Origin of the sequence: Streptomyces sp. NPDC014889 (assembly GCF_043081205.1) — a bacterium.
GTDB lineage: Bacteria > Actinomycetota > Actinomycetes > Streptomycetales > Streptomycetaceae > Streptomyces.
In genome coordinates this window covers 1-104599 of sequence record NZ_JBIBWH010000021.1, presented here as the reverse complement: position 1 = coordinate 104599, position 104599 = coordinate 1, and the positions used below count along the sequence as shown (strand labels likewise).

At 69.1% G+C, this 104599-nt stretch carries 100 protein-coding genes, 1 tRNA gene and 10 pseudogenes; 62 read left to right on the top strand and 49 right to left on the bottom strand.

Annotated elements, in window-relative coordinates; genetic code table 11:
- Positions 1 to 2153, bottom strand: a 2153-nt coding sequence (locus ACF09J_RS32440; RefSeq protein ID WP_392309036.1) for an alpha-mannosidase, incomplete at its 3' end; no start/stop codon positions are given.
- A gap of 35 nt (positions 2154 to 2188) precedes the next feature.
- Positions 2189 to 2689, bottom strand: a pseudogene (locus ACF09J_RS32435) (endo-beta-N-acetylglucosaminidase); the annotation flags it as partial.
- 2 nt (positions 2690 to 2691) lie between these two features.
- Between ACF09J_RS32435 and ACF09J_RS32430 the strand changes: the two are divergent.
- Positions 2692 to 3429, top strand: a pseudogene (locus ACF09J_RS32430) (LacI family DNA-binding transcriptional regulator); the annotation flags it as partial.
- A 151-nt stretch (positions 3430 to 3580) separates the two neighbouring features.
- On the opposite strand, the gene ACF09J_RS32425 reads toward ACF09J_RS32430, so the two are convergent.
- Positions 3581 to 4141, bottom strand: a complete 561-nt coding sequence (locus tag ACF09J_RS32425) for a TetR/AcrR family transcriptional regulator (protein ID WP_392309035.1) — start codon at positions 4139 to 4141, stop codon at positions 3581 to 3583.
- A gap of 117 nt (positions 4142 to 4258) precedes the next feature.
- Here ACF09J_RS32425 and ACF09J_RS32420 point away from each other — a divergent pair, with 117 nt between their 5' ends.
- On the top strand, positions 4259 to 4945 hold the full coding sequence (locus ACF09J_RS32420; protein WP_392309034.1) for an SDR family oxidoreductase: 687 nt from the start codon (positions 4259 to 4261) through the stop codon (positions 4943 to 4945).
- Positions 4946 to 5070: 125 nt separating this feature from the next.
- Here ACF09J_RS32420 and ACF09J_RS32415 read toward each other — a convergent pair whose 3' ends face one another.
- The 5 genes from ACF09J_RS32415 to ACF09J_RS32395 form a co-directional block, all read right to left on the bottom strand.
- Positions 5071 to 6363, bottom strand: coding sequence for an FG-GAP repeat domain-containing protein (locus ACF09J_RS32415; RefSeq protein WP_392309033.1), 1293 nt, complete (start codon positions 6361 to 6363; stop codon positions 5071 to 5073).
- Complete coding sequence (iolE, locus tag ACF09J_RS32410; protein ID WP_392309032.1) at positions 6360 to 7283, bottom strand: myo-inosose-2 dehydratase; 924 nt, start codon at positions 7281 to 7283, stop codon at positions 6360 to 6362. The genes ACF09J_RS32415 and iolE overlap by 4 nt, the downstream gene beginning before the upstream one ends.
- Positions 7284 to 7304: 21 nt before the next feature.
- Positions 7305 to 8972, bottom strand: a complete 1668-nt coding sequence (locus ACF09J_RS32405) for a pyranose oxidase (protein WP_392309031.1) — start codon at positions 8970 to 8972, stop codon at positions 7305 to 7307.
- Between the two features lie 317 nt (positions 8973 to 9289).
- On the bottom strand, positions 9290 to 12016 hold the full coding sequence (locus tag ACF09J_RS32400; RefSeq protein WP_392309030.1) for a discoidin domain-containing protein: 2727 nt from the start codon (positions 12014 to 12016) through the stop codon (positions 9290 to 9292).
- A 1140-nt stretch (positions 12017 to 13156) separates the two neighbouring features.
- On the bottom strand, positions 13157 to 13483 hold the full coding sequence (locus tag ACF09J_RS32395) for a hypothetical protein (RefSeq protein WP_392309029.1): 327 nt from the start codon (positions 13481 to 13483) through the stop codon (positions 13157 to 13159).
- 399 nt (positions 13484 to 13882) lie between these two features.
- On the opposite strand from ACF09J_RS32395, the gene ACF09J_RS32390 reads away from it, so the two are divergent.
- On the top strand, positions 13883 to 14311 hold the full coding sequence (locus tag ACF09J_RS32390) for a cupin domain-containing protein (protein WP_392309042.1): 429 nt from the start codon (positions 13883 to 13885) through the stop codon (positions 14309 to 14311).
- Between the two features lie 107 nt (positions 14312 to 14418).
- Here ACF09J_RS32390 and ACF09J_RS32385 read toward each other — a convergent pair whose 3' ends face one another.
- From ACF09J_RS32385 to ACF09J_RS32375, 3 genes are read right to left on the bottom strand one after another with little or no spacing between them, the layout of a single operon-like run.
- Complete coding sequence (locus ACF09J_RS32385; protein WP_392309028.1) at positions 14419 to 14565, bottom strand: hypothetical protein; 147 nt, start codon at positions 14563 to 14565, stop codon at positions 14419 to 14421.
- A 41-nt stretch (positions 14566 to 14606) separates the two neighbouring features.
- Positions 14607 to 14744, bottom strand: coding sequence for a hypothetical protein (locus ACF09J_RS32380; RefSeq protein WP_392309027.1), 138 nt, complete (start codon positions 14742 to 14744; stop codon positions 14607 to 14609).
- 24 nt (positions 14745 to 14768) lie between these two features.
- Positions 14769 to 15170 carry a carboxymuconolactone decarboxylase family protein gene (locus tag ACF09J_RS32375; RefSeq protein ID WP_392309026.1) on the bottom strand — a complete coding sequence of 134 codons (402 nt, stop codon included), beginning with the start codon at positions 15168 to 15170 and terminating at the stop codon, positions 14769 to 14771.
- 236 nt (positions 15171 to 15406) lie between these two features.
- On the opposite strand from ACF09J_RS32375, the gene ACF09J_RS32370 reads away from it, so the two are divergent.
- Positions 15407 to 16204: a DUF427 domain-containing protein gene (locus tag ACF09J_RS32370; RefSeq protein ID WP_392309025.1), complete on the top strand. Its 798-nt coding sequence runs from the start codon at positions 15407 to 15409 to the stop codon at positions 16202 to 16204.
- Positions 16205 to 16341: 137 nt separating this feature from the next.
- On the opposite strand, the pseudogene ACF09J_RS32365 reads toward ACF09J_RS32370, so the two are convergent.
- Positions 16342 to 16834, bottom strand: a pseudogene (locus ACF09J_RS32365) (RNA polymerase subunit sigma-24); the annotation flags it as partial.
- A 54-nt stretch (positions 16835 to 16888) separates the two neighbouring features.
- On the opposite strand from ACF09J_RS32365, the pseudogene ACF09J_RS32360 reads away from it, so the two are divergent.
- A pseudogene (locus ACF09J_RS32360) lies at positions 16889 to 17240 on the top strand (hypothetical protein); the annotation flags it as partial.
- Positions 17237 to 17899, top strand: a complete 663-nt coding sequence (locus ACF09J_RS32355) for a hypothetical protein (protein ID WP_392309024.1) — start codon at positions 17237 to 17239, stop codon at positions 17897 to 17899. The pseudogene ACF09J_RS32360 and the gene ACF09J_RS32355, both read left to right, overlap by 4 nt.
- A 233-nt stretch (positions 17900 to 18132) precedes the next feature.
- Here the strand turns inward: ACF09J_RS32355 and ACF09J_RS32350 are convergent.
- Positions 18133 to 18367 (bottom strand): annotated as a pseudogene (locus tag ACF09J_RS32350) (IS701 family transposase); the annotation flags it as partial.
- A gap of 10 nt (positions 18368 to 18377) precedes the next feature.
- Here ACF09J_RS32350 and ACF09J_RS32345 point away from each other — a divergent pair.
- A pseudogene (locus tag ACF09J_RS32345) lies at positions 18378 to 18722 on the top strand (transposase); the annotation flags it as partial.
- 13 nt (positions 18723 to 18735) lie between these two features.
- Here the strand turns inward: ACF09J_RS32345 and ACF09J_RS32340 are convergent.
- Positions 18736 to 18939: a hypothetical protein gene (locus ACF09J_RS32340; RefSeq protein ID WP_392309023.1), complete on the bottom strand. Its 204-nt coding sequence runs from the start codon at positions 18937 to 18939 to the stop codon at positions 18736 to 18738.
- A 141-nt stretch (positions 18940 to 19080) separates the two neighbouring features.
- On the opposite strand from ACF09J_RS32340, the gene ACF09J_RS32335 reads away from it, so the two are divergent.
- A protein-coding gene (locus ACF09J_RS32335) for an IS5 family transposase (protein WP_392309022.1) occupies positions 19081 to 19955 on the top strand; the annotation gives its coding sequence in 2 pieces (ribosomal slippage) (positions 19081 to 19471 and positions 19471 to 19955; 876 coding nt in all).
- A 41-nt stretch (positions 19956 to 19996) separates the two neighbouring features.
- Here the strand turns inward: ACF09J_RS32335 and ACF09J_RS32330 are convergent.
- Both ACF09J_RS32330 and ligA read right to left on the bottom strand, forming a co-directional pair.
- On the bottom strand, positions 19997 to 20380 hold the full coding sequence (locus tag ACF09J_RS32330) for a VOC family protein (RefSeq protein WP_392309021.1): 384 nt from the start codon (positions 20378 to 20380) through the stop codon (positions 19997 to 19999).
- A 99-nt stretch (positions 20381 to 20479) separates the two neighbouring features.
- Positions 20480 to 22570, bottom strand: coding sequence for an NAD-dependent DNA ligase LigA (gene ligA, locus ACF09J_RS32325; protein ID WP_392309020.1), 2091 nt, complete (start codon positions 22568 to 22570; stop codon positions 20480 to 20482).
- Positions 22571 to 22735: 165 nt separating this feature from the next.
- Between ligA and ACF09J_RS32320 the strand changes: the two genes are divergently transcribed.
- From ACF09J_RS32320 to ACF09J_RS32310, 3 genes are all read left to right on the top strand, one after another.
- Entirely contained in the window at positions 22736 to 23029 is a 294-nt protein-coding gene (locus ACF09J_RS32320; protein WP_392309019.1) for a toxin Doc, read from the top strand.
- Positions 23030 to 23471: 442 nt separating this feature from the next.
- Positions 23472 to 24014 carry an AAA family ATPase gene (locus ACF09J_RS32315; protein ID WP_392309018.1) on the top strand — a complete coding sequence of 181 codons (543 nt, stop codon included), beginning with the start codon at positions 23472 to 23474 and terminating at the stop codon, positions 24012 to 24014.
- Positions 24015 to 24136: 122 nt separating this feature from the next.
- A tRNA-Met gene (locus ACF09J_RS32310) sits at positions 24137 to 24210 on the top strand.
- Positions 24211 to 24733: 523 nt separating this feature from the next.
- Here the strand turns inward: ACF09J_RS32310 and ACF09J_RS32305 are convergent.
- Positions 24734 to 25648: an NAD-dependent protein deacetylase gene (locus ACF09J_RS32305; RefSeq protein ID WP_392309017.1), complete on the bottom strand. Its 915-nt coding sequence runs from the start codon at positions 25646 to 25648 to the stop codon at positions 24734 to 24736.
- A 353-nt stretch (positions 25649 to 26001) separates the two neighbouring features.
- Here ACF09J_RS32305 and ACF09J_RS32300 point away from each other — a divergent pair, with 353 nt between their 5' ends.
- From ACF09J_RS32300 to ACF09J_RS32290, 3 genes are all read left to right on the top strand, one after another.
- On the top strand, positions 26002 to 26358 hold the full coding sequence (locus ACF09J_RS32300) for a hypothetical protein (protein ID WP_392309016.1): 357 nt from the start codon (positions 26002 to 26004) through the stop codon (positions 26356 to 26358).
- Between the two features lie 68 nt (positions 26359 to 26426).
- Positions 26427 to 26732, top strand: coding sequence for a hypothetical protein (locus ACF09J_RS32295; RefSeq protein WP_392309015.1), 306 nt, complete (start codon positions 26427 to 26429; stop codon positions 26730 to 26732).
- Positions 26729 to 27052 carry a hypothetical protein gene (locus ACF09J_RS32290; protein WP_392309014.1) on the top strand — a complete coding sequence of 108 codons (324 nt, stop codon included), beginning with the start codon at positions 26729 to 26731 and terminating at the stop codon, positions 27050 to 27052. The genes ACF09J_RS32295 and ACF09J_RS32290 overlap by 4 nt, the downstream gene beginning before the upstream one ends.
- A gap of 885 nt (positions 27053 to 27937) precedes the next feature.
- Here the strand turns inward: ACF09J_RS32290 and ACF09J_RS32285 are convergent.
- Complete coding sequence (locus ACF09J_RS32285; protein WP_392309013.1) at positions 27938 to 28966, bottom strand: LacI family DNA-binding transcriptional regulator; 1029 nt, start codon at positions 28964 to 28966, stop codon at positions 27938 to 27940.
- A 206-nt stretch (positions 28967 to 29172) separates the two neighbouring features.
- Between ACF09J_RS32285 and ACF09J_RS32280 the strand changes: the two genes are divergently transcribed.
- The 8 genes and pseudogenes from ACF09J_RS32280 to ACF09J_RS32245 all read left to right on the top strand — a co-directional run.
- Positions 29173 to 30243: a C45 family autoproteolytic acyltransferase/hydolase gene (locus tag ACF09J_RS32280; protein ID WP_392309012.1), complete on the top strand. Its 1071-nt coding sequence runs from the start codon at positions 29173 to 29175 to the stop codon at positions 30241 to 30243.
- An 8-nt stretch (positions 30244 to 30251) separates the two neighbouring features.
- A complete protein-coding gene (locus tag ACF09J_RS32275; RefSeq protein ID WP_392309011.1) occupies positions 30252 to 31898 on the top strand; it encodes an amidohydrolase in 1647 nt (548 codons plus the stop codon).
- Complete coding sequence (locus ACF09J_RS32270) at positions 31895 to 32914, top strand: ABC transporter permease (protein ID WP_392309010.1); 1020 nt, start codon at positions 31895 to 31897, stop codon at positions 32912 to 32914. The genes ACF09J_RS32275 and ACF09J_RS32270 overlap by 4 nt, the downstream gene beginning before the upstream one ends.
- Complete coding sequence (locus ACF09J_RS32265; RefSeq protein ID WP_392309009.1) at positions 32911 to 33786, top strand: ABC transporter permease; 876 nt, start codon at positions 32911 to 32913, stop codon at positions 33784 to 33786. The genes ACF09J_RS32270 and ACF09J_RS32265 overlap by 4 nt, the downstream gene beginning before the upstream one ends.
- The gene (locus tag ACF09J_RS32260; RefSeq protein WP_392309008.1) at positions 33783 to 34805 is read left to right on the top strand and encodes an ABC transporter ATP-binding protein; all 1023 of its coding nucleotides are present in this window, start codon (positions 33783 to 33785) and stop codon (positions 34803 to 34805) included. Before ACF09J_RS32265 ends, ACF09J_RS32260 begins: the two co-directional genes overlap by 4 nt.
- Positions 34802 to 35608 carry an ABC transporter ATP-binding protein gene (locus ACF09J_RS32255; RefSeq protein WP_392309007.1) on the top strand — a complete coding sequence of 269 codons (807 nt, stop codon included), beginning with the start codon at positions 34802 to 34804 and terminating at the stop codon, positions 35606 to 35608. Before ACF09J_RS32260 ends, ACF09J_RS32255 begins: the two co-directional genes overlap by 4 nt.
- A gap of 14 nt (positions 35609 to 35622) precedes the next feature.
- Entirely contained in the window at positions 35623 to 37272 is a 1650-nt protein-coding gene (locus ACF09J_RS32250) for an ABC transporter substrate-binding protein (protein WP_392309006.1), read from the top strand.
- 936 nt (positions 37273 to 38208) lie between these two features.
- Positions 38209 to 38471: pseudogene (locus ACF09J_RS32245) on the top strand (site-specific integrase); the annotation flags it as partial.
- Between the two features lie 10 nt (positions 38472 to 38481).
- On the opposite strand, the gene ACF09J_RS32240 reads toward ACF09J_RS32245, so the two are convergent.
- Together ACF09J_RS32240 and ACF09J_RS32235 are read right to left on the bottom strand one after the other, a co-directional pair.
- Positions 38482 to 39438, bottom strand: coding sequence for a redoxin family protein (locus tag ACF09J_RS32240; RefSeq protein ID WP_392309005.1), 957 nt, complete (start codon positions 39436 to 39438; stop codon positions 38482 to 38484).
- A gap of 159 nt (positions 39439 to 39597) precedes the next feature.
- Entirely contained in the window at positions 39598 to 40587 is a 990-nt protein-coding gene (locus ACF09J_RS32235; protein WP_392309004.1) for an alpha/beta fold hydrolase, read from the bottom strand.
- 178 nt (positions 40588 to 40765) lie between these two features.
- Here ACF09J_RS32235 and ACF09J_RS32230 point away from each other — a divergent pair, with 178 nt between their 5' ends.
- From ACF09J_RS32230 to ACF09J_RS32215, 4 genes are all read left to right on the top strand, one after another.
- Positions 40766 to 41338 (top strand): helix-turn-helix domain-containing protein, encoded by a 573-nt coding sequence (locus tag ACF09J_RS32230; RefSeq protein ID WP_392309041.1) that lies wholly within the window; start codon positions 40766 to 40768, stop codon positions 41336 to 41338.
- Positions 41339 to 41580: 242 nt separating this feature from the next.
- The gene (locus ACF09J_RS32225; RefSeq protein WP_392309003.1) at positions 41581 to 42309 is read left to right on the top strand and encodes an SDR family oxidoreductase; all 729 of its coding nucleotides are present in this window, start codon (positions 41581 to 41583) and stop codon (positions 42307 to 42309) included.
- Positions 42310 to 42706: 397 nt separating this feature from the next.
- Positions 42707 to 43252 (top strand): kinase, encoded by a 546-nt coding sequence (locus ACF09J_RS32220; protein ID WP_392309002.1) that lies wholly within the window; start codon positions 42707 to 42709, stop codon positions 43250 to 43252.
- A 520-nt stretch (positions 43253 to 43772) separates the two neighbouring features.
- The gene (locus ACF09J_RS32215) at positions 43773 to 44942 is read left to right on the top strand and encodes an integrase (protein ID WP_392309001.1); all 1170 of its coding nucleotides are present in this window, start codon (positions 43773 to 43775) and stop codon (positions 44940 to 44942) included.
- Positions 44943 to 45423: 481 nt separating this feature from the next.
- Here ACF09J_RS32215 and ACF09J_RS32210 read toward each other — a convergent pair.
- Positions 45424 to 45632: pseudogene (locus tag ACF09J_RS32210) on the bottom strand (transposase); the annotation flags it as partial.
- A gap of 585 nt (positions 45633 to 46217) precedes the next feature.
- Here ACF09J_RS32210 and ACF09J_RS32205 point away from each other — a divergent pair.
- The 3 genes from ACF09J_RS32205 to ACF09J_RS32195 are packed head-to-tail and all read left to right on the top strand — an operon-like array spanning position 46218 to position 48660.
- Complete coding sequence (locus tag ACF09J_RS32205) at positions 46218 to 47168, top strand: hypothetical protein (RefSeq protein ID WP_392309000.1); 951 nt, start codon at positions 46218 to 46220, stop codon at positions 47166 to 47168.
- Between the two features lie 59 nt (positions 47169 to 47227).
- Positions 47228 to 47617 carry a hypothetical protein gene (locus tag ACF09J_RS32200; protein WP_392308999.1) on the top strand — a complete coding sequence of 130 codons (390 nt, stop codon included), beginning with the start codon at positions 47228 to 47230 and terminating at the stop codon, positions 47615 to 47617.
- Positions 47614 to 48660 carry a glucose 1-dehydrogenase gene (locus ACF09J_RS32195; RefSeq protein ID WP_392308998.1) on the top strand — a complete coding sequence of 349 codons (1047 nt, stop codon included), beginning with the start codon at positions 47614 to 47616 and terminating at the stop codon, positions 48658 to 48660. The genes ACF09J_RS32200 and ACF09J_RS32195 overlap by 4 nt, the downstream gene beginning before the upstream one ends.
- Here ACF09J_RS32195 and ACF09J_RS32190 read toward each other — a convergent pair whose 3' ends face one another.
- The 3 genes from ACF09J_RS32190 to ACF09J_RS32180 all read right to left on the bottom strand — a co-directional run bounded on the left by ACF09J_RS32190 (position 48661) and on the right by ACF09J_RS32180 (position 52478).
- The gene (locus ACF09J_RS32190) at positions 48661 to 49833 is read right to left on the bottom strand and encodes an FUSC family protein (RefSeq protein ID WP_392308997.1); all 1173 of its coding nucleotides are present in this window, start codon (positions 49831 to 49833) and stop codon (positions 48661 to 48663) included.
- 23 nt (positions 49834 to 49856) lie between these two features.
- On the bottom strand, positions 49857 to 51290 hold the full coding sequence (locus ACF09J_RS32185) for a sugar porter family MFS transporter (protein ID WP_392308996.1): 1434 nt from the start codon (positions 51288 to 51290) through the stop codon (positions 49857 to 49859).
- A gap of 243 nt (positions 51291 to 51533) precedes the next feature.
- Positions 51534 to 52478, bottom strand: a complete 945-nt coding sequence (locus ACF09J_RS32180; protein WP_392308995.1) for an amino acid permease — start codon at positions 52476 to 52478, stop codon at positions 51534 to 51536.
- A 381-nt stretch (positions 52479 to 52859) separates the two neighbouring features.
- On the opposite strand from ACF09J_RS32180, the gene ACF09J_RS32175 reads away from it, so the two are divergent.
- The 6 genes from ACF09J_RS32175 (at position 52860) to ACF09J_RS32150 (ending at position 57606) form a co-directional block, all read left to right on the top strand.
- Positions 52860 to 53498: an NADPH-dependent F420 reductase gene (locus ACF09J_RS32175; RefSeq protein WP_392308994.1), complete on the top strand. Its 639-nt coding sequence runs from the start codon at positions 52860 to 52862 to the stop codon at positions 53496 to 53498.
- A gap of 67 nt (positions 53499 to 53565) precedes the next feature.
- Complete coding sequence (locus tag ACF09J_RS32170; protein ID WP_392308993.1) at positions 53566 to 53781, top strand: Tn3 family transposase; 216 nt, start codon at positions 53566 to 53568, stop codon at positions 53779 to 53781.
- Between the two features lie 599 nt (positions 53782 to 54380).
- Positions 54381 to 54953, top strand: coding sequence for an NADPH-dependent FMN reductase (locus ACF09J_RS32165; RefSeq protein ID WP_392308992.1), 573 nt, complete (start codon positions 54381 to 54383; stop codon positions 54951 to 54953).
- Between the two features lie 69 nt (positions 54954 to 55022).
- Positions 55023 to 55439, top strand: coding sequence for a hypothetical protein (locus tag ACF09J_RS32160; RefSeq protein ID WP_392308991.1), 417 nt, complete (start codon positions 55023 to 55025; stop codon positions 55437 to 55439).
- 63 nt (positions 55440 to 55502) lie between these two features.
- Positions 55503 to 56144: a threonine/serine exporter family protein gene (locus tag ACF09J_RS32155; RefSeq protein ID WP_392308990.1), complete on the top strand. Its 642-nt coding sequence runs from the start codon at positions 55503 to 55505 to the stop codon at positions 56142 to 56144.
- Between the two features lie 85 nt (positions 56145 to 56229).
- Positions 56230 to 57606, top strand: coding sequence for an IS1380 family transposase (locus tag ACF09J_RS32150; RefSeq protein WP_392308989.1), 1377 nt, complete (start codon positions 56230 to 56232; stop codon positions 57604 to 57606).
- 161 nt (positions 57607 to 57767) lie between these two features.
- Here the strand turns inward: ACF09J_RS32150 and ACF09J_RS32145 are convergent, their stop codons facing one another.
- The gene (locus tag ACF09J_RS32145) at positions 57768 to 58028 is read right to left on the bottom strand and encodes a hypothetical protein (protein WP_392308988.1); all 261 of its coding nucleotides are present in this window, start codon (positions 58026 to 58028) and stop codon (positions 57768 to 57770) included.
- A gap of 264 nt (positions 58029 to 58292) precedes the next feature.
- On the bottom strand, positions 58293 to 59462 hold the full coding sequence (locus ACF09J_RS32140; RefSeq protein ID WP_392308987.1) for a class I SAM-dependent methyltransferase: 1170 nt from the start codon (positions 59460 to 59462) through the stop codon (positions 58293 to 58295).
- Between the two features lie 368 nt (positions 59463 to 59830).
- Here ACF09J_RS32140 and ACF09J_RS32135 point away from each other — a divergent pair, with 368 nt between their 5' ends.
- On the top strand, positions 59831 to 60664 hold the full coding sequence (locus ACF09J_RS32135) for a PIG-L family deacetylase (RefSeq protein ID WP_392308986.1): 834 nt from the start codon (positions 59831 to 59833) through the stop codon (positions 60662 to 60664).
- A 327-nt stretch (positions 60665 to 60991) separates the two neighbouring features.
- On the opposite strand, the gene ACF09J_RS32130 is transcribed toward ACF09J_RS32135, so the two are convergent.
- Entirely contained in the window at positions 60992 to 61669 is a 678-nt protein-coding gene (locus ACF09J_RS32130) for a GntR family transcriptional regulator (protein ID WP_392308985.1), read from the bottom strand.
- A 163-nt stretch (positions 61670 to 61832) separates the two neighbouring features.
- On the opposite strand from ACF09J_RS32130, the gene ACF09J_RS32125 reads away from it, so the two are divergent.
- Both ACF09J_RS32125 and ACF09J_RS32120 read left to right on the top strand, forming a co-directional pair.
- Positions 61833 to 63233, top strand: a complete 1401-nt coding sequence (locus ACF09J_RS32125) for a malonyl-CoA decarboxylase domain-containing protein (protein WP_392308984.1) — start codon at positions 61833 to 61835, stop codon at positions 63231 to 63233.
- Positions 63234 to 63249: 16 nt separating this feature from the next.
- Complete coding sequence (locus tag ACF09J_RS32120; protein ID WP_392308983.1) at positions 63250 to 64776, top strand: malonyl-CoA synthase; 1527 nt, start codon at positions 63250 to 63252, stop codon at positions 64774 to 64776.
- Between the two features lie 177 nt (positions 64777 to 64953).
- On the opposite strand, the gene ACF09J_RS32115 is transcribed toward ACF09J_RS32120, so the two are convergent.
- From ACF09J_RS32115 to ACF09J_RS32100, 4 genes are all read right to left on the bottom strand, one after another.
- Entirely contained in the window at positions 64954 to 66381 is a 1428-nt protein-coding gene (locus ACF09J_RS32115; RefSeq protein ID WP_392308982.1) for a sodium:solute symporter, read from the bottom strand.
- Positions 66378 to 66623 (bottom strand): hypothetical protein, encoded by a 246-nt coding sequence (locus ACF09J_RS32110; protein WP_392308981.1) that lies wholly within the window; start codon positions 66621 to 66623, stop codon positions 66378 to 66380. The genes ACF09J_RS32115 and ACF09J_RS32110 overlap by 4 nt, the downstream gene beginning before the upstream one ends.
- A gap of 15 nt (positions 66624 to 66638) precedes the next feature.
- Positions 66639 to 68123 (bottom strand): amidase, encoded by a 1485-nt coding sequence (locus ACF09J_RS32105; RefSeq protein WP_392308980.1) that lies wholly within the window; start codon positions 68121 to 68123, stop codon positions 66639 to 66641.
- Positions 68124 to 68300: 177 nt separating this feature from the next.
- A complete protein-coding gene (locus ACF09J_RS32100) occupies positions 68301 to 69380 on the bottom strand; it encodes an Lrp/AsnC family transcriptional regulator (RefSeq protein WP_392308979.1) in 1080 nt (359 codons plus the stop codon).
- Between the two features lie 211 nt (positions 69381 to 69591).
- Here ACF09J_RS32100 and ACF09J_RS32095 point away from each other — a divergent pair, with 211 nt between their 5' ends.
- Together ACF09J_RS32095 and ACF09J_RS32090 are read left to right on the top strand one after the other, a co-directional pair.
- Positions 69592 to 70590, top strand: a complete 999-nt coding sequence (locus tag ACF09J_RS32095) for an ATP-binding cassette domain-containing protein (protein ID WP_392308978.1) — start codon at positions 69592 to 69594, stop codon at positions 70588 to 70590.
- A complete protein-coding gene (locus tag ACF09J_RS32090) occupies positions 70587 to 71372 on the top strand; it encodes an ABC transporter permease (protein ID WP_392308977.1) in 786 nt (261 codons plus the stop codon). Before ACF09J_RS32095 ends, ACF09J_RS32090 begins: the two co-directional genes overlap by 4 nt.
- A 135-nt stretch (positions 71373 to 71507) precedes the next feature.
- On the opposite strand, the gene ACF09J_RS32085 is transcribed toward ACF09J_RS32090, so the two are convergent.
- Together ACF09J_RS32085 and ACF09J_RS32080 are read right to left on the bottom strand one after the other, a co-directional pair.
- Positions 71508 to 72251 (bottom strand): TetR/AcrR family transcriptional regulator, encoded by a 744-nt coding sequence (locus tag ACF09J_RS32085; protein WP_392308976.1) that lies wholly within the window; start codon positions 72249 to 72251, stop codon positions 71508 to 71510.
- Positions 72252 to 72710: 459 nt separating this feature from the next.
- The gene (locus ACF09J_RS32080) at positions 72711 to 73202 is read right to left on the bottom strand and encodes a MarR family winged helix-turn-helix transcriptional regulator (protein WP_392308975.1); all 492 of its coding nucleotides are present in this window, start codon (positions 73200 to 73202) and stop codon (positions 72711 to 72713) included.
- Between the two features lie 110 nt (positions 73203 to 73312).
- Between ACF09J_RS32080 and ACF09J_RS32075 the strand changes: the two genes are divergently transcribed.
- Both ACF09J_RS32075 and ACF09J_RS32070 read left to right on the top strand, forming a co-directional pair.
- Positions 73313 to 73726 carry an organic hydroperoxide resistance protein gene (locus ACF09J_RS32075; protein ID WP_392308974.1) on the top strand — a complete coding sequence of 138 codons (414 nt, stop codon included), beginning with the start codon at positions 73313 to 73315 and terminating at the stop codon, positions 73724 to 73726.
- A 30-nt stretch (positions 73727 to 73756) separates the two neighbouring features.
- Positions 73757 to 73996: a hypothetical protein gene (locus ACF09J_RS32070; RefSeq protein WP_392308973.1), complete on the top strand. Its 240-nt coding sequence runs from the start codon at positions 73757 to 73759 to the stop codon at positions 73994 to 73996.
- A gap of 105 nt (positions 73997 to 74101) precedes the next feature.
- Here ACF09J_RS32070 and ACF09J_RS32065 read toward each other — a convergent pair whose 3' ends face one another.
- The gene (locus ACF09J_RS32065) at positions 74102 to 74728 is read right to left on the bottom strand and encodes a TetR/AcrR family transcriptional regulator (RefSeq protein WP_392308972.1); all 627 of its coding nucleotides are present in this window, start codon (positions 74726 to 74728) and stop codon (positions 74102 to 74104) included.
- Between the two features lie 99 nt (positions 74729 to 74827).
- Between ACF09J_RS32065 and ACF09J_RS32060 the strand changes: the two genes are divergently transcribed.
- The 3 genes from ACF09J_RS32060 to ACF09J_RS32050 all read left to right on the top strand — a co-directional run bounded on the left by ACF09J_RS32060 (position 74828) and on the right by ACF09J_RS32050 (position 77680).
- Entirely contained in the window at positions 74828 to 75481 is a 654-nt protein-coding gene (locus ACF09J_RS32060) for a CatB-related O-acetyltransferase (protein WP_392308971.1), read from the top strand.
- A gap of 58 nt (positions 75482 to 75539) precedes the next feature.
- Positions 75540 to 76730: a macrolide family glycosyltransferase gene (locus tag ACF09J_RS32055; protein ID WP_392308970.1), complete on the top strand. Its 1191-nt coding sequence runs from the start codon at positions 75540 to 75542 to the stop codon at positions 76728 to 76730.
- Between the two features lie 239 nt (positions 76731 to 76969).
- The gene (locus ACF09J_RS32050) at positions 76970 to 77680 is read left to right on the top strand and encodes a DUF4232 domain-containing protein (RefSeq protein WP_392308969.1); all 711 of its coding nucleotides are present in this window, start codon (positions 76970 to 76972) and stop codon (positions 77678 to 77680) included.
- A gap of 359 nt (positions 77681 to 78039) precedes the next feature.
- On the opposite strand, the gene ACF09J_RS32045 is transcribed toward ACF09J_RS32050, so the two are convergent.
- From ACF09J_RS32045 to ACF09J_RS32035, 3 genes are all read right to left on the bottom strand, one after another.
- Positions 78040 to 78780 (bottom strand): SDR family NAD(P)-dependent oxidoreductase, encoded by a 741-nt coding sequence (locus ACF09J_RS32045; RefSeq protein ID WP_392308968.1) that lies wholly within the window; start codon positions 78778 to 78780, stop codon positions 78040 to 78042.
- A gap of 222 nt (positions 78781 to 79002) precedes the next feature.
- Positions 79003 to 79647, bottom strand: a complete 645-nt coding sequence (locus ACF09J_RS32040) for a response regulator transcription factor (RefSeq protein WP_392308967.1) — start codon at positions 79645 to 79647, stop codon at positions 79003 to 79005.
- A gap of 161 nt (positions 79648 to 79808) precedes the next feature.
- Positions 79809 to 81614, bottom strand: coding sequence for a sensor histidine kinase (locus ACF09J_RS32035; RefSeq protein ID WP_392308966.1), 1806 nt, complete (start codon positions 81612 to 81614; stop codon positions 79809 to 79811).
- 150 nt (positions 81615 to 81764) lie between these two features.
- On the opposite strand from ACF09J_RS32035, the gene ACF09J_RS32030 reads away from it, so the two are divergent.
- The gene (locus tag ACF09J_RS32030) at positions 81765 to 82076 is read left to right on the top strand and encodes a hypothetical protein (protein ID WP_392308965.1); all 312 of its coding nucleotides are present in this window, start codon (positions 81765 to 81767) and stop codon (positions 82074 to 82076) included.
- A 92-nt stretch (positions 82077 to 82168) separates the two neighbouring features.
- On the opposite strand, the gene ACF09J_RS32025 is transcribed toward ACF09J_RS32030, so the two are convergent.
- The 7 genes and pseudogenes from ACF09J_RS32025 to ACF09J_RS31995 form a co-directional block, all read right to left on the bottom strand.
- Entirely contained in the window at positions 82169 to 82606 is a 438-nt protein-coding gene (locus ACF09J_RS32025; RefSeq protein WP_392309040.1) for a GyrI-like domain-containing protein, read from the bottom strand.
- 35 nt (positions 82607 to 82641) lie between these two features.
- Positions 82642 to 83010, bottom strand: coding sequence for a helix-turn-helix domain-containing protein (locus ACF09J_RS32020; RefSeq protein ID WP_392308964.1), 369 nt, complete (start codon positions 83008 to 83010; stop codon positions 82642 to 82644).
- Positions 83011 to 83056: 46 nt separating this feature from the next.
- Entirely contained in the window at positions 83057 to 83377 is a 321-nt protein-coding gene (locus ACF09J_RS32015; RefSeq protein WP_392308963.1) for a nuclear transport factor 2 family protein, read from the bottom strand.
- A 31-nt stretch (positions 83378 to 83408) separates the two neighbouring features.
- Positions 83409 to 84184, bottom strand: a pseudogene (locus ACF09J_RS32010) (SDR family oxidoreductase).
- A 438-nt stretch (positions 84185 to 84622) separates the two neighbouring features.
- Complete coding sequence (locus ACF09J_RS32005; RefSeq protein WP_392308962.1) at positions 84623 to 84961, bottom strand: hypothetical protein; 339 nt, start codon at positions 84959 to 84961, stop codon at positions 84623 to 84625.
- Positions 84958 to 85701 (bottom strand): response regulator, encoded by a 744-nt coding sequence (locus ACF09J_RS32000; protein ID WP_392308961.1) that lies wholly within the window; start codon positions 85699 to 85701, stop codon positions 84958 to 84960. Before ACF09J_RS32000 ends, ACF09J_RS32005 begins: the two co-directional genes overlap by 4 nt.
- Positions 85698 to 86879 (bottom strand): sensor histidine kinase, encoded by a 1182-nt coding sequence (locus ACF09J_RS31995; protein ID WP_392308960.1) that lies wholly within the window; start codon positions 86877 to 86879, stop codon positions 85698 to 85700. The genes ACF09J_RS32000 and ACF09J_RS31995 overlap by 4 nt, the downstream gene beginning before the upstream one ends.
- A 224-nt stretch (positions 86880 to 87103) precedes the next feature.
- Between ACF09J_RS31995 and ACF09J_RS31990 the strand changes: the two genes are divergently transcribed.
- From ACF09J_RS31990 to ACF09J_RS31960, 7 genes are all read left to right on the top strand, one after another.
- The gene (locus ACF09J_RS31990) at positions 87104 to 87700 is read left to right on the top strand and encodes a DUF308 domain-containing protein (RefSeq protein ID WP_392308959.1); all 597 of its coding nucleotides are present in this window, start codon (positions 87104 to 87106) and stop codon (positions 87698 to 87700) included.
- A 240-nt stretch (positions 87701 to 87940) separates the two neighbouring features.
- Complete coding sequence (locus ACF09J_RS31985) at positions 87941 to 88744, top strand: nucleotidyltransferase domain-containing protein (protein WP_392308958.1); 804 nt, start codon at positions 87941 to 87943, stop codon at positions 88742 to 88744.
- A gap of 293 nt (positions 88745 to 89037) precedes the next feature.
- Positions 89038 to 90054 carry a helix-turn-helix domain-containing protein gene (locus tag ACF09J_RS31980; protein WP_392309039.1) on the top strand — a complete coding sequence of 339 codons (1017 nt, stop codon included), beginning with the start codon at positions 89038 to 89040 and terminating at the stop codon, positions 90052 to 90054.
- 51 nt (positions 90055 to 90105) lie between these two features.
- Positions 90106 to 90465, top strand: a complete 360-nt coding sequence (locus ACF09J_RS31975; RefSeq protein ID WP_392308957.1) for a peptidoglycan-binding protein — start codon at positions 90106 to 90108, stop codon at positions 90463 to 90465.
- 640 nt (positions 90466 to 91105) lie between these two features.
- Positions 91106 to 92410, top strand: a complete 1305-nt coding sequence (locus ACF09J_RS31970) for an MFS transporter (protein ID WP_392309038.1) — start codon at positions 91106 to 91108, stop codon at positions 92408 to 92410.
- 507 nt (positions 92411 to 92917) lie between these two features.
- Positions 92918 to 94132, top strand: coding sequence for a cytochrome P450 (locus ACF09J_RS31965; RefSeq protein WP_392308956.1), 1215 nt, complete (start codon positions 92918 to 92920; stop codon positions 94130 to 94132).
- Positions 94133 to 94177: 45 nt separating this feature from the next.
- Complete coding sequence (locus tag ACF09J_RS31960; protein ID WP_392308955.1) at positions 94178 to 94372, top strand: ferredoxin; 195 nt, start codon at positions 94178 to 94180, stop codon at positions 94370 to 94372.
- Positions 94373 to 94409: 37 nt separating this feature from the next.
- Here ACF09J_RS31960 and ACF09J_RS31955 read toward each other — a convergent pair whose 3' ends face one another.
- Positions 94410 to 95024: a TetR/AcrR family transcriptional regulator gene (locus tag ACF09J_RS31955; RefSeq protein WP_392308954.1), complete on the bottom strand. Its 615-nt coding sequence runs from the start codon at positions 95022 to 95024 to the stop codon at positions 94410 to 94412.
- 187 nt (positions 95025 to 95211) lie between these two features.
- Here ACF09J_RS31955 and rpmG point away from each other — a divergent pair, with 187 nt between their 5' ends.
- From rpmG to ACF09J_RS31935, 4 genes are all read left to right on the top strand, one after another.
- Positions 95212 to 95376 carry a 50S ribosomal protein L33 gene (gene rpmG, locus ACF09J_RS31950; RefSeq protein WP_392308953.1) on the top strand — a complete coding sequence of 55 codons (165 nt, stop codon included), beginning with the start codon at positions 95212 to 95214 and terminating at the stop codon, positions 95374 to 95376.
- A gap of 44 nt (positions 95377 to 95420) precedes the next feature.
- Positions 95421 to 95543 carry a type B 50S ribosomal protein L36 gene (ykgO, locus tag ACF09J_RS31945; protein WP_392308952.1) on the top strand — a complete coding sequence of 41 codons (123 nt, stop codon included), beginning with the start codon at positions 95421 to 95423 and terminating at the stop codon, positions 95541 to 95543.
- 493 nt (positions 95544 to 96036) lie between these two features.
- Positions 96037 to 96321, top strand: a complete 285-nt coding sequence (locus tag ACF09J_RS31940) for a cupin domain-containing protein (RefSeq protein WP_392308951.1) — start codon at positions 96037 to 96039, stop codon at positions 96319 to 96321.
- 319 nt (positions 96322 to 96640) lie between these two features.
- Positions 96641 to 96937 (top strand): hypothetical protein, encoded by a 297-nt coding sequence (locus ACF09J_RS31935; RefSeq protein WP_392308950.1) that lies wholly within the window; start codon positions 96641 to 96643, stop codon positions 96935 to 96937.
- A gap of 105 nt (positions 96938 to 97042) precedes the next feature.
- Here ACF09J_RS31935 and ACF09J_RS31930 read toward each other — a convergent pair whose 3' ends face one another.
- Together ACF09J_RS31930 and ACF09J_RS31925 are read right to left on the bottom strand one after the other, a co-directional pair.
- Positions 97043 to 97942, bottom strand: a complete 900-nt coding sequence (locus tag ACF09J_RS31930) for an IS5 family transposase (protein WP_392308949.1) — start codon at positions 97940 to 97942, stop codon at positions 97043 to 97045.
- Positions 97943 to 97956: 14 nt separating this feature from the next.
- Positions 97957 to 98808, bottom strand: a complete 852-nt coding sequence (locus tag ACF09J_RS31925) for a methyltransferase domain-containing protein (RefSeq protein WP_392308948.1) — start codon at positions 98806 to 98808, stop codon at positions 97957 to 97959.
- 508 nt (positions 98809 to 99316) lie between these two features.
- Here ACF09J_RS31925 and ACF09J_RS31920 point away from each other — a divergent pair.
- Together ACF09J_RS31920 and ACF09J_RS31915 are read left to right on the top strand one after the other, a co-directional pair.
- Positions 99317 to 99586: a hypothetical protein gene (locus tag ACF09J_RS31920; protein WP_392308947.1), complete on the top strand. Its 270-nt coding sequence runs from the start codon at positions 99317 to 99319 to the stop codon at positions 99584 to 99586.
- A 458-nt stretch (positions 99587 to 100044) separates the two neighbouring features.
- Positions 100045 to 100851, top strand: coding sequence for an ArsR/SmtB family transcription factor (locus ACF09J_RS31915; protein WP_392308946.1), 807 nt, complete (start codon positions 100045 to 100047; stop codon positions 100849 to 100851).
- A gap of 200 nt (positions 100852 to 101051) precedes the next feature.
- Here the strand turns inward: ACF09J_RS31915 and ACF09J_RS31910 are convergent, their stop codons facing one another.
- Entirely contained in the window at positions 101052 to 102842 is a 1791-nt protein-coding gene (locus ACF09J_RS31910; RefSeq protein ID WP_392309037.1) for a HelD family protein, read from the bottom strand.
- Between the two features lie 216 nt (positions 102843 to 103058).
- Positions 103059 to 103389, bottom strand: a pseudogene (locus ACF09J_RS31905) (IS481 family transposase); the annotation flags it as partial.
- Positions 103390 to 103510: 121 nt separating this feature from the next.
- Here ACF09J_RS31905 and ACF09J_RS31900 point away from each other — a divergent pair.
- From ACF09J_RS31900 to ACF09J_RS31890, 3 genes are all read left to right on the top strand, one after another.
- On the top strand, positions 103511 to 103783 hold the full coding sequence (locus ACF09J_RS31900) for a hypothetical protein (RefSeq protein WP_392309043.1): 273 nt from the start codon (positions 103511 to 103513) through the stop codon (positions 103781 to 103783).
- Positions 103780 to 104298 carry a GNAT family N-acetyltransferase gene (locus tag ACF09J_RS31895; protein WP_392308945.1) on the top strand — a complete coding sequence of 173 codons (519 nt, stop codon included), beginning with the start codon at positions 103780 to 103782 and terminating at the stop codon, positions 104296 to 104298. Before ACF09J_RS31900 ends, ACF09J_RS31895 begins: the two co-directional genes overlap by 4 nt.
- 86 nt (positions 104299 to 104384) lie before the next feature.
- The coding region (locus tag ACF09J_RS31890) for a hypothetical protein (RefSeq protein WP_392308944.1) at positions 104385 to 104599 on the top strand (215 nt) is incomplete at its 3' end.

The window sequence follows — 104599 nt, the reverse complement described above, 5'->3', positions numbered from 1 at the left end:
CGGTAGAACTCGTCCACGTCCCAGGCGTCCCACATGTTCGGGAAGTCGGGGTGGAGTTGGAGGAGGTTCGCGGCCCGGCCCTCGGCGATGGTCTCGCGGTCGGCCTCGATGTCGTAGGCCGAGACGACGAGCCCTCGGGCGTCGATCACGATCCGCAGCAGGCCGTTGTCCAGGACGAATCCGCCGCCCGCGCGGGACCTGAGCTCCGTGTGGCCCTCGGTGACCGGGGTGGCCGCGCCGCCGGCCGGGACACCCGCCCGCGGGTGCGGGGCCGCGTTGAAGACCAGCGGTACGCCGCACTCGCCCGCGAGCGCGTGCTGGGCGGACTCGATGATCTCGTTCAGCTCTCCGGCGATCCGCTGGTAGGTGGCGCGGGCCTCGCGGTGCACCCAGGCGATGGACGAGCCGGGAAGGATGTCGTGGAACTGGTGCAGCAGCACCGTCTTCCAGATCCGGTCCAACTCCTCGTACGGGTAGGCGAATCCGGTACGCACGGCGGCGGTCGCCGCCCACAGCTCCGCCTCGCGCAGCAGGTGTTCGCTGCGCCGGTTGCCCTGCTTGGTCCCCGCCTGACTGGTGAGCGTGGCCCGGTGCAGCTCCAAGTACAACTCGCCCACCCAGACGGGTGGTTCGGGGTATTCGGCCTCGGCCTTGTCGAAGAAGGCCCGCGGGGTCTCCCACACGACCTGTGCCGAGCCTTCGAGGTCGCGCAGCCGGGCCGCCTTGGCGATCATCTCCCGGGTGGTGCCGCCGCCCCCGTCACCCCAGCCGGTAGGGGCCAGGGAATGCCGGGCGAGGCCCTTGTCCTTGAAGTTGCGTGCCGCGTGAGCGATCTCGCTGCCCTTCATGGAACAGTTGTAGGTGTCGACGGGCGGGAAGTGGGTGAAGATGCGGGTGCCGTCGATGCCCTCCCACCAGAAGGTGTGGTGCGGGAACTTGTTCGTCTGCGACCAGGAGATCTTCTGCGTCAGCAGCCGCGTCGAGCCCGCCGCCCTGATGATCTGCGGCAGCCCCGCAGCGAAGCCGAAGGTGTCCGGCAGCCACGCCTCATCGTTCTCGATACCGAACTCGTCGAGGAAGAACCGCTTGCCGTGCACGAACTGCCGCGCCATCGCCTCCGAACCAGGCATGTTCGTGTCGGACTCCACCCACATACCGCCCGCCGGCACGAACCTCCCCTCCGCCACCGCCTTCTTCACCCCCACCCACACCTCGGGCCGATACTCCTTCACCCACGCCCACTGCTGCGCCTGGGACATGGCGAAGACGAACTCCGGCTCGTCCTCCAGCAGCGCGGTCATGTTGGACGTCGTACGGGCCACCTTCCGCACGGTCTCCCGCAGCGGCCACAGCCACGCCGAGTCGATGTGCGCGTGCCCGACCGCACTGATCCGGTGCGCTGAGGCGGCGGCCGGCGCGGCCAGCACCTCGGCAAGCCGGGCACGGACCCGCCCGGCGCTTCCGTTCACGTCCTGGAGGTCGAGCGCGTCGAGAGCCCGGTCCACCGCGCGCACGATCTCGTAACGGCGCTGCGAGTCGGCCGGCAGCTCGGCCATCAGCTCGCCCAGCACCTCCAGATCGATGACCAACTGCCACACGGTCTCGTCGAAGATCGCGAGGTCCATGCGGGTGAGGGTGTATTGCGGCTCGCTGCCCGCGGTCTCCGGGTCGCCGAGCTGCGTGGGCAGGAAGGGGTGGTAGTCGAGGATGACGGGGTTTGAGGCGGCCTCGACGTGCAGCCGCACCTCCTCGCCGCCTGCGACGGGGGCGCCGATGCGGACCCACTGGTTCCGCGGGTTGAGTCCCTTCACGGGGGTGCCGTCGGGTCGGTAGACCAGGCCCTCGCACTGGAAGCCGGGCATGTTCTCGTCGAAGCCGAGGTCGAGGAGGGCCTCGACGGTTCTCCCGGCCCATGCCTGGGGCACGGTGCCGGTCACCCGGAACCAGCTGGTGCCCCATGGAGCACCCCACCGGGTGCCCAGCCCGATCGGCTCCGGCTCGGCAGTCAGTCCCTCGGCGACCGGCACGGGCTCGCCGGGCGCGTGCCAGACCGCGACCTCCAGCGGGACGGACTCGGGATACACGGCGGGACGGACGCGCTCGTCGAGCACCCGCCGGAGGCGGGCCTCGACCAGGCCGCTGTCGTCATGCATGGGGGATGCTCCGTAGGTCGTACGTCAGCGGGTGGTTACCAGGGGTGGGTGACGGTCGCGGGGGCCGACGAGGTGTACAGCTCGCCCACCGCGCGTACTTCGAACCGTACGGCGCGCTCTCCGGGTTCGGGAGTCAGGCCGCCGACGAAGTAGGCCCGCTGGCAGGTGCCGCCCAGGAAGCGGCGGGTGCCGTCGGGCAGCACACGGTGCAGGGTGTAATGGCGCACCGTGCCGGGTGCCGGGTGGTTCCAGGCCAGACGCAGGTCGCCGCCCGAGGCGGCGATGATCCGCAGGCCGGCCGGGGCGGCCGGGGTGTCGGCGCGGTCATGGACCGCGAGGCCGCCGAGCCGCCAGCGCACCGGGCCGCCGTCGGTGGCGGTGAGCCGGACACCGATCGCGTGCACGGTCCCGGACAGGCCGGTGAGCCGGACGGCCGAGGTCCGCCAGCCGTCCCCGGTACCGGTCGGCACGGGCAGGTACGTGTACGGCGGCGCGGCTCCGGCGGCGTCCGGCTCGGCGCTCGCCACGGCGAGCTCGCCTGGGGCTGCTGTTCCAGGTGGCGGAGGATGTCGCCGACGAGTGCGCGGTCTACCGCAGATGGTGGGCCGAGCACCGGGTGGACGGCGTCCTGGTGGTGGACCCGCGCACCGACGATCCGCGCCCGGACCTGCTCGACGAACTCGGCCTGCCCGCCGTGGTGATCGGGGGCGCGCCGGACGAACGGCACCCCGGGCTGTCCACGGTGTGGGCGGACGACGCGGGCGCGATGGCCTCGGTGGTGGACGAACTGTACAGGCTCGGCCACCGACGGATCGTGCACATCGCCGGCCTGGCCGGTCTGGCCCACACCGAACGCCGGATCCGGACCCTGCGCGCAGAGGCGCAGCGCCGCGGGCTGACCGGGGTGGAGTCGATCACCACCGACTACTCGGACGCGGAGGGCGCCGCCGTCACCCGCCGGGTCCTCGGCTCCGAGGCTCCCTCGACGGCCCTGATCTACGACAACGACGTGATGGCCCTCGCGGGCGTCGCCACCGCCACTGAACTCGGCTTCTCCGTACCGGCGGACGTGTCCGTGGTGGCCTGGGAGGACTCGGCCCTGTGCCGGATGGTCAAGCCCTGGCTGTCGGCGCTGTCCCGGGACAGCATGGAGTTCGGCCGCACGGCGGCACGCGAGCTGACCGCTCTGCTCGACGGCGGCCCGGCACGCACGGTCCGGGTGCCTGTGCCTGGGCTGATCGAACGGGAGAGCACAGGGGCTGCGCGGCGCGCGTGACCCTCACGGGCCCACGCACCCCGGAACGCGCGCCAGCACGCCCGGGGACCTGTACGTGACCGTGTGCGTCGCCGACTGATCCGGCGCTCCGCTCGGTCCGCAGCGCCTGCTCGGGCGCCCCCTCCGGCTTGTCGGCCTGCTCGGCGCCCGGTCAGCTCGTTGCCGTCAATGCCGCGCGCGCGGAGGTGAGGATCTCCTCGGAGAGCGGGGAGCCCTTGGTGGCCCGGGCCAGGATCAGCGCGCCGAGCATGGTGCACAGCCGAGCGATGCCGTCCTGGTCCTCGGCGGCGAGCCATTCGGCGAAGGCACCCACTCCCTCGGTGTAGACGCGGCGGGCTTCGGGATCTCCGGGTTCGCGCGCCATGTCGCCGGCGAGTGCGGCGGCGGCACACCCTTCTGCCGAGCTGTCACGGTGCTCGACGGAGAGGTAGGTGTCGGTGAACGCCTGCTGCGCGGTGGCGCGCTCCCCAGCGTGCTGCTCGAGCATGTCTTCGCGCAGCCGGGCGAGTTCGCCGAACGCGTGGGCGGTGGCTTCGTCGATGAGCGCCTCTTTGGAGGCGAACTGCTTGTAGAAGCCCCCGTGGGTCAGGCCGGCCGCCTTCATGAGGTCGGCGACGCTGACCTGGGTGCCCTGCTCCCGGAACAGCCGGGACGCGGTTTCCACGACCCGCCGTCGGTTCTCCTGCGCCTGCGCCTGCGATACGCGGCCCATCAGCCACCACCTCCCCAGTCGGATGCCGTTTGACATCTATCCTAGGTCCCGGTTTAGATTTTATGCGTAATCTAATTTGCACGGGGCCGCCTGACCCCCGTCACACAGGGAGCGCACATGGAACTCAAGAACGCGGTCGCCGTGGTCACCGGCGCCAACCGGGGACTCGGGCGGCATCTGGCCGCTCAGCTCGTGGAGCGCGGAGCGAAGGTGTACGCGGCGGCCCGCCGCCCCGAGACGGTGGACCTGCCGGGAGTCATCCCGCTGCGGCTGGACGTGACCGACGAGGAATTGGTCCGAACTGCCGCCGGCGTCGCCTCCGATACGACGCTGCTGGTGAACAACGCGGGCATCTCCACCACCACGCCGCTCATAGCGGGCAGTCCGGGCGCGGTGCGTCTGGAGATGGAGACGAACTTCTTCGGTCCGCTCGCCGTCACGCGAGCCTTCGCCCCGGTCATCGAGGGCAACGGCGGTGGCGCCGTGCTCAATGTCCTGTCCGTGCTGTCCTGGCTTCACCCGGCCGGGCTGGGGGCCTACGCGGCGGCGAAGGCCGCGGCGTGGGCGCTGACCGGTGCGGCCCGGGAGGAACTCGCTGCCCGCGGCATCGCCGTCTCGGCGCTGCACGTCGGATACATGGACACGGACATGGCCGCCGGTGTCCCCGCCGACCAGAAGGTCGACCCCGCCGACGTCGCCGTCCAGGCCCTGCACGGCATCGAGACGGGTCTGCCCGAGATCCTCGCCGACGACACCACCCGATACGTCAAGCAGGGCCTGGCCGCCACGCCGAACGCGGCCTGAGGCGTACTCCCACCGCGCCTGGGGAGAGTTCACCCCACTTGACCACATTGAGTGCACAACCCGTATCGCGAAGTCCACCCAGCGACATCCGCGGCGGGGGACCGCCCCCGCCGCGGATGGGTCGCTCAGCCGTCGCCGCCGGGTGGGAGAGTGACCGGGCCGGGCCAGGCGAAGGCGTTGGTGAAGAGGCGCACCTCCGGGTCCTTGGTCCGGTAGTAGCCCACCGTGTCGTAGGCGGTGATGGCGAAGTCCAGCCTGCCGTCGCCGTTGAAGTCCGCGACGGCGATGCGGGCGGTGGACTCGGTGCTCACCTGCTGCTCGATGAGCGTGTTCCCCTGAGCGTCGAGCTTGTAGTACCAGACGCCCTGCGCCGGAGCGGGCCCCCGCATGCCGATCAGGAACTCGTCGTCCCCGTCGTTGTCGAAGTCCGCCACGACCACGTGATGCCCTACGGCGTCGTACTGGGCGCTGGGACGGGGAAAGACCTTCAGCACCTTGCGCCGCCACGGCTTGGCGAACGGCGAGGCGGTGCCGTTGGGCCGCACGTATGCCGCGACGGTGTTCCCGTGGAACGGCTCCAGCGTGACGATCACCGCGCAGGACCGCCCGCCGATCCGCCCGACCGCGAGGTTGCCGCTGCCCTGGAAGTAACGGCCCAGCTCCGGCGACTTCTGCGGCGGCACGCCCGTACCGAGCGTGACGTGCTGCCAGGGGCTGCCCGGCGCGGCGCCGGGACCCGGGCCCAGCCAGCTGATCCCCTCACCGCCGGCCAGCAGGAACGACTCCCTGTCCGGTCGCGGGGTGCCTGGGAAGCGGGCCGACACCACACCGTGCACCACGGTGAAGTGCGAGGTGTCCACGGCCCTGCCCGGCCACACCTCGGCGGTCAGCACGTCGTCGGGGAGGTCGTACAGCATGACGTGCACGGGGGAGTGGACGCCGGCTTCGCCGCCCTGCGGCCCGACTACCGGGAAGGCGGCCAGCTGCAGACGCCGGTCGGTGGTGAAGTGGCCCAGCCGTAATCGGTGGGTGGCGACCAGGTCGGACACGTGCCGGCGGGGCCACGGCGCGTCCCACCTGCCGGCGCCGGGGTTCTGCAGCCAGGAGATCTTGCCGTCCTGCGGGCCGCAGTTGAACATGCAGTTGCCGTAGTCGTGGCTGAGGACCAGGTCCGGTAAACCGTCACCGGTGAGGTCCGCGGCGTCCAGGGCGACGGGCTTGCGGTCGGTCAGGGACACGATGGTTCGCTTCGTCCAGGACGGGTTCTGGTACCAGACGACCTCGCCCCGGCTGAGACCGGAGGCGACCAGGTCGGGGCGGCCGTCGCCGTCGATGTCGACGGCCTGGAGGAAGTAGCCGTCACGGGGGTCGGCGTCGATGACCGACTCGGTGAACTTCGGCGTGGCGTGGATGGTCACCGCCCCAGCTCCTTCTTCAGGTACTCGCGGGCCAGCTTGGCGTAGTACAGCGGTGGTCGCGGGCCGTGCGGGTTCTGCTCGGCCTCGACGACCAGCCAGCCCTTGTACTGCTTGGACTCCAGGGCGGTCAGGATGGCGGGGAAGGGGACTGCGCCGGTCCGGTCGCCGGGGACCGTGAAGATGCCCGCCCTGACGAACTCCTCGAAGCTGGCCGAGGCCAGCCCGGGCCTGTCGCGCACCGCGGTGCGGATGTTCTTCAGGTGCACGTGCCGGATACGGCCGGCATGCGCGTTGATCACCGCCACCGGGTCGCCGCCGGCCCAGTACAGGTGGCCGGTGTCCAGCAGCAGATGGACGTACTCGGCGTCGGTACGCCGCATGAGCGTGTCCACCTCGGCCTGGGTCTGCACCCCGGTGCCCATGTGGGGGTGGTAGACCAGCTGGAAGTGCCGCTCCTTGGCGAGCCTGCCGATCTCGTCGAGCCCTTCGGTCAGCGCCTTCCAGTGGTCCTCGGTGAACACGGGCTTGGAGTCGCCGAGGCTGATGGGCATGAGGTGGACGGAGTTGCCGAACTCGGCCACCCCGATGCTCCGGGTCTTCACCGTGCCCTTGATCGCGTCGAGGAAGTCCATCCGCTCCTCGAAGGCCGCGATCGTCCGCCCGCGCATGCCGGGCACGGTGAAGAACGTGCTCACCCACGGCTCGGTGACGCTGAGTTCGCGCAGCGCGAGCGCCGCGTTCAGCGCGTCCACGTCGGTGGGGAACTTGTGGCCGATGCTGCACCCTTCGAAGCCCGCCAGCTTGATCTCGCTGACGCACTGCTCGAAGGGGATGTCATCGCCCAGCAGCGGGAAGTCGTCGTTGGTCCAGCAGGTCGGTGTGATGCCGAGGTGAGTCTCGGCCAGCCTGATCGGTGTCATGGTCGTTCCTCCTCGACGCCTTCAAGAGCTCGGCAGGATGGTCTTGATCTTCTCGACCGCCTGCAGCGCCATGGCGACGCTGGTCAGCGTGGGGTTGGCGGCGTTGCCGAACGGGTGCAGGCCGTTGCCGCCGAGGAAGAGGTTCTTGACCTTCCACACCTGCGAGTCGGGGTCGACGACGCTTGTCTTCTCGTCCTTGCCCATCCGCGTGGTGCCCGCGATGTGCAGCGGCAGGCCCGGGGTGAGGAACTGCGGCTCGGATCCGGGCATGAAGCCGCCGAGCTGGGCAGCGACCCGCATCATGTGGTCCATCATCTTGCCGCAGTCGGCCCGCTCCTCCTTGGTGAGCTCGAAGTGGAACGTCGGCTGGGGCATGCCGAAGGTGTCCTTGATGTGGTTGCTGAACGTCACGCGGTTGCTGCGACGCGGCCGGGACATCCCGAACCACCTCAGGTCGACGATGAGCCGGCTGTCGATGTTGGGCGGCACCTCGCCGTAGCTGAAGGCGTCGCGGTGGATCTGACAGTGCCAGGGCTGCCCCGGCACGGCCGGGATCCACAGGTTCGGCTCCAGTTCGCCCTTCGGGAACGGTACGGGGTCCGCGCCCGGGGTCTTCTCCTCCTGCTTCTGCTTCTGCTTCTCGATGTACTCCTTCACCCGCGTCTGGGCGTCGGGGTACTTGCCCAGCAGGTTGACGACGTCGTCGAGGATGGACTGCTTGAGCACGGTCTGGCAGAACGCCATCGGCTGCTCGGTCAGGTAGCGGCCGAGCGACTCCGTCTGCAGGCCCGAGGCGAACAGCAGCTGTGGGGTGAGTACCGGGTTACAGGCGACGACGTACACCTCGGCGTTGATCGTCACCTTCTCGTCGAGGTCGCGGAGGTTGCGGACCTTCACCCCGGTCACGCGCTGCCGGCCGTTGCCCTCGTCGGTGAGCTCCAGCCTCGTGCACTGGTGCTCGGGCAGCAGCCGGAAGGAGCCCTGGGTGGGCGTGTGGCGCGGGTCGGCGAGCGGGCCGAGCACGGTGTCCGCGGCGCTCCAGTGCACGGCGTCGGACTTCGCCCGGTCGGGGCGCGCGCTGACCGCGAGCGGCAGTTCCTTCACGTCGGTGAATTGGGCGCGGTGCAGCACCTCACGGACCAGGAGGTGGCGTGCGGAGGAGGCGAAGACCGTCTCGGACCTGTGCAGGAGCCCGGCCGCCTCCTTGTAGAGCTTGTCCATCGCGGTCGCTTCGATGGGGTAGGCCTCACCGTTGTACGTGCGTTCCAGGGTGGCGTGGAACTCCGGCACGGCGCAGGTCCAGTGGGTCGCCATGCCGCCGACGGCGTACGTGGCCGCGGACGCGCCGAGGTTGTCGCGCTTCTTCTGCTCGGGGTTCTGGTTGTTGAGGACGAATCCCGGCCACTCCTCGGGGTTGTACGAGAAGGAGGACGGGTCGAGGGTGACCACGGGGGAGTCGTCCATCGCGATGGACAGCGGATGCAGATGCCCGCGGATGACCGACGCGAACAGGTCCACGTTCTTCTGGTACAGGAAGCTGTTCTTGAGGTGCTCTCCGTAGTTCCCGGAGAGTTGCGCACCGGCGTCGATCATCAGGACATGGTGTCCCGCGTCCACCAGCTTCCGCGCGAACGTGGCCCCGACCGGACCGCTTCCGACGATGAGAACGTCGACGTCGTACTTGCTCATGCCGTTGCCTCTCTTTCCTCCGGCGTGATTGCCGGAAATCGATAGCGGCGGGAAATGCCGCGGTTCTCTCCATTGAGGAGCCGACCGGGAATTCCGTAAATAGTTGGGCGTCACGTTCCCCTGAAGGCGTTACTTCTGTGATGAGCTGACAAATATTCCGTGCGCCCCGAAATGTGAATTCCATGCGCCGGAGCATGGGTATCGTGCGCTGTCGCATGCTCCGCCGCGCACCGGAAAAGGACGGTGGGAAAATGGAAATGGCTGTACACCCCGACTCGAAAAGCCGGGGTGTACAGCCATTTATCTGTTGTAGGGGATTACCTCTCCTGAACGACCCTCAATTCCTTGATTCCCGGCCGCTTCCCGTCGTCACCGGGATCCGTCGCCCGCACCTCCACCCGCACGAAGCGGGCGGTGACGCCGGGCGTCACCTCGCGCCAGTTCTCGCCGTCGACGGAGGCGAGCAGCCGGTGCGAGGCCGGCCGGACGTCGGACCACGCCACCGAGACCTTGGAGACGCGCACCGTGCGCCCGAGGTCGACGGTCAGGTGCGCCTCGGCCGCCTTGGGCGACCAGAACGTCGTCCCGTCCCCGTCCACGGCGGCGTTGGCATACAGGCCGGGCTGCTCCGAGGTTGCCTCGGCCGGCCGGCAGCGGGCCACGTTGTCCGTCGGCTCCAGGTCGGGGCGGCGGGTCTTGACGACCGCGGGCGCCGCGGAGCTGACGACCTGCGTGCCCCGCGGGGTCTCCAGCTCGAACGGTTTCCCCTGGATCAGCCGCACCCGCGTCTCCTCGGCGCCGATGGCCACCTCGTACGTCCTGCCGTGCGCGCGCAGGCCCTTGAGCGTGACGCCCTCCGCCAGCTGCGGAGGGAGCATCGGGTCCAGGTACACCTTGCCCGAGCGCGTGCGCAGCCCGGTGAGCCCGTGGGTGAAGACCTGCACGAAGCCGCCCTTCCCGGTCAGGAAGTCCTCGGCGGGGAACCCAGCGTGCGGATCACCGGCGCCGGCCGCCCGCTCCCCGCGTGCCTCGGAGAACAGCGCGAACGGCCCCCGTACGAAGGGCCGGACGGACCGCATCATATAGGTGTAGGCGAGGCAGCCGGGCTTGCCGATGGCCGCCGCGTCCACCGCGTGCACTGAGTCCGTCATGGCCGGGCCGTCCGGGTCGGAGCGGGCGGCGTAGTAGTCGAGGGTGTTGGCGGCCGCCTCCTCCGACATGGGCCATTCGAGGGGGTAGATCAACAGGACGGCGTCGGCCTGTTTGATCCGGTCACCCTTATAGCCGTCGAACTGCCAGAAGACCTTCGACTCCTTGTCGTACAGGATCCGCAGCCGGTCGGCGATGGCCGTCCAGCGGTCCGGCGCGTGCTCGCCCAGGACGCCGGCGGCCCCGGTGGCATTGCGCAGCGCGGTGGCGGCAGCCGCGTTGGTGTAGACGGCATCGTTCTTGTAGTTGCTGTACTCGTCGGGCCCGGAGATGTTCTTGATGGAGTAGCTGCCGTCGCCGTTGCGGGTCACTCGGCTCTCCCAGAACTCGGCGATGCCCTTGAGCAGCGGCCAGCCCCGCTCCCGCAGCCACTGCCTGTCGCCGGTCTGCTGGTAGAACTGCCAGGCGGCGAGGGCGATGTCGGCCTGGAGGTGGATCTGGGTGCGGCAGTGATCCGGCTCCACGCTGTGGCACTCTGCCTTGAGGTCCCCCTTGTCGGCGCTCGTCCACGGGAAGAACAGGCCGCGGCGCCCCAGCGCTACGGCGTTCTGCCGGGCGGCCGGCATCGTGCGGTAGCGGTACTCCAGGACCGACCGGGCGAGTTCGGGCCGGAAGGCCAGCAGGCCCGGGAACATCCAGGTCTCGGCGTCCCAGAACTTCAGGCCCGCGTAGTCGTCACTGGTCAGACCGGCCGGAGCGATGCTGTCCGGCGACCCGGCCCGGGAGTTGGCCAGCACCCCGTACAGGCTGGAGCGCAGCCATCTCTGCAACTCGGGACGGCCGTTCACCTCGATGTCGCCGCTCCACAACTGCTCCCACTCGGCGACGTGTCGTCCGAGCAACCGCTCCCAGCCACGGTCCGCGGCCCGCGCCGACTCCTCCGCGGCGCTCTGCGCGGGCCGGCGGGAGGTCAGCCCGGTATCGACGCCGACGAACTTGGTGAACGCGTACGAGCGCCCGTCGCGCACCGGCAACATCGCCGACTGGTGCGCCGTCAGCCCTTCGCCGCCACGGGACCAGCCACGCACCGGAACGCCCTCGTCCGGGCGCAGCGTCGACACCACCGCCCCGTCCACGCCGGTGCCGTCGGTCCGGAACGCCACGGCGATCCGGTCGTCGACGGACCCGCCGGGCTCGTCCCCGGTGGCCGAGAGCCGCCGCGCGCCCCGGCCGTCGATGAGGTCGGTGACGCCCGCAGTGCCGCTCCAGCGCGGGGTGACGCGCAGCCGTACGGCACCGACGTGACGGTACTTGCGGTCGGCGACGACGTCGTAGACCAGGTCGGTGGCCCGGCCGTCGGTGGTGGTCCATGTCAGTGACGTGCGCACCAGGCCACAGCGCAGGAAAACGGTCTGCCGGTAGCCGGAGATCCGGTCGGTGGGGGTCGAGGGGCCGAAGGTCTCCCGCCCGACGGTGACGGTCAGCCCCGACCAGGTGGGGAGTGCCGCGATGACGTGGCGGTCGTCGGCGGTCCGCTCGTTGTGCGCGTAGAGGCCGGCCACGAACGCCCCGTCGTAGCGGGGCGTCTTGAGGGGCCAGCCGGTGTCCCGCTTCGAGACGGAGTAGCCGGTGCCCGCGGGTGGCAGGCTCTGCCCGAGATAGCCGTTGGCCGCGTAGGCGTGATGGTCGTTCGACGGATCGGTGGACGTGAGCGCCCAGTCGGAGGGCGCCGAGTGCCCCTTGTCGGGGCAGAGTTGGGCCGCTGGTCTCGCCGAGGGTGTGGCGTCGGCGAGTGACGCGGTGGACAGGAGCGTGCCGATGAGGAGAGGGATCGTCAGCCGGGCGCGGCGTGAGGGCCGTAAGAGCGACGCGGGTCGCCTTCGCGCATGCACCATGAGGGATCTCCACAGGATCGGTGGACGGGACGTCTGATACGGGGGCTCGGTCGAGCCGCGCAGGCAGGCACACGTGCCGAGGCGCCGAAGGGAGAGGCCGGGACGGCGACAGCGTCAGCGGATGCGTATGTGCGGCGCTCCCGAGAGACGGACGACGGGGCGGCAGGCGGTGTCCAGACCCTTCACCGTCATCTGTGCTGCCCTCCCCAGGGTGTTTCCCGTCGTCAATATCGCCATTACCCAAAGCGACGGATTGACAACCTTGCGTAGTGACCACCGCTCCCGTGCGCCCTTAACGCACTCCGGCACCTTGGTGCGCGCCCCTGGCCTCCCGGTGCGCACCGGTGTCCCGGCGCACCCGCTTCTGTATGACTGGTAGTCGCCTTGGGTCTGGCCCGCGCCGGCGCCCGTGTCGGCGTCAACCACCCCCTCGCTGCTGCCAATTGTCGAGTTGTCGAGGTGTGAAGCGGGTCTGTCCCGTGGTCATGCGGTGTCGGGGGTGGCTTCCGCCCCCCCCGGACGGGGTATCCGATCTGTGCCAGATCCTCAGCGAGGTCAACGAGCTCGACGTCCGGATTCAACGCCGATACGACACTCTGAGTGAGAGGCCGCAGCGCATAGACGTGGCGGACGGCCTCGATGTCCGTAGTGACCTCGCAGTACTCCTCCGCGAACTGCTGGTAGGCCTCGGGACAGCCATTCGCCAAGACATCAAACAGCCACTCCGCGCTGCCGCCGTCTTCCACGCCCGCAGGCAGGGCCTCGATGGTCTGTGGGATCCACGATGTCAAGCGGGCGGTGTAGGCGCTGTCAGTGGGATCAGCTTGGATACGGCTGTGTCTGTCCATGAAGTCATCCGCCGGCTGCCAGAGATCTCGGTCGTTCGCGACCGCTCTCGTGCCTTGGCTGTCCTCGACGCCATCATGAGCCCGGACTGGGAGTCCCGGTTCTACTCGTTCGATTCGCGGTGGTCGCCGGCCGAGGAGATGGCCTCCATGCGAGACGGGTGTGGCAATGACTTTCGGGCTCTTCACCCGCTGATCCGCGGCAGGGGTGTTCAACCTCATCCGCGACCAGATGCGGCGCCGCGCCCGGCGGACCATGGGGGCGTCCCCGCACACCCCGCCCTTTCCGCGCGACTCAGAGACAACGCACCAGCGAGTAGCGTCCGATGGCATCGCAACGGATCCGATGTACCTCCACCTGCCCGGCCTCGACGGGAACCCTGCCCCGAGCCTCCCACTCCCGCCGGCTGTTGGCACGGACGAGCACCGTCCACACCGCACCGGTGCGGCCGACCAGCCACTTGGTGCAGCCCTCGGGCAGGAGCCGGGGTCCGGGCACTGGCCGGTCGGTGCCGGTACGTTCGTCATGGAGAGCCGGGCCCGCGAACGGATCGCCGTTGTCAGAGGTCGGACGCGATACGTACGCGCCCTGCGGGCCGCAACTGTCCATCTCGAGCAACATGGTGCCCCCTCTCCGTAGGACGGGTCGGGCGATCGCGTGGCTGACACTGCGTACCGGCCGGACGGAGACGCCGAACCGAAACGCTCCGTCTGCATTGACTGACTGGACAGCGGACCGTGGTGTGACAGTTCTGTCGCCGTCGGCCGCAAGCTGGGCGCGCCCGACACGTGTCGCGCCACCGGTCATACCGCTAACAGGGACCGCCGCGGGCGGCCCGGCCCGGTGCCGGTCGTGGAGTTCTTGCCCGTCACCTGTGTCACAGATCCGCGGTGCCTGACCGGTCAGCATGAGGAAACGGTCATGGACGCTGATGCACGGACACGCATGTCCGCCGCGCGGTCGCTCGGAGCCCATGACACGGTGGACTCACGGAGGTACAGGATGAAGTCACACGATCACATGGCGGCCGAGCACGGCGAGCACGGGCAGACCGGAGGATGGCAGACGGCCGTCAAGATGCTCCAGGACGCCGCGCCGCTCTCCGTCCCGGAGGGCGCCTCGGCGATGACCATCCACGTGGAGTGGGAGCCCGGCGACCCGGGCACTCCTCCGCACCGCCACTCGGGACCGGCGTTCGGGTACGTCATCGAGGGCGCGGTCCGCTTCGAGCTGGAGGGCGAGCCCGAGCGCGTCGTAGAGGCCGGCGGGACGTTCTGGGAGCCCGGTGGCGACGTGATCCACTATCAGGACGGCAACGCTCTGACGGACGCGAAGACCCGGTTCGTCGTGACCATGCTCTGCGCGCCGGGCAAGCCCATGCTCGAGCTGGTCGACGAGAAGGAACTGGCCGAGCGCGCCCACCTGCGCGCCCCCCGACCGACCGCCTGACCTCAGGACCACCACGCGCACGGCACGGTTCCGCAGGAGCCGGACCGTGCGCTCCGTCGGAGGACGTGAACACCGCATGACCGCCTCGGACGTCGTTCCCGGCCTGCTCACAGCTCTGTTTGCGGCCGCCGACGGTGCACGCGCTGCGGCACGGCGTGCTGTCCCGTACTGCACTGCGGACGGCCTTCTTCGCGGCCGCCGCGGTCTCGTTCCAGCAGGTCCGTCCGGGTCGGGCCCGGCGCGACCGCGTTCACCCGGACGCCGTCCGAGGCGAGTTCCAGCGCCCAGCTGTGGGTCAGCTCGCCGCGTACGCGAGCAGGCTCGGGGCGACCACGTTGACGTCGAACATGCTGGTGACGACGGCGACGCGGCCTGCGAAGCACGGGGATGTGCTGCCGCCGTGGGCGGTGCGGCGAGAGGTCGCTCGCCGCACCGCCCACAGCGGGCCCGTGGCGTCTCAGCCGAACTGGCCCGGCTGGTAGTCGCCGGCCGGCGTCTGGTTGATGACGTTGATGCGGTTGTAGGCGTTGATCACGGCGATGAGCGAGATCAGGGCGGCGAGCTGGTCCTCGTCGTAGTGATTGGCGGCGTTCTCCCAGGCCTCGTCCGTGGCTCCGCCGGCCGCGTCCGCGATGCGGGTGCGATTGAGGCGCTGCTGCGTCTCACCGGCGTGAGCGGCGTCCTTGCTGTGCATGTCGGTGCAGAAGCCGCAGCCGTTGATCTGGCTCGCGCGGAGCTTCACCAGTTCCTGGACCGTGGGTGGCAGCGTCGAGTCGGCCAGCACCTTGTTGGCCGAGTTGATGTGCCTGAGCACCTTGGCCGCAAGGGGGTGACCGAAGTAGTTGAGACGCGCTTCCATGGTGGGATCTCCTCGTCGTGTTGCGGTTACTCCCTACTGACCGGGCTGCCCGGCGAGCTGTGACAGAGTGATCAGTGATGCACGTGACTCCAACCTGGTGGTTTTGAGGCGATATGTCCGGCTCGGATCGGTAGCATGCGAGCGAAAGACCGGAACTCCGGGCCAGGACGGTGCACTCGCCCGAGGCCGGTTCCGAAGTCGCCGGGGCGTGTGGAGCGAGTGAACGAGGTGACCCCATGGCACAAGAAAGTGTGTTGCATCCGGCCCTGATCGTGCCGGTCGGACATGTCGAGCCGGTGCCGCGGCGCATCCGGGCGACGGTCGGGGGCCGTGTCGCCTTCGACACCCGACGCGCCGTGTACGTATGGGAATGGCCCGCCTACCCTCAATTCAGCATCCCGGTCGAGGACCTGGCTGAAGGCGTGCTGACCGACGACGACCACGCCGAGATGCTGAGCGTCGGCCCCGCGCGGCGCCATTCGCTGCGCGTCGGCTCCGAGGTGCGCGAAGGCGCCGCGTGGGTCTGGGAGCCGGGTGCGCCCGAGGCGCTGCACGGCACCGTCCGCTTCAAGTGGGACGCGCTGGACGCGTGGTTCGAGGAGGACGAACCCGTCTTCGTCCACCCGCGAAGCCCCTACTCCCGCGTGGACGCGCTGCGTTCCTCCAGCAGCGTGCGCGTCGAACTGGAAGGGATCGTGCTGGCCGACGCGCCGCAGTGCGTGAAGCTCTTCGAGACGGGCCTGCCGACCCGGTACTACCTCGACCGCGTCCACGTCGACTGGAGTCGGCTGCGCGCCTCGGACACGGTGACCCAATGCCCCTACAAGGGCACGACGAGCGGCTACTGGTCGTTCGACGGCGACGCCGAGACTCACGAGGACATCGCCTGGGCCTACGACTTCCCGACGACTCACGCCAACCGCATCGCCGGCATGGTGGCGTTCTACAACGAGCACGTCGACCTGTACGTCGACGGCGCGTTGCTCCCGGGTCCCACGAAGCAGGGCGGGCCCTCCGCCCCACCCGCTCCGTGACAGTGTGTTTCCACGCTTGAGTGTGACTCGCCCCGCGCACGGACACGAGCATCAGAAATCGGGACGGCGCAGGGGGCCCGGAGCGGCGGGCAGATAACACGAGTGACCGCCAACTTCTGCCGGCGCCCGCGTGCCGGTCAGGCGTCGAGCGTCTCCACGTACGGCAGCAGCTTCGCCGGGTTCATGATCCACATGATGCGGTCGATGCCCTCGGACGACACCTCGACGGACAGCAATGCCACCGGGTTCCCGCCGTGCGAGACCAGGACGGCCGGACGGCCGTTGGCCTCGACCCACCGGATCTCCGCGGCGGGCCAGAAGCGCGGCGCGAAGGCGACCAGGTAGTGGGAAACGTGCGTACGGCCCATGACCGGGATCTTGGACGCCCCGCGGATCCCGCCGCCGTCGGAGTAGCTGATGACGTCCTTCGGCGAGCACGTTCTCCAGGACCGTGAGGTTGCCCGTCTGCGCCGCGTCGAGGAACACCTCCATCAGCCGCCGGTGAGCGGTCGTGCCGGCCGGTTCCCTGCGGCCGTCGGCCAGATGCCTGCGCGCCCGGCCCACCAGCTGGCGCGTGTTGACCTCGCTGGTCTCGAGGATGTCCGCGATCCACTTGTACGGATAGTCGAACCCGCCCGTTCGGGCCGTACGTACCGGAAGACGAACGTACGCCGCAGTCCTCCCGCGGACGGCACCTTCTGCGGCGTGATCGGCTTCGGCGACCTCTGCGCTGGTGCTCCGGCCTGCGACCTCGCCGCCCCGTGGCTGCTGCTACCGGACGGCGCCGAGGACCGCTTCCGTAGCACGTGCCAGCTGACCGCTGACGGCGCAACTCTGCGCCGCGCACGCGGCTGGGCAGTGCTACGCGCTCTCAGCTGCCTCCTCATCGGAGAGGGGCGGTGTCCACGGCCGCCCCGGCGGCAGGTCGAGCCGGGAAGGTTGCCCGGGGCAAGGTGCCGCTGGTGAGCGCGTCAGACTTCATGCCGAAAAACCATGCAGCGGGGAACCGCGCCGCGTCGGGATACTGGGCCGGTGAGCAACGCCACGGCTGAGTACGAAGCGGATAGTGGACAGTTGGAGCGAAAGGTCTACCTCGGCCTGCGCGAGGGCGACCTCGACCCCCAGGACGTCGTTGCCCTCGCCTGCGAACTGCTCGACTGGTTCCATGACACCGACGCCATCCTGGAGGTCGTCGAGCGGAACCCGGCCGAGGTGTCGCCGGCGGAGATGGCTGCCCTGGCCCGGCGCATCCTGGAGGACATAGGCTTCGATCCCGGCTTCGACCTCGCTCCCGAGCGATTGGAGACGTTGCGCGCTGCGCTGCGAATCGTGGCCCGCGACCTGCCCACGCGTGGGATCGAGGGCGAACCGGAGATCGAGATCCTGGAGGACTGGTTCCCGGTGGGAGCCGGTGTGCGTCTTGCCGGCGGCGAACGGCTCAACTGGGGCGGTCCCATCCTGCCGCGCATGTGCGACGACCCGGCCATGGTATTGACCAGCCTGGCGATCCTGATTCAGGAGAGCCTGCTCGAACGGACATGGCAGGTCTGGCCGGTGTGCCCCCGGCATGAACTCGGCGTCCACGGCTCGGAGCGGGAGCGCGAGGTTGTCTGGTGGTGTGCGGGCGATGGCGGACACATGCTGGCGCCAGTCGGTGAACTCGCTCAAGCTTTCGGCCGCCGTTGCCCCAAGTAGGGTCGGCCGGCGGGGCACCTTCGTTTCGAACGACTGCCGGGCTCAGGCGGTTGGTGCGTAGTTCCGCTGGTCGGGTGCGGGGTAGAGGCGTTCGTGTTCGCGGGCGGCGTGCTGTGGTGCTTCGTTAGGTTCTGGTTCTGGGTCTGCTTGTGGCAAGGGTCGGCCGCAGGTGGTGCAGGTGCCGGTCCAGCAGTGCAGCAGGTCCTGGAGTGTGTCCAGGACCTGGAAGAGGGTCAGACCGGTGTGTGTGCTTTTGGGTCGAGCCGGAGGGTGAGGAAGGCGCTGGGCGGCGGTGACGAGGGTGACGTGGTGGTGCCAGCCGCGACAGGTGCGGCCTTCGAACTGGTCCAGGCCCAGGCCGTGCTTGAGCTCGCGGTAGTCGTGCTCGATCCGCCAGCGCATCTTCGCCCACCGCACCAGGTCCGCGACCGGAGTGGTGGCAGGCAGGTTCGTCATCCAGTAGCCCGTCGCCTCACCTGTTCCGCGAAGCGGACCCGGTAGGCCGAGAGCTCGGCCTACGGCTGTTCTTGCGGATCGTGCGTACTCGCCCCGCGCGATCCGTGGGCATCTGCGCCGTCATGGTATTCGGGCCGTCATTCCCCAGCCCGCCGACCAAGTTGGACACCACCACCTGCGGCGAGGTCGCGCAGGGGGCCGCCCGCCCGCTTTCGATGCCGAGGCGTACAAACAGCGGAATACCGTCGAACGGTGCATCAACCGGCTGAAGCAGTGGCGCGGCCTGGCCCTGCGAACGGACAAGCTCGTCATCGCCTACCAGGCCGCACTCCGTCTCGCTGCCATCTTCATCTGGGCTCGACGGTGACCAGTACGAGAAGTCAGCCCGCCTGGACTCGCCTCCTGCGGCGTCGTTGGATGTCACGCACGAGCTGCCAGACAGTGGTGACCTGAAGCAGCACCGCAAAAGCGATGAACCATCCTGAATCGTCTCCGTTTAGATACGCCCGCACGGCACCGGTGACGAGCATGAAGCAGGCCAGAACGCCCACCGTTGACATAGCCAAGCCGATTCGATCAGTCACCTGCGAAGTGTCTTGGGCCAATCGCTGTCCTGACTAGCCCATTCGCTCAAGTTCCACGAACCTGCGTTGCGGTCCCGTCTGAGAGACACGTTCTAGGGCGTGTATCTAAAGTGGATCTTGCACGTGGGATCATCTTGGTTCGTGGCGCGTGGAGACCTGACGGACGAGCAGTGGGCGGTGCTTGAGTCGCTGTTGCCGAGGGGCAAGAAGCCCGGTCGGCCGCCGACATGGACCCGGCGGCAGCTGATCGACGGCATACGGTTCCGGGTCCGTACCGGCATCCCGTGGCGGGACCTGCCCGCGCAGTACGGGCCGTGGGGCCGGGTGTACGACCTGTTCCGCCGGTGGCAGCGCAGCGGCATCTGGCAGCGGATCTTCACCGCGCTCCAGGCCCGGGCCGACGCCAAGGGCTTGATCACGTGGGACCTCAACGTCGACTCCACGGTGTGCCGGGCCCACCAGCACGCCGCCGGGGCGAGGAAAAAGGGGAGCTGCAGGAGGAGCCGCCCGGCGGCGTCGCCGTCGAGCCGGGCGACCACGGGCTGGGGCGCTCGCGTGGCGGCCTGACCACCAAGCTGCATCTGGCGGTCGAACAGGGCCAGAAACCCATGTCCATCGTGATCACGGCCGGGCAGCGGGGTGATTCTCCGCAGTTCGAGCCCGTCCTGGACAAGGTCCGCGTCCCGCGTCTCGGGCCGGGCAGGCCGCGCACCCGGCCCGATCGCGTGCGTGCCGATAAGGCGTATGCCTCCCGGAAGAACCGCGCCTACCTGCGGCGGCGCGGGATCCGCTGCACCATCCCGGACAAGGTCGACCAGGCCCGCCACCGCAAGAAGCGCGGCTCGCGCGGCGGCCGGCCGCCGAGGTTCGACCCGCAGGACTACAAGGCCCGGCAGGCGGTCGAGTGTGGCATCAACCGCCTCAAGAGGAACCGCGCCGTGGCCACGAGGTACGACAAACTTGCCGTCCGTTATGAGGCGACCGTCGTCGTCGCGGCCATCAACGAGTGGCTGTGACCAGCACTCATCCGAAATCGGCCGAGATGGTCGCAGAAGCGTCAGGAAGTCATGGCGGCTCGGTCGGACTCGCTGCGCAGAACGCAGAACTCGTTGCCTTCGGGATCAGCAAGGACCGCCCAGCCAGAGCCATCGGGATTCCGATGATCGGTGACAAGGGTGGCGCCGAGGCCCAGCAGCCGTTCCACCTCCTGCTCGCGCGAGGTCTCTGGGCGCAAACACAGATGGATCCGGTTCTTGATCGTCTTGGACTCGGACACCTGGTTGAAGTACAGCACTGGGCCCTCCGCCAGCAGCACCTGAACCTCCGGATCACCCGGTTTGTCCTCCGGATGCAGCGGACGGCCGGTCACCCTGCTCCAGAACCGGGCCAGCTCGTAGGCATCCGCGCAGTCAATCGCCACGTTCTGCAATACCGAGACCATGCGCGCGAGCCTTCCTGATTTCCACTCCAGACGCCATCGAGTTGCGCTCGTTCATCGCGCATACAGCTCGGGCACCTGGCAGCACTTTCGATACACGCCCTAGTTGAGGTAGTCGGCGACCAGGGCGGCGAACTCGTCCGGGGTGGTCAGGCGGATACCGAGATCCTCTGCCTTGGCTCGCTTGGACCCCGCTCCGTCTCCGGCGACGACCAGGGTGGTCTTCTTTGAGACGCTGGAGGAGGAGCGGCCGCCTGCTTGTTCGATGAGCTCGTTCATCTGGTTGCGGCTGAGCTTCTCCAGGGGGCCGGTCATCGCGCCGGTGACGACCACGGTCATCCCAGCCAGCGGTTCGCCCCCACGCTCGGCGGTCTCGTCGTGGTCGCCGGTGCCGCCGTCGTCGTGTGGGGCGGGTGACGTGGCGCCGGGTTCGGTCATGTTCACCCCGGCGGCGGCGAGTTTGTCGACGAGCGGTGCGAGCTCGGCGAGTTCGGCGACGATCGAGGGGGCCTTCTCGGTGCCGATGCCCTCGACCTGCTCCATCGCTTCCGCGTCCGCGGCGCGGATGTTGTCCATGGTGGCGAAGTGCCGGGCAATACGACGGGACATGGAGCGGCCGGTGCCGCGGACCCCGAGCGCGCACAGCACCCGCGACAGCGGCCGGCCCTTGGCCGCGGCGATGGCGGCGAGGAGGTTGTCGGTGCTGGTCGCACCCATCCGCTCCAGGCCCAGGAGCTGCTCGCGGGTGAGGGCGAACAGGTCGGCGAGATCGGTGACGAGGCCGGCGTCGACGAGTTGGACGACCCGGGTGTGCCCGAGGCCTTCGATGTCGAGCTGGTCGCGGCCGGCCGCGTAGGACAAGGCGGCCACCAGGTGACAGTTGCGTCCGTTCTCGCAGCGCCAGCGCTGCTCGCTGGTGTCGATGCCGGCCCCGCAGCGCGGGCACGTCTCGGGGAACGCGATGGGCTGTTCGTCGCCGGTGCGCAGATGGGCGACGGGGGCTTCAATGCGGGGGATGACGTCGCCGGCCCGGTGGACCATGACCTGGTCTCCCAGACGCAGGTCGCGGTGGGTGATGTCGGCCGGGTTGTGGAGGGTGGCGTAGGTGATGGTGGCACCGTCGATCTCTACCGGTTCCAGGACGGCGCGCGGGGCGATGATGCCGGTGCGGCCGACGTTCCACTCCACCTCGAGCAGCCGGGTGATCTTCTCGACGGCCGGCAGCTTGTAGGCGATCGCCCAACGCGGAGCGCGCGAACCCGATCCTGCCGTCTGCTGGTCGGAGGCCAGGTCGGCCTTGATGACGACCCCGTCGATCCCGAACGGCAGCTCGGCCCGCAGGGCGGCGATCTCCTGCACCCGGGCCAGCACCTGCTCGACGGTGTCGGCGGTGATACCGGGCACCGCGGTGGTGGCGGTGGTGTTGATCCCGAACGCGGTGGCCTGCGCCATCAGCTCGCTGTGCGCGAGCTCGCCCAGCCGCGCGGCGAGGGCCGTCTCGGTATCGGGCAGGGGCAGCAGGCCGTAGCCGAAGAACGTCATCGGCAGGGTGTAGGCACGCTCCTTGGCGCGCAGGGTGCCCGCCGCGGCGCCGCGCGGATTGGCGAACGGCTGCCCGCCGTGTGCGGTGCGCACCTCGTTGGCGTGCTCGAACTGAGCGGCCGTCATCAGGACTTCGCCGCGGATTTCCACGGTGACCGGCTCGGCGAGTTCGTCCGGCAGTCCCTCGATCGTGCCCATCGCGTGTGAGACATCCTCCCCGGCCATCCCGTCCCCGCGTGTGATCAGCTGTCTCAGGCGACCGCCGGCGTAACGGGCGGCGACCGCGAGCCCATCCAGCTTCGGCTCGACGCAGAACCGCTCGACCTCGTGGCCGATGCGCCGGGCCAGCGAGGCGGTCCACGCAGTGAACTCCTCCGGCGAGAACACGTTGTCCAAACTCAGCATCGCCACCGTGTGCGGGACATCGCCCTCCACGGCGCCGCCGGCGACCTTCCCCGTCGGAGAGCCGGGCAGCACCTGATCAGGATGTTCGGCCTCCCACTCGGCGATGCCTCGCATCAGCCGGTCGTAGGCGTCATCGTCCAATGCCGACGTCCCACCCCCGTAATAGGCGGCCGACGCCTTCACCGCGTCCTCCACCGCCTGTGCGTAGGTGGCGGCATCCATGATCACAGCTGCAGGTGTTGTCATGCCGGTCATCCTGCATGCCACCACTGACATCGCCCGATGCGGCGGGACGGAAGAACGGCCGCGAAGAAGACGGGGCGGAGGCTGGGCAGCGCCCAGCCGCACCTCTCAGCTCTCAGCGCGAGCAGGCTCGCCCAGCGCTCTGGGCGTGATCTTTCGGTGCCGCCCGTGCACGGACCAAGCGGTCAGCGCCACCGGGTCGACCCGCCCCGGCAGGATCAGCACCATCCCGACGCCTTCTGGCGGGCTGCGGTCATCCTGGAGGAGTGCGTGCTGCTGCGCCCGCTCGCGGCCCGCAATGAGGTGTACGGATACGGCGTCGCCATCGCCTACCTGGAGGCCTTCGGAGAACGCGTGGACACGAAGTTTGAGCTCTGGCGCGAACTGATCCACGACATCCGGGGGCTGTGGCTGGACTCGTACGGCATCACCGAGAGGCTGCGTTCCTGGCGCCAGGTCTGACCGTGATCGGCGCTGCGAATTCGACGGAGAATCGACGGTCGCTCGCTCGGCGGACCGGGCCAAGTGCTGCGCAGCCGGCGCAGCAACCCAATTAGCTGAGCCCGACTCTGGCGACTCGCCCAGTCACGGGAGTCATTGCTGATCATCACGGCTGCCCGCTTTCGGGGGATTTGGCGCGGGCGTCCTCAAATCCGGATCCGCCCCTTCCTGCTATGCGGCAGCGAGCTGGACGAGTTCTGGAACGCCGTGGGAGTTCTGGGAGCGCTGGAAGCGGGTGAGAAGGCCGTCGAGCGTCCCGCACCACGGTCAGCGATGGCTCTTCGTTCCTCGGGCCGTTGGGAACTTCAAGCATGTGGGGCGCGTGGGGATTGGTGAGCATGCGTGAATGCGCGAGGTGCTCGCTGAGGCGGGCGTCGGGTGAGACGCCATGAGGGGAGAGCTAGTGATCGTCTGGATCAATGGCGCGTTCGGCAGTGGGAAGAGCACGCTGGTCGAGGAACTGCGTCCGCGCTGGCCGGAGGCGTTGGTCTTCGACCCGGAGATGATCGGATTCGTGCTCCGAGAGATTGTCGAGGTGCCTACCGGTGATTTCCAGGACCTGCGGCAGTGGCGACGTCAGGTCGCGAACATGGCGGCGGGACTTGTCGAGGAGTATCAGAGGCCGCTGCTGGTGCCGATGACGCTGGTCAATCCGGCCTATCTTGACGAGATTCTCGACGCTTTGAAGGCGGAGGGCGTCAACATTCACCACTTCTTCCTGAAGGTGCCGGCGGACGTCCTGGTCAAGCGTATCGAGAGTCGCAGCTTCACCCCGGACGACCCCGACAAGGACGAGCAGGTACGCGCCTGGTGCAAGTCCAAGATCCCGTCATGTCTCGCAGCCGTCGATGCCCTGCCGCGGGACACACTCCTGCTGGACGGCGAGTTGACGCCGCAAGAGCTTGCCGAGGCCGTCCTCGGGCATGTTGGCAGTCTGACCCAATGACGATGTCTTCGGACAGTCGCCGCCGCCGGTGGGCGGGTGCGACGCGTCACCGGTGGGCCTGACGCGCTCGCAGGGCGTGCGTCGCGCGGCCCTCCCGCTTGTGTGTAGAGTGGGGGTACCGACGCGGGGTGGAGCAGCTCGGTAGCTCGCTGGGCTCATAACCCAGAGGTCGCAGGTTCAAATCCTGTCCCCGCTACGAGAAAGGAAAGGGCCCGGACATCCGGGCCCTTTCCTGTTGCCATCGTGCATGCGTTGAGCTTCCTCACCATCGATGGGGAGTGGCTCCGACAAGCCCGTAGGGCAATCCGGAGGACCCCGAGGACCGGAGAGCCAAGCCCGAGCGGAACAAACAGTTCGGCCGGACGCTGCTTTGGTCGAGGAGTGAGTCGCGTTCCCGAGCACCGCTCGGACTTCGCGAGGAGCGCGCGCATCGTCTTCGCCGAACGAATCCTGCATCCGCCCTCGGTTGAGGGGGAGTTGATCTCCCTGTTGGGACCGCCGCTCAACGTCGTTGGTGCTGGCGGGGTGCCGCTCTCGACGCTGTCATGGAGGCGCGGGCGCGGTATCACGGGAGTGCTGGTCCTCGGCCCGCCGAGTAGGCTCGTGCGTCCTGTATCCGCCTTGATCGATGGGTCGGGAAACGTACGTAGTGCTGATGCGACCACTTGCCGGTTGTGCAGCGGCGGCGATGCGACGCTCACTGATGCCGCTATCGGCAGTCAAGGGCTCTCGACAACCTGAGGGTTCTGGTCGTCGACGGGGATGTCCAGTCGATTGGCGATGGTGGTGAGCGCTGTTCCCAGGGGTAGCGCGATGCGGGTGAGGGCGTGCCGGTCGCCCCGGGTCGGGTCCCGGTTGACGATCAGTACCGGCTTCCCGGCCTGGGCGGCCTGGCGGACGAATCTTAGCCCGGACATCACCGTCAGTGAGGAGCCCAGGACCAGCAGTGAGGCCGCCTCGCGGACCAGCTTGCGGCAGTGCTCCACCCGCTGCGGCGGAACCGCTTCGCCGAAGAACACCACGTCCGGTTTGAGGATGCCGTCGCAGATCGTGCAGGGCACCACGCTGAAATCCCCGACCTGCTCGTCGCTGAGGTCGGCGTCACCGTCCGGGTTGATTCCGGCGGCCACCGGCTCGAAGCCCACGTTGGCCTTCTCCAGCCGCCGGGCGAGTTCGCGGCGCGGACTGAAGGCGCCGCACGAAAGGCAGACAACCCGGTCAAGGCTTCCGTGGAGTTCCACGACATCCCCGCTGCCGGCGGCCTGGTGCAGGCCGTCGACGTTCTGGGTGATCACGCCCGAGAGCAGGCCGTGCCGCCCGAACGCGGCCACGGCCCGGTGCCCGGCGTTGGGGCGGGCGCGGCCGAAGGTGCGCCAGCCAAGGTGGCTGCGCGCCCAGTACCGGCGCCGGGCTTGGGCGCTGGCGGTGAAGTCCTGGTAGGTCATCGGGGTGTGCCGGCTCAGGCTGCCGCCCTCGCCCCGGTAGTCGGGGATGCCCGACTCCGTGGAGAGACCCGCCCCGCTGAGTATCAGCACCCCGCCGGTGCTCAGGGCATCGGCGGCCGGCTCCAGATCCGTCGTGCCGGGCGGTAGGTCCTCGGCAGGGGTCCAACTCAGCGTGGGGCGCATGCGCATACCCGCCAGGGTACGGAACAGGCCCCCAGTGTTCGCTTCCGCCGTCAGATGGAGATCGGATCCTGTCGTCCCAGGGCGAGTGGGGACCGGCTGCGACCCGCCGGTGCCGCGGGTGGTTTCAGCACCTCCGCCTCGGTCACCTCCGGTTTCCCCTGCGCTGACGCCGCAGCCGGGGCTCACCTGCGCAAGAAGGTCACCGCGACGATGCCGGAGCCATCGGACGCGGGTCTGTTCCAGCGGGACTTCACCGCCGACGCACCGATCGCGCAGGTGGCGATACTGTGGTCCGATAAACCATGGTGTCAATATCCGCAGTGTTGCAAACCGTGGTCTGCGATGTCATGCTGCGAGGCATGTCGGCGAAGCAGAACAAGGACGACCAGGACCCCGAAGTGCAGAAGGTCCGCAATACCCGCGCCGAGATCATCCGCGCGGAAGAGCAGCTCGCCCAACTCCGCGAACAACTCGAAGACGACGTTCGTGCCGCCGTCACCGCACCCGTCGGCGGAAAGCTGCCGTACGGACGCGTCGTGAGGCTGGCCCGCATGCTGGGCTACAAGGACTCCAGCATGATCTACACGCTGCGTGACAACAGTCTTGCCCGGGCCAGGCAGCGGTTCACAGAAAGCGCCACCAAGGACAGGAAGAAACCAGCTGCCGAAGAGCCTGGCGGCAGTGTCCCAGGCCAGATGAAGTCGACTGCCGCCTGACCGACCGCCAAGTAGGGGAACTGCCGTTCATGACTACCGCCACCCTGGGCTCTGGGACCGTGCCCCCCATGCCCGACAGGACACCGAAGGCACTCCGCGCCGCCATCGCGCAGCATGCGCCGCAACTCCTCGTCGACTTCGATCGACACTGGCGCCGAGACATCGCCGACGCTTACGACCTCGCGCCCGTCCCCGCCTTCATGGCCCGCTGGTGGGGCGAATTCGCCCTCGCCCGCGACCCCCGACTGGAAGCGAAGGTGCACGGTCTTGAGGACGAGGCTAGCCGGGAGCCTGACTACGCGCGCGCCAAGGCACTCATTGAAGAAGCCGGACGCATCCGCCGCACGGCAGCGAAGGCAGAACCCGGCCAGTGACCGACGACTTCATGGGGCCGCCCTGGCAAGCCGACTGGACCAAGAACGCCGAGGACAACAGAAACGACCTCCCCGAAGAGGCTCGCGTCATGGTCGATGAGGCCCGCGCCGAACTCGTCACCGCCGCTGACCCGTACTTCCGGGGCATCGACAGCGACCGCGACCTCCCGGGCGGAATGAGTGTCGAACCCGTCCAGTCGACCCGCCCCGGTGGCGAGCACGTCATCTACTTCGATCACGGCCGGGGGTGGCTCCGGTACCACTTCACCCGAAGGACCACCGATCCTCAGATCGTGATCGACGAGTGTTTCTGGCAGTGAGTCAGCCACGCGGCTGCGCTGGGGCGGGCCGACAGTCTCCGCGAGTGGGCCGCGAACTTCCGCCACGCTTTCCCGTCAACTCGGGTGCACAGCTTGCGCCGCCGATCGGAAAACGGGTCCGTTCGATCGGCGGCGCTGCTTACGAGCCGGGGCAGCGAGTTGGGATCACGCCGTGCACTCCGGCAGGTCTCGGGAGGAGAGGTTCACGAAGTCGGGGGGAATGTAATACCCACTCTTCTCCAGCTTGAAGAAGGGGTATGCCTTCGTGGGGTTCACCCAGCAGACGAAGGTGAACGTTTGCCCCTTGACGGCCGAGCCCATCTTCTGGCTGTCGAGGGAGGGGCCGTAGTAAATGCCCGTGTCGCGGATGATCAGGCCCTCAACGGCCTTGGCGGCCTGGGGGGGTTGCGGGGGGTTCCACGGCGGATGCGGGCCCAGCGGCCAGCATGCCTGTCGATGCCAAAGTCGCGATCGCGGCAGCGGCGGGGAGTACGCGAAGGGTCGACATTCTCCTGATGCGCTCGCGGATCTCCTTCAGCTAGGAGAGACCTTTTCCATCCTTGGGTAACAGACATGGCTATACGCCGCAACGAAGCTCGCCGAACAGGGCGTGTCCGTGCCCGGTCCTGGGCCCTGCGGAGCAGATCGGTGTCGGCCGCGTTGTCGATTTCCGCGCCCAGGTCGAGCTGCACAAGGCGCTTCAAGGTGTCGCGCTTGCCTTTGAGCTCCCGGATCTCTTCGCGGGCGAGGGCCGAGGTCGGTGTGCAGGCTGGCGGACGTGGCCCGCTCGGATCGAGGTAATGCGGCTGCCTGTCTGCCGTGTTGAGCCTCCCGGATCCAGCGCGTACCCCCGCGCCGGCCGTCAGTGGGCAGCTCTTGTGGCCGTCAGACGTTCGTGCCGGCGCGTCGCGAGGAAGCGCGGATTCGGAACCGAGCGGTCGTCAGGACCGGTCCCACGCTCGGCTCGCCCGCGATGCGCGTTTGGAGCAGGTCGAGCAGCGCCAACGTCGTTTCCTCGGCGTGGAGTTCGACTGCCGAGATGGCGGGCCGGCTGTGTCGGGTGTGCTCGGAGTCGGAAGCCGCGGCGAGCATTGTCCGATCGGGCACGGCGACGCCGCAAGCCGTGAGGCCCGCGAGCACTCCAGCCGCCTGACGGCCGGTGTGACACAGGATCGCATCGGGGATCCCGTCGTCCATGATCGCGTGCGCGATGTTCTCGCCGCCGTGCTCACCGGCGCGCTCGGCCGACATGTAGACGCGTGGTGTGATCCCGGCGCTCTCGCACCATGCGCGGTAGGTCGCCTCACTGTCGATGTTCCACGCGTTGGGGTCGGTTCCGCGCAACAGCACGATCGACCGGGCACCGGATGCGGCGAAGTGCTCGTAGATGCGCCGGAAGGTCGAACGGTCGTCCTCGGTGGCCCAGTCGGTGAAATCCGGGCGGCTGGGATCGCGTCCCAGTGTCACGTACGGGATCCCACGCCGTTCCAGGAGAGCGATGACCGGATCGTCCACGTGCGGCATCGTCACGATGTAGCCGTCGAGCGACAGCGCGAGTGGTGGTGTCGGCCGCCTGGTCGGGTCGGGCACGAGCATCAGACTGAGCCCGCGGTTCATCGCCTGCGCCGAGGCGGCGCCGATGTAGCGAGTGAACACATCGACGCCTCGCGGCGTGTACTCACCCAGCGCGTCGAGCGAGCGCATGACGAGTCCGATCGCGCCGACCGACGAACGGCGCAGGCCGCGCGCGAGGGCGTCGGCTTCGTACTCCATCTCCTCGGCGACGGCCCGGACACGCAGCCGCGTTGCCGCGCTCAGCGTCCCGGTGTCGTTGAGCGCCATCGAGACCGCCGCGACCGAGACGCCGGCACGCTGGGCGACATCGCGAATGGTGACGCCCTTCGATCGGGCCATGGCGACCTCCTTGGTTCGCATCTTCAGCTGTTGCCTCACGTCCGCTGTCGTCTCACGCCGTCGGACCGCGGTCACCGGCGCGGCCGGGCGACAGAAGAGACAGAAAGCGACATGCGCGACACCATTGTATTAAACGTTTTACCTACCTAGCGTGTCGCGCACCCCTCACCGTGACGGGCCTCACAAGAAGGTCGGACAGCGACACCATGAAGCTCCACACACTGCGCACGACCACCACCGACCCCCGCGACCGTGGACGCGAGATCGGCACGCGATACGCCGACCAGGTAGGTGACGTCAGCACCCGCTACCTGGCGCATTTCAAGGTTCTGGGTCTCTCGGAAACGACCGTCCGCGACATCGTCGCCCACAGCTACGACGCCTTGCGCGACTGGTACCCGGATCTCGTCGAGGAGTCCGACGGAATCGCCGAGGCATCCGGAATCGAACCCTGGCAGGTGGCAGCGGTCGGCGCACGGACCGAAGTACTCGCCGCCGCGCCCGGGAAGGGCGAGTGCACCACAGCCGTGCACGCACCGCGCTCCGGCGGCCCACCCGAGACGATCCAGACGTGGGACTGGCACGACTCGCTCACCCCGGACGGTCTCCTGCTGTCCCTCGTCACCGCGAGGCAACGCCGGGTGAAGCTCTTCACCGAGTTCGGCACGGCCGCGAAGATCGGGCTGAACGACGCCGGTCTCGGCCTGCATTTCAACATCCTGCACCATCGCTCCGACAACGCCACCGGCGGTGTGCCCGTCCACGCTGTTGCGCGTCGCGTCCTGGAGGAGGCGACCACGGTGGCGGAGGCCCGCGACATCGTCGCCTCCGCGACCGTGAGCGCATCCACCGTGCTGACCGTCGCGACCTGCCGAGACGGCCACGCCGCAGCGGCGTCCATCGAGATGTCACCGTCCGGATTCGCGGTGGTGCCACCCGATACCGACGGCTGGGTCATCCACACGAACCACTTCCTCGATGCCGTCCTCGCCGGCGGTGACACCAGCACTCCGGACTCGGCGTCGGCCGAGCGGTACCACCACGCGCACGCCGTGCGCGGCAGCATGACCGGCCGCTCCGCGCGGGAGCGCGCGGCCGCCTTCTGCGGCGGCGACGGTGCCGCCGCGGTGGTGTGCGTCCATGCCGACGATTCCCAACCGGGCCACGAGCAGTGGAGCACGTTGCTCACGGCCTCTCTCGACCTTCCCGGCTTCGCCCTCGAGTACTGGGCAGGCAATCCCGACGCAGCGGCCCGCGAGGGTCTCGACCGGTTCTGAGGAGCCCGATGGACAAGGACACGACATTGCCCGCTCATCTCTACTGCAATGCCCGGATCTTCACCTCCGACCAACGCCCCTGGGCCGAGGCGCTCGTGGTGGTGGGCGACCGGCTCGCCTACGTCGGCGACGGGGCCACCGCGGCGCGCGTGGCCGGACCGGATGCCCTGATCCACGACCTCGGCGGTGCGACTGTCCTCCCCGGATTCGTCGACGGCCATGCGCACGTGGTCGGCACCGGCGAGGCAGCGGCCCAGGTCGATCTCTGGGGCGCCAACACGGTGGAGGAGATCCAGCGGCGCATTCGCACGTGGACGGAGGAGAACCCCGGCGCGCCTCGAGTGCTCGCCACCGGATGGAAACACGGTGACATCCCGGGCGGCATGCCCGATCGGGGCATGCTCGACGCCGTTGTCGCCGACCGGCCCGTCTATGCGCAGGCCTACGACTTCCACTCCATCTGGCTGAACTCGGCCGCCCTCGCCGAAGTCGGCATCGACGACACCACGGCATCACCACCCGGAGGCACGGTCCACCGGGACGAGCGGGGCGCGGCCACCGGCCTGGTCGACGAGACCGCGATGCACCACCTCGTGTGGCCGGTGCTCGACAGCTTCGCCAGTGACTCCGACCGTGACAAGGCCCTGGCGGTCGCCCTGGCGGCGTACGCCGAGTCCGGGATCGTCGGTTCGACCGAAATGGCGCTGGGCGAAGGCGACTACGAGGCGATGCGTCGTGCCGATGCGGCGGGCGTCCTGACCACCCGAATCGCCGCGTTCTGGCGCGTCCAGCCCGCCGGCGACGAGGGCCGCAACCTCGCCCAGGTCGAGCGCGCCGTCGAAATCGCCACCCAGCGGTCGACCCCGTTCCTGCGCGTGACCGGCATCAAGGTCATGGTCGACGGAACCGTCGACGGGTGCACCGCCTCTCTCGGCAAGCCCTACGTGAACGGCACGAACGCCGACCCGATCTGGAGTCCCGCCGAACTCGCGCCGGTGGTGGCCGCCGCGGACGCGGCCGGTCTGCAGGTCGCCATGCACGCCATCGGTGACGAGGCGATCAGAGTCGCGATCAGCGCCGTCGAGCACGCCGTCGCTCTCAACGGCCCCCGGAACCGGCGCCACCGCATCGAACACCTCGAAGTCGTCGACCCGGCGGACATCGACCGACTGGCGGCACTCGGCATCACGGCGAGCATGCAGCCCGTGCACGCCGATCCCGCCATCCAGGAGAACTGGCGACGCGTGCTCGGCGACGAGCGGGTCGACCGCGGCTTCCCGTGGCCCGAGATGACCGACGCCGGGGCCACACTCGTGCTCGGCACCGATTCCCCCACGTCGCCGCATGCGCCGCTGCCCAACATGTTCATCGCGGCGACACGGCGTTCGGCACTGGATCCGTCGCTGCCTGCCAACATCGCGCACTACGCCTTGCCGCTGGCGGACGCGATCGTGCACGCCACACGTGACGCCGCCTGGGCGAGCCGCTCCGAACACATTCACGGCCGTCTCGCCGAGGGGCTGTACGCCGACTTCATCGTTCTCGACCGGGACATCTTCACCCGACCACTCGAGGAACTGCTCGACACGCGAGTACTGCGGACAGTCGTGGGTGGTCGTGTGGTCCACGACGCGCAGCAAGAGGTGACCCGATGAGCCACGCGACCGTGACGGCACCAGTGCCATCCGGGCAGGCGAAGGCGAAACAGTGGGCCGCCGGGGCGATGCTGCGGTTCATCACCGCTCGCATCACGGGGTTGTTGGTGACCTTGTTCATCGCGAGCCTGGTCGTCTTCGGAGCGCTCTACGCCGCGCCGGGAAGCCCACTCACCTATCTCACGCACGGTCGCACCATGAGCCCCGAGGCCATCGCCTCGATCAAGGCCGAGTATCACCTCGACGACCCCCTCTGGCAGCAGTACCTGAGGTGGCTGAGCGGCGTGGTGCACGGCGACTTCGGCACCTCGATCATCTACAACCAACCGGTGTCGTCGCTGGTCGCGAGCCGCGCCTCCGCGACCACGCTTCTCGTCATCATGGCCGCGGTGATCGTCCTGGTGCTCGGGCTGGCCATCGGCACGCTCGCCGGCCTCAAGCCCGGCTGGCTGTCACGGTCCGCCATGGCCGGCGCGACGGCCGTCATGGCGGTACCGACGTTCGTCGGAGCGGTCGTGCTGATCATCGTGTTCGCCGTCGACCTGGAGTGGTTCCCGGTGTTCGGCGCCGGCGGTGCGGGCCTCGACGAGGTCTACCACCTGGTTCTTCCGTCGATCGCGCTGGCGCTCGCGTCCGTCGCGTTCGTCGCACGACTCGCCCAGACCGCGATCCGACAGGAGTTGTCGGCCGATCACGTGCAGACGGCGATCAGCCGCGGACTGCCCCGCAGGGCCGTCGTACGCAGACACGTGATGCGTAACGCCGCGATGCCGGTGCTCACCGTCGCGGGTCTCACCATCGCGGGCCTGATCGCGGGAAGCGTCGTCGTGGAACAGGTCTTCCAACTCGGCGGGCTCGGTCAGTTCCTGGTGAACTCGGTGCAGCAGAAGGACTTCCCCGTCGTACAGGCGATCTGCCTGATGTACGTCGCCGCCTTCATCGTGCTGAACACCCTCATCGACATCGCCTACACACTGCTCGACCCGCGTGTGTCGATCGGGAAGAAGGACTCATGAGCACGACAGCAGCCGTGCGACCCGTCGGAGCCCGGAAGGCCGGCCGGCGGACGACGCGTCGTACCGGAGGCATCGGCATGTCCGGTGGGGTGGCGATCGCCCTCCTCGGACTCGTCGTCTGCTTCGCCGTCCTCGCGCCCTTCCTCTCACCGCACGATCCCAACGCCGTCGACCTCTCCGGCGCCTACCAGGGTTCGAGCGGCGCGCACCTGCTGGGAACCGACGCGAGCGGCCGGGACCTTCTCTCGCGCCTCGTCCACGGTTCCCGAACCGCGCTGATCGGACCGTTCCTCGTCGTAGCGATCTCGACACTCCTCGGGACGATTCTCGCGCTCGCGGCCGTGTGGTTCGGGGGCTGGTTCGACCAGTTGGTGGTCCGCGTCGTCGACGCCGTGTTCGCCTTCCCCGGTCTGCTGCTGGCGATCCTGGCGACCGCCCTGTTCGGGTCCGGCCTGAACGCCGCCGTTGTGGCACTGTCCATCGCCTACATCCCCTACATCGCGCGCATCGTGCGGAGCGCGGCACTGCGAGAGCGCTCACTGCCCTACATCGCGGCACTGCAGGTTCAGGGCGTGCACGGGTTGCGGATCGCCTTGCGACACATCCTGCCCAACGTGGGTGGGCTGATCGTCGCCAACGCCACGCTCGCCTTCGGGTTCGCCCTGATGGACCTCGCCGGCCTCTCGTTCATCGGCCTCGGGGTGCAGCCGCCGACGTCGGACTGGGGCGCGATGGTCGGCACCGGAATGGCCGGGGTGCTGCAGCAGCACCCGCAGGAGGCTCTGTTCGCCAGCGCGCTCATCGTCATCACCGTCGGCGCCGTGAACACGCTCGGCGACCGACTCACGGAGCGCTGGGAGGCACGTTCGTGAACGCACTTCTCGAAGTCGACGGTCTGACCGTTCAGTTGCCGGTCGCGGGCGAGTTGCGCACCGTGCTGCGCGATGTCTCGTTCTCCCTCGACCGTGGAAGCACCCTCGGCCTGGTCGGTGAGTCCGGTTCGGGCAAGTCCATGACGGTTCGCACCGTCGCACGTCTGCTCCCCGACGGCGCCGACGTCCAAGGCGGTGTCCGCTTCGACGGCGCCGAGGTGTTCGACCTTCGCACCGAAGGCCTGCGGTCCTATCGGGCCCAGGACGTGGCGATGATCTTCCAGGACGCACGGGCCCACACGAACCCCGTACGCACGATCGGCGACTTCCTCACCGAGGCGATGCGCACCAACGACCGGATGCCGAAGCCCGCCGCCCGCAAGCGCGCACAGGAACTGCTCGCCGAGGTCGGCATCGGGGACTCGGAGCGCCGACTGCGGCAGTTCCCCCATGAGCTCTCCGGCGGCCTGCTGCAACGGGTGATGATCGCTGCCGCGGTCGCCGCGCGGCCTCGGCTCGTCCTCGCCGACGAACCGACGACCGCGCTCGATGTCACCACCCAGGCGGAGGTGATGGCGATTCTCCGGCGTATGCAGCGCGAGTACGGCATGGCGATGCTCTTCATCACGCATGACCTGGAGCTCGCCAGTGCCGTGTGCGACGAGACGATCGTGCTGTACGCCGGCCAGGTCATGGAGCGCCAGGCGTCGGTGCGCCTCCACCAGGACCCGCTCCACCCCTACACCGCCGCGCTGGTGCAGGCACGACCCGAGATAGGCCGGCGCGTCGACCGACTGCCCGCGATCACCGGTCATCCGACCACCGCCTACGAGGCGCCGGACGGCTGTGCGTTCGCGCCCCGCTGCCCCTTCGCGCAGGAGCGGTGCCGGACGGGAGTGCCGCCCCTGCTGCGGATCGGTCCGTCGGAGACCCGGTGCGCCCGGATGCCGGGCCTGCGTGGCCGGATGGCGCGGCAGCAGCACACCGACTCCCCTTCGAACGAGGAGGTCAAGCGATGACCGAACCGCTGCTCGTGGTCGAGCACTTGACCAAGACGTTCGGCCGTGGGCGTGCCGAGGCGATGGCAGTCGCCGACGTGAGCTTCGCCCTGGCCCCCGGCGGAGCCCTCGGCATCGTCGGCGAATCCGGCTCCGGCAAGACGACCACGGCGCGGATGATCATCGGCCTGGAGCGTCCCTCCGGTGGTCGCATCATGTTCCGGGGCGAGGACCGCACACACCCGGCGCGTTCCGCGCAAAGTCGCCGTGAGCGGGGCCGGGACATCCAGATCGTCTTCCAGGACCCCTACACCTCACTCGACCGCCGTCAGCGCATCGGCGACTGCCTCGCGGAGGTCGTCGGCGTTCATTTCCGGCTCGGCCGCGACGAGACCAGGAAGCGCGTCAGCGAACTCGCCGAGCTCGTCGGACTCGACGACCGGCAGCTCGCGGCACTGCCCAGGTCACTCTCCGGAGGTCAGCGCCAACGCGTCGCCATCGCTCGCGCGCTCGCCGCCGATCCGGACGTCCTCATTCTCGACGAGGCCGTGTCAGCCCTGGACGTGTCCATCCAGGCACAGATCCTCAACCTGCTCTCGGACATCCGGGAGAAACGCGGCGTGAGCTACCTGTTCATCAGCCACGATCTCGCCGTCATCCGCCAGGTGACCGACGACACGATCGTCATGCGCCACGGCGCCGTCGTCGAGCAAGGATCCACCTCCGCCGTGCTCGACAACCCTCAGGACCCCTACACCCGCCTGCTGCGCGACAGCGTGCCCCGCAGCGGATGGGACCCCGAAGCCACCACAGCCCGACACTGACCAGGAGTTCCACGATGTTTCCACCCTGCCCACGCAGACGGGCGACGGCGCTCGCCGTCGCTGCCGCAGCCTCCCTCGCGCTGGCTGGTTGCTCCGGAGGCACATCCGGCACCGGAGCGACCGGTTCCTCCGACGCGCTGACGACGTTCACGCCCGCGGGCTCGGGGTCAGTCGACAGGATCACCTGGAACGTCTTCCAGGGCGAGCCTCAGACCATCGACCCCTTCCAGTCGGCCGACTACACGCCGAACATGATCAACTCGAACATGTGCGAGACGCTGCTCGCCCAGACACCCGACTTCCAGATCAAGCCCAATCTGGCCACGTCCTACTCGAACCCCGACCCGACAACCTGGGTCTACAAGCTGCGCGGCGACGCGACCTTCTGGGACGGCTCGCCGATGACCGCCGACGATGTCGTGTGGAGCATGCGGCACAACATGACGGACAAGTCGAGCTTCTACGGCTACCTGTACTCGAACGTCGCCTCGATCGCGAAGACGGGCACCGACGAAGTGACCGTCAGGCTCAAGAAGCCCGACTACCTCTTCAACGACGAGTTGGCGAGCTTCGCCGGTGTCGTCGTCGAGAAGAAGTTCTACGAGCAACACGGCAAGAAGGCCGGCACGCCGGGCGTCGGTGTGATGTGCACCGGCCCCTACAAGTTCGACAAGTGGACGCGGGGCCAGTCGATCAGCGTGAGCCGCTACGACGGCTACTGGAACAAGTCGCTGCCACTGAAGGTGAAGAACATCGACTTCACTTTCCTGACCGACGACTCCGCGATCACCTCTGGCCTGCTCTCGGGCCAGATCGACGGAACGTACGGTCCGCCGACCGCCGGGCTGGCACAACTGAAGGCATCGTCGGCGGGCAAGCTCTACTCGGGTGCCGCGCCACTGGCCGTCACACTCGTGGTCGCCAACCACAAGGGTGCGATGGGCAACGCCGACGTGCGCAAGGCGCTCCAGATGGCCATCGACTGGAAGGGCATCGGCAAGCAGGTGTACGCCGGTGAGGGGACCCCGGTCTCGCTGCAGACCGTGCCGGCCGTGTACGGCTTCGCGAAGGACGATCTGACCTCGTACGCCGACTCGGTCAGGACCGATGGCACCGCGAAGATCGACGAGGCGAAGAAGCTGCTCGCCTGCGTTCCGGCCGACGTGAAGTCGAAGCAGATCAGCCTTGTGGTACCGCAGCAGGCGGAGACGCAGCAACTGGGCGTCGGGATCAAGGATGCGGCGGACAGGATCGGCTTGAACTTCAAGCTCAACGTCGTTCCCGCGACCGGCTACTCGAACTACCTGTACGACCCGGCGACACGTGGCCACACCGACCTGCTGTACACGCAGTTCTGGCCGAACATCCCGAACCCGCTCGACTGGCTGGGCCTCACCGCGGTGACCGGCGGCACCTTCAACCAGTCCGGCTACAGCGGCATCGACGGGCTCTACTCCAAGGCGATCGGCACCAAGGACGACAGCGCCCGCTCCAAGCTGGTCGTGCAGATGGAACAGAAGCTGCACGACGAGACGGATCCGATGTTCTCCGGCATCCAGCTGACGAACGACGTGTGGCTCGGAAACAAGATCACCGGGGCGCCGGCAGCATTCGACTACGTCTACTACCCATGGGCGGCATACCTCAGCGGAACCGGCAAGTAGTCCTCACGGGAAGGGGACAGGGGCTCGACGCAGTCGCTTGCCGTCCGGTTCGCAGCGATCTGCCGGCGAACACGCACCCGGTGCCGTCATCCCCGCGGTTGCGGCGAGCAGATGACCACAGGAGGCCAGGGGCGGCGGTGGCGGTGCTTCACCGCACCTGCCTCCGCCGCCTGACTGACGCTCAGGCCTGGGCCGGCCATGGGGCTGACGGCCGTGCCGATCGTACGCTTTATTTGTGGCTGGTCGGCCTGTCCGCCGGAACCGGGCCGACGGTGCGCGAGCGGGACTGCTCCACAGACGACCGCGCGCACCAGGGCGGCGAAAAGACCGGGGGAGTGACTTCAGTCCGAGCCGGGCGGCGGCAACTCCCCGCCGTCGTCCGGCTCCGCGGATGCCGGAGGCAGCGCATCCTTGAACGACTTCCGCCGCGGCGACCTCTCAGCCTTCACCACCCCAGCGGCAGCCCGAGCCAACTGCGCTCGCAACTGATCGAACGCTGCCGGTCCCGACAGCTCTTGCAACCTGCGACTCCTGCCCATACCGGCCCAACGCCCCCGCGCACCGCACGTAACCGCAATGCACCCGAACGGAGCACCGCCGCGTGAAGATCGGTGTCCATCGCCACGCCTGTCGCTCGGCGCACTGACACGCGCGCCCGATCAGACCGAAGCGCCTGACGATGCGGTCGGCGACCCGCTCGCCGACATCCGGCACGAACTCGCCACGATCAAGAACAGCATGAGCGAACCCGGCCGACAGGCTGGGCAACCGATCCCGGTCCAGGCGGCGAGCAGTCAACCGGAAGGGACGGACCCGTCGAAACTTCTCAAGGCCGCCGCCGGAATCTCCGCAGCCGAACTCCAAATGCACCGCGACACGGCGTGGCATCCTTGCACTTCGCCGTCGTCCCGCGCGGATGCTTGGCGTTGGCTTTGCAGACGCCAGCCCGGCCTCCCGCGCGCACACCGTGACGTCTGCCCCTACACCGGGTTCGCCCGGCTGTCGTACGGCCAGGCCCGCGCCCTGCTCGACGAGCACACCGCCGTCGGTGGTGTGCCCGGAACGGGCTGGTACCTACGCGAGTGGCGGCATTCGAGCCTGATAAGAAGCCGGAGAAGGTGCGCCGTTACCTCAAGCCGTCCCCGGAGGCGATCGCCGAGGTCACCTGTCTGCTCGCGCCCGGAGACAGCAGGCACTGAACGCCGACCTCTACAGGGGGTTGTTCCGGAGCCAGGTCAGTACCTGGTCGGCGTGTTCGTTCGGGGGGAGGATCGGATAGAAGACGTGCTCGATCACGCCGTCGCGGACGATCAGGGTCAGCCGCTTGTAGAGCGTCAGCCCGCTGGTCTCGAACGTGGGTAGGCCGAGTTCCCGCGCCAGGCTCCGTGCGGGGTCGGAGAGCATCTGGAACGGCAGGTGGAGCCGCTCGACGACCTCACGCTGATAGTCGGCCTCCTGGCTGGAGAGGCCGAACACTCCGTCCGCGCCGGCGGCGAGGAGACCTTGGTAGTGATCGCGGAAGCCGCATGCCTCGGGGGTGCAGCCGCGGGCACCGGGGATCGAGTCCCAGCCGTCGGGCAGGTCGACGCCCGGGCGTCCGGTGAGCGGGTAGATGTAGATCACCGTGCGGCCCGCGCCGAGCGCGTCGAGGCGGACGGCCGTGCCGCCGGTGCTCTGGAGTTCCAGGTGCGGGACCTTCGTGCCGAGCAGATGGTTGGCTGCGCCGTCGTCCTCGGGGACGGGCAGGTCGGCGGGCATGCTCGTGTAGTCAGTCATCAGGTCCTCTCCTTCGTCGGCCGGTGAGACGCGGCTGCCGAGGTGGGCGGCCTGTTGCAGGTGCGCGACCAGTACCGCCCGACGGGCGGCGAGTCCCTCGATCCGCTGGGTCAGCTCGGTGATCGCGTCGCGGTAGCCGGCCAGCGAGGCGGGACAGTCGTCGCCGTGTCGATGGCCGGCCGTGAGGCACTCCAGGAACGGGCGGGTACGCTCAACAGGAATTCCGAGACTGCCCAGCGCCCGGATCTCCTGCGTCAGTCGCACGTCGTGCTCTTCGTAGTCCCGATAGCCGTTGGCCAGCCGCCGGGGCGTGAGCAGGCCCAGCGATTCGTAGTAGCGCACCGCTTTCGTTGTCACGCCCGCCCGACGAGCCAGCTCACTGATCTGCATGCCTCTCACCTCGCAGAACGCTAAACCCTGACCCCGAGGGTAAGGTCAAGCCGCGGCGAGGATGTCCCACTGAGCGGGCGTGAGTTTCGGGCGCTGCCCTCGGGTGCGCCGGCCGGGGGTTCTCCTTCGACGGAGCCCGGCCGCCGCGGCCCGTGGGATTCAGTCCTGGAGGGAGTCGAGCCAGGCGGTCAGCAGGTGGTTGACCTCCTCGGGGCGCTCCTGCTGGATCCAGTGCCCGCAGCCGTCCAGGATGTGGGCGGAGGCCAGTCCGGGGAGGGTGGCTGGGTAGGCGTCGATCGCGTCGGCCATCCAGGTCGTGGAGGCGTCGAGGGCACCGCCGATGAACAGAGACGGCTGCTTGATCGGGGCGCCGTCGTACTGGGCGAGGTCCTCCCAGTCGCGGTCCATGTTGCGGTAGCGGTTGAGGGCCCCGGTCATGCCGGTGCGCTCGAACTCTCCGGCGTACACGTCGAGGTCGTCCTCAGTCAGCCAGGCGGGCAGCCTGCCGTCGGGGAAGCGGTCACGCAGCCGGCCGCCGGTGCGGGCCACAAAGTGCGGGTCGGGCTCGCCCTGGGCGGGCATGGTGTCGGCGGACAGCGCCGCGTAGAAGCCCGCGAGCCAGCCCCGGACGTCGGGCTCCATCTCCTCTTCGGCCCGGCCGGGCTCCTGGAAGTACGAGACGTAGAACTCCTGGTCGCCGCCCATCTGGGCGAAGACGTCGGTGGGGCGGGGTCCGCCGGGCGGCGCGTAGGGGACGCTCAGCAGTCCGACGGCGCGGAAGACCTCGGGGTGGAGCAGGGCGGAGGCCGCCGCGATGTTGGAGCCCCAGTCGTGCCCGACGATCACCGCCCTCTCCTCGCCCAGGCCGTGCACCAGGGCGACGTTGTCGTCCACCAGGTCGAGCATCCGGTAGGCGTCCGTCGCGGCTGGCCTGGAGGTGCGGCCGTAGCCGCGCACGTCGAGCGCCACGGCCCGGTACCCCGCCGCCGCGAGGGCCGGGAGCTGGTGGCGCCAGGAGTACCAGGACTCGGGGAAGCCGTGGACGAGCAGGACCAGCGGTCCGGTGCCCTGCTCGACCAGGTGCAGGCGCCCGGCGGGTGCCTCGATGGTGCGGTGGCGCAGGTCGGCGGACGGCGCGGGCTGGTGCATGGCTCTCCTCGGTTCACGGGCGGCCGCGGTTACCCACCGATCATGCGGCGCGGCGGCCTCCCGACGCGAGCACCCTTGCCATCCTGGCAAACTTGCAGGACGGGCTGGTGGAACCGGCACGACCGGAGGGAGTGGGACGACGGTGACGGACGACGGCTTGGCCGGCACGCTGGCAGCTATGGGCCCCCGGCTGCGGGCCGCGCGCGAGCAGCGCGGCGCCACGCTCACCGGCGTCAGCCGTGCGGCCGGCATCTCGCTGAGCACGCTGTCGCGGATCGAGACCGGCCGTCGCAAGCCGACCCTGGAGGTGCTGCTGAGGCTCGCGAAGGCGTACGACATCTCCCTGGACGAGCTGGCCGCACCCGTCGCCGCAGCGGGACCGCGGACCCCGGTACCGCAGCGTCCCAGCGACGACAAGGTGGTGCTGCCGCTGACCCGGTACGTGGGGGGCCTGCACGCCCACAAGCACGTCCTGCCCGCCGTCGACGCGCCGCCGGCGCGGCCGCGGCAGGTCTCCCATGACGGGTACGAATGGCTGTGCGTCCTGTACGGGCAGCTGTGGCTGGCGCTCGGCGAGCAGGACCTCGTCCTGAGCGCCGGGGACGTCGCCGAGTTCGACACCCGCACCGCCCACGGAGTCGCGAACGCCGGACCCGGCGGACCGGTCGAATACCTGATCATGTTCGGGCCGCAGGGAGAGCGCCTACGACCGCGCACCACCCCTCCAGCCCCCGGCCGCGGGGCCCGGTAGTGCGGAGCACAGCGTCCGGGACCTGTCCCTGCACGGGTGCTGACGCCCCGTCAGTGGGCAGTGCCGCCTTGCCACCCGGCAGTTCGCGCTGAGTGCCTGCGTCCTCGCCCGCACCCTCGGCATCGACATCACCGTCGCTGTCAAATGGCAGCGAGCCGCCGCCGGAGACTGGGCCGCCTACGCCGCCGACGTCAGCCGCCGCACTCCACCGCAACATCCGGTCCACGAACAGGAGTACCGACATGAGATTCGACAACCACCGCGTGGTCATCACCGCCGCCGGCCGCGATTTCGGCCGTACCCTGGCCATCCGACTCGCGGACCTCGGTGCCGAGGTCTTCCTCTCCGCGCGCACTCTCGCCGCCGCTGAACGTGTCCGCGACGAGATTCGCGGCCGAGGGCACCAGCAGGTTCACGCCTTCACCTGCGATCTGGCTGACCCGGCCTCTATCCGCGGCTTCGCTGCCGGCGTCGCCCGTCACACCGACCGCATTGACGTGCTGATCAACAACGGCTCCCGCTACCTCGAAGGACCAGACCTCCGATCCGCATCCGACACCGACGTCGTCGACACCATCGCATCCGGCGCCACCGGCACCGTCCTGACCGTGAAGAACTTCCTCCCTCTCCTGCTCAACTCGGACAAGCCGGACGTGGTGACCATGGTCTCCGCCTGCGGAACGACCGGTCATCACCGCTCGGACGCGCATGACGCCTTCTACGCGGCCAAAAGCGCCCAGGCAGGGTTCGCCGAGATCCTCTCCAGGCGCCTGCGGCCCCAGGGCGTCCGGGTGATCTCCCTCTACCCGCCCGACTTCGACAACCCTGACCCGCTCTCCGAGGAGTGGGAGAGCACACCGCGCGAGGCCAGCGACGCCCTCACCGCGCAGTCACTCGTGGAGTGCATCACCTTCGCCGTCGCCCAGCCCCGCGACTGCTTCATCAAGGCGTTCCACTTCGAACAGGTCTGACCGATTCCTGGCACGTCCACGCATGGCGACTCACCCCGCGGTCCGGGCGGCCCATGAGCCCCGGACCGGGGGCATTCAGACAGTTCGGTCCGCCTCACTCGGCGCGCCGTCCGACACGCAGGACGCTCAGGTAACGGCGTGGTGCTCGATCGCCCATCCGCGTGCGGATGCGCTCGGCGATGGCGTCGAGCAGAGGCTCACGGACATCCGGGTCGAGCCTTCGATACGGCGACTGTGAACGAAGGAGATCCGCAAAGCCGTGCCCGTTGAACCACTGAACGCTTGGATACCAGCGCACGATTGTTCGGCCGAACAATCACGGCTTGTGTACGGGTGGTCACTGATCTCGTTCGAACACTGCGTCGCAGAGTTCTTGGCGGCCGGTAGCGTGACCCGAATGATCGTGGGAAGTGAAGACACCCGGCTCGTGATCCTTCGAGGGAACTCGGCGTCGGGCAAGTCCTCGGTGGCGGCGGGAATCCGCGAACGTTTCGGCCGCGGTTTGGCGTTGGTCGGTCAAGACAACTTGCGGCGGATCGTGCTGCGGGAGCGCGATGTGCCTGGCGGCGTCAACATCGGGCTGATCGACACGGTCGCCCGCTACGCCCTGGACGCCGGCTACCACGTGGTGGTCGAGGGCATCCTGTACGCAGACCGATACGGCGACATGCTGGCGGGCTTGCTCGGCGACCACCGCGGCGTCTCCCGCTGCTACTACCTTGATATCCCGATCGAGGAGACGTTGGTCCGGCATTCCTCGAAGGCCGATCTGGAGTATCTGACCCGGGTCACCGAGCGAGAGCTGCGTGACTGGTATCGCGAGCGCGATCTCCTGCCCGGTGGTCTCGAGACCGTCATCGGGGCTGACAGCGGCCTCACCGACACGGTCGAGCGCATCGTGCGTGACACCGGTCTCGCAGGGTTGCCCGCGCGCGTCAACTGACGCTGCTCCTCGTTCATCGTCCGCGCCACCAGTCTCCGGCGGCGCATCGCAATCGAGGTACACCTCCGAAACGGACGGAACTTGTCATGCGCGGAAGGGACAGGGCGCCGTTCGTTCATCTCTGGATTGTGTGGGGCCGGGCGGTCAGTGACCGCCTACGGTCGGGTGATGCCTGCGAGGCACGCGTGGTCGGTGCACTACACGAGCCGAGAGCTACCGCAGCTGGGGGAGCTGCCGTGGTTCCTGCAGCACGCGCCTCGTGATCCCGAGCCGTGGCTGGACGCAGCCGGGGTTCCCGACGGTGTGCCCTTCCTGCTTTCTCCGCGCTTTGAGTACGACGTCGAGCTGAACGCGTACTGGCTGCGCGCTGAGCTGATCGAGGCCCCACTCAACAGCAACGCGAACCGAGCCCGGGCGCTGGCCAGCTTCTTCACCTTCCTGTGGCGCGCGCGAGGACACAAGGGGTGGCGGGACGCGGCCGAGGCTGACCATCTGGCGTACCTCTACTGGCGGCGGCGGGATGAGGGGGCCGCGGGTCGAGGGCGGCACCTGGAACGCCGAGGTCAGCCACGTCAACCTGTTCTACGTCTGGGCCAAGGGGAAGCGCCTGCTGGGCAGCCTGCCGGTCCCGCAGCGCGCTCGGCGACCGGCCCCGTTCGGCACGGTGGTCGTGCCGAAGGACGCGATGACGGCGGCGACGTTCGCTCACGACGAGAAGGGTCAGCACATCGAATGGCTGCCGGCCCGTTCCTACCGACTCTGGCGGGATACCGGGATCCGGGGATACGGACGCGACGGCCTGCCGACGAGGACGTTTCGGGGCCGCTGGGCCTCGCGGAACAGCTCCTACTCGGACCTCATGGTGCGCACTGGGATGCGCATCGAGGAGCAGTCCAGCGTCCTGATCACTGAACTTCCCCACCGCGCTGGCCACTGGGGAGGGTATCGGCGGTTCTGGCTGCCGGCTGCGATCGCGAAGCGGGAGTCGGCTCGATGGGTCTACGTTTCACACAGTGGCCTGCTGGGCCTGGGCGAGTACGTAGAGATCGACCGGGCAGAGGTCGTCGAGGACGCTCGCGCGCGGGGCCGCTACGACACCATCCGCAGGCCGTTGGTCATCGCCGATCCGTCCCGGCCGTTGACAGCCGTGCAGACGGGCAGCTTCGGCTGCACCACCCTCAACGTGCGGGAGCTCAAGCCGGCGCAGCGGTACCGGCTCCTGCTGGACACCGGCTCGGGGATCGAGCCCGCGATGTTCTGGCTCGGCGAGTCCGGTGCACCGCTGGCGCTGTCCACCTGGAAGGACCTGTTCACCACCGTCAATGCCCGGTGCGAGGCCCAGGGCTTGGACTTGGCGGCCCACGCACACCTGCTGCGTCACACCTTCGCGGTCCTGACCCTTGAGCAGCTGCAGCGCGGGCACATCGCCAACCTCGCCGGCATGAACGTCCAGCAGCGCCAGCACTACGTCCGCATCTTCGGCGATCCGCTGGACTGGGTGCGGCGCCGGATGGGGCACGCCAGTCTCCTGACCACGGTGATTTACCTCCACGCCCTAGAGGAGCTTGAGATGGAGACCCGGATGGCGCTTGTTCCCGACGACTGGGAGGACTCTCGGGATACCCCGCTCAGCGCCCTGGGCGGAGAGCGACCGCCCAAGGGCGTCCAGGTGCGAAGGGCAGCGCCGTGAAGGGCCGAGGCCGTGGCAGCACCCGGCGAGGACGCCCCTCACCCCTTCCGGAAGGACCGTACGAGCCGGCGGTCGAGCCGAGGACTGCTGGGCTGCACGGGCTCGTCGTCCAGGTCCATGCCGACGACGGCCGCAGGTGTCGGTTCGACTGTGCTGAGCTGCCGCTTCCAGGCTGGCAGCTATCGGTGGCTCGGGCCCTGGCCGGGCGTACCGGCCCGTCCGGCGGCCTCGGCACGCAGTCGTCAGCCCGGGCGTCGTGGAGGTCGGTGGGACGCTGGCTGCGCTTCCTGGAAACTCTGCCCAACGCTCCTGCAACGCCCGCCAGACTCACTGCCGCACACGTCAAAGCCTTCCGGGAGCGCCCCGACAGCAAGATCGCCCAGCGCGATCTAGCTGTTCTGTCCGGGGAGGTTGTGGACGGGTGAGCCATGTCTCGGCTGGGGGATCTTGAACAGGTGAGGGCCTTCCGGGTTCGATGTGGCGTGTCGGAGCGTGTGCCGTTGCGGGAGTTGCCACCGTCCTGCCGACGGGCTCGTGCTTGTCATAGCCACGATGATCGGTGATCTCGCCTTCCAGGGCGGACTCCAACAGCCGATGGGTCAGCTGCCGCAGCAGCCCGTCCTCGCCGGGCAGCTGCAGGCCCTCTGCCTAGCCCCGGCTCACCAGTTCGTCGATCAACTGGTCGTCCACGGCCTTGTCCGCCGCAGCCTCTGCAGACTCGACGCTCGGTCATGATCGGGAGCTTCACCGAACGTCTTACCGTCCCGGGCCCGGCGCGTCGACCAGCGAGCGGACGGAGGGCGAACCTCGGCCGGTCACCGAAGGAGAACACCAACCTGCACCGCACCCTCACACTCTGCGAGGAGGCCATCAGACAGCTCGTCTTGGAAAACTCCGCGGTGCGCCAGCGGGCCGCCGTCGTCCCGCTGCCCACTCACACCCGCCCGGCCCCGGCGACCGCAGGACCGAGCTGCGTTCGTCGGAGCGGTAGCGAGGGGCCGCGTGGACTCGGTCCTGGTCGTATGTGCGCGCAGCCGGTACGCAGGTCACCGAAGCGCAGTGGCGGGTATCGAACTACCGCCCTACGCTTGATCGGGAAGCGTCCGCTCGGCAGGGACTGCCCCGCGTGGCGGTGACCGGGCGGGCAAGGGTCCGGTGCGGGCCGTCCTCTACAACGCACCCCCGTTTCCGGCCGGCGAAGTCTCGCCGCACCTGGTTCGCCGTGTTCCCGGGGGTCGGTGCGCCCACGCCCGGCCGTCCTTCTAAGGAGCAGAAATGAAGGTCGCAGTGGTAGGGGTGGGTGCGGTCGGGTCGGCAACCGCTCTGTCCCTGGTCGAACGCGGTGGGAGTTGCCGGGAGATCGTGCTGGTCGACCGGGACACTGCCCGGGCCGACGGCGTCGCCAGCGATCTGCGCTATGCGGCACCGCTGTCACCCACGGTCGACGTACGCTCTGGCGGCTACGAAGACCTGGCCGGCACTGCGATCGTCGTGATCACTGCCGGTGTCAACGAGAAGGCCGGCGGCGCCACCGACCGGTCCGACCCCAAGGGGCGCCTGCGACTGCTGGAGACCAACGCCAAGGTCTTCGCCGAAATCGTTCCGCAGGTGGTCACGGTCGCGCCCGAGGCGGTGCTGATGATCGTCACCGACCCACCGGACCCGCTGGCCGACCTCACCCGGCAGGTGGCCGGACATGACCGGGTGTTCTCGACCGGGACGATGATCGACAGCCTGCGCTTCCGCGTCCAGTTGGCGGACCGCCTGAGGGTCCGGCCGCGTGACGTGCAGGCCCTGGTGGTGGGCGAACACGGCACCTCCGAGGTGCTGTTGTGGTCCTCGGCGACCGTCGGCGGCATCCCGGTCGCCCACCTGCTGGGCCAGGACGGGCGCTCCGTCGAGGACATTCGCAAGGAGGTCGAGCGCGACATCCGCTACGCGAACATCACCATCATCGAGGGCACCGGCGCGAGCCAGTACGGCATCGGCGCTGTCTCCGCCCGCCTCGTCGAGGCAGTCCTGCGCGATGAACGCGCGGTGCTGCCCGTCGCCGCCTACTCGTCTCGGCACAAAGTCACGCTGTCCCTGTCGAGCGTTCTCGGCGCCGGCGGCGTACAGCAGATGCACGAGCCCGTCATGACGCCCGAAGAGCATCAGGCCCTGGCCGAGAGTCTCGAGGTCCTGCGCGCAGCCGCTGCGCGGGCCATTGCCATCGGGACGACCTGAGCGGCAACGCGCCAGATCCCGCCGGATGCTCAGGTCCCGCCGGTTGCGCCGCCCAGCCAGTGGACACCGCCAGCATTCCCACAGGTCGGCGCCCGGTCGACGGCACGCCTTACGACCTGCGGGAACCGCAGCCGCTCGGTGACCGGCACATCGACGTGGCGTATACGCAGCTGCGGCGCGACCCCGATGGCAGGGCACGGATCCGGCTCGTTCACGGTGAGGGACCGGCCGTCACCCTGTGGGTCGGTGACGCCTACTCCTATGTGGAGATGTTCACCGGCGACACACTCCCCGAAGCAGACAGGCGGCGCACCGGTCTGGGTGTGGAGCCGATGACCTGCGCGCCTGACGCGTTCAACTCCGGGGAGGGGCTGATCACCCTGGAGCCCGGGCAGACGCACCAGGCGCGGTGGGGCATCGATCCAGGACGTAAGGAGGGCACGGCATGAAGGCGATCACCGTTGTTCCGGGCGAACCCGGCCAAGTGGCGGTCAGCGACGTCAGCGAACCCGACCCAGTGCAGGGGGCACTGCTCGTGGAAGGGCGGCTGCTCGGCATCTGCGGGACCGACGTCGACATCGTGGAGGGCGGCTACGGTTCGCCGCCACCGGGCCAAGAGCGCCTGGTGATCGGGCATGAGTCACTCGGTGAGGTGATGGAGGCACCCGCGGGAAGCGGCTTCGCACCGGGCGACCTAGTCGTGGGCATCGTGCGGCGTCCCGACCCGGTGCCGTGCCCGCCGTGCTCGCACGGTGAGTGGGACTTTTGCCGCAACGGCCAGTACACCGAGCGAGGGATCAAGGAGCGGGACGGGTTCGGATCCCAGCGGTGGCGGATTGAGCCGGAGTACGCAGTCCGGCTCGATCCGCAGCTCGGCGACTGCGGGGTCCTGCTGGAACCTGCCTCGGTGCTGGCCAAGGCATGGGAGCAGACGGAACGCATCTTCAGCCGGGCCTCGTGGCGGCCCCGGGTGGCGCTGGTGACCGGAGCCGGGCCAATCGGCCTCTTCGCAGCTCTCCTGGCAGTGCAACGGGGCCTGCAAACCCATGTCCTGGATCTCAGTGACCGCGGTCCGAAGGCTCAGCTGGTCGCCGACCTGGGCGCCACCTTCCACACCGGTGACGTCAGGGACGTCGACGTGGTGCCTGACGTGGTCATCGAATGCACCGGTGCCGGACCGCTGGTGTTCGCTCTGACGAAGATCGTGGCGCCTGATGCCGTCATCTGCCTGACCGGTATCTCTTCCGGCCGACGTACGGCGGAGGTCGGAGTGGATGTGGTGAACAAGGAGCTGGTGCTGGAGAACACGGTGGTGTTCGGTTCGGTTAACGCGAACCGTCGTCACTATCAGCAGGCCGCCGATGCCCTGGCGAAGGCCGATCGAGGCTGGCTTGAGCGGGTCATCACCCGGAGAGTGCCGATGAGTCGGTTCTCAGATGGTCTGCACAAGGGCGGCGATGACGTCAAGGTCGTCGTGGACCTGCGGTCCTGATCATCGCCCTGGACCGGGGCGTCTTCGGCGAAGGCGGGTCAGGGGGGTCGAGGGCGGGGCGCGGACTTGCAGGTCGGGTGACTGGTCGGGGGTGGTCCGGGCCTGTCGCGCGGCGTCCACGGCTGTGGCCGGGTCGACGCCGGCGAAGGCAATGACGTCGGTGGCTGTCATCTGCACGGCCATGCGGAGCGCGGTCGGGCGCGGGTCCCTCGTGGTGCACGACGCCTCGCGGCGGCGTATCAGGTCGAGGGCGCGCTGGGCCGCCCTTTGCCGGGTGTCGTGATCTTCCGGCGCGCGGGCGAGTGTCTCCAGGATGTCGGCGAGTTCGCGCACGGCCGGGGCCGGCTTGGCCAGTTGCCTGCTGTCGCCGACGCGATGGGCGGTGGCGATGCGCGCGAGCATGAGGCAGCTCATGCCGAGCAGGTCGAGCCGTCCCGCGTTGTGGCACTCCCGAAGGACGGTTGAGCCGCGCCCCCACCAAAGGGGTGAGTGACGGGCGATTGCGCTGCTTCGGAGGCGTGCCTGTGCGAGGTCGGACAGCGTGTCGCGGGTGGTGGGCAGGTGCTGGGCCACCGGGTCGTTGAGTGTTTGATCGTTGCGCTCGAGTGCTTGAGCGGTGTGGCGCAGGAGGTCGGTGAGGTCCGTCAGAGCCGCCGCCTCCGCACGGCGCAGCAGCAGCACGGGCTCGGCCGGAAAGGCGAGCTGGCTGAAGAGCAGTGCCACGCCTGCTCCGATCAGCGCGTCGGTCAGGCGTTGCGGCCCCGCTGCGCCTCCCACGGTCACCGCGAGGATGGCGCTGACGGCTGCCTGGGCGATCACAATCCGTTCGCCGCCCAGCGCGAGCGCGACCAGCATGGCCGCGAAAGTGGCGGCCGCCAGCGCCCCATACCCGTGGTGCAGCACGGCCACCGCCGCGTCCGCGGCGAGGATGCCCACGACGACCCCGAGGAGCAGCCGCACCGCGTTGACGCCCCGTTCGCCGCGCGCGGCGTTGAGTGCGACGACGGCCGCGACCGGTGCGAAGAAGGGCAGCCGGTGGTCCACGAGATGCCTGGCGATCAACCAGGCCGCGCTCGCCGCGGCGGTCTGCTGAACGACCGGCCACATACCTGCCGTGACCCGTCCCCATGCGCCGGAGGCGGCGTGCAGCAGCGCGCGTGGCCACTGTGCCACGCGCCCGCGACGCCGACTCCACATCACCCCGGCTTCTTTCCCCGTGGCTGCCTGCTGAACCGGGCCTGGAGCGCGGCGTCGACCTGAGCGAAGTCACGGTCGCGGGTCTCGGGGACGTAGCGGACCACGAACCACAGCCCGAAGGCGCACACCGCGGCGAAGACCCAGAAGGTTTCGCCCTGGCCGATCGCGTTCACCACCGGGAGGAACACGAGGCTGACCACGAAGTTGGAGGCCCAGTTCACGGTGGTGGACACGCTGGAGCCGGCGGCGCGCGCGGAGGGCGGGAAGAGCTCACCGATCAGCACCCAGAAGACCGGGCCCAGCCCCACGGCGAAGGCAGCGATGTACACCACCATGAACAACAGCGACAGCAGTGCGTTCATGCCGAGGACGAAGGACAGTCCCAGCAGGACGAGCATCACCAGCATGCCGGCCAGCGAGCCGAGCAGCAGCTTGCGTCGCCCCGCACGGTCGATCAGCCGGATCGCGGCGATGGTCATCAGCAGGTTGATCACGCCGATCGCCACCGAGTAGAGGATCGAGTTTGCCGCGGTCAGGCCCGTGTTCTCGATCGTCGTTGGCGCGTAGTAGATGATGGTGTTGATTCCGCCGAACTGCTGCACCGCGGCCAGCGTCAGCCCGACGACGAGCGCCGGGCGGACCCGGGGTGACTGGAGGACATGCCACCCGTGGTTCTGTGACGTGTCGCCGCTTTGTGCCTCCCGGTGTCTGCGCTGCGTCTGTTCGATGAGCAAGTCGGCTCTGGTCTCGTCGCTGACGGATGCGATCACGGTCCGCGCCGTGTCCGCGCGGCCGTGCAGGATCAGCCATTGCGGTGATTCCGACAGCAGCAACAGCGCCCCCAACACCATGATGAGGGCGGGGATGGCGCCGACCGCGAACATGCCTCGCCACTGCCCGTTGCTCGAGAAAGCGAGGTTGATGAAGTACGAGATCAGGATTCCACTCGTGATCATCAGCTGGTTGAGGGTGAGGACGCGCCCGCGGATCTCCTTGGGAGAGACCTCCGACAGGTAGACGGGAACCGTTGCGGAGGCCGCTCCGACCGCCAGGCCGAGCACCAGCCGCCCGACGATCAATGTCCAGTAGCCCGGAGCGGTCGTCAGGATCGCCGTACCGACGAGGAAGACTGTTCCCTCCGTCGCCAGTGCTTTCCGGCGGCCCAGACGATCGGCCATGCGGCCCGCGGAAACAGCGCCCAGCATCGCCCCGATCAGCAGGATGCTCACCACGCTGCCCTGCTCGAACGCGTTCAGCCTGAAGTCGTGCTTGATGTAGAGCAGCGCGCCGGAGATCACGCCGGTGTCGTAGCCGAACAGGAAACCGCCGAGAGCGATGATCGCCGCCCACCGCCAGACCCGACGGCGTCCCTGTGCAGGGATCCCAGCGAGGGGTCCCTCGGTGCCCGGCTCTCTGGAGAAGCCCTGGACCATGTGCGTTCCTTCGCCTCAGGTGAGCATCGCTCCCGCGCGTAGGAAGGACGCGTTGTCTTCCGTGTCTGGCTGGGCAGGCGACGAGCTGTCCCGCGGGAACTCCTACTATGTGCCGCTGCAATCCGGGGCCGCCCCGTGGGGCACCGCGATCGGGTGAACCCGTGCCAGGGGGCGGGTCGCCAGTAGCAGGTATCGCCTGACGGTCAGAGATTCAGGCGATAAGGGAGTAGGCACACGACCACGTCAGTGCGCGCGCTCAACACGCCGGCCAGCAGGATGCCGCGTTGGTTCTGCAGGATGCGAAAGCGGCGGTGGGCGGGCTCCACCTGAGGGATGAGTACGGCCACCTGCCTGCCGTCGCGGCCGGCCTACGTAGCCGAGGACCGGATGCACCAGCGAGTGCTGGGGGCTCTCGACGATGTCGAGCCGGACACCCGGATCCCACCGTGCCCAGTCGGCGCGCATGGCGGCGGCTTTCGCCTGGTCGGAGAAGGCCGCCACCACCACGACCTCGTCACCCAGCGAGAGCGCGGCGGTGACGGCACGCTCGGCGACCGCGTCGACCTCGCCCAGGGGAACGATGACCAGACTGGAGGCTCGTGCGGGCACTGCAGGCATCCGCCTCAGTCCGAGTTCCACGCCGGCGAGCGTGTAGTAGCGCTGAATCCTGGAGAACAGGAGCATGAGCAAGGGCACGATGAGCGCCACGAACCAGGCTCCCGCGAGGAACTTGCTGGTGAGCAGTACCACGGCTGCCACGGCGGTGAGCACGGCTCCGACTCCGTTGATCACCGCCCGGGGCACCCAGCCGGCCGGACGCACAGTGGCCCAGTGCCGTACGAGACCGCTCTGGCTGATGGTGAAGCCGACGAAGACCCCGACCGCGAAAAGAGGGATCAGCCGCTGTGTGTCGGCGTTGACGGCGATCAGCAGCGCACACGACAACACGGCCAAAGCGAGGACACCGTAGCGGTGGACGGGCCGTTCCGCGCGCAGCGCGAACAAATGGGGCAGGCGATTGTCCCGGGCGAGCAGGCTCATCAACACCGGCAGCCCGCCGAAGCTGGTGTTGGCGGCGAGGCCGAGCGCGAGGGTGACGACGACACTGGTGGCGTAGTAGGCCCAGCCGGTGCCGTAGGCACCCGCGGTCAGCTGGGCCAGGACCGTAACGCCCTGGCGGGGAACCACGTGGTGACGTGGTTCCTTGGCGACCCCCACTCGTCTCAGGCATGGACGCGTCACGCCCCATGAAGACAGACGGGATACATTTGTACGGGAGTGGTCCCTCAAGCTTCGTCCATCGACGGCCATCGCCGTTACACGTTCGCTCCCCTGGCCGAAGCACGGGCCGGACAGGCCGGCGCCGAGGGGCGCGTCGCGACACGCTCGGACGCAAGGGTGACGCGCGGACCTTCGGCGCATACAAGCGGCGCATCACGGGATAGGCATGCAGCTGCACCTGGCGGCGACCGGATGGGCCGCGAGGGCCTTGACCCGACCTCTGCTCGCTGCCCGGACGGACGGCCCGGGGCACTGCCGCTCACCCCAGCCCGATCGGAAGGCAGCAACTTGCAGATCAACATCGTGGGCCCCGGCAACATGGGCCGAGCCATCGCCGCCCGCGCACTCACCGGCGGCCACAGCGTGTGCCTCGTCCACCCCGACGCCGACCGCGGCCGAGCGGCAGCCGCCGAGCTCAAGCAGCGCTTCCCGGACGGCGAAACCGGCTCGGCCACTGCGGCGCAGGCAGCCGACATGACCGTGCTGGCCCTGCCCTACGACGCAACGCTGGAGGTCGCCGGATCCGCCCGTGCCACGCTGTCCGGACAGGTCGTGGTGGACATCTGCAATCCCGTCGACTTCGCCACCATGGACTCGCGCGTTACGCCCGCCGACACGTCGGCCGCCGAGCAGATCCAGCAGATCGTCGGCACGGACGCGAAGGTCGTCAAGGCATTCAACACCACGTTCGCCGGCCTGCTCACGACGGGTGAAGGCCACGGCTTCCCGCTCGACGTACTGATCGCCGGCGACGACTCCGCTGCCAAGGCCAAGGTCGCGGAGCTAATCTCCTCCGGCGCGATGCGTCCCCTGGACGTCGGTCCGCTGCGCCGCGCCCGGGAGCTCGAGGCGTTGGGTTTCCTGCACATCTCCGTCCAGCAACCTCTGGAGCTGAACTGGCAGAGCGCCATCAAGATCCTCCCCTGACAGAGACGGACGGGCCAGTACGCCAGACCCTCCCCGGTCAGCCGAAAGCCCGCACGAGCGGCTCAGCTTGGCTACCTCCTCGGACATCGACGCCGCCGTCAAGCAACTCGCCGCCGACGGCTTCCCCGTCACTGACGAACTGCTCGCCCGCCTCTCCCCGCTCCAGTACGACCACATCAACTTCCTCGGCCACTACGCCTTCACCTGGCCGACCACGCCGGGCTTGCGTCAGCTGCGCGACCCGCAGAGCCACGACGGGACCAAGGACATCGAGGACGAGTAGCCGCAGGCCCGTACAGTCGAAGCGGCGGCCCGGAGTCAGTTGCGATGACTCCGGGCCGTCGTCTGTTCACTGCCCCTCAGCGCGGGCTCAGGCGGGCCCCGTCCGGATACGAACTTCGGTCTTTGGGATGGCAGGAGACCGGATGCCGGTCGCCGTTGAGGAGAACCCGCAGCACCCCCATCACCCTGCCAAGGAAGACCCGCCCGAGCATTCCGGCGGACCGTAGCGACCGACAGACAGGTCCCGAGTAGGCGATGTAGGAACTCGCTTCCGCCGCGTACTCCTCGGTCGTGCCGTCGAACCAGTCCCCGGAGGCGAAAACCGGGCCGTACAAGCCGATGAGCCTTCCGGCCGCTTCGCCTGTGATGCCGCAGCACAGCAGCAATCGACCGCCTCGGCGGCCCACCGCGCCGGCGCTTCAACACCTCCGTCGAGGAGCGCGGGCAGGCCGTGGTGGATGCACCCGGTCACCTGGAGGGGTCTGCCAGCACGCGCTCCGCTCCTGGCCGTGGTTTCGTTCCTTGCGGAACTCCCGGCCCGCCCGAGGGCGCGATACGCAAGAACCAAGAACGCAATACGTGCATTGAATGGAGGAACCGATGACTACGTACAGGGTCGGCTACTTCGTGGGAAGCCTGGCGACTCACTCCATCAACCGGACGCTCTCGAAGGCGCTCATCCGGCTGGCCCCATCCGATTTAGAATTCTTTGAGATTCCGATCAAGGATCTCCCCCTCTACAGTTACGACTACGACAGCGACTACCCTGCCGAGGGCAAGGCGCTCAAGGATGCCATCGCCTCCGCCGACGCCGTCCTATTCGTGACCCCGGAATACAACCGGTCCATTCCGGGCGCTCTCAAAAACGCCATCGAATGGGCCAGTCGTCCCTGGGGCAGCAACTCATTCTCACACAAACCCTCCGCTGTGATCGGAGCGTCCCCCGGCGCCCTCGGCACTGCCCTCGCTCAGCAGAGCCTGCGCGGCGTCCTCAGCTTTTGCGACTCGCCGCAAATGAACGCACCTGAGGCGTACGTCAGATTTAATACCGATGTTTTCACCAGCGATGGAGAAATCGTCGACAGTCAAACGGAACATTTCCTCCGGGACTTCATGGAGGAATTCCGGGATCACGTTGTCCGGGTTCTCACCGTACTTCCGCGAAAACCCTGAGCGCGCCAGTTGGGGTTCGTTACGCTCGACGAGAAGCAACACGAAGGGGTTCATGTGGGTCAGCCACGGATGAACGAAGAGCGCTTCTACCTGTATCCCATGAAACGTGTAGCTGCCGTTCTGGATGACGAGGAACGGTATACGGCTGCATGTCATCGCTTGGAACAAGCCGGGATCGATCTGTCCCAGGTGAACGTGCTGAAGGGGCCGAAAGGCCAGCGACTTCTGGACCGCGAGGGAACCTCTCGCGGGCTGCTCGGCCGCATCATGCGTGGGCTGCAGCACGGGGGCTACGAAAGCGAGACGCTCGCGGCCCACTCTGCCGCCCTGAGCCAGGACAAATGGCTGATCTTCGTTCCGGTCCGGGGCAAGGACGAGGCCAGGCGGACGGTCGACATCCTCCGATCGCACGGAGGTAGCGAAATTTTCCACTTCCGCCGATGGGCAGTGCAGTTCTTTCCCCCGAACTATCGATTGAAGCCGTAAGGGACTGCGACGCCTTTCGGGCCGTGTGCCCTGGGGTTTCCGGCGCCGGCAGAGGAGGCGGACATGGGGCATGCGGCCGCCGGTCTGGACGATCTGACCGCCTTCCTGGGCCGCCTGACCGCCTTGATGCTGCGTTCTTCCGGCGAGGGCGCCTACTCCATCGAGCGGGCTGTGGGTACCGGCGCTCGGGCCTTCGGTGGCCAGGCATCCGTAATCCTCGTGCCTGAAGCGGCCGTGCTCTCAGTCGCCGCGGCCGACGGTCGCATGCGGACCGTCTGCGTGCACGGCTTCCCGGAGGTAATCCGACTCGACCAAGTAGCGGCGCTCAAGCCCTTCCTGGCCGACGTAAGGGCGGGCAGGCTCGGGCTGGCCGAGGCCAACCGCAGACTGGCACGCATCGAGGCTGCACCGCCGCCGTACCCCTGGTGGCTCAAGTTCCTCGGCGTCCTGCTGTTCTCCCTGGGCTTCGCCCCGCTGGTCCAGCCCACCTGGTACGAGATCACCACCACAGCCGTCCTGGGCGCGATCGCCGCGGCGCTCGTGGTCGCCGCCGTTCGCGCGCCGCGACTGTCTAAAATCCTCCCCCTGGTGGTCTCCGCCGTCGTCTCCGTCGTCATCATCGAAGTGTTCACCGGCGATCCGGCACACGGCGGCCCGGTCCTGCTAACCTCGCGCTTTCACGAGGTGGGGTTGTCCGAGGCTTGATCAAATAAGCGGAGAGTGCTCCTGACCTGCAACGATGGGACTTGTCGAGGGTCCTGTTGGCTGCACGGAAAGAAGCACTCTCCAGGTGAAGAAGCGTATCGGGTCGTACCCGCATGTCCACATCGAGGGCGGCGGCCGGACGGTGGTCTCACAGGCCGGGGGCGTGCTGCTGGTCGAGACCGTCCGCAAGGCCGGCTTGAACACCGCGATATCAGCGGCGCTGACGCCGTGGCGGAAGGCCCGGGCGGTGCACGATCCGGGCAAGACCCTGCTGGACGTGGCCCTGGCGGTCGCACTGGGCGGGGACTGCCTCGCGGATGTCGCCATGCTGCGGGCCGAGCCGGCCGTGTTCGGGCCGGTGGCCTCCGACCCGACGGTCTCCCGCCTCATAGACACCCTCGCAGCCTCCGAGGAGAAGGCCCTTCGGGCCATCCGTGCCGCGCGGGCTGAAGTCCGCCGGCATGTGTGGCGGTTGGCCGACCGGAAAGCGCCTGACGCGGGCGGGACGGTGACCGTGGACCTCGAGGGGGTCCTGGTGATCGCGCACTCGGACAAGGAAGACGCCGCACCCACGTGGAAGCGAACCTACGGCCACCATCCGCTGATGGGGTTCGTCGACCACGGAGCGGGCGGCACGGGTGAACCGGTCGCGGCCCTGCTCAGACCGGGCAACGCGGGCTCGAACACCGCGGCCGACCACATCACCGCCACCCAACCTGCCCTGGCCCAACTACCGAAGAAGTACCGGTGCGGGCGCCGGACCCTCATCCGGTGTGATTCCGCGGGTGGCACCCACGACTTCGTCGCCTGGCTCGCCCAGCAGGGACGATGGCTGTCCTACTCGGTCGGCATGGTGATCACCGAGGCGATCCACCAGCACGTGCTGAAGGTTCCGGCATCGGCCTGGACGGCTGCCGTCGAGGCGGACGGCGAGATCCGCGACGGAGCCTGGGTCGCCGAACTCATCGGCGACGTCCTGGACGGCTGGCCCAAGGGCATGCGGCTGATCGTCAGGAAGGAACGACCGCATCCCGGGGCCCAGTTGAGGCTCACGGACGCGGACGGCATGCGGCTGACCTGTTTCGCCACCAACACGGTCGGCCGGCCGATCGCCGACCTCGAGCTCCGTCACCGGCTGCGGGCCCGGGCCGAGGACCGCATCCGCGCCGCCCGGGCCACCGGCCTGCGCAACCTGCCCCTGCACCGCACGGCCCAGAACCGGATCTGGCTGGAGATCGTGCAGATCGCTCTCGACCTGCTGGCCTGGATGCTGATGCTCGCCCTGACCGGCAAGGCCCGTCTCTGGGAGCCCCGCCGACTACGGCTCCGCCTGTTCACCGCGGCCGGACAGCTCGTCACCACCGGCCGCCGCCGCATCCTCCGCCTCGCGGCCCACTGGCCCTGGACCGACGAAATCGCCGCCGCCCTCGACCGGCTCACCCAACTGCCCGACCCCGGCTGACCAGCGGACTCCCTGTCCCCACGACAGCACCTCAACACCCGGAACAGTGGAACCCGGCGCCGCCCCGAGGCGACGCTCGGGCCCTCGGCCTGCACAGCCTCAGCCCACGGCACGAAAACGGTCCACCGACTCCGTCGGCGGACCGTCACGAAACTTCGAGGCTAATGCTCCCGGCGCTGTTCTACTTCGTTCCCGGTGACTTCCTCAGCGCATCGACCACCGAGCTCGCCGTCGGCCTCATCACCACCGGTGCGATCCGACTCGCGTACTCCATATTCCTGCTCGTCCAGCTCTACCTCGGCGTCCTGCTGGGCATATTCGTCACCGGCACCCCCCCTCAACGCCCTCTTCGACACCGCCGCCATCGCCGACCTGCCCAAGTGGGCACTGATCCTGGGCGGGATCGCCTTCACCGTCGGCACGGTCCTGGCCTTCGCGAACCCCCACCGCTTCTTCGGGACTCGCCTCGTGCTGGTCTACGCCACTGTCGGGGTGCAGTCACTGTTCACCGAGCTGATCCGGGAGACCGGGGGCACATTCGTCGCTGCCGCGGTGCTTGCCGCCACAGCCAATTTGCTGGACCGCAACCCCGCCCTCCCACCTCGATTGATCCTCATCCTTCCAGGCTTCTTCACCCTCACCGTCGGCTCCCTGGGCCTGCGCGGCCTGACCGCCCTGGCCGGCGGCTACGTCATCGAAGGCTTCCAAGACCTGCAGAAACTCATCACGATCGTCACCGCCATCGCCATCGGACTGGTCGTCGGCATGGCACTCACCCATACCCCTGCCCCAACGCGGCTCACCTCTCCCAAGGCCCCCTCCACTTCCCAGCGACCGCCCTGACCATGTCTTCGCCGCACCGTCCACGGCAACTCATGGCTATTCCGTGGACAGTGGCGCCTGCATCCCGGCCAGCCGTGCAACTGTTCCACCGGTCGCCGTCGGCGCCCGATGGACCTCGAAAATCGACGGCAGTTGGCCCAGGGCGCCAGAACCTCCACGACCTCACCGACACCAGTGCCGTCGACGAGGACACCGTCATGCTGATCACCCTTCACGTGGTGGCGGCGCATCGCCGTGGCCCCGGTCTGCGAGTCCCCCGCCGGCAGTCCGAGCACGAATGGAGCCGCTGTGGAACTGAGGTGCAGCAGCCCCTTGCCTGAGTGGGCGTATTGAAAGCTATCGAAGGTCGTTCCTCGAACACTTAGGTACGTCAAGTGGTCAATGGTCAACAGTGAACCCTGTCCACAACCCTCGGTATCGTCGACCAGACCCCAACCCTCGTCGGTGGTTCGCACGTCCTCCTCCAGCGGCGGATGACCCCAGCTGGGGTTCCGGGGGCAGAACCGCTCGTGGAGATCGGCCGTCTCGGCATACACCTCCGGCTCTCCCGGCCGGCGGACAACGACGTGGCCGAGCAGCGCCATCCAACCTCCAGGAGAGAGCACGCCGTGTGCTCGCTGCCAGCCAATCGACGGGTCGACCCAGTGCCACGACGACGCAGCCACGAGAACATCGAAGCGTCGACCGAGGTCGTCCCACTCCTCGAACGTCGACGTCTCGACTTTGACGTTGGGAAAGGAGACGATCCGCCGGCGAGCGAGTGCGGCCATGTCCGTGCCCGGCTCGACGGCGGTGACTGAGCATCCGAGCGCTGCCAGCGAGCGCGTCGCCTGACCGGTGCCGCAGCCCACCTCCAGCACCGACGACCTTTCGTCCATGCCGGTGATGGCGACAAGGTCTGTGAACAGCTCGTCGGGGTATCCCGGTCGGACCCGGTCGTAAAGCTCCGGCACCTCGTTGAACACTCGGCCGAGGTGGTGTTGCTTCGAGGGCCTCTTCGGATCTTCGGTCACGAACGCACAAGCTATGAGGCTCGTCCACGCAGACGCCCTGGTTTGGTGGCAGCCGCTGAAGCGCTGCCGCCGGTAGTTGGTCGCGGCCGGCCGCGTAGGACAGGGAGGCCACCAGGTGACAGTTGCGCGCGAAGGCCCAGGGGTGTTCCCGTGTGCGGCGGGAACAATGTGTCCGGCCGGCACTGTTGCACCAGCCGAGAACCGGCGCCACACGAGCGGGGAACACGAAGACCAAAAGATCGTCCGCCCCGACGTGATCCGGTGTCCTCGAGTCCGCGGTACACCCGGTCATCTGCTATTGAGGGGCGCCCGCTCATGTGGCCGCCGCGGGCTCGGATCGAGACCTTTTTACGCAGGAGGACAGTTTCATGAATGACGGGCCGTTGACGCTCATGGCGGTACACGCCCACCCCGACGACGAGGCCACTGGAACGGGAGGTGTTCTCGCGCGGTACGCGGCGGAGGGCTGTCGCACGGTCCTCGTAACGTGTACCGACGGTGGTTGCGGTGACGGACCGGGTGGCGTCAAGCCAGGCGATCCCGGGCACGATCCGGCAGCCGTCGCCTTGATGCGGCGTCAGGAACTTCGGGAAAGTTGCGACATTCTGAAGATCAGTCATCTGGAGATGCTGGACTACGCTGACTCCGGGATGATGGGCTGGCCGGCCAACGACGCCCCCGGGTCCTTCTGGCGGACACCCGTGGAGGAGGGCGCTGCTCGACTCGCGGAACTCTTGCGGCACTACCGACCCGATGTGGTCGTCACCTACGACGAGAACGGCTTCTACGGTCACCCCGACCACATCCAGGCCAACCGCATCACGATGGCGGCGCTTGCGATGACCGAGCTGACGCCGAAGGTGTACTGGACGACGGCACCCCGCTCGATGATGCAGCGGTTCGAGGAGACCATGCGCGAGTTCGGTGCGGGCGGACAGGAGCCAGATCCCGCTGAGGCCGCCGCGATGGCGGAGATCGGACTTCCCGACGAGGAGATCACTACCTGGGTGGACACCACCGCGTTCGGCGGCCAGAAGTTCGATGCGCTGGCCGCGCATGCCAGCCAGAGCGAGAACATCTTCTTCCTCGGGATGGGCCGGGAGAGGTTCACCGAATTGATGGGCGTCGAGACCTTCGTCCGCGTTCAGGACACCACCGGCGCGGCCGTGCCCGAGAACGATCTCTTCGCCGGCCTGCGCTGATCCGCCCACCCACCGGGAGCCTGAGAAGGCTCACGACCCGTACGGAGGGGGCCTCGCCGCCTCGGCGCGGCGGGCCGCCTCCACCTCGGCCCTCAGTGTGGAGCAGCCCCGCCGATAGGTGCTATCGGTTGGCCGTGGTGGCCGTGGTGGCCGTGGTGGTCGGCGGGCTGGCCCAGGTGGGTGGGCGTGGAGTGTGGTCGTTGTGGTGGGATCCGCCCAGTGGCGCGCTGCCGGCGGGTGCGGGGTGGTGCCGCCACGTCCCGGCGCGGGTCGAGCCCGAAGCGGGCCGGGATCCGGCGGGAACCGCGGCCCCCGGCGGCCGTGTGCTCATCCGGCGCCGCGCACCGGCTCCGTCAACTGCCGCCATGTCCGCACCAGTTGGCTGAACTCCTTGACCTGGACGAGTACGTGGTCGCGGGCGGCGTTCTCCGCCGTCTCGGCGTCGCCGCGGGTGATGGCGTCGGCGATCTCGCGGTGCTCGGCCAGGGAGCGGCGCATGCGGTCCGGGACGCGCAGTTGCAGTCGCCGGTACGGCTGCAGGGCTCGCTTGAGCGCGTGGGCCTGCTGTCGCAGGTACTCGTTGCCGCAGGAGTCGTAGACGATGCCGTGGAACCGGGCATTGGCGTAGTAGTAGCGGTCCGCGTCGCCGGCCGCCGCGTGGCTCTCGCACTCCAGCAGGGCGCGTTCGAGGTCGTCCAACGCCTCCCGGTCGATCCGGCGGGCGGAGAGCCGCGCCGCCATCCCCTCCAGTTCGGCCATGACCTCGAAGCGCTCGGCCAGCTCGGAGACGCTCAGCTCGGTGACGTACGTCCCCTGCTTGGGGCGGATCTGTACGAGTCCGGAGCGCTCCAGGGCCTGGAGGGCCTCCCGGATCGGCGTGCGAGAGCAGCCGAACTCCTGCTCGAGCCGCGCAGGGTCCAGACGCTCGCCGGGACGGTAGTGACCGTCGACGACGGCGTTCTCGAGTGCGTCGCGAACGCGCTGGGATTCCGGGACCCGGGCCATGTGTACCTCCGAGCGGTCAGGTTATCCGGGCGTGCAGGGAGTGGTGCACGAGCCTCGTTGTGTCCTACGGTGGCGCTGTTATATATATCGTCCGTGGTCATGGATTCACACCCAGGGGCGACAGCAGAGCGAGCGAGACCAGGGGCGTACGGAAGGTGCGGACATGGAACGTCACGACGGCTGGCTGCTGACCGACCTGTTCCAGGCCCTCGGGCGGCGGCGCGGCGCGGATCCGGCGGCCGGAGAGCCGCTGGACTCCTCCCTGGACCAGCTGCTCGCCGCCTGCGAAGTCCTGATGAGCGACGTGGGCGAAGCCTCGATGCGCGCGGTCGCGGCCAAGGCCCTCGCCGCCTACGACGAGCTCGACGACGACGGCAGGCGGGCCTTCTTCAGCCACATCACCCAGACCTACGACGCCGACGCCGATCAGGTCCGCGCCGCCTTCCGCCGCTGGGAGAACGCCCGCAGCGCCGGATCCCGGGGCGAGGAGGAGCTGGTCCAGCTCTTCGACGTGGTCGAGCCGGCCCGCCAGCAGCTGCTCCGCCGGATGAACCACGCACCCGACGCCACGCTCGCCCTGGTCGAGATGCGCGCGGACCTGCGCCGGCTGATGCACCGGTATCCCGAGCTGCGGCCCCTCGACCATGACTTCCACCACCTGCTCACCTCGTGGTTCAACCGAGGCTTTCTCCGCATGGCGGAGGTCACCGGGGACGCGCCGAAGGAGCTGCACCAGCACCTGATGCGGGGCGAGAAGGTCCACCCGATGGAGAGCAGTGCCGAGCTCCGCCGTCGCTTGGAGCCGGAGGACCGTGCTGTCTATGCGTTCTTCCATCCTGCCACCGGGGAGGTGCCGCTGATCTTCGTGGAGGTCGCTCTGGTGCGCGGCCTGCCGGACCGTATCGCTCCGCTGCTGGAGCCCGGCCCGGCCCTCAGCCCCGCGGACGCGGACACGGCGGCGCTCTACTCGATCAACAACGCCCTGGACGGCCTGGCCGGAGTCTCTTTCGGCAGCTTCCTCATCAAGCAGGTCATCGAGCAGGTGGGTGAGCAACTGCCTCATCTGACACAGTTCGTCACGCTGTCGCCCCTCCCTGGATTCCGGCGATGGCTCGGTGAGCAGGCCGGACGGGACGCCGAGCTGAGGCTGCTCGTCCGTGAGCTGGACGCCCTGAAGGGGCCGGCGGACCTCGGGGCGGCGGACGTCGAACGGATCCGTGCCCGGCTCCTTCCCGCCCTGGCGCGGTACGTCGCGGTCGAGCGGCGCGAGGACGGACGCCCCCTCGACCCGGTCGCCCGCTTCCACCTGGGTAACGGGGCCGCCGCCTGGCAGTTGAACTGGCCGGCGAACAACTCGGCCGACGCCTGGCGGCAGTCGTACGGCGCGATGATCAACTACCGCTACGAGCCGGGGCAACTGGAGCGCCGGCATGAGGACTTCGTCCGCCACGGTGCCGTAGCCCTCGGCGGACCGCTGCGCGACGCCTTCCCCGAGGCCGCGGAAGTGCCCCGCACCAGGGACACCTCCACGGCCTCCGCCTCCACTGCCCCCAACGATCGATGAGAGAGGAACACCCCTGATGGCACCACCCTTCACCACCATCCACCGGTCCTTCGCCGAGCAGGTGGAACGGCAGCCGGACAAGGCGCTCTTCGAGCTGCCCGACGGCCGGCAGATCACCTACCGCGAGACGGCACGGACCGTGGGACGGATCGCCGCCCGGCTCGTCGCCGACGGTGTCACCCCCGGTGACCGGGTCGCCATGCAGGTCGACAAATCCCCGGAGGCCATCGCGCTGTATCTGGCGACGCTGCGGATCGGCGGCGTCTTCCTGCCACTCAACACCGCCTACACCGGTGCGGAGATGGAGTACTTCATCGGCGACGCCCGGCCGCGCGTGCTGGTCTGCTCCCCGGAGCGGCGGGCCGACCACGCGCACCGCGAAGGGGAGGACCTCGTCGTCGAGACCCTCGGCACCAAGGGTGACGGAACCCTGCTGGAGGGCGACCGCCACCACGACGAGGTCGTCGACGCGTCGGCCGACGACCCGGCGGCGATCCTCTACACCTCCGGCACCACCGGACGCTCCAAGGGCGCGGTGCTGACCCACGGCAACCTCGCCTCCAACTGCCAGGCGCTGCTGGAAGCCTGGCAGTTCACCGACCAGGACCGGCTGATCCACGCCCTGCCGATCTTCCACGTCCACGGGCTCTTCGTCGCCGCGAACATGACCCTGGCGGCCGGTGCCTCCATGTACTACCTGCCGAAGTTCGACGTGGACACGGTCGTGGACCTGCTGCCCCGGGCCACGGTGCTCATGGGCGTGCCCACCTTCTACACGCGGATGGTGAAGAACGACCGGCTCACCCCGGAGACCTGCGCGTCGATGCGGCTGTTCGTCTCCGGCTCGGCCCCGCTGCTCGCGAGCGACCACGAGGCCTTCGAGGCCCGTACGGGCCACGCCATCCTGGAGCGCTACGGGATGACCGAGACCGGTATGAACACCACCAACCCGTACGAGGGCGGCCCGCGCAAGCCCGGCACCGTCGGCAAGCCGCTGCCCGGCACGGAGATCCGGGTGGTGGACGGCGAGACCGGACAGGCGCTGCCCGACGGTGAGGTCGGCAGCATCGAGGTCCGTGGCCCCAACGTCTTCAGCGGGTACTGGCAGCTGCCCGAGAAGACGGCGGCCGAGTTCCGTGCGGACGGCTTCTTCATCACCGGTGACCTGGGCCGCATCGACGAGGACGGCTATCTGTGCATCGTCGGCCGGGGCAAGGACCTGGTGATCTCCGGCGGCTACAACATCTACCCGAAGGAGATCGAGGAACTGCTCGACGCCCACCCCACGGTGCTGGAGTCCGCCGTGATCGGTGTGCCGCACCCGGACTTCGGGGAGACGGTCGTGGCCGTCGTCGTCCCCGCGCCGGGCCGGCAGCCCCAGGAGGCCGAACTCCTGAAGTTCATCGCCGGCGACCTCGCCCGGTTCAAGCACCCGCGCGCCGTGCGCGTCGAGGAGGCGCTGCCGCGCAACGTGATGGGGAAGGTGCAGAAGGCCGAGCTGCGTAAGCGTTACCAGGACCTGTTCGTGGGCTCGAACGCCTGATCCGGAGCGGGGCTGACAAGAGCAGACACGAAGTGAAGGGCCGTCGTCGAGACGGCCCTTCACTTGGTACCTGCGGCTCACCGAGATTGTGACAAGCCGTAACCCGTAGGGGAGTGGAGAGCGCGATGGGCCGCCGGGCGGCGCGCGGCCTCATACCGCGCGCGGCCCGGTGACCGGTCAGTTGGCCTCGGCCGGGACCGGGGCGAGGGAGCGGGACCGTACGACGAGCTGGGCGACGGCCGTGACCACCAGGTTCGGGACGAGGGCGATGAGCCCGGTGTCGACCGTGCCGACGTCCACGCCTCCGAAGGTGAGCCAGATCAGGACGCCGACGCCGGTCAGGATGCCGAGCAGCGCGGGCACCGCGTCCAGACGGACCTTCTTCGCCAGGCCCATGACGATCGCAGGGGCGAGCTGGGTGAGGCCTCCGTAGGTGAGCAGCAGCAGGTCGGACAGGAGCCCGGGCCTGGTCAGTCCGAGTACGAGGGCGAGGCCGGCGGCCGCGACGACGCACAGGTGGTTGGTGCGCAGCTGCGCGCGTTCGTTGCGGACGCTGAGCAGGTTGCGGGACAGCAGGCTGGAGATGCCCACGACAATGGCCGCGGACGGAACCATCGCCGCCGAGGCCGCGGCGACCGCGACGATGCCGACGAGCCAGCCGGGCAGGGTCTGGCCCGCGAGGGTCAAGGCGACGGCGTTCGCGGGGGAGTCCGGCTTCACCAGCAGGATTCCGGCGAACCCGACGATCACGGGGATGCCGAGCGCGATCTGGTAGAGCGGCAGCCAGACCGCGTTCTTGCGCAGCGCGCGCCCGCTGCCGGCGGCGAGGACCGGCGGCCACAGGTGGGCCATGGTGCCGAGTCCGCCGCCGATGCCGGAGATGATGACGGCGGTGACGAAGAACGTGGCGTCGTAACCATCCTGATGGAGCGTCAGGAGGTTCGGATGGCTGTCCCGCACGGTCTCGAACAGGCCGCCGATACCGCCGTTCACGGACAGCGCCACGCCGACGATCAGCACCACGAGCCCGACGATCATCAGGGCGTCCTTGAGGTAGGCGACGCGCGCGATGCCGCGGATGCCGGACCACAGGACGAAGGCGACGGTGAGGACGGTGGCGAGCACCATGCTCAGGTTGCCGCCCGTACGGCTGCCGGTGGCGAGCTGCACGATCAGTCCGAGCCCGGTGATCTGGAGCTGGAGGTACGGCAGCAGGAAGACGGCGCCGACGACGGCGACGACCTTGCCGAGCAGGGGACTGCGGAAGCGGTCGGCGAAGAAGTCGGCCTGTGTCAAGTAGCCGCCCTTGCGGCCCAGTTCACGCATGCGCGGCGCGGTGAAGTACTGCAGGATGAAGTTGATCGCGAGATAGCACAGTGCGAAGGCCGCGGCGACGCCGCCGCCGAAGGCGATGCCGGCGAGACCGAGGAAGCTGAAGGTCGTGAAGGACTCGCCCGCCTGCAGGAACCAGGTGGTGAAGGTGGAGAACTTGCGCTTCCCCACGGTCCATTCGCCGAATTCGCCGCGGCTCGGGCGGCGCCCGCTCATGCCGACGACGGCGATGGTCACGATGCCGACCAGGGTGATGGCCATGGTGGTGTTCACGCGGCGACCTCCTCGTACGCGTCGGGCGTCACGTTGTCGTCCTCGTCGTCCTCGTCGGTGTGGTGAGCGAAGTGCTCGACGAGCGCGAGCGAAGCCGTCGTACCCGCCGTCCACAGCAGGCACCAGGCGAGGACGGAGGGGATGCCGAACCACAGGTGCGGGCCGTTGACGAAGGGCAGGAACGGTGTACTGAGGAAAGCCACTACGGGCACGACGGCCCAGAGGACGTGCGGTTTTCTCATCGGGGCTCCATACGGCTACGGGAGGGAGGGGCGACGGCGTCCGTGCCCGGTGGCGGCCTCGTAGGCGGCACCGGTCTCGAGCACGGTCCTCTCGGCGCGGGGTGGGCCCACGATCTGGAGGCCGACGGGGAGCCCGGCCGGAGTGAAGCCGGCGGGGACGGAGAGGGCGGGTGAGCCCAGAACGGTGACGAAGTACGCGGAGCGCATCCAGTCCAGGTAGGTGTGCTGCGGCTCCCCGTCGATGTCGGTGGGGTACTCCGACTCGATGGCGAACGGGGTGACCTGGCTGACCGGGGCGATCAGCACGTCGTACCGTTCGAAGAAGGCGGTGGCGGCGAGGTGGATGCGGGCGTGCCCGGTGGTGGCACGGACGAGGTCGGCGCCGGTCAGGCGCCGCCCCTCCTCGATGTTCCGGACGAGGCTGGGCTTCAGGGACGCGCGGTCGCTGTCGAGCAGCGCGCCGAGACCGAGGTGGAACTCGTGGGCGCGCAGCGTGCGGAACACGTCCTCGGCGCCGTCCAGGTCGGGGCAGTCCTCGACGACAATGCAGCCGAGGTCCTCGAAGACCTTGGCCTGGCGTTCGAAGACGTCGCGCACGTCGCGGTCGACGGGGACCCGGCCGCCGAGGTCGGGGGCGAACGCGACGCGCAGCCCGGCGGTGTTCCGCCCGAGCGGCGCGCGGAAGCCGGCGCCCGGCTCGTCGAGGGAGATCGGGACGCGCGGGTCGGGCCCGGCCATGACCGACAGCAGCAGCGCGGTGTCGGCGACGGTGCGGCCCATGGGCCCGGCGACGCCGAGGGTGTCCCAGAGGTTGCCGGAGGGGTGCGAGGGGACGCGGCCGGGGGTGGGGCGCAGGCCGACGACGTTGCAGAAGGACGCGGGGTTGCGGAGCGAGCCGCCCATGTCGCTGCCGTCGGCGAGCGGCTGGAACCCGGCAGCGAGCGCGGCCGCGGCCCCGCCGCTGCTGCCGCCTGCGGACCGCGTCATGTCGTACGGGTTCCGGGTCGCGCCGAAGACGGGGTTGAAGGTGTGCGAGCCGGCCGCGAACTCGGGGACGTTGGTCTTGCCGATGCGGATGGCGCCCGCGCCCTGGATGCGCTGCACGAGGAGCTCGTCCTCGTGCGGGACGTGCTCGGCGAAGAGCGGCGAGCCGTGCGTGGTGCGCATGCCGCGGGTGAGGTGGGTGTCCTTGAAGGCGATGGGCAGGCCGTGCAGCGGGCCGAGCTCCTCGCCGCGCGCCTGCCGCTCGTCGGCGGCGGCGGCAGCGGCCAGCGCGCCCTCCGAGTCGAGGGTGACGATCGCGTTGACGGCGGGGTTGTGACGCTCGATGCGGTCGAGGTGGGCCTGGACGACCTCGCGGGCCGAGAGTTCCCCGCGGCGGATGCGGGCCGCGAGGTCGACGGCGTCAAGCACGCAGATCTCGTCCCCGTCGGGGACGGCGGGGCCGGATGCGGCGGATTCGGCGAAGCTGGGGGCGACGGGGCCGGGAGCAACGGGCATGGCAGTCCTAGGGCAGCGGGCACGGTGGGCGTCGCCGCGGTGATGCTGATCCGGCCGATGGCCGAGGCGCGACGCGTGTGGTGCACCACACTGAAGCTACTGACTCTTTCAGTCAATAGGCTGGCGGTGGTGAAGTTTTAAGACGCGAGATCCTCGGTGGTGAAGATTTAAGTCGCGTCACGAAGGCTCGTGGCCGGTGCCCGGGAACTCGACACCACTGCGCTTGAAGGACTCGACGACCAGATGGGACTGCACGGCCTCCACGTGCGTCACCCACGGTGAGGCCGTGAGGAACGCGTGCAGCGCGGCCTTCGACGGCTGCGTCACGTCGACCAGGAGCTGATGCTCACCCATCACGACGGCCGCGTACCGCACGAGCGGCGACTCGACGAGCAGCCGGCCCACCTTCTCGACCTCGTCGGGCCTCACCTTGATCCACAGCAGTGCCTCGACCGGCAGGCCGAGCAGCGCGGGTTCCACGGCGGCCCGGATGCTCACGAGGCCTTCCCGCGTCAGCGTCTCCACACGGCGCCGCGCGGTCGCCACGGACACCCCGGCGACGGCCGCCAGGTCCTCGTGCGTGCGCCGCCCGTCCTCGGCGAGCGCCCCCAGGATCGCCAGCTCCTCCGGCCCGACCTCGATGTCCGGGAGAGCGAGGTCGTCGACGATCCCGGACGGCCCCCCGAGCGCCTCGACCTCCCCGGCGTCCAGGATCCCGGGCGACCACTCGTGCACCGTGCGGAAATACCGCAGAACCGGTGACACGCTCTGCGAGACGAGCCCCGGCAGCGCGGGCACCTCGTCGAACATCAGCGGCGCCAACCGGCCCGGCGGACACTGCAGTTCGGCCACGCAGTCGACCGGCCCGGCGAGCGCGTACGAGAAGATGCAGTCCGCGCGCCGGGCCGCCGCCACGGCCGCGTCCCGCACGGCGCCAGGCCGGCACGTCATCCGCAGGATCACGGTCTCACCCCGCACGACAAGCCCGCGCACGGCGACGTCCCCGCTCTCCAGCAACCGCAACCCGCGCCGCGCCACCTTCCGCTCGGGCTCCCCGAGGGCCCCCGCGATCCGCCGCCACGAGGCCCGCCCATCGATCTGCAGAGCGGCGACGATCCGCCGGTCGAGCTCGTCGAGAGCACCCCTGGGCGCGCCACCGTGCGCACCGACGGGCACGCTCGGGTGCGTGGAAGGGCGCGCGGTCGGGGCTGCGGGGGCGGTCGGCGTGGCCGGCGTCGCCGGTACTGGGTACGTCACGGGGACGACCCTAACTCCGGGCGACCCCACACCCAGGGGGTCGGGCTGTGCGGCTCGGCCGAGCTTCGATCCACCGACGTGGTGTGAAGGTGATCTTCGGGGGTCATGGAGAGCCGCACGTCCCGCTGAACCAGTTGCGTACAGCGTACTCACTTACGTACAGTAATATCGCGTACAGCGTACTCACTTTATTGCGCGAAGTGGAGGAGACGTGAACTCACCCATCGTGTCGGCCCAGGGCCTGCGGAAACGCTTCGGTGACTTCGAAGCGCTGGCCGGCCTGGACCTGGAAGTGCCGCCCGGCACCGTCTACGGGCTGCTCGGACCGAACGGTGCGGGCAAGAGCACCGCCGTCCGGATTCTCAGCACGCTGACCCGACCCACGGCCGGGCGGGCCACCGTCGCCGGCTTCGACGTGAGAGAACATCCCGGCAAGGTCCGCGAAGCCATCGGGCTGGCCGGCCAGCACGCGGCCATGGACGAGAAGCTGACGGGCCGTGAGAACCTGCGGGTCTTCGGCAAACTGGCCCGGCTGGGCCGGCGTGGCGCCCGGCGGCGCGCCGACGAGCTGCTGGAGCGGTTCCAACTCACCGAGGCAGCCGACCGGCAGGTCAGCACCTACTCCGGAGGCATGCGGCGGCGCATCGACCTCATCGCCAGCGTGCTGCGAGCGCCGTCCGTCCTCTTCCTGGACGAGCCCACCACCGGACTCGACCCGCGCAGCCGCCTGGAGATCTGGGCCATCGTGCGCGAGATGGTCGCGGCCGGCGCGACCGTGCTGCTCACCACCCAGTACCTCGAGGAGGCCGACCAACTCGCCTCGGCCGTGGCCGTGATCGACCGCGGGCAGGTGATCGCCGATGGCGCCCCGGCACAGCTCAAGGCCCGGATCGGCAGTCACGTCGATGTCGAGGTGGGCAGCGAGGACGACCTCGCGGAGGCCATGGTCATCCTCGAGCGGATGACCGGAGGACAGCCGCGGGCCGAGGACCTGCGCATCGTCACGGGCGTGCACGGCAAGGCACCGTCGGTGCCGCAGATCGTGCGCGAACTCGACGCGGCCGGGGTGGCCATTCAGGACGTCGGAGTCCGCAGGCCCAGCCTCGACGACGTCTTCCTCACTCTCACCGGCCGCCCCGCGCAGGAGCCCGCGGGGCGGCGGAAGGGCGAACAGCCCGAGCAGTGCGAGAAGCAGGAGGCGGCAGCGTGATCGTCCTGGCGGACAGTCTCACCCTGGTCGAGCGCAAGCTCCTCCAACTGCGGCATCAGCCCGGCACCCTCGTCGCGATGCTGGTGATGCCCGCGGTCATGGTCGTCCTCTTCGGCTATGTCTTCGGCAGTGCCATCCAGGTGCCGGGCGGCGGGAACTACCGCGAGTACCTCATGCCCGGCCTGTTCGTGATGACCGGCATGTTCGCGCTGTCCTCGGCGATGGTGGACGTCGCCGCCGACCAGGGCCGCGGCGTGACCGACCGGCTGCGCTCGATGCCCACCTCCCGCATGGCGGTGCCCGTCGGCCAGACGGGCGCGGACGCCGTCACGGGACTGTTCGGACTGGTCATCCTGATGGCCTGCGGGCTGGCCATCGGCTGGCGCGTGCACGACGGCCTCGGCCGCGCCGTGGCCGCGGTCGGTGTCCTGCTCCTCTTCCGCTACACCATGTCCTGGGTCGGTACGTACCTGGGGCTGCTGCTGCCGTCGGAGCAGACGGCCGACTCGCTCTCGCCCCTCACACTGCCCCTCAGCATGTTGTCCAACGCGTTCGTGCCGACGGACGGCATGCCGGCCTGGCTGCGGGCGATCTGCGAGTGGAACCCGATCAGCGCCGCGGTCGCCGCGTGCCGGAAGCTGTTCGGCAACCCCGGGGTACCTGCCGCGGACGGTTCCTGGCCGCTCACCCACCCGCTGACCGCGACCCTGCTGTGGGCGGCGGTGCTCCTGGTGGTTTTCGTCCCGCTCTCGGTACGGCGCTTCGCCCGCGCCGGCCTGTGAACCCGCGCCTCGGAACGGTTCATCGACGCGGCCGTCCGCGGCCGAGGGTGGACAGGTCCGGGGCCGGTGCCGTAACTCCCGTCGTTCGCGAACTCCCGTCGTTCGCGCGCAGCGCGGGCGCGGCGGCGTCCGTTCTCAGGAGCGCTCCGGCGGCTCGTTCCCCGGGGGGCCGGACAGGGCGGGGAAACGGGCCTCGACGCCGTCCAGCAGGATGGCGAGGCCGGCCTCGAACTTCTCGTCGTGGCCGCCGTGCCGCGCCTCGTGGACCAACCGCTCCAGGTACGGAAAGCGGCCGGTGGCCAGCAGCTCGGTCACGTACGGCCCCATCCGCTCCTGCCAGGCCTTGCGATCCTCCCCGGAGCGCAAGGCCGCTTCCCGCTCCGCCGTCTCGGCCTGGCCGGCACCCGTGACCCAGTGCCGGATCAGGTTCACGACGTCGACCATGTCGTCGATGCTCAGCCCGCGGCCGTCGACGAGGGCGAGGTCGCGCTCGTTGGCACGGAGCATGTTGGGGCCCATGATCGGCCTGCCGGCCATGGCGTGCGCAAGCCAGGGGTGCCGGCGCAACGTCTCCCGGTACCGGCGGGCGAACGTGGCCAGATCCGCACGGGTGTCCCCGGTCGGCTCCTGCGCTTCGAAGCCGAGGGCCTGGTCGATCACCACGGCGTACAAGTCTTCCTTGTTCGGCAGATACCGGTAGAGCGTCATCGCGCCGGTGCCCAGTTCCTTGGCGATGCGCCGCATCGTCACCGCCTCGATGCCCTCCCTGTCCGCCAGCGCGATCGCCACCTCGGCGATGCGCTCACGGCTGTACGCCGGAGCCCGTCCGCGCGCCCCCCTTTCCCGCCGCAACCAGATGATCGGATTCGGATCGCTCATGCGCCGATGGTAATCGCGTACAGCGTCCTCGATTACGTCCCGAGCCTGCCGCAGACAACGGCATCGTCACCCTCCGCGCGCCATCGGCGCCCGTCCCGGCGCACCCGGACCAGAATGAGGAGGTCGGCTGGCAGCCGAGCCGCCTTCCGCGACGCGCTCGGCGTGGACGATGCCACCCTGTTCTCCGGCCGAATACGCCGGACACCGCACACCCGATCGCCTCCAGTGGCTCCTCAATAGCCCCCGTTGGGACGCCGATGAACTTCGCGACGACCTCCAGCACTACGCTCGGCCGGGGTGAAGACCGACAGGTCTTGCTCGACCTCGTCCAGTGGAACGGCCGGATCGACGACCTGATCCCGCAGTGGTGCTGGACTGCGCGACTGTCCGGGCTGCTCCGCGCGCAACGGTCGGTACGTCTCCGGCCCCACTCCGCGTCCCTCTCGTGACCGGCAGTTGTCACCCGCAGTCGGGAGCCTCCTCCAAGGCTGCCGCGTCGAGCGCCGTGGTCAGCCGGTCGAGGCGGGCGCGCAGCTCGCGGACCTCGTCGAGGGTGAAACCGGTCGCCGCGCCGATCCGTTGCGGCACCCGGAGCGCGCGCTCGCGCAGCGCGGCGCCCTCCTCGGTGAGCCGCGCCTCGACCGACCGCTCGTCGCGCGCGCTGCGCTCCCGATGCACCAGACCGGCCGCCTCCAGCCGCTTGAGCAGCGGGGACAGCGTGCCGGAGTCCAGCCGCAGATGCTCCCCGAGCCGCTTCACGGGCGTGTCGCCATGCTCCCAGAGCACCAGCATCACCAGATACTGCGGGTAGGTCAGCCCGAGCTCCTTGAGGACCACGCGGTAGACGCCGTTGAAGGCACGCGAGGCGGCATGCAGCGAGAAGCAGATCTGGCGGTCCAGATGCAGCCACTCCTCGTCCGGCGGGGCGCTGGGCGGAACCTCGGTAGTCATACGGCCAGGATAACCGGACACCGCGCCATTTGATTGTGCACAACTCAATTGTGTGCTCTACTTATGTGCGTAACCGAAACACGTCTGGCTCCGAGAGGACTTGGTCCCCCATGGGCACGCTCTACACCGCCGTCGCCACCGCCACTCACGGCCGGGACGGCCGCGCCGTCAGCTCCGACGGCAAGCTCGACCTGCAACTGGCCGTCCCGGTGGGCATGGGCGGCACTGGGCAGGGGACCAACCCCGAGCAGCTGTTCGCCGCGGGGTACGCCGCCTGCTTCGCCGGGGCCCTCGGCGTGGTCGGCCGGCAGGCGAAGGTGGATGTCGGTGATGCCGCGGTCACCGGCGAGGTCTCCATCGGCAAGCAGGGCGAGGGTTTCGCGCTCGCCGTCACCCTCCGCATCGAACTGCCCGACAACATCGACAAGGCCACCGGTCGCAAGCTGGTCGAGCAGGCCCACCAGGTCTGCCCGTACTCCAACGCCACCCGCGGCAACATCCCGGTGGAGCTCGTCGTTGAGTAAGAGGTTCCAACCTCGGGCTCTTGGGCTTTCGTGACAGCGGGCTGTCCGACAGGCGGTCAGGAAGGCCAGAAAGCGCCTCTGACCGTCCTGTGGCTCCTGTCCGTCACGCTGAGGGAGAAGACGCTCCACGAATCGGCGGCCCGGGCGGAGGAGATCCTGTGCCTGAACGTCGAGGATCTGCACCCGTGCGACAAGCGCGGCCGGACCCTGGCCAAGGGCGGGCCGACCGAGTGGATCCACTGGCAGTCCGGCGCGGCCCAACTGCTGTGACCTCGCGGCTATTTGCTCTCTGGTGTCCGAAGGAGGGCTACTGGACCTGATCCAGGTCTTGTCGCGCTCTCTGATTGCGCTTGCGTTCGCTCCCCGTCTCCTCGATCACGCGCTCTCTTCCCGACGAACGGAGAAGGCACCCGCGGCAGCCGCCAGGACTGCCGTCTCCGCGGCCCGTTCCGGGAGTTGGGGGTCCGGATCGGCGCGCAGGAGCACCAGCTGGTGGTAGAGCGGCGCCGTGGCAGCGATCAGCAGGCTCCGCGCGTCCGTGTGCTGTGCGGGGAGTTCACCGCGCTCGACGGCGCGCTCGACGAGGATCTCGCACTGGGCATACCGGTCCGCCCACAACTGCGTCTGGGCCCGCGCGGCCTGTTCGGAGTGGAACGAGGCGGCCATCAGGGCGACGGCGAACGACGGCTGTACGACCAGGGACTCCTGGATCTCCTGGTTGAGAGCCGTCAGATCGCCGCGCAGCGAGCCGGTGTTCGGCGGCTGCCAGTCGATCTCGCCGGCGGCGTCGATGACGTCGACGAGCAGGCCGCCGACATCGCGCCAACGCCGATACACCGTGGCGCGGTGCACTCCGGCCCGTGTCGCGACGCCCTCCATCGTGAGTCCTTCGTGACCGCTTTCGACGAGTTCGGCGCGCACCGCATCGAGAACCTGGGCGCGGATGCGGGCGGTGCGACCGCCCGGACGGCGGTCCGATGTCGTGTCCAATGGGTCTGTCATCGGCAATCAGTATCCGGTTGAGCAAGGCGGCAGGGCTGTGCCAGCATCTTAACGCGACAGTTGTCGCTCTAGGTCCACTGGAGAGGAACCGCCTCCGCGATGCCGCCCGTTCCCGCCGACCCCACGGTGCTCCACCCGATGCCCGAGCACCCGCGCGTCGTCCTGCTCAAGCCGCTGGTGAAGTCGCCGTTGATCGAGGTCGGTGACTTCTCCTACTACGACGACCCGGACGACCCGACCGCGTTCGAGACGCGCAACGTCCTGTACCACTACGGACCCGAGCGGCTTGTCATCGGCAAGTACTGCGCGCTGGGTACGGGCACCCGGTTCATCATGAACGGCGCCAACCACCGCATGGACGGCCCGTCCACGTTCCCCTTCCCCACCATGGGCGGCTCCTGGGCGGAGCACTTCGACCTGATCACCGACCTACCCGGCCGGGGCGACACGGTCGTCGGCAACGACGTGTGGTTCGGCCACGGCGCCACGGTCATGCCCGGCGTACGGATCGGTCACGGCGCGATCATCGCCGCGGGCGCCGTGGTCACCGGCGATGTCCCCGACTACGGCATCGTCGGCGGCAACCCGGCCCGGCTCATCCGTACCCGCTACGACGCCGCAGACGTCGCCCGGCTCCTCGCCGTGGCGTGGTGGGACTGGCCCGTGCAGCACATCACCGGGCATGTACGGACGATCATGTCGGGGACCGTCGCCGACCTGGAGCAGGCCGCCGCGCAGACCGGCCGGCCCTGACACCGCGTCCTCGCCACACCGCCCGCACCCGCCCCGCGACAGAAACGAGAGATCGCCCATGTCCCGTCGCCGCGCCCATATCGCGATGGTCGGCGTCCCCATCGTCAGCCATGTCCTGCCCAGCCTCGCGCTCATCCGTGAGCTGGTGGCCCGCGGGCACCGGGTCACCTACGCCAACGACCCTTTCGTGGCCGACCGGATCGAATCCGCCGGCGCGGAGCTGGTGCCCTGCACCTCCACGTTGCCCGTCGCGGACAACGACTGGCCTGCCGATCCCATCGCCGCGGCGGGCCTCTTCCTCGACGACGCCGTCCAGGCGCTCCCACAACTGCGCGCCGCCTACGACGACGATCCGGCCGACCTGTACCTCTACGACATCGGCGCCTATGCCGCACGCGCCCTCGCCGAAGCGCAGGGCCGTCCCCTCGTGCAGTTGTCCCCGACGTTCGTCGGCTGGGACGGCTACGAGGAGGAAGTCGCGGCGCATCTGCGGAAGTTGCCGGGCGCCGACGCGTACAGCGAGAAGTTCACGCTGTGGCTCGCGGAGTGCGGGGCGACGACCACGGACGTGGACGCCTTCTCCGGGCCGCCCGCCCAGGCCCTCGCCCTGATCCCGCGGGCGATGCAGCCGCACGCCGATCGAGTCGACACCGACACGGTGACCTTCGTCGGCCCCTGCTTCGACACCCGAGCGGACACGGACGGCTGGACCCGCCCGGCGACCGCGGACCACGTGCTGCTCATCTCGCTCGGCTCGGCGTACACGCGCCGGCCCGCCTTCTACCGCCAGTGCATCGCCGCCTTCGGCGACCTGCCCGGCTGGCACGTCGTACTCCAGATCGGCAGGTACACCGACCTCGGGGAACTCGGCACCATCCCGCCCAACGTCGAAGTGCACTCCTGGGTCCCGCAGCGGGCGATCCTGGAACAGGCCGACGCCTTCGTCACCCACGCCGGCATGGGTGGCTGCGGCGAAGGGCTCCTCGCCGGGGTTCCCATGATCGCCGTGCCGCAGGGAGCCGAGCAGTTCATGAACGCCGACCGCCTCGTGGAACTCGGCGTCGCCCGCCGTGTGGACACCGCTGACGCCACCGCCGAGACCCTTCGCGCGGCGCTGAACGACCTGGTCACGGATCCGGAACGCGTCGAACGGTCCAAACAGTTGCAGGCCGCCGCCCGGGCCGAGGGCGGCACCCCGCGCGCCGCCGACCTCATCGAGAACATGCTGGCCGCCGCCGAGGGGGCGTGACGAGAAGCGGGCATGGCTGGGTTCCCGAGTCTTTGACGGAGAAGATGGCCGACGCCGGGGGAGCGCGTGGCTTGTGCCTGCGCCCGGTTGCCTTGTTACCGAATGCGGACAGACCGGAGTGAACTACGCCGACCCCGGCGTCATCTCATGGGATGCAGCGAAACAGCCGATGCGGCCGGTCTCCCTGCGGGAGCAGGGGGAGGTGCCGCGTGCTGACAGACCATGGGGGAGCCTTCATCATGACCACGCACCGTGCCCGACGTACCGCCCGTACCGCCGCCCTGGCCGCCGTCACCACCGCGCTGGCGCTGGGCCTGACCGCCTGCGGCGGCGCCGACGACGGATCGAAGGCGGCGGGCGGCGACCACGCCGCTGGTACCGCGCAGAGCCGGTCCGCGTCCAACGGGGACGGCAAGCGCAGCGCGGAGCAGGCCAACAGCGTTGGTGACACCAAGAAGGGGGCGCCTTCGGCGACCGCCTCGGGCGGGACGGACGAGGCCGCGGGCACGGGCACAACAGTCGACGCCCAGCAGTGCCGCGGAGACGAGATGCTGATCACCGCGGTGCACCGGTTCGCCGGTCAGCAGGGCGACCACCTGCTGGTCACCGCGTCGAACGAAGGCGCCAAGCCATGCTGGGTCACCTCGTACCCGGCCGTGAAGCTCGGCGAGGACATCGACGGCGCCGCACTGCCGCACTCGAAGAAGGACAACCCGGGCGGCGACAAGCACATCACGCTCCGGCCCGGAGGCAAGGCGTACAGCGCGGTGAACCTCTTCGACTACGGCTCGAAGAACCACACGGCGCAGTCGTTCGCCATCGCGCTGCGTTGCGCGGACGGACGCAACGGCCCCTTCTACTCCGTCGACGCCAAGGGCCAGAAACCGCAATTCAGCTGGAACGAGGCCGACGTGCTGAACTGGAGCACCAAGAAGCCGTACGACTTCTGACGGCCCGCCGGCCAGTGACGCTTCACCGCCGGGGGTGGTTCTGCGCGGCCAGGCCGGTGCTGGCTGGATGCCTGCCTCGCGGTCCGTAGGCATGGGCAAGCCGGCGGCGGGCCGTTGTCACAGGCGGCGGTTACGTTGCTGTGGGTCTACGACGCTCAGGGCCGCCGTACCCACGCCCTGGACTACCAGCGGCCGGCCACCCTGTACGAAGCCGCCCGCAACGGCTGCACGGAATGCCGCGCTATGGCCTGCGGCCACTGCGCGATCTTCAGGAGTCCACACAACCCCCGATGATCACGCGGTGGCCGTCCCTCTGTGCGGGCTGGGCCTCAGCGTGGTTGCGAAGTCGAGCTCGCGTGTCAGGCGGTGAAGCCGCCGTCGACATGGATCGAGGCTCCGGTGATGTACGAGCTGTCCGGGCTTGCCAGGTGGGCGACGGTGGCCGCGATCTCAGCTGCTTGCGCATAGCGGCCCACAGCCGTGAAGCCGGCGATCACCTGGGCGTTCGGCCCGTCAGCAGGGTTGGTGTCCGTGTCGGTGGGGCCGGGATGTACCAGATTGACGGTGACTCCACGGGGACCGAGTTCACGGGCCAGGCCCTTCGTCATCCCGACCAGAGCCGTCTTGCTCATCGAGTACAGCGCCAGTCCGGGGAAGACCGCGCGATCGGCGACATTGCTGCCGATGCTGATGATGCGGCCGCCCTGGCCCATGTGACGCGCTGCCGCCTGGGACGCGGTGAATGGCGCCCGGACGTTCACCGCCAGGGTGCGATCGATCTCTGCCGACCCCAGGTCTTCGAGTGGGCCGACGAGGAAGACGCCGGCGTTGTTGACCAGGATGTCGAGTCTGCCGAAAATCGCGGCCGCCTCGTCCACCGCGGCGGTGAGTGCCTCGGGGATGGCGCTGTCGGCCTGGATGGCCAGTGCCCGGCGCCCTCTGGCCTTGATCTGCTCCACCACCCGGGTGGCGCGTTCCGTGTTGTTCTCGTAGGTCAGGACGACGTCGGCGCCTTCGTCGGCCAGCCGCAACGCCACAGCGGCACCGATGCCCCGGCTGCCGCCCGTGATCAAGGCCGTGTTTCCTTCAAGTCCGTTCATGACGTTGAGCCTTGCTGGCACCAGCGCCGGAAGCTGGCGGGAATCAGACCTGGCGTTCGGCCTCCAGGAGGGCAACACCATCCTGATCAAGAGAAGAGGGCTTCCGCTTGTGACTATCGCTGACCACCGCACGGAGCAGAAGGTCAAGCCGCTGGAGGGCACTTGATGCATCTGTCCCCAGACCGGTGGATCTGCCATCGGTCTTTCGGTCCGCCCCCGGTCTCAGCGACGCTCTTTCAGATAGGCCAGTACGGCCAGCACACGGGGGTGGGCACCGCCGTTCTCGAAGATGCCGAGTTTTTGGAAGGTGCTGCGCATGTGTGACTCGACCGTGCGCTCGGACAGGTGGAGACGCTGCGCGATGGCGGAATTGGACAGGCCCTCGGCGGCCAGTGCCAGCACCTCGTGCTCCCGTACGGTCAGGGTGGAGAGCGGGTCGTCGCGGCCGGTTGTACGTAGGAGAGCGGCGACGATCTCGGGATCCAGGGCCGAGCCTCCGGCTTCGACCCGGCGCACGGTGTCGAGGAAGTCGGCCACGCTCAGTACCCGGTCCTTGAGCAGGTAGCCGAAGCCGCCGGAGGCAACCAGCGGCAGGCACTGGCGGGTTTCGATGTGCTGAGACAGCAGTAGCATCGGAAAGCCCGGATGGGCTGCGCGGATGTCGCGGGCGGCGCGGGCTCCGTCGGCCGTCATGGTGGGCGGCATCCGGACGTCGATGACCGCCAGGTCGGGCCGGTGGCGGGAAACGGCGGCGACGAGTGAGTCGGCGTCGGCAACCGTCGCAACGATCTCCTGGCCGGCCTCGGTGAGCAGGCGGGCCAGCCCTTCGCGGAAGAGCGCCGAGTCCTCGGCCAGCAGAATGCGCATATCAGATCGTCACCTTGATGGTCGTACCCGTGCCCTGGGGGCTGTGGAGGAGCAGACTTCCGCCGACCGCAGTTACACGGTCACGGACGGAGGTCAGCCCGTATCCGGGTCGGGTGCCGCCGATGCCGTCGTCGGACACCTCGACGTGCAGCCCGGAACCGTTATGACGGACGGCCAGGCTGATGGTGCTGGCGTGGGGCGTGCTTGAGCGTGTTGGCCAGGGCCTCGGCGACCACGAAGTATGCGGTGGTGGCGACGGCCCCGGGGAGGTCCACGTCGCACACGGCCGCCTCGACCGGCACGGGGCAGTCGCCGACGAGTACGCGCAGGGCGGCGGCCAGCCCATCGTCCAAGAGGCTTGGGCGTACGCCGTGAGCGAGGCGGCGCAGTTCGCTCACCGTTCCCGCGAGCGTGGTGACGGCAGCATCCAGGTCGCTGTGAGTGGGGTCCTCCGGGGCGAACCGGCTCTGCGCCGAACGCAGCCGCATCCCGACCGCGATGATCTGCTGCTGCGCGCCGTCGTGCAGGTCCCGGGCGAGCCGCTGCCGCTCGGCCGCAGTCGCCAGCGCCAATCTGGCCCGGCTCGCCCGGGCCTCATCCAGTGCCAGGCGCAGCTCAAGGCGCAACCGACTGACCTCGATCGGCAGCCGGGCTTGCACAGCGGCGTCGCGGGCGCGGCGCATCCGCCTCGCAGTCGGCGCACGCAGCAGGATGACCCCCACCTCGCTGTCGCCGGTCCTCAGAGGCAGGCACGTAGCGTCGTCGGGCACCGTCACAGGCTCACCGTCGAGGTCGAGGTATGTGCTGGAGGGACCGGTGGGCGGCTTGAGGAGCAGGCGGAGCTCCGGGTCGCCGACGACCGACCGAAGGAGATCCGCGACCGCTTCCGGCTCTGCCGCACCGTCCCTGACCCGTCGTACGAACTCCTCCACCCGCGCGGTGATGACTGTCCGATCCCGGTCAACCAGGCGTCCCACCAGGTTGTTGACGCCGCGATGCAACGGCAGCAGGCACAACGCCGTGACGAACGCCGCGCCGATCAGGCCGAGTTTGGTGCCGGCGCCGAGGAGATCCGCGGCGAAGAAGACCAGGGCGGCGAAGATCGACGCCGACACCAGAGTGGTGAGCAGCCAGGCCAGCGACGCGCCGAGCAGCCGATCCACGTCGAACAGGTCGTACCGCAGCACGGCCACCGTGATCGCGACGGGCACCGCCCACAGCATCGCCGCCATGAAGCCGGTATACGCCGCGTTTATCGAGGCCCCCAGCATTTCGGCGGCGCAGCCTGCGGCGAGCAGCACCGGCACGGCTCCAGCACCGAGCAACAGCCAGCGCAGTTGCTGGCGGACCACTTCGTCGCCCCGCCGATATCGCACGACCAGGCAACTGACCGCGGCCACCAGCACTGCCAGCACCCCGCCGAAGGCCACCACCCCCACGACCACCACCGCGGGCAGCGGGATCCGCCACGCGACCTGACCGGGCAGCAGCGCTGGACCGCCGCGGTCGGGTTCGATGAACGACACGGACAGATTGAGACAGAGGCCGGCCGCCACACCCGCCCACGCGACCAGTCGCCAACTGGGCCCCGGCAACCGTCCATCGGGAAACGTCAGGCACAGCGCGACGAACCCGGTCAGGTTCCACACCGACGCACCGAGTTTGAGCATGTAGAACAGGCGGGCCGCCGGCGCCTGATGAGCCAGCGTGAACGTCTCTCCCCACGTCTCGACGGCGAACACGGCAGCGGGTGCCGCGCCCACCCAGCTCAACGCGGTGCCGACCGAGCTCGGCACCCGCCGGGTCAGCAAGGATCCGGTGACGACCGGCCCAGCCAGGAAGCAGCTCTCAAAGGCCCACTGGCCCGGCGACAATGCCTCCGTGGGCCCGAAGGCCAGCCAGGCCCTGACAAGACACGCAGCGGCGAACACTGCCCCCGGCAGAGCCACACGGACCGTCTTCGCCATGGCGCCATCATCGCCGGGGCATGCGGCCTTCGTCATCAGTGCCAGCACGCAGCGCAGACCGCGCGAGCCGTTCCAGCGGCAGCCCCGATGTGGGAGAGCCGGCCTTGGGAAGACGCTGACGACCGCACTTCCACAACGAAAGGAACGGTCGTGGAACTCATCGTCATGGTCCTCGCCGCCTTCCCGCTCGGCTACCTCATACGCAGCCGGACGGCCGCGCTCGTCACCTACATCGCCATCCACTCGTTCATGTTCAGCTTCCAGAACACGTCACTGCTGATGGAGTGGCTGGGCGGCGACCACTCCGCCTTTCCCAAGGGCGCCACCTCTCCGCCGTGGTCGTACCTCTTGGTCAACCTCGCCATCTACGCGGCCGGCCTCGGTCTCGTCGCTCTCGGCGGCAAGGTGCGCGCCAAGGCCGGCGCGAAGCGGACCCGGAACACCGTGGACATCGCCGGGTAGTGACTTCGGTTCGTCAGGGTGACGCTGGATCGTCGAGGGTCAGGCCGGTGCCCGCTGTGTCACCCGTACTGCGACACTTGCCGCCGCTGCTGCTACGTCGTCGAACGGCTGGTGCCGGGGTCGATGAGCCATGCGGCGAGGGTGCGCCAGCGATCGGGCCGGTCGGTGTCGCGTGGCCCGACGAGGTAAATCTCCTCGACGAGGTTCTGGGAGCGCAGACCGTTGCGCGCGACGAAGGAGCCCACGGCGCCGTAGGTGAGGTCGAGATCGTCGTGCGGGCCGCAGTGGGTGGCGACGGCGGCGGGGCGCTGGGGGAGTTGGAGCGGCTTCACGGTGGCCGGTGCTCCCGGTGGCAGCGGAACCTCGGCGGGGAGATAGACGGTGGCGCGGCCGTGCCCCTCGGTGAAGAGATCGTGCTCGTAGCGGCCGCCCGGAGGGAGCACCGGCCGTCGGCCGGCCGCCGCATCCAGATCGTTCATGGCGGCGTCGTACCAGCTCAGGTCCGCTCCGGGCGGGACGTCCAGGGACACCGCGAGGACGCGTTGCGGCGGAAGAACCTCAAGGCTCACTGTCCGTTCGGCCTGCGGGTCGAGGAGTTCCCGGAGCGCCTGGCCGCTCGCTGGGTACGGCCGAGCCGGTCTTCGAGCCGGCGGAGGTGGACAGCGACGATCTGCTGCGCCGCATCACGGCGCTCGCCCGCGCCACCGGACTCGGCCTGGAGGAAGCTCCGGAGGTCTGCCAGCGGGAGGTCGAGTTCGCGCAGCCGCCTGATGGTCAGTGCCGGCCGGACCTGTGCGGGGGTGTAGTAGCGGTAGCCCGTAGCCGGGTCGACCTGGGCCGGGACGAGGAGGTCCTGCTCGTGGTAGCGGCGGAGCGTGCGGATACTCAGGTGCGTGATCCGGGAAAACTCTCCGATCGTCCATCGCTCCTCCACGCTGTCCTCCTCGTCGTACACATCCGGCCCGGCTCGGGTCTCGGTTTCAGGGCGCGATGTCCAGCAGTGTGATTCTCCCCTGTGCGTCGCGTTCGAAGTTGAAGCGGAGGGTGACCGGGCTGCCGGCGAAGTTGCCGGAAACCTCCGCGACGGCCTTGCACGCGGTGGCCGTCCCGGAGACTTCTCGGAAGTTGTAGCGCACGGGTGGGACCTCGGTGCGCCAGCGGCGCACCGCCGTGAGTCCTCGGTGGCTACGCCCGTCGTCGTGTACGACGATGTCGTCGTCGAAGAGCGCGAAGTAGCGCTCGCGGTCAGGGTCGATCGCCGCGGCGAAGTAGTCCTCGGCGAACTCCTGGACGTCCTGCATGGTCTTCTCCCAAGTTGTGGTGCGGGCCGGCTCAGAGGGTGCGGATGGTGCCGCCGTCGATGACGTGCTCGGCGCCGGTGATCGCACTCGCCCGGTCCGAGGCCAGGAAGGCAATCAGCTCGGCCACCTCTTCCGGCTCGGCGGGCCGCCCCAGCGGGATACCGCCGAGGACCTGCATCAGGTCGTCGAGCGCGGCCTCACGCGTGATACCCCCCTCCCTCATCCGGCGCGAGAGGAGATGCTCGGCACCGTCCGTGCGGATGAATCCGGGCGCGACCGAATTGACCCGGACACCACTCCCGCCGCGACCTCGTTCGCGACACCTTTGCTATAGGCGGCCAGGGCACTCTTGGCCGCGGCGTACGCCAGCGTCGAGTCGTGCAGCGGCATCCGGCGCTGGATCGAGGTCACGTGCACCACGGCGCCCGACCCGCGGGAGGTCATCCCGGGGACCAGCGTGCGATCCAGCCGGACAGCGGAGAACAAGTTGAGGGCTAGCTCCTCCGCCCACGCTCCGTCGTTCAGCGCCGCATACCCCCCGGCCGGGGTGCGGGAGCCGCCGACGACATGCACCAGGATGTCCGGGACACCTATGAGCTCGGCCACTGCCGCGGCCGCCGATGCGGCGCCCTCGGGGGTGCTCAGGTCGGCCTGCACGAAGAGGGGGTCGGCTGTCTTTGCCGGCGTACGGGCGATGGTGGCCACCTTCGCCCCGGCGTCTCGGAGCCGGCGTGCTGTCGCCAGCCCGGTTCCCCTGCTGCCACCCGCCACCACGGCGCGACGTCCGTCGAGATCATTGCTGTTCATGGCTGCGACCTTGGACCCTCCCGCAGGGAGAGGGTCAAGACGGACCGCATGACCGGGGTCATCGACGGGCACCGTCACTTTCGTCCCGTGGCGGCAAGGTGTGGGAGCCGGCGGAGGAGGCACGATCGCGGGCCGGTCGGTCTGCGTCATCACGTCACCGCCGGCCGCCGGCAGGGCGCCGCGGTGGCGCCCTGCCAGCGGGGTGGGATCAGATGGCCGAGGCCGTGTCCTGCTCGCGGTGTCCCACAATCCCTCCGAGTGCGACGCCTGCTCCAACTCGCGATCCGGCCGGCGGCCTGGCCGGCGACGGTCCCGTCGACTGCCTCCACCTGTGGCAGACCCGTCCGGGTGTCCCAGGCCACCCCTCGGCGGAGGCAGCGTGCGAGGCGTTCGTCGACCTGCTCGTCGCCGGGATCAAGGACCCGGCACCCGAGCCCGTCAGCCGGTCGAGCGGATCCGGTAGCTGACGGCGGTGTAGGGGAAGTCGCCCTGTCCGAGGGTGCCCGTGCGGAAGTACACGTCGCCCGCTCGGCCCGGGGCACCGGTCGTGCAGCCCTCGTTGAAGAAGACGTCTACGGACTGGTTCGACGCGGCGAAGAAGGATCGGACCGGGGTGGTGAGTTCCTGGCACACGTCGACCTTCCCCAGGTCGAGCTGGATGGCGGTTCCGGTCTGGGTGGCACCCGTGTAGAAGGTGATGCTGCCGAGCGTGGCGGCCTGTGCCTGGCCCGCTCCGGCCAGGCACAGGGCCGCCGCGGCGACGGCGGCCCTGCTCATACGCCGGTGCCGGTCTCGGCCGTAAGCCGTTGCCCGCGCGGCGTTGCTGCACGGCCACCCGATGCGGGGTGCTGCTCGGCAGGGTAGAGGCCGGCCCGGAAGGTGAACGAGACGAGTTGCGCTCGATCACGTGCGCCGACCTTCGTCATGGCCCGCACCGCATGCGTCTTCACGGTGAACGGCGACACGGACATCTGCGCCGCGATCTCGTCGTTGCCGAGACCGCTCGCGACGAGAACGACCACGTCCCGCTCCCTTGGCGTCAGAGCGTCGAAGCGTCGCAGCAGTTCCTGGTCGATCACCGGGGGCGGACTGCTGGTCATATGGCCGATGAGCGCGGCCGTCGCGGCGGCCGACAGCGCACCGCCACCGCCAACGACCTCGGTGATTCCGGCGACGAGTTCAGCGGGGCTCACGGTCTTGCTCAGGAAACCGTTGGCGCCCGCGCGAAGGGCGGCGAGAACGATGTCGTCCTGGTCAAAAGTGGTCAGCACGATCACCCGTATCTTTTCGGGTGGATGCTCTTTGCGGATCCGGCGGGTGGCTTCGACACCGTCGATGCCGGGCATCCGGATGTCCATCAGGACCAGGTCGACGGGGTGGTCCCTGAGGAAGGGGACGACCTGGAGTCCATCGGAGAGATCACCCACAACAACGAGACCGGGGTCGAGCCGGAGCATCGTTTTGATGCCGGCCCTTATCTCGTCCTGGTCGTCGACGATCAGAATCCGCGTCGTCATACGACGGCTCCCAGGGGGCTGAACTCCGCATGGACCCGGAATCGCCCGTCGTCACTGTCGATCGTCAGCCGCCCGCTGGAGGACTCGACGCGTTCGCGCATCCCCAAGAGTCCGAGTCCGCTGCCCGAGCCGGAGTCACGCAGTGAGTGACCGACGCGGTTCTCCACGGTGACGCAGATCCTGCCGTCGTGCTCGCGCACATCCACCGTTGCCGCCCCCTCTCCATGCCGGTAGGCATTCGTGAGTGCTTCCTGAACGACTCGGTAGACCGTCACGCCGACGCTGGGCTCCACGAAACCGGCGGGGATGTCGATGGAGGGCCGGACTTCGAGGCCGATGCTCTCGAAAGAGGCGATAAGGCTTTGCAGGCCGCTGAGCGCCGGGGCCGGCCGGAGCGCCTCGTCGTCGGAGCTGTCGTCTCCGAGGCGGAGGAGCGCGAGGATCCGTTGCGTTTCGACGACGACGGTGCGGGCGCTGGACCTGGCTGAGGCGAGGGCCTGCAGGGAGGATTCGGCGTCTTCGGGCAGCCCGATCTCCGCGGCACCGAGATGCAGACTCAGCATCGCGACCTGGTGGCCGATGACGTCGTGGAGGTCCCGGGCGATGCGGAGTCGTTCCTCGGTCACCCGTCGGGTGGCTTCGATCTCGCGGGTGGCGATGGCATTTTCGGCCCGTTCCTCCAGGGTGCGCCAGTGCTCTCGATGGATGCGCAGCGCGGCCCCTGTCGCACCTCCTGCTATGGCTGAGAAGAGTGCGGCGGCTCCCACGATTGCGCCGCCCCGGAAACCTCCCAGCGTCATGAACGCCCCCAGGAAGGACGCCGCCACGATGCCGGTTCCGGCCAGCGGCTGCTTCCCCCTGAAGGTGACCGAGAGCAGTACGAGCACCGCCATCATCCACACCGACAGGGGGTCGTGGCCCACTGCGGTGACGGCGAAGGACGCCGCGCTCGCCCCGACCAGTCCTGCCCACGGCCTCCACCATGAGAGGGCGACACCGCCACCGGCGAGGAGCACGGAGAGGGCTGTCGGCCAATCCGACCCTCGCAGGATCACTGCCACGATCTGGCCGGTGAACACCAGCGCAGCCACCGAATACGCGACGAGGTGCAGCGCCTCGGGGCGGCGGACCCACAGGGGTGCCACGGGCCCGTCCTGATTGTTCTGCGCTGTGACCATGGCCTGATTCTCGTCCACGTCTGCTGCGGCCGTGTACTTCGAATGATGTAGACGGCGAGCCCGGTCCGGGCGACGGGGACGGGGACGGGGACGGCAGAACTCATTCGATTCGAAGTGGATGGCAGAACTACTTCGTTCGAAGTACACGGCCTCTCCCGAGGCCGCTGAGACTCCTCATCGAGGCGAACGTCTCACACCATCACGATCACAAAACGGGACACCCGATGACTCAGACCACCGTGACTTCGAGCACGACCACGACCACGACGACGCCCTCCGGGCTCCGATCGCTCTACCTGATCCGAGTCGCCTTCTCCCTGATCTGGGTGGCACTCGTCGTCACGACCTCCGCCTCGCTCGTGTCGACGGACAGGCCCACAGTGATCGCGGCCGTGCTGCTCGTCATCTACCCCCTGTGGGACGCCGTCGCCACGCTCCTCGAGCGTCGCATGGCCGGCACCGGTTCCAGGGACCGCGTCGGTACCACCAACGTGGCCCTCGGCCTCGCCACCGCCGCTGCGATGATCACCGCCGTCTTCTCCACCATTGGGACGGCCCTGCTCGTGTTCGGCATCTGGGCCCTCCTTTCCGGGGCGATCCAACTCGTCGTGGCGATCCGGCGCCGACGCACCGTCGGTGCCCAGTGGCCCATGGTCATCAGCGGCGGACTGTCCGTCCTCGCCGGTGCCTCCTTCGCTGCCATGTCCGCCTCGGCGACGAGCAGTCTGTCCTCCGTCGCCGGCTACTCAGCCTTCGGTGCCTTCTGGTTCCTTGTCTCCGTCATCGCCCTGAGCATCCGCAGCCGACGCGAAAAGCGTTGACCACTGCCGTCGGAGCGGAGATCTGGTGATGTCCTCCCGCCTGGCCGGAGGTACTCGGTATCTCGCGGGCATCGACCAGCGCCTCATCGGCTGGCAGTCCACCCGCCGCCACCTCGCCTACGCTCTGCGCGGCCTTCTCCGCACTTCACCCGCATGGGTGGACCTGAGGGCGGAGGGTGCTGAGAAACGTGGTCGCAGTGAGTGATCTGGTTCTGCAGACTCTGGGCTGTGGATCGTTTGATGGAGATCGCGGATCGGTTGACCGGCGTCAGCGGAGTGGTCGGGGTGTGTCTGGGCGGCAGCCGAGCGACGGGAGCACACCGGCCTGACTCTGATTTCGATCTGGGCCTGTACTACCGGCCGCCGCTGGACACTGCTGCCTTGCGTTTCCTTGCGTCCGAGCTGACCGGCGAGTCGGTTGACGTGACGGAACCGGGCGGCTGGGGGCCGTGGGTGGACGGTGGTGCCTGGCTGACCGTTGACGGCTGCCGTGTCGACTGGATCTACCGCGATCTGGACCGCGTTCACCGGATCTGGGAAGACTGCCGGGCGGGGCGCTTCGAGGTGGGCACTCAGGCTGGTCACCCGCTTGGGGTGTACTCGCATGCCTATGTCGGCGAGGTTTCCGTTGGGCGCGTTCTCGCTGATCCCGGTGGCGAACTCCGGGCCCTGCAGCAGGAGACTCGCCGCTATCCGGAGCCGTTGCGCGAGGCTCTGATGGCCAACGCGCGGTGGGAGGCGCCCTTCACCCTGGCCAACGCCCGCAAAGCAGCAAGTCGTGGAGACGCCTTTTATGTCGCCGGCTGCGTCTTCCGCGCGGTAGGGCTTCTCGTGCAGGCCCTGCATGCCCACGCGGGTTGCTGGGTGCTGAACGAAAAGGGAGCCGTTCAGGCTGCGGGACAACTCCCGGCTGCTCCCGCGGACTTCGCGGCGCGGGCTCACGGGCTGTTCGCCATGCCCGGCACGACCCCAGACGTTCTGTACACCGTGCTCGATGCCGCTGACGGGCTGGCCGCCGAGGTATGCAGGCGGCTCACGTCCTGAGCGGAGCCATGGTGACCTATCCGACCAGCCGGCCGCCGTCGAGAACGACCGGCTGGTGCAGCGCCCGCGAGGTCCGTGCCCTTCCCAGGGGTCCGCAGACATCGGATGACGCGCTCGCGCTCGCTCTGGGACGGGGCGACGACGAGCAGGGCGATGAACTCGCCTTTGGGCCACAGACACTGGCGAATGCTCAGGTGGGCCTGCCGCAGACATCGGCTGATATTTCCCTCGATGCGACTACGGCCTCGGCGTCACCCTATGCGTAGACCTGATGGGGGGAAAGAAACTTGCTGGTGCGGGAATTCAGTACCGAGGTGGTGGCGGCGAGGGAACGGTTCGCTCTGTGGGAAAAGTTCTCGGAGGAATCGCACATGCCGAACCGGTTGCGCAGCGAGCATCAGGATGACTTCCGGGCGGCCATGCGCGTGGCGGGTTTGGGTGGGATGCAGGTATCCGTGGCGTCCTTCCCGCACCTGGAGGTGGTGCGCACGCCCAGGCTGGTCCGGCGGTGCGACCCGGAGATGTACCAGGTCGACTGCGTCCTGAGCGGGGAGGTAGTGCTCAGTGTGGACGGCCGGGAGACCACGTGCCAGGTCGGTGACATTGTGCTGGTCGACAGCGGGCACCCCTTCCGAGGTCAGTTCCGCGCCGCGCGTGGCAAGGGCTCCCACCTCATCGTGCAGTTCCCCCGCGCCTTGCTGCCGCTCCCCAGGTCGACGGTCCAGCGCGCGCTCGCCGTGCCGATCTCCGCACGCCACGGAATGGGCGCGACGTTCCACGGCTGGCTCAGCAATCTGAACGCCCGTGCGGAGGAGTTCAACGCGGCCGAGGCCCCGACGCTGGCCTCAGTCACCGTGGACCTCCTCGCGTCGTTACTCGGGCACTGCCTCGAGGCCGAGAAGGAGCTGACTCCCGAGTCCCGTCGGCAGGCCCTGCGGGTGCGAATCTGCGGCTTCGTCGAACAGCACCTCGGCGACCCGGACCTCACGCCCGGGACGATTGCCGCTGCCCACGGCGTCTCTGTCCGTCACCTGCATGCGATCTTCGCGGATCAGAACCTCACCGTCGCGGCCTGGATCCGCGACCGCCGCCTGGATCGGTGCCGCCGTGACCTGGCAGATCCTCTCTTGCTCGCCCGCCCCGTTCAGGCTGTCGGCGCCCGCTGGGGCTTCACCAGCGCCGCCCACTTCAGTCGCGCCTTCCGCGCCGCCTACGGCATGTCGCCCCGCGAGTACCGGCACGCGGCTGTGTCTGGGCAGCCCGTGCAGGCATCGTCAACAACCCTGCACGGATGGTCAAAGACACGCTGACGATGGACCGGCATGCTCATCTGCCAACAGGAGAAAGGATGGTTCATCCCCATGATGCTTACCAAGCGAGTTGGCCTGGTTCTCTCGGCGCTTGTGCTCGGTGCCGGATCGTTCGCTGTCGCCCCGGCGATTGCCTCTCCCGTCCCCACGCCGATGGCGGAGAGCGCCTGCCCCTACAGCGGGGCCCACCCGAACCTCTACCTGACCGACACCGGCCCTGCCGTCAAGCACGCCCAGTGCCTGCTGAACATCTATGGCAGGAGGGTCGCGGAGGACGGCATCTACGGCTCCACTACGCAAGCCCAAGTCAAGTGGGCCCAGCAAGCGTGCAAAATTCCGGCGGATGGCATCGTCGGCCCGAAAACCTGGGACTGCCTGCACCCGGACAAGAGTCCCAACCCCAACCCGTGAGCTGAGGCCGTCCAGAGGAGGACACACGCGCCGGTGACCCTAGGTGTGCTGTCTCGGGACGTGCGTGACAGGCGACACGCCTGACGCGGTCCTTGAATGGGGCGAGGGGGTTGCCGCCCGCGTTCCTTCATCCATGCCGGCTGCGCTGCTTCAGCGGCTGGTCGGCGTCCGCGTCCACGAGACACCGTCCGTGTCGGACACACACCCGACCCCACAGCGGCGCGTACCTCACGACCCGCACGACCGTCCCCGTACGGCGGGCGGTGCACAGGCGGCAGCCGAATGCGACCGGCCCCGCGACCGCACCGCCGATCCGCCACGCCGCCGCCGGCCGGCGCCTGAGCATCTCTTCCGCGTCCGCAGAGCCGCCCGCACCCGCTCGAGCTCCGCTTCAAGTCCTCCGCCTGCACCGCCTTCCGCGACAGCCGCGATCCCATGTCTGACCAGCAGGAGCCACACACGGCACATATGTCCCTTATCGTGGTTTTTGGCGTAACGTCTCCGCGGACAGGATGGAGTGGGTGCCGTGTCGTTCGCGGAGTCGGCCGGTGGCGGTCAGTCCACGCCCTCGCCCGAGTCGGCCCCGAAGCCCCAGCCGCGGTCCTGGGCACCGCTGTTGGCGGTGTGCACCGGGTATTTCATGGTGATCCTGGATGTGACGGTCATCAACGTCGCCGTGCCGGTGATCGGCCGGGAACTGTCGGCCTCGCTCACCGGCATCCAGTGGATCACCGATGGGTACACCCTTGTCTTCGCCGGCCTCCTGCTGACCGGCGGCGCGCTGGGTGACCGGCTGGGCAACCGCCGCGTCTTCTGCTCGGGCGTCGCGGTGTTCACCGTGTCCTCGGCCGCGTGCGCGCTGGCGCCGAACGCGCCCTTCCTGGTGGTGGCCCGGCTGGTGGAGGGGCTCGGGGCGGCGCTGATCGTGCCCGGTTCCCTGGCCCTGCTCCAGCAGGCCTACCCGGCGCCGGCCACACGCTCGCGCGCCTTCGGGCTGTGGGGTTCGATGGCGGGCATCGCGGCCTCTGCCGGGCCCCTGCTGGGCGGGCTGCTCGCCTCCACGGTGGGTTGGCGCTGGGTGTTCCTCATCAACCTGCCCGTCGGCACGGCCTGCCTGGCGCTGACGCTGCGGCACGTGACACGCTCGCCCCGGCACGCCGCGCGACGCCTGGACTGGCCGGCGCAGTGCGCGGTCGTGGCGGCGGTGGCGCTGCTGACCGCGGCGCTCAACGAGGCCGGACGGCGGGGGTGGTCCGCTCCGGCTGTTCTCGCCGGGGTGGGCCTGGCCGGGCTGGCCGCCGCGGCGTTCGCGGTGCGGGAGCGGCTGGCCCGGTCTCCTGCCCTTCCGCCAAGCCTGCTGCGGTCTCGTACGATGAGCGGCGGAGCCGTCATCGGCCTGCTGTTCAACTTCGGCTTCTACGGCATGGTGTTCACCGCCAGCCTGGAATTCCAGCACCAGCGCGGCTTCAGCGCCCTCGGCACCGGACTGGCACTGTTCCCGGCGGTGGCGATGACCATGTTCGCCTCCGTCCTGTCCGGGCGGCTGACCCGCCACACCGGCGATCGTCCGCTAGTGATCTCCGGCATGCTCGTGGCCGCCCTGGGCCTGGCCGGCTGGGCCTCAGCGGGAGCCGACCCCGCCTACCCGATGCTGGTGGCCCCGATGATGGCCGCCGGGTTCGGTACCTCCTTCGCCCTCACCGGTTCAACCGCGACCGTGATGGGTGCCGCACCCCCGGCGTACGCAGGGGCCGCCTCCGCCCTGTTCAACACGACTCGCCAGGTCGGCAGCGCGACCGGTGTAGCGCTCGGCGGCAGCCTGCTGGCCACGGCCACCCACTACAACACCGGTCTGCGCACCAGCATGGCCATCGGCGCCCTCGCCTACCTGACCGCCGCGGGCCTGGCGTGGCTGTGCGTGCCGGGGAAGCCCAAAGGAACGTAGCAGTCCGCTTACGGGCCGTATGCGCGCCGTCGAAGCTGCCCACCGCCGGGCCGGTGACGGCAGAAGCGGAACCGCTACATCCGGACAACCTTCACGGAGGAGTCGCCGACGACGCGTTCGACGGCGCCGACGGCGCTCGTCCGTGGGAGCTTTCTCGATGAAGACCACCACACGGTCGTAGGGGCCGTTGATCCCGCACGGCCCGCCCTTGCGCTCGCCGACCCCAATGGTCGGCGAGTGCCAGGCGTGTGCGGCTGAAAATCCCCCTGCCCGTGCCGCAAGCGTGACGGCCGTGTTGCACGCCCATAACAGATAGTCGAGTATCAGTTAAAAGGGGTGGGCCGTGCCAGGACAACGGGTGCCGGCGGGCCGCGCGGGAGGCGGCCCCGACTCTCTCTCCTGGATGCGTCCCGCCTGCGACCCCCATCGCCGGTCGGGCGGCCGGGTCCGGCGGCACCGCACGGACACCGTCAGCTTGCTCGCACCCCCCTCACCCAGGAGATGTTCATGGCCGCGACCGCCCCCGCACCGCAGTTGCCGTTTGCCCGCCCCAACGCCCTGGACCTCGCACCCCTGTTCACGCGCCTGCGCCAGCAGGGGCCACTGGCCCGGGTGACCACTCCGGCCGGTGACCCCGCCTGGCTGGTCACCACCTACGACGAGGCCCGCGCGATCCTAAGCGATCCCCGGTTCGGCAAATCGCACCCCGCGCCCGAGACCGCGTCCAGGATCTCGTCGGCCGCGATCCAGCCAGGTCCCATCAGCACGTTCGAGGACGAGGCCCGCGAGCACGCGCGGATGCGCAGGATGCTCGTACCCGCCTTCACCGCACCGCGTATGCGGCGCCTGAGCGCAAGGATCGAGCACCTGGCCGGGCGCTGCCTCGACGGCATGGACGAGGCCCGACGCAACCGTCCTGATGCGCCGGTCAACCTGCACGACCACCTCTCCTTCCCGCTGCCGGTCCAGGTGATCTGCGAACTGCTCGGCGTGCCGAGCGGCGACCGGGACCTGCTGCGCGGCTGGTCCGAGCGGATCGGCGCCCTTCACGGCGGGGCTGACGGGCAGGCGGCCATGGCGGAGTTCCAGGCGTACGTCGCAGCGCTCGCTGAGAAAAAGCGCCTCTCGCCCGGCGAGGACGTCATCACCGACATCCTGAAGGTCCAGGCCGAGGACGCGACCTTCACCGAGGACGACATGACCCGCCTGGCCGCCGGTCTGCTGTTCGCCGGCCACGAGACCACCTCGACCCGCATCGACTTCGGCGTCATGTTCCTGCTCAGTGACCCCGCTCGCCGCGACTGCTTTGCCGCCGACCCCGCAGCGCACGTGCAGGCCACCGTCGAGGAGATCCTGCGCATGGCCGCACCCGGTGGGCTCGGCCTGATGCGTTACGCCCGCGAAGACGTCACCATCGGCAAGGACGTCATCGCCCGGGGCGACGCCGTCCTCGTCGCGATCAACTCCGCCAACCGGGACGCGAAGAGGTTCGAAGCCCCGGACACCTTCAACCCCTCACGCACCCCCAACGCACACCTGGCCTTCGGCCACGGCGGCCACTACTGCATCGGCAACGCCCTGGCCCGCACCGAGATGCGCATCGCCTTCACCGCCCTCTTCCGCCGTATGCCCCGCCTGCACCTCGCCGTCGACCCCCACACCCTGCCCGACCACGCCGAACGTCTGGCCGGTGGCGTCAGCACCGTCCCCGTTCTTTGGTGACGCTGCTGCGTGACGCACACAGCGACAGACGAGGAGAAGCAGAGCATGCACCTGGAAACCGACACCGCGCGATGCGTCGCCTCCGGCCAGTGCGCCCTGAGCGCGCCCGCCGTGTTCGACCAGAACGACGACGGCAAGGTCATCGTTCTCGACGCCGCGCCGCCACTGGCAGAACACTCCCGCGCGCGGCAGGCCGCCGCCCTGTGCCCGGCCGGCGCCATCCGCGTGCACGGCGACTGACCCGCCCGCCGTCAGAATGCCGGCGCCCGGACAGCCTTCACCCCTCCGGGTACCGCAGTGCCGGAGCCCCGCACGGCAAAGGATGCGCCGCGACAGGCGAGAGGCCGTCCAGGATCAGCGCCACATAGCGCCGCCACCCGTCCTCACCCGGATCCATCGTCCACAGCACGCTCACCAGCATGGTCATGAGGCGGCGCAGGTCCTCCGGCACCAGGTCGTCGCGCACCACGCCTTCCCGCTGACCCCTCTCGACGAGCGGGGTCAGCGCGTCGAAGAACCGGTCACCGACCCCCGGCGTCAGCACTCCGGCGCCGCGGGCCGCGGTCAGCACGTTGTAGGCGTCGGCGGCCGACGACAGTGCCGCCTCCCACACCTGCGTCAGACCGCGCCGCACGTCATCGTCCCGATCCGCCCGCTCGACCGCGGGCAGCACTTGTTCGGAGAACTGCTGGTCCAGCACCGCGCGCAGCAGCACTCCCTTGTCGGGGAAGCGGCGGAACAGCGTCGCGATCCCCACCCCTGCATGCCGGGCGACCTCGTCCAGCGAGGCATCGGGCCCGTGTTCGGCGAACACCGCACGCGCCGACCGGACGATCTTGTCGAAATTGCGTGCTGCGTCGGCACGCAGCGCTCGGGGGGTACCAGCTGGCATGCCCTCAACTTAGCAATTGATAGTTGACACTCGATTCAGGCGACAGGCGTTCCGGACCTCATCTTGTGCCCAGGTTCTGCCGAGCAAGGGACGGGGGCGCCGGAATGCGACGAAGGACTCCGTTGTTGGCGAAGGTGGCTGGCATGTCAGGGTCAATCACCTGGGATGTCGGCGAAGGGAGGACCTCATGGCACGCAGCACAATGCGCCCCGTCGTCAAGCTGAAGTCGACGGCCGGGACCGGCGTCACCTACGTGACCCGTAAGAACCGTCTCAACGACCCCGACCGGCTCGTCCTGCGCAAGTACGACCAGGTGGCCGGCAAGCACGTCCTGTTCCGCGAGGAACGCTGAGCCGAGTCGCCGCCCCCGGCGGACGGCCACGAGGAGGAGAAGACATGAAGGTGCGGAAGTCTCTGCGCTCCCTGAAGGCCAAGCCTGGCGCTCAGGTGGTGCGCCGCCGGGGCGTGACCTACGTCGTCAACAAGAAGAACCCCCGTTTCAAGGCGCGCCAGGGCTGACGCCTGGAGCGCCACGGCGCCGGCCTCGGGGCGCGGTCTCGGGGAGCCTGCCGACGCGCGGGCGGCGGAGACTGCGACACAACGGCCTCCTGGTACTGCTCGGCTGGGATCGTCACCTCGAGCTACCGGGAGGCCCTGCCACATGCGCCGACCGCTGAGAGACCACCCCGAACAAGAACCGTGTTCGACTGATCAGGCCTGCCGGTGAAGCCGCTGGCTGAGTCACGTCATGTGGCCGTCGCCGGGCTCCGCGCTGCTGGGCGAGCTGCTTGGCCCGGCGGAGGGAGACGCCGAGGCGAAGATGCGGCGCCTGCCGGCCACCCGCTACAGCACCGCCCCCGTTCCTGTCGCTGTCGGGCGAGTCGCCCGCCCGGCGAAGTGCGACCACAGCCCCGCCCCGCCGCCACAGTAGGCGGTGGCTAGCCTGCCACCTGGCATGCTGCCGCACCGGTTCGCAGTGCAGGTGCGGCAACCGATGATGAGGAGAAAAGCCATGTCGACCACCGCCCGCGCCACCGTGCAGCACGAAGACGAGCGGGTACGGGTCACCCGCTGGGACTTCGAGCCCCATGAGAGCACCGGCCGTCACGTGCACGAGTACGACTACGTCGTTGTACCCGTCACCGACGGGCGGATCGACGTGGTCACCCCCGGCGGCACCGTCACCTCCTCGCAACTGCGGGCAGGCGAGTCCTACGCCCGCCCGGCGGGCGGCGAGCACGAAGTCGTGAACACTGGCACCGCCCCGCTGGCCTTCGTCGAGATCGAGCTGAAGTAACCGGCAACCTGAAATCAACGAAATCCGTTGAGCGCCCATCGGCCCCGCGCGCTTACGGTACGGCGTGACCAGCACATACCGTCCTGTCCATGGTCGCGGGTCCGGACGCATCCAGTGCGATCCTGGCGATCCACGACCCGTTGGAGGCGGCGCACCCCGGGGAGCCGTGAACCGGGCAGTCAGGCCGACGCAGCCTGGAAACGGGGCCACGGGTCCCTGGGCTGCGCCACGATCGCCGCGCAGGCGGAAGCGGTGCTTCGAACCTACGGTGGTCTCAGAAGCGGCAGCAGGCCGAACCGCCGTTGCTGAGGAGGCTGCGATGGAGGAGCACTTCGTCTGGGTAACGACGCGCCGTCTTCAGCCCGGCACCTTGGAGGAGTTCGAGAGAGCGTGGCGCCCCGCCCCCTACCCGCAGGGGTTGCGACGCGCCTTTGCCTACTGGTCGGAGGACGGGCAGGAGGTTACCGGGGTGTCGTTCTGGGACTCCAAGAAGGCATGCGATTCCTGGCGGGCCTCCGAGCCGGAGGCTCAGCGGCGCGCGAACATGGCCCCGTATGTTGTCGAGGAGCGAGAAGGCTTCTACCGCGGCCGTGAACTTGCCGTCCCCCAGCCGTAGCCATGCGGGGTGCACCCTTCGGCGCTGCGGTGGGTGCCTGTCCACTCGAACGGCGGCCCCGGCGTCTGCTGCTGCGTGGGCACCGGTACCACTAGGCCGTGTCTCTCAACTTCGTAGCCAGGCGATGACCGCCGCCAGCACGGCTGCAGAGCGATAGACGATCGCGAGTTTGTCGTAACGGGTGGCCAGGCCCCGCCACTGCTTGAGCAGGCTGAAAGATCGTTCCACGACATTCCTGCGCTTGTAGGTCTCGGTGTCCAGAGCGCGGGGTCGTCCGCCGCTGCGGCCCTTTCTCCTTCGGTTGGCCTGCTGATCGGCGCGCTCGGGGATCACAGTGCGGATGCCACGGGCCGCGAGGTCTGCGCGGACCTGCTTGGAGGAGTACGCCTTATCTGCGAGCAGAGCGTCCGGTACGGTGCGTGGCCTGCCGCGGCCGAGTCGTGGGACCCGGATGTCGCCCAGCAAGAGGGGGAGGACCTGCGCGTCGTGGACCTGGCCCGGAGTGACTACGACGGCCAGCGGGCGGCCGTCGCCGTCCACGGCGTGATGGATCTTGGTTGTCAGGCCCCCGCGGGATTGGCCTACTGCGTGGCCCGCTGGCTCACCCCCGGTCGCAGGAGATTCGCTCTTGCCGCGGTAGGTGGCAGCGCCGGTGTCCTTCTCCGGCCGGGCCGTGTTCGTGGCGTGTTGGTGGGCCCGGTTGATTGTCGAGTCGACCGAGACCGTCCAGTCGATAGTGTTGATCGAGTCCGCCTGGGCGGTCAACTGCGCCAGAACCGTGTCCCAGGTGCCGTCAGCCGCCCATCTGCGATGACGTTTCCAAACCGTCTGCCAGGGACCGAACGCCTCGCGGGGCAGATCTTTCCAGGGGATTCCGGTGCGGTACCGGTAGATGATCCCTTCGATGATGCGACGGTGGTCGGCGAAGGGACGCCCTGCCTTCCCCGCGTTGCGGGGAAGGCAGGGCGCCAGACGTGCCCACTGCTGGTCGGTCAGCAGGCGCATGCGCCCGCTCCTGGTCACCGAGGCCGGTAGGCGGTGGCCAGCACGGAGACGGTGACCCGATCGGGCAGGAAGCCGTAATCGTTCAGGTCCGCACGGCTCACATGGCGTGCGCTCGGCGTCATCGCCACCAGGTCCAGGACATCCAGCCTGGACAGAGTCACGGGGTACTCCACCCGTTCGGTGACGACGGCCTCGAAGAACGGGCCCAGTGCCTGGTGCAGGCGCTGTTCCTTGGCCGGGTCGATTGTGACCATCTCAGGCAGCCGGTCGCGCAGTTCGGCCAGGTGTCGCCCTGTGGGACGGACCACGATCAGCTGGCCGGTCGGGCGCAGTACGCGGTGGAACTCGGCCGGGTTGCGCGGGGCGAACACGTCCAGCACGACGTCGGCCACTCCGTCGGCCAGTGGGAAGGGACGGAAGACGTCCCAGGCCACCGCGGCGGCTCGATCGTGGGCACGGGCTGCCGAGCGCAGCGCGCGCACCGATGTGTCCAGACCCAGACCACGGGCGCCGGGCAGCTGGTCGAGCACGCCGGCCAGGTAGTAGCCCGTGCCGCATCCCACGTCCACCACCGTGGACTGCTCAGACACGGCGCCGACCGCCATACGGGCCCCGACTTCGCGGACGGGCGCGTAGGCGCCGGTGGACAGGAACCGGTCCCGGGCCTGGACCATGGCTGGGTCATCGCCGCTGGTGGCGCGGGTGCCCGTCAGCAGACTGGCGTAGCCGTGGCGGGCGATATCGAAGGTGTGGCCCACCGGGCAGCGCAGCGCGCCGCGGTCGGGGTGCAGGTGGCGCGTGCGGCACGTTGGGCAGCACAGCAGGTCGAGGGACAGTTCGAGGGCAGGGGGAAGCGACACGGGCACGAGGCACTCCTGGCAAGGGGTGAAGGGAAGAGACCGTGCCTGCACGCGCACTCGGACCGTCACTGCTTCAGAAAGGAACGGGCAGCGTCGGGAACGTGGTTCACGTAGCAGGCACGCCAAGGAGGGCGACGCCGTCCGGCATCGCCCTCAACGCCTCCCGGTCACAGGAAGCAGCAGTGCGGGGTGCTCATGAATGCCACGTCATGAGTCTACGGGCATCGTTGCCCTACCGGAGTTGGGAGACACGACCTAGCCCGCGTCATCGATGCTGGTGCCCGGACGATGGATCGGACGGGGAGACCGCGATCAGATGGGCTGCTCGGCGGCTGTCCCGCAGTCCGCCTGGGGAATCACGTCCCACGCCGCGTTCATGGGCATGTTGCGACCGGCCGACGAGGGTCGGGATGGAGTCTGAGGTGACCGTGCTCGACCCATTGCCCGGCACCCTGTGATCGCCCGGCTGGCTGCTGCGGGCGGGTCGGGCCGTGCGGCCGCCTATGGTAGAGACATGGGCGAGATCGTCGTCGTGTACGAGGTCGACAAGGCGAAGGCCACCCGTGTACCGGGTGGTGAGGAACGGCTCATCCGCCGGGTGCACGCGGCGCCCGCCGCGCCAGGGTCCCCCGACACGACGGGACCACGAACCCTCTGCGGCAAGGACACCTTCGCCATGGAGACGAGTTGCTGGAAGCCCTCCGAGCACCCTGAGGCACCGTGGTACCCCGCAGAGTACGTAACCGCGGTCTGCCCGGACTGCCATGCCGTGATGGAGACCTGACCGGCACGCCGACTGCCCTGACGTTGCGCTTGCCGGATACCTCCCTGTCTGGTGCCTCCCGCGTAATGCACTCGGACTGCGGGCGGCCTGACCCGCTCAGGGGTCACTGCGTTCAGCGCGTTCCAGGTCCTGCGTGTTACGGGTGGCGGCCTCATATTCCAGTGCGGTTTCGTGATCAGGATGGTGTTGCCCTCCTGGAGGCCGAACGCCAGGTCTGATTCACGCCAGCTTCCGGCGCTGGTGCCGGCAATGCTCAATGTCATGCGGGCCGAGGGCCTCCCGCGAGACTCCCGCTGACGCGTTGGTCGCAGCATGGCGCGCGTCCACCGCCCCACATTGTCCCGAGCGTCACCCGGCTCGGTTAGGACTGGTCGAGCGAGTGCCGCCGCGTTGACGCGCAGCCGATCGGCTGCCTAATGTTATGTGCAACCGAACGGCTGCATATTGCGGGGGCAGAGATGGACGAGGTCTTCAAGGCGTTGGCCGACCCCAGTCGACGTCGGCTGCTGGACAGCCTGAACGCCCGCAACGGGCAGAGCCTGCGAGAACTGTGCTCTGGGCTGGACATGGCACGGCAGTCGGTCAGTAAACACCTGGCCGTACTGCAGGCGGCCAACCTTGTGACCGCGATACGCCGAGGCCGGGAGAAGCTGCACTACCTCAACGCCGAACCGATCAACGCCATCGCCGACCGCTGGATCAGCCACTACGACCGCGAGCGGGTGCGCGCACTCGCCGACCTGAAGCAAGCACTGGAGACAACACCCATGGACAGCAACGCGTTCGTCTACACGACCTACATCAACACCACGCCGGAGAAGCTCTGGCAGGGCCTGACCGACCCGGCCTTCACCCGCCGCTACTGGGGAGTGCAGTTCGAGACGGACTGGAAGGCCGGATCAGTCATGACCTGGGAAGAGCAGGGAGCGAAGACCTCCCACCCCGGCCAGGTCGTGCTCGAATCAGACCCCTACCGGCGCCTGTCCTACACCTGGCACACCTTCACCCCCGAGTGGGCCAAGACTGTGGGCGTGAGCGAGGAGGTCCTTGCCCAACTGGCCGCCGAGCCGAGGTCGAAGGTGGCCTTCGAGATCGAACCCGCGGGAGAACTGGTCAAGCTCACCGTGACGCACGACGTCGGCGCCGCACACACGCTGGCAGGCATGTGCAGCCAGGGTTGGCCGGCGATCCTGTCGAGCCTCAAGACCCTCCTCGAAACCGGCAAGCCGCTCCCCACCCCTCAGCCTGACCGCCAGGAAGCCTGAACCTTGCGAGACCGCCACCATATGGTGCGGCTGGATGCCTCCGAAGCTTCGATCCACGTCGACGGCGGCTTCACCGCCTGACACGCGAACTCGACCTCGCAACCACGCTGAGGCCCAGCCCGTCCGGCGTCAGCGGGGCGTGGGTATGCCCCGCCATGTCAGCCCGTCCATGTACAGCTCGGAGCGCCCAGCAGAGGGCCTTACGAGGTGTGGTGTGACGCGGCCTGCGCCCGGACTTCCTCGGCCACGGTGGTGGCGAGTGTGGGCGGACACGCGGTGAGGCTGCGGGGTGGCTCGCCGTGGCGGATCGATCGGCTTGGCGTCTGGCTGGGGGCGATTCGCGCGAGAAGGCCGTGGGTCGTTTCCAGGATCTCCTGGGTCGTGCGGTAACTGACGGTCAAGGTGTGCAGGGCGAACCGGCTGCCGAGATGCGGACCCAGAGCCTGGGACCAGTCGCCCGCTGCCGTCGCCGGGCCCGCCTGGGCGAAGTCGCCCACCAGCGTCATCGACCTGGCCGGGCACCGGCGCAGCACCATCCGCCACTCCATGGCGGTCAGCTCCTGCGCCTCGTCGACCACGACGTGCCCGAATGTCCGCTCCGTGGGCGCGTCCACCAGTTCTGCCGCCTCGTCCAACAGCGGTACATCGGCATCGGTCCACGGGGCGTCAGGAGAACGCACCAGCCGAGAACGTTCGTTGTCAGTGAGCGAGGGCAAGCGCCTGCCCATCGTGCGAGCGTCCGCGAGGAGGGCCCGTACGACCGCTTCGGGTGTCAGCCGTGGCCAGAGGGACTCCACCGCACAGTCGACGTGGGCGTCGCCCATGAGATTCGCGCGGACGGCGTCCGCGTCGAACAGCCCGGCCGGGTCTGCGGCCGGCGCGTCGTCGAGGCCGAGATTCCTCAGATCCTCCTCGGCCGCGGCATCGAGGTCCATCCCGGTGCTCTCAGCGATCTCAGCATCGATGTGTTCGAGGGCCTCGAGGGCGCCGCGCTCCAGCGCGCCCGTGGCCGTGCCGATCAGGTGCTCCTTGAAGATCTCCCGCGCATGGTTGTGCGCCAGGCCGCCGGCCACCGCAGCCTCCCGTGCCGCCGCGACATCCGCGCTCTTCAGGCGGACCCATTCCTGTCCTACGCGCACCGCGAACCCGCCGTCCGGTGCCTGCAGGGATCGCACCAGGTCCGCAAGCGCCTCGGCCATCACGGAACTCCCCTTGAGTCGCGCGACATCGAACGACTCCACAGCGGCGGGCACGACCCCGGCCAGCTCCAAGGTCGCCAGGACCACGTCGTTCTCCCCGAGCGAGGGGAGCACCTGGGAGACGTAGTCGAGGAACCGCGCGTTCGGCCCGAGCACCAGCACACCGCGCGCGGCGGCGCGCGGGAACGCGTACAGCACGTACGCCGCCCGGTGCAGCGCGACGACGGTCTTGCCTGTGCCGGGGCCGCCCTGTACCACCGTCACCCCCTGATGCGGGGTCCGGACGATCGCGTCCTGCTCCGCCTGCAGCGTCGCCACCGCCGCACGCATCCGCCCCGTGCGCTGCGCCTCCAACGCCTCCGTCAACGGACCGTCGACGACGATGTCGCCGACCGCAGGTGCGGAACCGTCCAGCACCTCGTCGCTCACCGCACGTACCGCGCGGTTCTCGACCCGAAGATGACGGCGCCGCCGCAACCCCATCGGGTGGGCGGCCGTCGCTGCGTAGAAGGCCCGCGCCGCTTCCGCTCGCCAGTCGACGAGCAGCGGCAGGTCTCGGTCGTCCACGTGCAGGCCGAGCCGTCCGATGTGAAGGACGGTTCCGTCCGCGACGTCGATCCGGCCGAACGCCAACCCCTCCTCGGCTCCCTCCAGCCGGCGAAGGCGATGCGCCAGACGCTCTGCGTCGACGTCTCGCGCGTACACCTCGCCCGCGCTGTCCACCGACGAGCTCAGCACGGCCGCCAGCTCGGCCCGTACATCCGCCGACCGCTCATCGAGCAGCCTGTACATGGCGGCCACATAGCCTTGCTCTACCTCGATCTGTCCTGCGGCACCCTCAATGAACTGCGGCAACAGCGGCCTTCCTCTCGAGTCGGCTCTCCACTATGCAGCCAAATTCTGCAAAAGTAAGGCTTGACTTACTTGTCCGAGTCAGCCGACCACCCTCTGCCTGACCTGGGTTCGGAGAGGCCGACGTGACCACCAGCCCGATGGCCGCAGGGCGGCAGGCCGACTCACAGCGCTGACGCCGGCGCGTCCTCGGTTGAAGCGCTCGACCTTGCCGTTGGTCTGCGGCCGGTAGGGCCGGATCTTCTTGTGGGTGATGCCGGCCGTGGCCGGCGTCATCGACGGCGGAGCGGATGAACGAGTAGCCGATCATCGGCTTGCGGCTGCGGCGTCGGTCGGTGGTGGCGAGTTTGTTGTCCATCGCCTGGCGGCGGTCCATGACCTTGTCGCCGCCGCCGTCGGGGATGTCGCCGGGCTTTTTGATGTCGACGTGGACGAGTTCGCCCGGCCAGGCGCGTTCGTAGCGCCGGACGATCGCTTTGGTGGGCCGGCGATAGGCAGCGCAGCGCGTATACCGTGCGGGATACTCCGGCTATGGCTGAAACCACTGTCAAGGTCGACACGAGGACCCGGGACACCCTGCAGGCCTCGCCGCTGCCGAAGGTCTGTCTGTGAAGGCCTACCTCGGCAAGGTGGCTGAGGAGAAGGAACAAGAGCGGGCCCTGCAGACGGCGACCGCCGCCTTCCGCCGCGCGATGAGCGAGCCCGGCGTCATGGACGCCTTCGATGCCGAGTTCGGCGGGCTGCCGTCCGTCGCGCACGACACCCCGCGGGCGGCCAGACCGCGGGCCGTGAACGCACCCCATCTTGTCGCCCTCGTCCGCGCCGTGGCCCGCTTCGAACGCGGCCGGCTCGTCGAACGCCCCGAGGCGGTCGCGGCGTGAACACCCTCCAGGCCCAGGCCATCAGCACCAGGCGGCTGGACCTGCTGCCGCTGCACCTCGAGCATGCCGAGGAGATGGCCGCAGTGCTGTCCGACCCGGCCCTGCACACCTTCATCGGCGGCACTCCGGACACCCCGCAAGCCCTGCGCTCGCGCTACCAGCGCATGACCGCAGGCTCTCCCGACCCGGCCGTCTCCTGGCTGAACTGGGTGATCCGGCTCCGTGACACGTCCTGCCTGACGGGCACCGTCCAGGCGACGGTCAGCCCATCCGGCCACGGCCCCCTCGCCGAGATCGCCTGGGTGGTGGGGACCCCATGGCAGGGAAGAGGCATCGCCACCGAAGCGGCCCGAGGACTCGTCGCCTGGCTTTGCCGGCAGCCCGTGCGCACCGTCATCGCCCACATCCACCCCGAACATCGGGCATCCGCCGCCGTCGCCACTGCCGCCGGGCTCACGCCCACCGACGAATGGCACGAAGGCGAGATCCGATGGCACCAGTGCCTCAGACGATAACTTCACCCATCCACAGATCTTGACCATTACTCTCCTGTGGCCGACGTTCTGGCGCTGAAAGCCTGGTGAAGGAGAACCCCGGCAGCGTGCCCAAGGCCATCGCCGCAGTAGCTGGAGACGCGCTCGTGATGGTCGTCGGCGAGAGGTTCACTCTCCCAGGCCACCGCGGGCAAGGGGGCGGCCGGATCGGCCTGACCTGCGATCCTTTAGAAGTCATCTCATTTGGCGAGTCTGCGATAGCAGATGAGGGTGCAGGCGATGCTGGTGAAGGCGAGGAAGTGGTCGGCCTTGCGTTCGTAGC

Bases quoted from the DNA above. Each gene is read 5' to 3' on its own strand.
- ACF09J_RS32425 (WP_392309035.1), bottom strand. From the start codon at position 4,141: ATGGGCCGCGTATCGCAGGCGCAGGCGCAGGAGAACCGACGGCGGGTC.
- ACF09J_RS32420 (WP_392309034.1), top strand. From the start codon at position 4,259: ATGGAACTCAAGAACGCGGTCGCCGTGGTCACCGGCGCCAACCGGGGA.
- iolE (WP_392309032.1), bottom strand. From the start codon at position 7,283: ATGACACCGATCAGGCTGGCCGAGACTCACCTCGGCATCACACCGACC.
- ACF09J_RS32405 (WP_392309031.1), bottom strand. From the start codon at position 8,972: ATGAGCAAGTACGACGTCGACGTTCTCATCGTCGGAAGCGGTCCGGTC.
- ACF09J_RS32400 (WP_392309030.1), bottom strand. From the start codon at position 12,016: ATGGTGCATGCGCGAAGGCGACCCGCGTCGCTCTTACGGCCCTCACGC.
- ACF09J_RS32395 (WP_392309029.1), bottom strand. From the start codon at position 13,483: ATGTTGCTCGAGATGGACAGTTGCGGCCCGCAGGGCGCGTACGTATCG.
- ACF09J_RS32390 (WP_392309042.1), top strand. From the start codon at position 13,883: ATGGCGGCCGAGCACGGCGAGCACGGGCAGACCGGAGGATGGCAGACG.
- ACF09J_RS32375 (WP_392309026.1), bottom strand. From the start codon at position 15,170: ATGGAAGCGCGTCTCAACTACTTCGGTCACCCCCTTGCGGCCAAGGTG.
- ACF09J_RS32370 (WP_392309025.1), top strand. From the start codon at position 15,407: ATGGCACAAGAAAGTGTGTTGCATCCGGCCCTGATCGTGCCGGTCGGA.
- ACF09J_RS32330 (WP_392309021.1), bottom strand. From the start codon at position 20,380: ATGGTCTCGGTATTGCAGAACGTGGCGATTGACTGCGCGGATGCCTAC.
- ligA (WP_392309020.1), bottom strand. From the start codon at position 22,570: ATGACAACACCTGCAGCTGTGATCATGGATGCCGCCACCTACGCACAG.
- ACF09J_RS32305 (WP_392309017.1), bottom strand. From the start codon at position 25,648: ATGCGCATGCGCCCCACGCTGAGTTGGACCCCTGCCGAGGACCTACCG.
- ACF09J_RS32300 (WP_392309016.1), top strand. From the start codon at position 26,002: ATGTCGGCGAAGCAGAACAAGGACGACCAGGACCCCGAAGTGCAGAAG.
- ACF09J_RS32295 (WP_392309015.1), top strand. From the start codon at position 26,427: ATGCCCGACAGGACACCGAAGGCACTCCGCGCCGCCATCGCGCAGCAT.
- ACF09J_RS32285 (WP_392309013.1), bottom strand. From the start codon at position 28,966: ATGGCCCGATCGAAGGGCGTCACCATTCGCGATGTCGCCCAGCGTGCC.
- ACF09J_RS32280 (WP_392309012.1), top strand. From the start codon at position 29,173: ATGAAGCTCCACACACTGCGCACGACCACCACCGACCCCCGCGACCGT.
- ACF09J_RS32275 (WP_392309011.1), top strand. From the start codon at position 30,252: ATGGACAAGGACACGACATTGCCCGCTCATCTCTACTGCAATGCCCGG.
- ACF09J_RS32270 (WP_392309010.1), top strand. From the start codon at position 31,895: ATGAGCCACGCGACCGTGACGGCACCAGTGCCATCCGGGCAGGCGAAG.
- ACF09J_RS32265 (WP_392309009.1), top strand. From the start codon at position 32,911: ATGAGCACGACAGCAGCCGTGCGACCCGTCGGAGCCCGGAAGGCCGGC.
- ACF09J_RS32255 (WP_392309007.1), top strand. From the start codon at position 34,802: ATGACCGAACCGCTGCTCGTGGTCGAGCACTTGACCAAGACGTTCGGC.
- ACF09J_RS32250 (WP_392309006.1), top strand. From the start codon at position 35,623: ATGTTTCCACCCTGCCCACGCAGACGGGCGACGGCGCTCGCCGTCGCT.
- ACF09J_RS32240 (WP_392309005.1), bottom strand. From the start codon at position 39,438: ATGCAGATCAGTGAGCTGGCTCGTCGGGCGGGCGTGACAACGAAAGCG.
- ACF09J_RS32235 (WP_392309004.1), bottom strand. From the start codon at position 40,587: ATGCACCAGCCCGCGCCGTCCGCCGACCTGCGCCACCGCACCATCGAG.
- ACF09J_RS32230 (WP_392309041.1), top strand. From the start codon at position 40,766: ATGGGCCCCCGGCTGCGGGCCGCGCGCGAGCAGCGCGGCGCCACGCTC.
- ACF09J_RS32225 (WP_392309003.1), top strand. From the start codon at position 41,581: ATGAGATTCGACAACCACCGCGTGGTCATCACCGCCGCCGGCCGCGAT.
- ACF09J_RS32220 (WP_392309002.1), top strand. From the start codon at position 42,707: ATGATCGTGGGAAGTGAAGACACCCGGCTCGTGATCCTTCGAGGGAAC.
- ACF09J_RS32215 (WP_392309001.1), top strand. From the start codon at position 43,773: ATGAGGGGGCCGCGGGTCGAGGGCGGCACCTGGAACGCCGAGGTCAGC.
- ACF09J_RS32205 (WP_392309000.1), top strand. From the start codon at position 46,218: ATGAAGGTCGCAGTGGTAGGGGTGGGTGCGGTCGGGTCGGCAACCGCT.
- ACF09J_RS32195 (WP_392308998.1), top strand. From the start codon at position 47,614: ATGAAGGCGATCACCGTTGTTCCGGGCGAACCCGGCCAAGTGGCGGTC.
- ACF09J_RS32185 (WP_392308996.1), bottom strand. From the start codon at position 51,290: ATGGTCCAGGGCTTCTCCAGAGAGCCGGGCACCGAGGGACCCCTCGCT.
- ACF09J_RS32165 (WP_392308992.1), top strand. From the start codon at position 54,381: ATGACTACGTACAGGGTCGGCTACTTCGTGGGAAGCCTGGCGACTCAC.
- ACF09J_RS32160 (WP_392308991.1), top strand. From the start codon at position 55,023: ATGAACGAAGAGCGCTTCTACCTGTATCCCATGAAACGTGTAGCTGCC.
- ACF09J_RS32155 (WP_392308990.1), top strand. From the start codon at position 55,503: ATGGGGCATGCGGCCGCCGGTCTGGACGATCTGACCGCCTTCCTGGGC.
- ACF09J_RS32135 (WP_392308986.1), top strand. From the start codon at position 59,831: ATGAATGACGGGCCGTTGACGCTCATGGCGGTACACGCCCACCCCGAC.
- ACF09J_RS32130 (WP_392308985.1), bottom strand. From the start codon at position 61,669: ATGGCCCGGGTCCCGGAATCCCAGCGCGTTCGCGACGCACTCGAGAAC.
- ACF09J_RS32125 (WP_392308984.1), top strand. From the start codon at position 61,833: ATGGAACGTCACGACGGCTGGCTGCTGACCGACCTGTTCCAGGCCCTC.
- ACF09J_RS32120 (WP_392308983.1), top strand. From the start codon at position 63,250: ATGGCACCACCCTTCACCACCATCCACCGGTCCTTCGCCGAGCAGGTG.
- ACF09J_RS32110 (WP_392308981.1), bottom strand. From the start codon at position 66,623: ATGAGAAAACCGCACGTCCTCTGGGCCGTCGTGCCCGTAGTGGCTTTC.
- ACF09J_RS32105 (WP_392308980.1), bottom strand. From the start codon at position 68,123: ATGCCCGTTGCTCCCGGCCCCGTCGCCCCCAGCTTCGCCGAATCCGCC.
- ACF09J_RS32085 (WP_392308976.1), bottom strand. From the start codon at position 72,251: ATGAGCGATCCGAATCCGATCATCTGGTTGCGGCGGGAAAGGGGGGCG.
- ACF09J_RS32080 (WP_392308975.1), bottom strand. From the start codon at position 73,202: ATGACTACCGAGGTTCCGCCCAGCGCCCCGCCGGACGAGGAGTGGCTG.
- ACF09J_RS32075 (WP_392308974.1), top strand. From the start codon at position 73,313: ATGGGCACGCTCTACACCGCCGTCGCCACCGCCACTCACGGCCGGGAC.
- ACF09J_RS32065 (WP_392308972.1), bottom strand. From the start codon at position 74,728: ATGACAGACCCATTGGACACGACATCGGACCGCCGTCCGGGCGGTCGC.
- ACF09J_RS32060 (WP_392308971.1), top strand. From the start codon at position 74,828: ATGCCGCCCGTTCCCGCCGACCCCACGGTGCTCCACCCGATGCCCGAG.
- ACF09J_RS32055 (WP_392308970.1), top strand. From the start codon at position 75,540: ATGTCCCGTCGCCGCGCCCATATCGCGATGGTCGGCGTCCCCATCGTC.
- ACF09J_RS32050 (WP_392308969.1), top strand. From the start codon at position 76,970: ATGACCACGCACCGTGCCCGACGTACCGCCCGTACCGCCGCCCTGGCC.
- ACF09J_RS32045 (WP_392308968.1), bottom strand. From the start codon at position 78,780: ATGAACGGACTTGAAGGAAACACGGCCTTGATCACGGGCGGCAGCCGG.
- ACF09J_RS32040 (WP_392308967.1), bottom strand. From the start codon at position 79,647: ATGCGCATTCTGCTGGCCGAGGACTCGGCGCTCTTCCGCGAAGGGCTG.
- ACF09J_RS32035 (WP_392308966.1), bottom strand. From the start codon at position 81,614: ATGGCGAAGACGGTCCGTGTGGCTCTGCCGGGGGCAGTGTTCGCCGCT.
- ACF09J_RS32015 (WP_392308963.1), bottom strand. From the start codon at position 83,377: ATGCAGGACGTCCAGGAGTTCGCCGAGGACTACTTCGCCGCGGCGATC.
- ACF09J_RS32005 (WP_392308962.1), bottom strand. From the start codon at position 84,961: ATGAGCAGGGCCGCCGTCGCCGCGGCGGCCCTGTGCCTGGCCGGAGCG.
- ACF09J_RS32000 (WP_392308961.1), bottom strand. From the start codon at position 85,701: ATGACGACGCGGATTCTGATCGTCGACGACCAGGACGAGATAAGGGCC.
- ACF09J_RS31995 (WP_392308960.1), bottom strand. From the start codon at position 86,879: ATGGTCACAGCGCAGAACAATCAGGACGGGCCCGTGGCACCCCTGTGG.
- ACF09J_RS31990 (WP_392308959.1), top strand. From the start codon at position 87,104: ATGACTCAGACCACCGTGACTTCGAGCACGACCACGACCACGACGACG.
- ACF09J_RS31985 (WP_392308958.1), top strand. From the start codon at position 87,941: ATGGAGATCGCGGATCGGTTGACCGGCGTCAGCGGAGTGGTCGGGGTG.
- ACF09J_RS31975 (WP_392308957.1), top strand. From the start codon at position 90,106: ATGATGCTTACCAAGCGAGTTGGCCTGGTTCTCTCGGCGCTTGTGCTC.
- ACF09J_RS31970 (WP_392309038.1), top strand. From the start codon at position 91,106: ATGGTGATCCTGGATGTGACGGTCATCAACGTCGCCGTGCCGGTGATC.
- ACF09J_RS31965 (WP_392308956.1), top strand. From the start codon at position 92,918: ATGGCCGCGACCGCCCCCGCACCGCAGTTGCCGTTTGCCCGCCCCAAC.
- ACF09J_RS31960 (WP_392308955.1), top strand. From the start codon at position 94,178: ATGCACCTGGAAACCGACACCGCGCGATGCGTCGCCTCCGGCCAGTGC.
- ACF09J_RS31955 (WP_392308954.1), bottom strand. From the start codon at position 95,024: ATGCCAGCTGGTACCCCCCGAGCGCTGCGTGCCGACGCAGCACGCAAT.
- rpmG (WP_392308953.1), top strand. From the start codon at position 95,212: ATGGCACGCAGCACAATGCGCCCCGTCGTCAAGCTGAAGTCGACGGCC.
- ykgO (WP_392308952.1), top strand. From the start codon at position 95,421: ATGAAGGTGCGGAAGTCTCTGCGCTCCCTGAAGGCCAAGCCTGGCGCT.
- ACF09J_RS31940 (WP_392308951.1), top strand. From the start codon at position 96,037: ATGTCGACCACCGCCCGCGCCACCGTGCAGCACGAAGACGAGCGGGTA.
- ACF09J_RS31935 (WP_392308950.1), top strand. From the start codon at position 96,641: ATGGAGGAGCACTTCGTCTGGGTAACGACGCGCCGTCTTCAGCCCGGC.
- ACF09J_RS31930 (WP_392308949.1), bottom strand. From the start codon at position 97,942: ATGCGCCTGCTGACCGACCAGCAGTGGGCACGTCTGGCGCCCTGCCTT.
- ACF09J_RS31920 (WP_392308947.1), top strand. From the start codon at position 99,317: ATGGGCGAGATCGTCGTCGTGTACGAGGTCGACAAGGCGAAGGCCACC.
- ACF09J_RS31915 (WP_392308946.1), top strand. From the start codon at position 100,045: ATGGACGAGGTCTTCAAGGCGTTGGCCGACCCCAGTCGACGTCGGCTG.
- ACF09J_RS31910 (WP_392309037.1), bottom strand. From the start codon at position 102,842: ATGTACAGGCTGCTCGATGAGCGGTCGGCGGATGTACGGGCCGAGCTG.